This is a genomic window from Streptomyces sp. NPDC030995, from assembly GCF_055571215.1.
Genome location: NZ_JBVIFS010000001.1, coordinates 580,929 through 691,544, shown reverse-complemented (window position 1 = coordinate 691,544; position 110,616 = coordinate 580,929). Strand labels below are relative to the sequence as shown.

The 110,616-nt window shown below is 71.6% G+C and carries 105 protein-coding genes, 2 tRNA genes and 1 riboswitch (2 of these 108 running past the window's edge); of the genes, 49 read left to right on the top strand and 58 right to left on the bottom strand.

Features of this window, described 5'->3' with window-relative positions; all coding sequences use genetic code 11:
• Positions 1-842, top strand: the 3' portion of a protein-coding gene (locus tag ACZ45T_RS03435) for an RNA-guided endonuclease InsQ/TnpB family protein (RefSeq protein WP_468436949.1). The gene continues 343 nt to the left of window position 1, outside the view; only the last 842 of its 1,185 coding nucleotides appear in the window; its start codon lies beyond the left edge, outside the window; its stop codon occupies positions 840-842.
• Positions 843-925: 83 nt separating this feature from the next.
• Here the strand turns inward: ACZ45T_RS03435 and ACZ45T_RS03430 are convergent, their stop codons facing one another.
• From ACZ45T_RS03430 to ACZ45T_RS03420, 3 genes are all read right to left on the bottom strand, one after another.
• Entirely contained in the window at positions 926-1,678 is a 753-nt protein-coding gene (locus ACZ45T_RS03430) for a DUF4097 family beta strand repeat-containing protein (protein WP_468436947.1), read from the bottom strand.
• Between the two features lie 112 nt (positions 1,679-1,790).
• Positions 1,791-2,675, bottom strand: coding sequence for a sulfurtransferase (locus ACZ45T_RS03425; RefSeq protein WP_468436945.1), 885 nt, complete (start codon positions 2,673-2,675; stop codon positions 1,791-1,793).
• Between the two features lie 311 nt (positions 2,676-2,986).
• Positions 2,987-4,369, bottom strand: coding sequence for a glycosyltransferase family 39 protein (locus ACZ45T_RS03420; RefSeq protein ID WP_468436943.1), 1,383 nt, complete (start codon positions 4,367-4,369; stop codon positions 2,987-2,989).
• 36 nt (positions 4,370-4,405) lie between these two features.
• Here ACZ45T_RS03420 and ACZ45T_RS03415 point away from each other — a divergent pair, with 36 nt between their 5' ends.
• The 5 genes from ACZ45T_RS03415 (at position 4,406) to cutA (ending at position 11,588) form a co-directional block, all read left to right on the top strand.
• A complete protein-coding gene (locus tag ACZ45T_RS03415; protein ID WP_468436941.1) occupies positions 4,406-4,960 on the top strand; it encodes a hypothetical protein in 555 nt (184 codons plus the stop codon).
• Between the two features lie 199 nt (positions 4,961-5,159).
• Positions 5,160-5,900: a response regulator transcription factor gene (locus ACZ45T_RS03410; protein WP_468436939.1), complete on the top strand. Its 741-nt coding sequence runs from the start codon at positions 5,160-5,162 to the stop codon at positions 5,898-5,900.
• Positions 5,897-6,979, top strand: coding sequence for a HAMP domain-containing sensor histidine kinase (locus ACZ45T_RS03405; protein ID WP_468436937.1), 1,083 nt, complete (start codon positions 5,897-5,899; stop codon positions 6,977-6,979). The genes ACZ45T_RS03410 and ACZ45T_RS03405 overlap by 4 nt, the downstream gene beginning before the upstream one ends.
• Positions 6,980-7,250: 271 nt before the next feature.
• Positions 7,251-11,117, top strand: a complete 3,867-nt coding sequence (locus tag ACZ45T_RS03400) for a multifunctional oxoglutarate decarboxylase/oxoglutarate dehydrogenase thiamine pyrophosphate-binding subunit/dihydrolipoyllysine-residue succinyltransferase subunit (RefSeq protein WP_468436935.1) — start codon at positions 7,251-7,253, stop codon at positions 11,115-11,117.
• A 144-nt stretch (positions 11,118-11,261) separates the two neighbouring features.
• Entirely contained in the window at positions 11,262-11,588 is a 327-nt protein-coding gene (gene cutA / locus ACZ45T_RS03395) for a divalent-cation tolerance protein CutA (protein ID WP_468436933.1), read from the top strand.
• 58 nt (positions 11,589-11,646) lie between these two features.
• On the opposite strand, the gene ACZ45T_RS03390 is transcribed toward cutA, so the two are convergent.
• Positions 11,647-12,315: a YdcF family protein gene (locus tag ACZ45T_RS03390; RefSeq protein WP_468436931.1), complete on the bottom strand. Its 669-nt coding sequence runs from the start codon at positions 12,313-12,315 to the stop codon at positions 11,647-11,649.
• A 16-nt stretch (positions 12,316-12,331) separates the two neighbouring features.
• Entirely contained in the window at positions 12,332-13,429 is a 1,098-nt protein-coding gene (locus ACZ45T_RS03385) for a helix-turn-helix domain-containing protein (protein WP_468436928.1), read from the bottom strand.
• 195 nt (positions 13,430-13,624) lie between these two features.
• On the opposite strand from ACZ45T_RS03385, the gene ACZ45T_RS03380 reads away from it, so the two are divergent.
• Both ACZ45T_RS03380 and ACZ45T_RS03375 read left to right on the top strand, forming a co-directional pair.
• On the top strand, positions 13,625-13,762 hold the full coding sequence (locus ACZ45T_RS03380; protein ID WP_468436926.1) for a hypothetical protein: 138 nt from the start codon (positions 13,625-13,627) through the stop codon (positions 13,760-13,762).
• Positions 13,755-13,964, top strand: coding sequence for a hypothetical protein (locus ACZ45T_RS03375; protein ID WP_468436924.1), 210 nt, complete (start codon positions 13,755-13,757; stop codon positions 13,962-13,964). Before ACZ45T_RS03380 ends, ACZ45T_RS03375 begins: the two co-directional genes overlap by 8 nt.
• Before the next feature lie 809 nt (positions 13,965-14,773).
• On the opposite strand, the gene fxsT is transcribed toward ACZ45T_RS03375, so the two are convergent.
• The 7 genes from fxsT to ACZ45T_RS03340 form a co-directional block, all read right to left on the bottom strand.
• Complete coding sequence (gene fxsT, locus ACZ45T_RS03370; protein WP_468436922.1) at positions 14,774-17,794, bottom strand: FxSxx-COOH system tetratricopeptide repeat protein; 3,021 nt, start codon at positions 17,792-17,794, stop codon at positions 14,774-14,776.
• Positions 17,795-17,893: 99 nt separating this feature from the next.
• Positions 17,894-19,150: an HEXXH motif domain-containing protein gene (locus ACZ45T_RS03365; RefSeq protein ID WP_468436920.1), complete on the bottom strand. Its 1,257-nt coding sequence runs from the start codon at positions 19,148-19,150 to the stop codon at positions 17,894-17,896.
• Positions 19,147-20,409: an FxsB family cyclophane-forming radical SAM/SPASM peptide maturase gene (locus ACZ45T_RS03360; protein ID WP_468436918.1), complete on the bottom strand. Its 1,263-nt coding sequence runs from the start codon at positions 20,407-20,409 to the stop codon at positions 19,147-19,149. The genes ACZ45T_RS03365 and ACZ45T_RS03360 overlap by 4 nt, the downstream gene beginning before the upstream one ends.
• A gap of 307 nt (positions 20,410-20,716) precedes the next feature.
• Entirely contained in the window at positions 20,717-20,911 is a 195-nt protein-coding gene (gene fxsA / locus ACZ45T_RS03355) for an FxSxx-COOH cyclophane-containing RiPP peptide (RefSeq protein WP_468436916.1), read from the bottom strand.
• Between the two features lie 157 nt (positions 20,912-21,068).
• Entirely contained in the window at positions 21,069-24,296 is a 3,228-nt protein-coding gene (locus ACZ45T_RS03350) for an SAV_2336 N-terminal domain-related protein (protein WP_468436914.1), read from the bottom strand.
• 6 nt (positions 24,297-24,302) lie between these two features.
• Complete coding sequence (locus ACZ45T_RS03345) at positions 24,303-25,349, bottom strand: AAA family ATPase (RefSeq protein ID WP_468436912.1); 1,047 nt, start codon at positions 25,347-25,349, stop codon at positions 24,303-24,305.
• A gap of 99 nt (positions 25,350-25,448) precedes the next feature.
• On the bottom strand, positions 25,449-27,551 hold the full coding sequence (locus tag ACZ45T_RS03340) for a VMAP-C domain-containing protein (RefSeq protein ID WP_468436910.1): 2,103 nt from the start codon (positions 27,549-27,551) through the stop codon (positions 25,449-25,451).
• Positions 27,552-27,642: 91 nt separating this feature from the next.
• Here ACZ45T_RS03340 and ACZ45T_RS03335 point away from each other — a divergent pair, with 91 nt between their 5' ends.
• Positions 27,643-27,831, top strand: coding sequence for a DUF6104 family protein (locus tag ACZ45T_RS03335; protein ID WP_030709801.1), 189 nt, complete (start codon positions 27,643-27,645; stop codon positions 27,829-27,831).
• 224 nt (positions 27,832-28,055) lie between these two features.
• Positions 28,056-28,961: a peptidoglycan-binding domain-containing protein gene (locus ACZ45T_RS03330; RefSeq protein ID WP_468436907.1), complete on the top strand. Its 906-nt coding sequence runs from the start codon at positions 28,056-28,058 to the stop codon at positions 28,959-28,961.
• A 176-nt stretch (positions 28,962-29,137) separates the two neighbouring features.
• Here ACZ45T_RS03330 and sodN read toward each other — a convergent pair whose 3' ends face one another.
• The gene (sodN, locus tag ACZ45T_RS03325) at positions 29,138-29,533 is read right to left on the bottom strand and encodes a superoxide dismutase, Ni (RefSeq protein ID WP_030709803.1); all 396 of its coding nucleotides are present in this window, start codon (positions 29,531-29,533) and stop codon (positions 29,138-29,140) included.
• A 170-nt stretch (positions 29,534-29,703) separates the two neighbouring features.
• Between sodN and sodX the strand changes: the two genes are divergently transcribed.
• Positions 29,704-30,126, top strand: a complete 423-nt coding sequence (gene sodX, locus ACZ45T_RS03320) for a nickel-type superoxide dismutase maturation protease (protein WP_468436904.1) — start codon at positions 29,704-29,706, stop codon at positions 30,124-30,126.
• Here sodX and ACZ45T_RS03315 read toward each other — a convergent pair.
• Positions 30,030-30,659: a CGNR zinc finger domain-containing protein gene (locus tag ACZ45T_RS03315; protein WP_468436902.1), complete on the bottom strand. Its 630-nt coding sequence runs from the start codon at positions 30,657-30,659 to the stop codon at positions 30,030-30,032. The two genes, sodX and ACZ45T_RS03315, sit on opposite strands and share 97 nt — an antisense overlap.
• An 82-nt stretch (positions 30,660-30,741) precedes the next feature.
• Between ACZ45T_RS03315 and ACZ45T_RS03310 the strand changes: the two genes are divergently transcribed.
• Positions 30,742-31,515: a methyltransferase gene (locus ACZ45T_RS03310; protein WP_468436900.1), complete on the top strand. Its 774-nt coding sequence runs from the start codon at positions 30,742-30,744 to the stop codon at positions 31,513-31,515.
• An 81-nt stretch (positions 31,516-31,596) separates the two neighbouring features.
• Here the strand turns inward: ACZ45T_RS03310 and ACZ45T_RS03305 are convergent, their stop codons facing one another.
• Genes ACZ45T_RS03305 through ACZ45T_RS03295 form a run of 3 tightly spaced genes read right to left on the bottom strand, consistent with a single transcriptional unit; the run spans position 31,597 to position 34,283 of the window.
• Positions 31,597-32,349, bottom strand: coding sequence for an amino acid ABC transporter ATP-binding protein (locus tag ACZ45T_RS03305; RefSeq protein WP_326593562.1), 753 nt, complete (start codon positions 32,347-32,349; stop codon positions 31,597-31,599).
• Between the two features lie 11 nt (positions 32,350-32,360).
• The gene (locus ACZ45T_RS03300; RefSeq protein WP_468436898.1) at positions 32,361-33,308 is read right to left on the bottom strand and encodes an amino acid ABC transporter permease; all 948 of its coding nucleotides are present in this window, start codon (positions 33,306-33,308) and stop codon (positions 32,361-32,363) included.
• 30 nt (positions 33,309-33,338) lie between these two features.
• On the bottom strand, positions 33,339-34,283 hold the full coding sequence (locus ACZ45T_RS03295) for an ABC transporter substrate-binding protein (protein ID WP_468436896.1): 945 nt from the start codon (positions 34,281-34,283) through the stop codon (positions 33,339-33,341).
• Between the two features lie 523 nt (positions 34,284-34,806).
• Here ACZ45T_RS03295 and ACZ45T_RS03290 point away from each other — a divergent pair.
• From ACZ45T_RS03290 to ACZ45T_RS03275, 4 genes are all read left to right on the top strand, one after another.
• Positions 34,807-36,009, top strand: coding sequence for an NAD(P)-dependent malic enzyme (locus ACZ45T_RS03290; RefSeq protein WP_468436894.1), 1,203 nt, complete (start codon positions 34,807-34,809; stop codon positions 36,007-36,009).
• Between the two features lie 164 nt (positions 36,010-36,173).
• Positions 36,174-37,136, top strand: coding sequence for a zinc-binding dehydrogenase (locus tag ACZ45T_RS03285; protein WP_468436892.1), 963 nt, complete (start codon positions 36,174-36,176; stop codon positions 37,134-37,136).
• Between the two features lie 58 nt (positions 37,137-37,194).
• Complete coding sequence (locus ACZ45T_RS03280) at positions 37,195-37,404, top strand: helix-turn-helix domain-containing protein (RefSeq protein WP_468436890.1); 210 nt, start codon at positions 37,195-37,197, stop codon at positions 37,402-37,404.
• Positions 37,404-37,976: a Clp protease N-terminal domain-containing protein gene (locus ACZ45T_RS03275; RefSeq protein WP_468436888.1), complete on the top strand. Its 573-nt coding sequence runs from the start codon at positions 37,404-37,406 to the stop codon at positions 37,974-37,976. The genes ACZ45T_RS03280 and ACZ45T_RS03275 overlap by 1 nt, the downstream gene beginning before the upstream one ends.
• 152 nt (positions 37,977-38,128) lie before the next feature.
• On the opposite strand, the gene ACZ45T_RS03270 is transcribed toward ACZ45T_RS03275, so the two are convergent.
• Positions 38,129-39,034, bottom strand: a complete 906-nt coding sequence (locus tag ACZ45T_RS03270; RefSeq protein WP_468436886.1) for a helix-turn-helix transcriptional regulator — start codon at positions 39,032-39,034, stop codon at positions 38,129-38,131.
• 1 nt (position 39,035) lies between these two features.
• Positions 39,036-39,989 carry a DUF4097 family beta strand repeat-containing protein gene (locus ACZ45T_RS03265; protein ID WP_468436884.1) on the bottom strand — a complete coding sequence of 318 codons (954 nt, stop codon included), beginning with the start codon at positions 39,987-39,989 and terminating at the stop codon, positions 39,036-39,038.
• A 154-nt stretch (positions 39,990-40,143) separates the two neighbouring features.
• Here ACZ45T_RS03265 and ACZ45T_RS03260 point away from each other — a divergent pair, with 154 nt between their 5' ends.
• Positions 40,144-40,953 (top strand): hypothetical protein, encoded by an 810-nt coding sequence (locus tag ACZ45T_RS03260; protein WP_468437031.1) that lies wholly within the window; start codon positions 40,144-40,146, stop codon positions 40,951-40,953.
• Between the two features lie 148 nt (positions 40,954-41,101).
• Here ACZ45T_RS03260 and ACZ45T_RS03255 read toward each other — a convergent pair whose 3' ends face one another.
• Positions 41,102-42,037 carry a LysR family transcriptional regulator gene (locus ACZ45T_RS03255; RefSeq protein WP_468436882.1) on the bottom strand — a complete coding sequence of 312 codons (936 nt, stop codon included), beginning with the start codon at positions 42,035-42,037 and terminating at the stop codon, positions 41,102-41,104.
• Between the two features lie 210 nt (positions 42,038-42,247).
• On the opposite strand from ACZ45T_RS03255, the gene snpA reads away from it, so the two are divergent.
• Positions 42,248-42,904, top strand: coding sequence for a snapalysin (gene snpA, locus ACZ45T_RS03250; protein WP_468436880.1), 657 nt, complete (start codon positions 42,248-42,250; stop codon positions 42,902-42,904).
• Here snpA and ACZ45T_RS03245 read toward each other — a convergent pair.
• From ACZ45T_RS03245 to ACZ45T_RS03225, 5 genes are all read right to left on the bottom strand, one after another.
• On the bottom strand, positions 42,901-43,155 hold the full coding sequence (locus ACZ45T_RS03245) for a hypothetical protein (RefSeq protein WP_468436878.1): 255 nt from the start codon (positions 43,153-43,155) through the stop codon (positions 42,901-42,903). The genes snpA and ACZ45T_RS03245 overlap by 4 nt on opposite strands.
• A 56-nt stretch (positions 43,156-43,211) precedes the next feature.
• The gene (locus ACZ45T_RS03240) at positions 43,212-43,796 is read right to left on the bottom strand and encodes a dihydrofolate reductase family protein (RefSeq protein WP_468436876.1); all 585 of its coding nucleotides are present in this window, start codon (positions 43,794-43,796) and stop codon (positions 43,212-43,214) included.
• Between the two features lie 90 nt (positions 43,797-43,886).
• On the bottom strand, positions 43,887-44,480 hold the full coding sequence (locus ACZ45T_RS03235) for a GNAT family N-acetyltransferase (protein ID WP_468436874.1): 594 nt from the start codon (positions 44,478-44,480) through the stop codon (positions 43,887-43,889).
• Between the two features lie 124 nt (positions 44,481-44,604).
• Positions 44,605-45,663, bottom strand: a complete 1,059-nt coding sequence (locus ACZ45T_RS03230) for a family 2 encapsulin nanocompartment cargo protein polyprenyl transferase (RefSeq protein ID WP_468437029.1) — start codon at positions 45,661-45,663, stop codon at positions 44,605-44,607.
• Positions 45,654-47,060 (bottom strand): family 2B encapsulin nanocompartment shell protein, encoded by a 1,407-nt coding sequence (locus ACZ45T_RS03225; RefSeq protein WP_468436872.1) that lies wholly within the window; start codon positions 47,058-47,060, stop codon positions 45,654-45,656. The genes ACZ45T_RS03230 and ACZ45T_RS03225 overlap by 10 nt, the downstream gene beginning before the upstream one ends.
• Before the next feature lie 236 nt (positions 47,061-47,296).
• Between ACZ45T_RS03225 and ACZ45T_RS03220 the strand changes: the two genes are divergently transcribed.
• From ACZ45T_RS03220 to ACZ45T_RS03210, 3 genes are all read left to right on the top strand, one after another.
• On the top strand, positions 47,297-47,770 hold the full coding sequence (locus ACZ45T_RS03220; RefSeq protein WP_468436870.1) for an RrF2 family transcriptional regulator: 474 nt from the start codon (positions 47,297-47,299) through the stop codon (positions 47,768-47,770).
• A gap of 159 nt (positions 47,771-47,929) precedes the next feature.
• Positions 47,930-49,099 carry a globin domain-containing protein gene (locus ACZ45T_RS03215; RefSeq protein WP_468436868.1) on the top strand — a complete coding sequence of 390 codons (1,170 nt, stop codon included), beginning with the start codon at positions 47,930-47,932 and terminating at the stop codon, positions 49,097-49,099.
• Positions 49,100-49,209: 110 nt separating this feature from the next.
• Positions 49,210-49,800 (top strand): N-acetylmuramoyl-L-alanine amidase, encoded by a 591-nt coding sequence (locus tag ACZ45T_RS03210; protein ID WP_468436866.1) that lies wholly within the window; start codon positions 49,210-49,212, stop codon positions 49,798-49,800.
• 64 nt (positions 49,801-49,864) lie between these two features.
• On the opposite strand, the gene ACZ45T_RS03205 is transcribed toward ACZ45T_RS03210, so the two are convergent.
• Positions 49,865-50,950: a helix-turn-helix domain-containing protein gene (locus ACZ45T_RS03205; RefSeq protein WP_468436864.1), complete on the bottom strand. Its 1,086-nt coding sequence runs from the start codon at positions 50,948-50,950 to the stop codon at positions 49,865-49,867.
• Positions 50,951-51,169: 219 nt separating this feature from the next.
• Between ACZ45T_RS03205 and ACZ45T_RS03200 the strand changes: the two genes are divergently transcribed.
• Positions 51,170-51,433: a hypothetical protein gene (locus ACZ45T_RS03200; protein WP_468436862.1), complete on the top strand. Its 264-nt coding sequence runs from the start codon at positions 51,170-51,172 to the stop codon at positions 51,431-51,433.
• 77 nt (positions 51,434-51,510) lie between these two features.
• Positions 51,511-52,404, top strand: a complete 894-nt coding sequence (locus tag ACZ45T_RS03195; RefSeq protein WP_468436860.1) for a 1-aminocyclopropane-1-carboxylate deaminase/D-cysteine desulfhydrase — start codon at positions 51,511-51,513, stop codon at positions 52,402-52,404.
• Positions 52,405-52,730: 326 nt separating this feature from the next.
• Here the strand turns inward: ACZ45T_RS03195 and ACZ45T_RS03190 are convergent, their stop codons facing one another.
• Complete coding sequence (locus ACZ45T_RS03190) at positions 52,731-54,311, bottom strand: Na+/H+ antiporter (RefSeq protein WP_468436858.1); 1,581 nt, start codon at positions 54,309-54,311, stop codon at positions 52,731-52,733.
• A 55-nt stretch (positions 54,312-54,366) separates the two neighbouring features.
• Here ACZ45T_RS03190 and ACZ45T_RS03185 point away from each other — a divergent pair, with 55 nt between their 5' ends.
• From ACZ45T_RS03185 to ACZ45T_RS03175, 3 genes are all read left to right on the top strand, one after another.
• On the top strand, positions 54,367-54,627 hold the full coding sequence (locus tag ACZ45T_RS03185) for a UBP-type zinc finger domain-containing protein (protein ID WP_468436856.1): 261 nt from the start codon (positions 54,367-54,369) through the stop codon (positions 54,625-54,627).
• A 213-nt stretch (positions 54,628-54,840) separates the two neighbouring features.
• A complete protein-coding gene (locus tag ACZ45T_RS03180) occupies positions 54,841-55,254 on the top strand; it encodes an ATP-binding protein (protein ID WP_360888176.1) in 414 nt (137 codons plus the stop codon).
• Between the two features lie 11 nt (positions 55,255-55,265).
• A complete protein-coding gene (locus tag ACZ45T_RS03175) occupies positions 55,266-56,270 on the top strand; it encodes an RNA polymerase sigma factor SigF (protein WP_468437027.1) in 1,005 nt (334 codons plus the stop codon).
• 51 nt (positions 56,271-56,321) lie between these two features.
• On the opposite strand, the gene ACZ45T_RS03170 is transcribed toward ACZ45T_RS03175, so the two are convergent.
• Positions 56,322-56,792: a hypothetical protein gene (locus ACZ45T_RS03170; protein WP_468436854.1), complete on the bottom strand. Its 471-nt coding sequence runs from the start codon at positions 56,790-56,792 to the stop codon at positions 56,322-56,324.
• 85 nt (positions 56,793-56,877) lie between these two features.
• Between ACZ45T_RS03170 and ACZ45T_RS03165 the strand changes: the two genes are divergently transcribed.
• On the top strand, positions 56,878-57,843 hold the full coding sequence (locus ACZ45T_RS03165) for a diacylglycerol/lipid kinase family protein (RefSeq protein ID WP_468436852.1): 966 nt from the start codon (positions 56,878-56,880) through the stop codon (positions 57,841-57,843).
• A gap of 318 nt (positions 57,844-58,161) precedes the next feature.
• Positions 58,162-58,419, top strand: a complete 258-nt coding sequence (locus ACZ45T_RS03160) for a WhiB family transcriptional regulator (protein WP_004937597.1) — start codon at positions 58,162-58,164, stop codon at positions 58,417-58,419.
• Positions 58,420-58,573: 154 nt separating this feature from the next.
• On the opposite strand, the gene ACZ45T_RS03155 is transcribed toward ACZ45T_RS03160, so the two are convergent.
• Both ACZ45T_RS03155 and ACZ45T_RS03150 read right to left on the bottom strand, forming a co-directional pair.
• A complete protein-coding gene (locus ACZ45T_RS03155; RefSeq protein WP_468437025.1) occupies positions 58,574-60,043 on the bottom strand; it encodes a sensor histidine kinase in 1,470 nt (489 codons plus the stop codon).
• A gap of 412 nt (positions 60,044-60,455) precedes the next feature.
• Entirely contained in the window at positions 60,456-61,052 is a 597-nt protein-coding gene (locus ACZ45T_RS03150; protein ID WP_468436850.1) for a TetR/AcrR family transcriptional regulator, read from the bottom strand.
• A gap of 83 nt (positions 61,053-61,135) precedes the next feature.
• Here ACZ45T_RS03150 and ACZ45T_RS03145 point away from each other — a divergent pair, with 83 nt between their 5' ends.
• Positions 61,136-61,897 carry an SDR family oxidoreductase gene (locus ACZ45T_RS03145; RefSeq protein WP_468436848.1) on the top strand — a complete coding sequence of 254 codons (762 nt, stop codon included), beginning with the start codon at positions 61,136-61,138 and terminating at the stop codon, positions 61,895-61,897.
• Positions 61,898-61,908: 11 nt separating this feature from the next.
• On the opposite strand, the gene ACZ45T_RS03140 is transcribed toward ACZ45T_RS03145, so the two are convergent.
• Complete coding sequence (locus tag ACZ45T_RS03140; RefSeq protein ID WP_468436846.1) at positions 61,909-62,772, bottom strand: leishmanolysin-related zinc metalloendopeptidase; 864 nt, start codon at positions 62,770-62,772, stop codon at positions 61,909-61,911.
• A 183-nt stretch (positions 62,773-62,955) separates the two neighbouring features.
• Here ACZ45T_RS03140 and nagB point away from each other — a divergent pair, with 183 nt between their 5' ends.
• Entirely contained in the window at positions 62,956-63,741 is a 786-nt protein-coding gene (gene nagB, locus ACZ45T_RS03135) for a glucosamine-6-phosphate deaminase (protein ID WP_468436844.1), read from the top strand.
• Positions 63,742-63,937: 196 nt separating this feature from the next.
• Here the strand turns inward: nagB and ACZ45T_RS03130 are convergent, their stop codons facing one another.
• From ACZ45T_RS03130 to ACZ45T_RS03115, 4 genes are all read right to left on the bottom strand, one after another.
• A complete protein-coding gene (locus tag ACZ45T_RS03130) occupies positions 63,938-65,437 on the bottom strand; it encodes a glycoside hydrolase family 3 protein (protein ID WP_468436842.1) in 1,500 nt (499 codons plus the stop codon).
• Positions 65,438-65,444: 7 nt separating this feature from the next.
• Positions 65,445-66,326, bottom strand: coding sequence for a carbohydrate ABC transporter permease (locus ACZ45T_RS03125; RefSeq protein ID WP_468436840.1), 882 nt, complete (start codon positions 66,324-66,326; stop codon positions 65,445-65,447).
• Positions 66,323-67,327 carry a carbohydrate ABC transporter permease gene (locus tag ACZ45T_RS03120; protein ID WP_468436838.1) on the bottom strand — a complete coding sequence of 335 codons (1,005 nt, stop codon included), beginning with the start codon at positions 67,325-67,327 and terminating at the stop codon, positions 66,323-66,325. Before ACZ45T_RS03120 ends, ACZ45T_RS03125 begins: the two co-directional genes overlap by 4 nt.
• 91 nt (positions 67,328-67,418) lie before the next feature.
• Complete coding sequence (locus ACZ45T_RS03115; RefSeq protein ID WP_468436836.1) at positions 67,419-68,699, bottom strand: extracellular solute-binding protein; 1,281 nt, start codon at positions 68,697-68,699, stop codon at positions 67,419-67,421.
• A 290-nt stretch (positions 68,700-68,989) separates the two neighbouring features.
• On the opposite strand from ACZ45T_RS03115, the gene ACZ45T_RS03110 reads away from it, so the two are divergent.
• The 6 genes from ACZ45T_RS03110 to ACZ45T_RS03085 all read left to right on the top strand — a co-directional run bounded on the left by ACZ45T_RS03110 (position 68,990) and on the right by ACZ45T_RS03085 (position 76,683).
• On the top strand, positions 68,990-69,754 hold the full coding sequence (locus ACZ45T_RS03110; RefSeq protein ID WP_215015257.1) for a GntR family transcriptional regulator: 765 nt from the start codon (positions 68,990-68,992) through the stop codon (positions 69,752-69,754).
• 200 nt (positions 69,755-69,954) lie between these two features.
• Positions 69,955-72,174 carry a carbon starvation CstA family protein gene (locus ACZ45T_RS03105; RefSeq protein WP_468436834.1) on the top strand — a complete coding sequence of 740 codons (2,220 nt, stop codon included), beginning with the start codon at positions 69,955-69,957 and terminating at the stop codon, positions 72,172-72,174.
• Positions 72,171-72,368, top strand: coding sequence for a CstA-like transporter-associated (seleno)protein (locus tag ACZ45T_RS03100; RefSeq protein ID WP_468436832.1), 198 nt, complete (start codon positions 72,171-72,173; stop codon positions 72,366-72,368). The genes ACZ45T_RS03105 and ACZ45T_RS03100 overlap by 4 nt, the downstream gene beginning before the upstream one ends.
• An 83-nt stretch (positions 72,369-72,451) precedes the next feature.
• Positions 72,452-72,964, top strand: a complete 513-nt coding sequence (locus ACZ45T_RS03095; RefSeq protein WP_468436830.1) for a GNAT family N-acetyltransferase — start codon at positions 72,452-72,454, stop codon at positions 72,962-72,964.
• Between the two features lie 40 nt (positions 72,965-73,004).
• Positions 73,005-73,136, top strand: a riboswitch (cobalamin riboswitch).
• Positions 73,137-73,279: 143 nt separating this feature from the next.
• Positions 73,280-75,667, top strand: coding sequence for a ribonucleoside-diphosphate reductase subunit alpha (locus ACZ45T_RS03090; RefSeq protein ID WP_468436828.1), 2,388 nt, complete (start codon positions 73,280-73,282; stop codon positions 75,665-75,667).
• Positions 75,667-76,683 carry a ribonucleotide-diphosphate reductase subunit beta gene (locus ACZ45T_RS03085; protein ID WP_468436826.1) on the top strand — a complete coding sequence of 339 codons (1,017 nt, stop codon included), beginning with the start codon at positions 75,667-75,669 and terminating at the stop codon, positions 76,681-76,683. Before ACZ45T_RS03090 ends, ACZ45T_RS03085 begins: the two co-directional genes overlap by 1 nt.
• 74 nt (positions 76,684-76,757) lie before the next feature.
• Here the strand turns inward: ACZ45T_RS03085 and ACZ45T_RS03080 are convergent, their stop codons facing one another.
• Positions 76,758-76,985 (bottom strand): hypothetical protein, encoded by a 228-nt coding sequence (locus tag ACZ45T_RS03080; RefSeq protein ID WP_468436824.1) that lies wholly within the window; start codon positions 76,983-76,985, stop codon positions 76,758-76,760.
• Positions 76,986-77,066: 81 nt separating this feature from the next.
• Between ACZ45T_RS03080 and ACZ45T_RS03075 the strand changes: the two genes are divergently transcribed.
• Positions 77,067-78,032 carry a helix-turn-helix domain-containing protein gene (locus ACZ45T_RS03075; RefSeq protein WP_468436822.1) on the top strand — a complete coding sequence of 322 codons (966 nt, stop codon included), beginning with the start codon at positions 77,067-77,069 and terminating at the stop codon, positions 78,030-78,032.
• 47 nt (positions 78,033-78,079) lie between these two features.
• On the opposite strand, the gene def is transcribed toward ACZ45T_RS03075, so the two are convergent.
• The 8 genes from def to ACZ45T_RS03035 form a co-directional block, all read right to left on the bottom strand.
• Positions 78,080-78,715: a peptide deformylase gene (gene def / locus ACZ45T_RS03070; RefSeq protein ID WP_468436820.1), complete on the bottom strand. Its 636-nt coding sequence runs from the start codon at positions 78,713-78,715 to the stop codon at positions 78,080-78,082.
• An 83-nt stretch (positions 78,716-78,798) separates the two neighbouring features.
• Positions 78,799-79,800, bottom strand: a complete 1,002-nt coding sequence (locus tag ACZ45T_RS03065) for a tetratricopeptide repeat protein (RefSeq protein WP_468436818.1) — start codon at positions 79,798-79,800, stop codon at positions 78,799-78,801.
• Positions 79,801-79,902: 102 nt separating this feature from the next.
• Positions 79,903-81,156 (bottom strand): HD-GYP domain-containing protein, encoded by a 1,254-nt coding sequence (locus tag ACZ45T_RS03060; protein ID WP_468436816.1) that lies wholly within the window; start codon positions 81,154-81,156, stop codon positions 79,903-79,905.
• Positions 81,153-82,787 carry an HD-GYP domain-containing protein gene (locus ACZ45T_RS03055; RefSeq protein ID WP_468436814.1) on the bottom strand — a complete coding sequence of 545 codons (1,635 nt, stop codon included), beginning with the start codon at positions 82,785-82,787 and terminating at the stop codon, positions 81,153-81,155. The genes ACZ45T_RS03060 and ACZ45T_RS03055 overlap by 4 nt, the downstream gene beginning before the upstream one ends.
• 191 nt (positions 82,788-82,978) lie before the next feature.
• Positions 82,979-83,284 (bottom strand): mycothiol system anti-sigma-R factor, encoded by a 306-nt coding sequence (gene rsrA, locus ACZ45T_RS03050; protein ID WP_361946735.1) that lies wholly within the window; start codon positions 83,282-83,284, stop codon positions 82,979-82,981.
• A complete protein-coding gene (locus ACZ45T_RS03045) occupies positions 83,281-83,925 on the bottom strand; it encodes a sigma-70 family RNA polymerase sigma factor (protein ID WP_030709911.1) in 645 nt (214 codons plus the stop codon). The genes rsrA and ACZ45T_RS03045 overlap by 4 nt, the downstream gene beginning before the upstream one ends.
• A 275-nt stretch (positions 83,926-84,200) precedes the next feature.
• Positions 84,201-84,845 carry an alpha/beta hydrolase family protein gene (locus ACZ45T_RS03040; RefSeq protein WP_468436811.1) on the bottom strand — a complete coding sequence of 215 codons (645 nt, stop codon included), beginning with the start codon at positions 84,843-84,845 and terminating at the stop codon, positions 84,201-84,203.
• A 19-nt stretch (positions 84,846-84,864) separates the two neighbouring features.
• Positions 84,865-85,683: an SOS response-associated peptidase gene (locus tag ACZ45T_RS03035; protein ID WP_468436809.1), complete on the bottom strand. Its 819-nt coding sequence runs from the start codon at positions 85,681-85,683 to the stop codon at positions 84,865-84,867.
• A 53-nt stretch (positions 85,684-85,736) separates the two neighbouring features.
• On the opposite strand from ACZ45T_RS03035, the gene ACZ45T_RS03030 reads away from it, so the two are divergent.
• The 4 genes from ACZ45T_RS03030 (at position 85,737) to ACZ45T_RS03015 (ending at position 89,337) form a co-directional block, all read left to right on the top strand.
• Entirely contained in the window at positions 85,737-86,450 is a 714-nt protein-coding gene (locus ACZ45T_RS03030) for a M50 family metallopeptidase (protein ID WP_468436807.1), read from the top strand.
• Between the two features lie 65 nt (positions 86,451-86,515).
• Positions 86,516-87,856, top strand: a complete 1,341-nt coding sequence (aroA, locus tag ACZ45T_RS03025; RefSeq protein ID WP_468436805.1) for a 3-phosphoshikimate 1-carboxyvinyltransferase — start codon at positions 86,516-86,518, stop codon at positions 87,854-87,856.
• Between the two features lie 9 nt (positions 87,857-87,865).
• Positions 87,866-88,879, top strand: coding sequence for a ribosome small subunit-dependent GTPase A (rsgA, locus tag ACZ45T_RS03020; protein ID WP_468436803.1), 1,014 nt, complete (start codon positions 87,866-87,868; stop codon positions 88,877-88,879).
• A gap of 134 nt (positions 88,880-89,013) precedes the next feature.
• Positions 89,014-89,337, top strand: a complete 324-nt coding sequence (locus ACZ45T_RS03015) for a DMT family transporter (protein WP_328300718.1) — start codon at positions 89,014-89,016, stop codon at positions 89,335-89,337.
• On the opposite strand, the gene ACZ45T_RS03010 is transcribed toward ACZ45T_RS03015, so the two are convergent.
• Positions 89,303-89,845, bottom strand: a complete 543-nt coding sequence (locus ACZ45T_RS03010; RefSeq protein WP_468436800.1) for a TetR/AcrR family transcriptional regulator — start codon at positions 89,843-89,845, stop codon at positions 89,303-89,305. The two genes, ACZ45T_RS03015 and ACZ45T_RS03010, sit on opposite strands and share 35 nt — an antisense overlap.
• Before the next feature lie 123 nt (positions 89,846-89,968).
• Between ACZ45T_RS03010 and hisN the strand changes: the two genes are divergently transcribed.
• Together hisN and ACZ45T_RS03000 are read left to right on the top strand one after the other, a co-directional pair.
• Positions 89,969-90,772 (top strand): histidinol-phosphatase, encoded by an 804-nt coding sequence (hisN, locus tag ACZ45T_RS03005; RefSeq protein ID WP_468436798.1) that lies wholly within the window; start codon positions 89,969-89,971, stop codon positions 90,770-90,772.
• A 157-nt stretch (positions 90,773-90,929) separates the two neighbouring features.
• Entirely contained in the window at positions 90,930-91,322 is a 393-nt protein-coding gene (locus ACZ45T_RS03000) for a CBS domain-containing protein (RefSeq protein ID WP_468437022.1), read from the top strand.
• A gap of 89 nt (positions 91,323-91,411) precedes the next feature.
• On the opposite strand, the gene ACZ45T_RS02995 is transcribed toward ACZ45T_RS03000, so the two are convergent.
• Positions 91,412-92,881: a catalase gene (locus ACZ45T_RS02995; protein ID WP_468436796.1), complete on the bottom strand. Its 1,470-nt coding sequence runs from the start codon at positions 92,879-92,881 to the stop codon at positions 91,412-91,414.
• 129 nt (positions 92,882-93,010) lie between these two features.
• Here ACZ45T_RS02995 and ACZ45T_RS02990 point away from each other — a divergent pair, with 129 nt between their 5' ends.
• Positions 93,011-93,427 carry a Fur family transcriptional regulator gene (locus tag ACZ45T_RS02990; protein ID WP_468436794.1) on the top strand — a complete coding sequence of 139 codons (417 nt, stop codon included), beginning with the start codon at positions 93,011-93,013 and terminating at the stop codon, positions 93,425-93,427.
• A gap of 123 nt (positions 93,428-93,550) precedes the next feature.
• Here the strand turns inward: ACZ45T_RS02990 and ACZ45T_RS02985 are convergent.
• The 4 genes from ACZ45T_RS02985 to ACZ45T_RS02970 all read right to left on the bottom strand — a co-directional run bounded on the left by ACZ45T_RS02985 (position 93,551) and on the right by ACZ45T_RS02970 (position 98,986).
• Positions 93,551-93,624: transfer RNA gene (locus ACZ45T_RS02985), tRNA-Met, on the bottom strand.
• 292 nt (positions 93,625-93,916) lie between these two features.
• On the bottom strand, positions 93,917-95,788 hold the full coding sequence (locus ACZ45T_RS02980) for a tetratricopeptide repeat protein (RefSeq protein ID WP_468436792.1): 1,872 nt from the start codon (positions 95,786-95,788) through the stop codon (positions 93,917-93,919).
• Positions 95,789-95,980: 192 nt separating this feature from the next.
• A tRNA-Met gene (locus tag ACZ45T_RS02975) sits at positions 95,981-96,054 on the bottom strand.
• 52 nt (positions 96,055-96,106) lie between these two features.
• On the bottom strand, positions 96,107-98,986 hold the full coding sequence (locus ACZ45T_RS02970) for a UPF0182 family membrane protein (RefSeq protein ID WP_468437020.1): 2,880 nt from the start codon (positions 98,984-98,986) through the stop codon (positions 96,107-96,109).
• A 130-nt stretch (positions 98,987-99,116) separates the two neighbouring features.
• On the opposite strand from ACZ45T_RS02970, the gene ACZ45T_RS02965 reads away from it, so the two are divergent.
• Positions 99,117-99,686, top strand: a complete 570-nt coding sequence (locus ACZ45T_RS02965; RefSeq protein WP_468436790.1) for a PPA1309 family protein — start codon at positions 99,117-99,119, stop codon at positions 99,684-99,686.
• A 21-nt stretch (positions 99,687-99,707) separates the two neighbouring features.
• Here ACZ45T_RS02965 and ACZ45T_RS02960 read toward each other — a convergent pair whose 3' ends face one another.
• From ACZ45T_RS02960 to ACZ45T_RS02945, 4 genes are all read right to left on the bottom strand, one after another.
• Positions 99,708-100,799, bottom strand: a complete 1,092-nt coding sequence (locus tag ACZ45T_RS02960; RefSeq protein WP_468436788.1) for a YlbL family protein — start codon at positions 100,797-100,799, stop codon at positions 99,708-99,710.
• 111 nt (positions 100,800-100,910) lie between these two features.
• A complete protein-coding gene (locus ACZ45T_RS02955) occupies positions 100,911-101,108 on the bottom strand; it encodes a hypothetical protein (RefSeq protein ID WP_468436786.1) in 198 nt (65 codons plus the stop codon).
• Positions 101,109-101,253: 145 nt separating this feature from the next.
• On the bottom strand, positions 101,254-101,715 hold the full coding sequence (locus ACZ45T_RS02950; RefSeq protein ID WP_468436784.1) for a molybdenum cofactor biosynthesis protein MoaE: 462 nt from the start codon (positions 101,713-101,715) through the stop codon (positions 101,254-101,256).
• Between the two features lie 218 nt (positions 101,716-101,933).
• Complete coding sequence (locus ACZ45T_RS02945) at positions 101,934-103,043, bottom strand: SDR family oxidoreductase (RefSeq protein ID WP_468437018.1); 1,110 nt, start codon at positions 103,041-103,043, stop codon at positions 101,934-101,936.
• A 267-nt stretch (positions 103,044-103,310) separates the two neighbouring features.
• Between ACZ45T_RS02945 and ACZ45T_RS02940 the strand changes: the two genes are divergently transcribed.
• Positions 103,311-104,720 carry a zinc-dependent metalloprotease gene (locus ACZ45T_RS02940; protein WP_468436782.1) on the top strand — a complete coding sequence of 470 codons (1,410 nt, stop codon included), beginning with the start codon at positions 103,311-103,313 and terminating at the stop codon, positions 104,718-104,720.
• A complete protein-coding gene (locus tag ACZ45T_RS02935; RefSeq protein ID WP_468436780.1) occupies positions 104,717-105,247 on the top strand; it encodes an NUDIX hydrolase in 531 nt (176 codons plus the stop codon). Before ACZ45T_RS02940 ends, ACZ45T_RS02935 begins: the two co-directional genes overlap by 4 nt.
• Before the next feature lie 66 nt (positions 105,248-105,313).
• Here ACZ45T_RS02935 and ACZ45T_RS02930 read toward each other — a convergent pair whose 3' ends face one another.
• The 4 genes from ACZ45T_RS02930 to ACZ45T_RS02915 all read right to left on the bottom strand — a co-directional run bounded on the left by ACZ45T_RS02930 (position 105,314) and on the right by ACZ45T_RS02915 (position 109,089).
• A complete protein-coding gene (locus ACZ45T_RS02930; RefSeq protein WP_468436778.1) occupies positions 105,314-106,069 on the bottom strand; it encodes an AIM24 family protein in 756 nt (251 codons plus the stop codon).
• Positions 106,070-106,086: 17 nt separating this feature from the next.
• The gene (locus tag ACZ45T_RS02925; RefSeq protein ID WP_468437016.1) at positions 106,087-106,767 is read right to left on the bottom strand and encodes an AIM24 family protein; all 681 of its coding nucleotides are present in this window, start codon (positions 106,765-106,767) and stop codon (positions 106,087-106,089) included.
• A gap of 20 nt (positions 106,768-106,787) precedes the next feature.
• Positions 106,788-108,410: a TerD family protein gene (locus tag ACZ45T_RS02920; protein WP_468436776.1), complete on the bottom strand. Its 1,623-nt coding sequence runs from the start codon at positions 108,408-108,410 to the stop codon at positions 106,788-106,790.
• 139 nt (positions 108,411-108,549) lie between these two features.
• Positions 108,550-109,089 carry a M48 metallopeptidase family protein gene (locus tag ACZ45T_RS02915; RefSeq protein WP_468436774.1) on the bottom strand — a complete coding sequence of 180 codons (540 nt, stop codon included), beginning with the start codon at positions 109,087-109,089 and terminating at the stop codon, positions 108,550-108,552.
• Positions 109,090-109,313: 224 nt separating this feature from the next.
• Here ACZ45T_RS02915 and ACZ45T_RS02910 point away from each other — a divergent pair, with 224 nt between their 5' ends.
• Together ACZ45T_RS02910 and ACZ45T_RS02905 are read left to right on the top strand one after the other, a co-directional pair.
• Entirely contained in the window at positions 109,314-110,474 is a 1,161-nt protein-coding gene (locus ACZ45T_RS02910; protein ID WP_468436772.1) for a TOMM precursor leader peptide-binding protein, read from the top strand.
• Positions 110,475-110,562: 88 nt separating this feature from the next.
• Positions 110,563-110,616 carry the 5' portion of an ABC1 kinase family protein gene (locus ACZ45T_RS02905; protein ID WP_468436770.1) on the top strand. 1,275 nt of this gene lie beyond the right edge of the window, so 54 of the gene's 1,329 nt are visible here — the first part of the coding sequence; its start codon is at positions 110,563-110,565; its stop codon lies off the right edge, out of view.

Here is a 110,616-nt window from a genome sequence, read left to right as displayed (position 1 = left end):
CTGTCGCCGATCCGACACTCAACTACACCCGTCGTGCCTTTCGACTGAAGGATGGCCGTCTGCACCTGGCAGGCGGCATATCGCTGACGGTGGTGTGGTCGCGCGACCTGCCCGCCGATCCGTCGAGCGTGCGCGTCTACCGGGACAGCCTCGGCCACTGGTACGCATCCTTCGTCGTCCAGGCAGAGTCGCAGCCTCTTCCCGCGACCGGTGCGGTGATCGGCGTCGACTGGGGTGTGACGGAGACCTCGACCACCACGAGCGACGACCACGACCTCCCGCACCCCGAGTACGGCAAGCAGTCGGCGTGGAAGTTGGCGGGCTATCAGCGGATGATGGCCCGCCGGAAGCCGAAGCGCGGTCAGGCCGCGTCGAAGGGCTACCGGAAGGCGAAGCGGCAGGCCGCGAAGGTCCAGAAGAAGATCGCCCGGCAACGCCAGGACACGGCCCGCAAGTGGGCCAAGCGCGTGGTGACGGACTTCGACCACCTCGCGGTCGAGGACTTCCGCCCAAAGTTCCTCGCCAAGTCGACCATGGCCCGCAAAGCAGCGGACGCGGCCATCTCGGCCACCAAGCGCGAGCTGATCAACATGGCGCGCAAGCACGGCCGGATCATCTATCTCGTGGACCCGGCGCACACCACCATGGACTGCGGACGGTGCGGAGCGAGAACCAAGCACGCGCTGCCGCTGTCGGAACGTACGTACACGTGCACCACGTGCGGAGCCGTCTCCCGGAGAGACAAGAACTCCGCCCGCGTGATGCTCACCCGGGCTGGTCTCACCCCGGCTACCGCTGATCGTGGAAGACCCGACGGACCGCCGGTCCGCCAGGCAGCGTGAGGTAGGAATCCCCTCATTCATGAGGGGGAGGATTCAAGCCTGATGTTGTCCGCCGCGCGCGGCGGCCGTTCCTATGACTCGCGTCACCTGGCGGCGATGTGGACGTCGCCCGAGGTGGTCTTCGCCGAGAGGCGGGAGGCGGCCGAGGGGTCCGCCGGCAGGGTGATGTCACGGTCGCCGGAGGTGGTGGAGACGGCGAGCCGGTAGGGGGCCGGGGGGACCTTCAGGGAGACGTCGCCGGAGGTGGTCTCGGCGAGCACCGAGGACGGGGCCGCGGCGAAGTCCAGGCGGGCGTCGCCCGAGTCCGAGCGGACGTCCGCGCTCGGGCCGGACAGGCCGGTGGCGGTGATCGCGCCCGAGGAGGTACGGATCTTCAGCGGGCCGGCGATCCGGTCGGCGGTGACCCGCCCGGAGTCGGCCCTCACCTCGGCGGCCGCCACACCCGTCACCTCGATGCGGCCGCTGCTGCTCTCCAGCTTGACGGTGGCGTCGGCCGGGACCTCCAGCCGGTAGTCGATGTAGCAGCCGGCGGAGCAGCCGTCGGTGAAGGTCAGCACGCCGCCGGAGACCTTCTGGCCGGGCGTCGGAGCGGTGTCCTCGCGGTAGTGGACGGTGCGGCGGACGGTGACGCCCGGGCCGCTCCCGGCGGTGACCTCGATCGAGCCCGCCCGGGCCCCCGTCACCTCCACCGCCGTGACCGCCTCGGTGACCGTCGTGTCGGCGGTGGCCGTCTTCTTCGGGCCGTCCGAGAAGGAGCAGCCGGCCAGCAGGAGTCCGGCCGCGAGGGCGACGGCTGCGGTGCGGGCGAGAAGGGGTGACGTGGCGTGAGAGGTCATGGCCCGATCCTCGCGCGGCGGCCCCGCCCGGCCGATGGGGCCGGTACCCGGACCCCGGGTGGGGTTAACCCCACCGCCCGTCAACCCCCCGCCCCGTCACCTCCCCCGCCCTTCAGAGGTCGGTGGTCACGGGGAGCGCCGACGGCATGCCCCACTCGCTCCAGGAGCCGTCGTACACCGCCAGGTCCTGATATCCGGCGAGGTCGGCGCCGAGGGCGAGCACACAGGCGGTCACACCGGATCCGCAGCTGAAGTAGAGCCGCTGCCGCTCGCCGGCCACCGCCTCGAAAGCCTCCCGGAGTTCGGCGGCAGGCCGCATCAGGCCGTCGGGCTGCCGGAGCTCCCCGAACGGCAGGTTGACCGCGCCCGGCATGTGGCCGCCGCGCAGGCCCGGGCGGGGTTCGGGGGCGGTGCCGGCGAAGCGTTCGCGGGTGCGGGCGTCGAGGACCGCCGCGGCCGGGTCGGTCAGGGCCCCGGCGACGGTGGCGCTGTCGACCAGCAGCCCGGCGCGGGGGCGGGCGGCGAAGGAGCCGCGCGGGCCTTCGTACGCGGGTCCGGTGGCCTCGACGGGCAGCCCGGCGGCCGTCCAGGCGGGCAGCCCGCCGTCGAGGACGGCGGCCCGGTCGAAGCCCATGGCGCGCAGCATCCACCAGGCGCGGGCGCTGGAGTAGACGCCGGCGCCGTCGTAGACGACGACGGTGTCCGAGTCGTCGACGCCGAGGGACCGCAGCGCCTCGGTGAAGCCCGCGGCCCCGGGCATGGTGTGCGGGGCGGGGGCGTCGTGGTCGGACAGGGCGCCGTCGAGGTCGAACGGCCGCGCGCCGGGTATCCGCCGGCCGGCGCCGCGGTGGGCCCCGACGGAGGCGTCGAAGAGGACCAGTCCGGGCGCGCCCAGCCGGCCGGCCAGCCAGTCGGCCCCGACGAGCGGCCCGGGCAACGGCCCGGGCCGCTCGCCGGGCGCGGCCTGCTGGGACGCGGCGTTCTGGGGCGTGGTCATACGGCACCTCCGGGTGTGCGATGTGGACCACCCCATCCTCCCCGGGCCTCCGGCCGCCGGAGCAACGGCCCTGCTGCGCAGACCCGGCTGACGCCGCTCGCCTGGGCCGGGGCCGGGCAATTCAGCCTCGGCCGGGCCAATTCAGCCTCGCCGGCGTTTGAGGCGCGGGGTCTGGGGCGGCGCCCCAGGAACCCGGCTCCGCCGGGCACCGGGCTCCGCCCGGACCCTCGCCTCAAACGCCGGCGAGGCTGAAGTTGCCAGGCGAGCCTGGATTGGGCCAGGCGAGCCTGGATCCGCCCGGCGCCGGAGGGCTACCGGCAGTGGCCCGGGCGGGCGTAGACCGCGACGCGGGCGCCGCGTACCTCGGTGACCGAGCACACCTCGAAGCGGGCGGCGAGCGTCTCCCGCTTGACCGCCTCCCGCGGGTACGGGTCCAGGGGCTGCCCGGCCGGGTCGAGCAGGGCGATCACCCGGGGGGCGCCGAGCAGGGCCTCCCGGATCCGCTCCGGGGTGAGCTCGGTGCCCTGGAGGCTGTGCGATGCGGCCGGGGAGCGGTCCAGGGCCACGTCGCGCAGCCCCTGGTAGACCCCCGGCGAGGACAGCAGCCACTCGCGCCGCCGCGACGGCATGAACAGCACCGCGTCCCCCGGCCCGGCTCGTTCCCGGACCGCGGCGGCCACCGCGAGGACGTCGTCCTTGCGGCTCTCGGGCGTACGCAGCCACACCGACCAGAAGCCGACCGGCACCAGCAGGGCGCAGGCCAGCAGCCACGGCCACCACCCGCGGGCCGCCGCCAGCCGGGCCCCGGCCAGCAGGGCGAGCCCGGCCAGCGCGTAGAGCACGTACCGGTCGACGTACCAGGGGTGGACCAGGGAGATCACCATCAGCAGGCCGGGCGGCAGCAGGGCGAGCGGCAGCGCCACCCGTACGAGTTCTCCGGACGCGCCCCGGGCGAGCAGCACCACGGCGGCCGCGAGCACCCCGTACGCCGCCCAGTCCTGCCCGCTGGGCCGCCCGAGCCAGCCGAGCTGCTGCTCGGCCTGCCGCGCGCTCGCCACGGCCAGCGGCAGCAGCAGGGCGACGACGGCCGCGGCGCTCCATCGCCAGCCGCGTGAGCGCCAGGCGGTGAAGCCGTGGGCGAGCAGCGCCAGCACGGCGAACTCGTGCAGCCAGCAGCCGAGCAGCAGCACCACGGCGTACGCCGCCCACCGCTCGCGCAGCATCAGATGGGTCGCCCACACCACCGCGGCGGCGACCAGGGCGTACGAGCGCCCCTCCTGGGCGTACATCTGCACGGGCGGGAGCAGCGCGTACACCGAGCCGGCGAGCAGCGCCGCCCGCTCCCCCGCGAGCCGGTGGGCGACCGCGGCCACCCCGGCGGCCGCGAGGGCGGTGGCGGCCACGGAGGGCAGCCGCAGCGCCCACAGGCCGCCGTCCCAGGTCAGGAAGACGACGTGCATGAGCAGGTAGTACAGCCCGTGGACGGCGTCGACCTGGCCCAGCAGCTCCCAGATCCCGCCGAGCGGCCGGTGGGCCACCTGCCAGGTGACGGACTCGTCGCGCCACATGCTGCCGCCCCGCTCCAGGCCCCAGAGGCCGAGGACCACGGCGAGCAGCGGCGGGAGCAGTCGCCAGGGGGCGATCCGGCTGATGGCGGCCTCCGGGAGCTGTCGGAACGGGTGTGCGGACTCCATACTCGGGGTTGGACCCCAGTGCCTGCGGAGGTGGGTGTGCGCGCGTTCCGAGCGGTGGCTTCGGTGCTGCTGAGTGCGGTGTTCCTGGCGGGATGCGGGCCGTCCGGTTCCGGGGGCGGCGACGACACGCCCCCGAAGGCCTCCACCGGGCCGGGCGCGAGCGCGAGCCCCGGCCCCACCACGGGCACCAGCCCGAGCCCCACGACGAGCCCGACGGCCGACCGGCTCCCCGCGCCCTCCGAGACCCTGGTCCGCGTCACCCGCAGCGGCGGCTTCGCCGGCCAGACGCACACCCTCATCGTCAAGGGCGACGGCTCGTGGACCCGGCTGGACGCCAAGGCGGGGCCGGAGGGCACCGGAAAGCTGTCGGAGGCCGGGCTGGGGGCCCTGCGCACCGCCCTCGAGGAGGCGGATTTCGCCCGGCTGCCCAGGATCTCGACGGGCGGCCCGACGATCTACGACGGGTTCTTCTACGCGTTCGTCCACGGCGGCTTCGAGGTGGCCGGCGACGAGGGGTCCCTGCCGGGGACCCTGACGAAGGTACTGGACGCGCTGCCCTCCTTCACGGCGGGCCAGGGCGACTCATCCTGATCACGATTCCACCTTGTTTGGACCCTGCCGGGACCCGGATCGGGCCCCTGATTTGGCCCCGATTAGCCCCCGAACGCCCGGTATATCCCCCTCCATTTGCAGAGGTCCCGCACATTTGCCGTGCCCCAACCCCACGTAGCCGCCGGCCGGTGCCTCCTCTACGCTGCACCCCATTCACGCGGGATCTTCAGGGGCGGAAATGGAACAGACACACACCACCCACAACGGCGCCGCGGCGACACCCGGCGCCCAGCGGCGTGTGCTCGTCGTCGAGGACGACCACACCATCGCCGAGGCCATCGCGGCCCGCCTGCGCGCCGAGGGCTTCCAGGTGCAGACGGCGACGGACGGCCCGGCCGCCGTGGCTGCGGCCGAGAGCTGGCTGCCCGAGCTGCTGGTCCTGGACGTCATGCTGCCCGGCTTCGACGGACTGGAGGTCTGCCGCCGGGTCCAGGCGCAGCGGCCGGTCCCTGTGCTGATGCTCACAGCGCGGGACGACGAGACCGACCTGCTGGTCGGGCTCGGGGTCGGCGCGGACGACTACATGACGAAGCCGTTCTCGATGCGCGAGCTGGCCGCACGGGTCCACGTACTGCTGCGGCGGGTGGAGCGGGCGACGATCGCCGCACACGCCCCGCGCGGGGCCACCCTGCGCCTGGGCGACCTGGAGATCGACCACGCGCAGCGCCGGGTCCGGGTGCAGACCGAGGACGTGCACCTGACGCCGACCGAGTTCGACCTGCTGGTGTGCCTGGCCGGGACCCCGCGGGCGGTGCTCTCGCGGGAGCAGCTGCTGGCCGAGGTGTGGGACTGGGCCGACGCGTCCGGGACCCGTACGGTCGACAGCCACATCAAGGCACTGCGGCGCAAGATCGGCGCGGAGCGGATCCGTACGGTCCACGGCGTCGGGTACGCCCTGGAGACCCCGGCCCAGGCATGAGCGGCCGGCCGGCGCAGCGGCAGCGCCCCACCGGGGGGCTGCGGCCCTTCTCACCCTTCTCGATCAAGACCAAGCTGGGCACCCTCGTGGTGGTCTCGGTCTTCATCACGACGGGCCTGCTGCTGGTGGCCCTGCGCACCGACACCGAGCTGCGGTTCATCACGGTCTTCTCGGTGATCGCCTCGATGCTGATCACCCAGTTCGTGGCGCACAGCCTGACGGCGCCGCTGGACGACATGACGACGGTGGCCCGGGCGATATCCCACGGCGACTACACCCGGCGGGTCCGGGGGGCGGGGCGCCGTGACGAGCTGGGCGACCTGGCTTCCACCATCAATCTGATGGCGGACGACCTGGAGGCCGTGGACCGGCACCGCAAGGAGCTGGTCGCCAACGTCTCGCACGAGCTGCGCACGCCGATCGCGGCGCTGCGGGCGGTGCTGGAGAACGTGGTGGACGGGGTCTCGGCCGCCGATCCCGAGACCATGCGGACGATGCTGAAGCAGACCGAGCGCCTCGGGCGGCTCGTGGAGACCCTGCTGGACCTGTCCCGGGTCGACAACGGCGTGGTCCCGCTGCGGGCGCGCCGCTTCGAGGTGTGGCCGTACCTGTCGGGGGTGCTGAAGGAGTCGGCGCTGGCGGCCGTCGGCCGGCCGGGGCTGCTCTCCGGTTCGGGCGGGCACACCCGCAACGACGTGCACCTGCACCTGGACGTGTTCCCGCCCGAGCTGTGGGCGTACGCGGACGCCGAGCGGCTGCACCAGGTGGTGGCGAACCTGATCGACAACGCGGTCAAGCACAGCCCGCCGCACGGCCGGGTCACGGTCCGCGCCAGGGCCGGCGACGCGCCCGGCAGCCTGGCGCTGGAGGTGCTGGACGAAGGTCCCGGCATCCCGGAGGCGGAGCGCCACCGGGTCTTCGAGCGGTTCAACCGGGGCAGTGCGCGCGGGGGCGACGGGGGCACCGGACTGGGGCTGGCGATCGCCCGATGGGCCGTGGAGCTGCACGGCGGCCGGATCGGAGTGGCCGAATCGTCACGTGGCTGCCGCATCCTCGTCACGCTTCCGGGCAGCTCATAGGCGCCGTGTTGACGTAGGGTTCGAGTGGGAAGGACATGATCTCGGCCACACGTACCCGGGGTCCGTCAGGGGTGCGAAGCCAAGGGGGCCGCAACCTCGGTGCCCCCTACCCGAACCACACTTGTTTCCCGCCATTCCGGGTGGTGAAACCCGCCGTTCGATGTGACCTGCGTGACGGATGTACCGCCCGGTCTGCATCTCGCGGCCCAGGAGGCGTAGCCTTTATTCCCGCTGTCCATACCTTGTGAAGCGGAAGAGGGCGGTTGCCGCCGTGTCGCCACAGTCCCCCAGTAACCCGAGCACCACGACCGAAGCAGCAGAGGGCGGGAAGAACCCTGCCTCAGGCTTCGGCGCGAATGAGTGGCTCGTCGACGAGATCTATCAGCAGTACCTCCAGGACCCGAACTCGGTCGACCGGGCCTGGTGGGACTTCTTCGCCGACTACAAGCCGGGGGGCGCTGTCGCTCCGGTGAAGTCGGATGAGCCCGTGAAGTCCCCGACGACGGATGGCGCCTCCGCACAGGCCGCCACCCCCGTCGCCGCAGCTCCTCAGGTCGCCGACGCCGCCGCCACGGGGGCGGCGAGCGCCGCAGCACCCCCGACTCCTGCGCCCACGCCTGTGTCAGCTCCTGCCCCTGCTCCTGCCACCCCCTCTGGTGCCCCTGCTGTGACTGTCACCTCCCAGGCCCCGGCCGCCGCACCGGCCGCGCCCGCCACCTCCGTAGCCCCCCAGAAGGCCGCGCCCGCCACCGAGGCCCCCGCGGGCCCCGAGCTGGTGACGCTCCGCGGCCCGGCGGCTGCCGTCGCCAAGAACATGAACGCCTCCCTCGACGTCCCGACGGCCACGTCCGTCCGCGCCGTCCCGGTGAAGCTGCTGTTCGACAACCGCATCGTCATCAACAACCACCTCAAGCGCGCCCGGGGCGGGAAGATCTCCTTCACGCACCTCATCGGCTACGCGATGGTGCAGGCGATCAAGGCCATGCCGGCCATGAACTACTCCTTCGCGGAGAAGGACGGCAAGCCGACCCTGGTCAAGCCGGAGCACATCAACTTCGGTCTCGCGATCGACCTGGTGAAGCCCAACGGCGACCGCCAGCTCGTCGTCGCCGGCATCAAGAAGGCCGAGACCCTCAACTTCTTCGAGTTCTGGCAGGCCTACGAGGACATCGTCCGCCGTGCCCGTGTCGGCAAGCTGACGATGGACGACTTCACCGGCGTGACGGTCTCCCTCACCAACCCCGGCGGCCTGGGCACCGTGCACTCCGTGCCCCGCCTGATGCCCGGACAGTCGGTCATCATGGGCGTCGGCTCCATGGACTACCCCGCCGAGTTCCAGGGCACCTCGCAGGACACCCTGAACAAGCTGGGCATCTCCAAGGTCATGACCCTGACCTCGACCTACGACCACCGGGTCATCCAGGGCGCGGCCTCCGGCGAGTTCCTGCGGATCGTCGCGAACCTGCTGCTCGGCGAGGGCGACTTCTACGACGACGTCTTCGAGGCGCTGCGGATCCCGTACGAGCCGGTCCGCTGGAACCGTGACATCGACGCCTCGCACGACGACGACGTCACGAAGGCCGCCCGCGTCTTCGAGCTGATCCACTCCTACCGGGTCCGCGGCCACGTCATGGCCGACACCGACCCGCTGGAGTACAAGCAGCGCAAGCACCCCGACCTCGACATCACCGAGCACGGCCTCACCCTGTGGGACCTGGAGCGCGAGTTCGCCGTCGGCGGCTTCTCCGGCAAGTCGATGATGAAGCTGCGCGACATCCTCGGCGTGCTGCGCGACTCGTACTGCCGCACCACCGGTGTCGAGTTCATGCACATCCAGGACCCGAAGCAGCGCCGCTGGATCCAGGACCGCATCGAGCGCCCGCACTCCAAGCCGGAGCGCGAGGAGCAGCTGCGCATCCTGCGCCGCCTGAACGCGGCGGAGGCCTTCGAGACCTTCCTGCAGACGAAGTACGTCGGCCAGAAGCGCTTCTCCCTGGAGGGCGGCGAGTCCGTCATCCCGCTGCTCGACGCCGTCATCGACTCCGCCGCCGAGGCCCGCCTCGAAGAGGTCGCGATCGGCATGGCCCACCGCGGCCGCCTGAACGTGCTGGCGAACATCGTCGGCAAGTCGTACGCGCAGATCTTCCGCGAGTTCGAGGGCAACCTCGACCCGAAGTCCATGCACGGCTCCGGCGACGTCAAGTACCACCTGGGCGCCGAGGGCACCTTCACGGGCCTGGACGGCGAGCAGATCAAGGTCTCGCTCGTCGCCAACCCCTCGCACCTGGAGGCGGTGGACCCGGTCCTGGAGGGCGTCGTCCGCGCCAAGCAGGACATCATCAACAAGGGCGGCACGGACTTCACCGTCCTGCCCGTCGCCCTGCACGGCGACGCGGCCTTCGCGGGCCAGGGTGTGGTCGCCGAGACGCTGAACATGTCGCAGCTGCGCGGCTACCGCACCGGCGGCACCGTCCACGTCGTGATCAACAACCAGGTCGGCTTCACCGCCGCCCCGGAGTCCTCGCGTTCCTCGATGTACGCGACCGACGTGGCCCGCATGATCGAGGCGCCGATCTTCCACGTGAACGGCGACGACCCGGAGGCAGTGGTCCGCATCGCGCGCCTCGCCTTCGAGTTCCGCCAGGCGTTCAACAAGGACGTGGTCATCGACCTCATCTGCTACCGCCGCCGCGGCCACAACGAGTCCGACAACCCGGCCTTCACGCAGCCGCTGATGTACGACCTGATCGACAAGAAGCGCTCGGTGCGCAAGCTCTACACCGAGTCCCTCATCGGTCGCGGCGACATCACGCTGGAAGAGGCCGAGCAGGCGCTCCAGGACTTCCAGGGCCAGCTGGAGAAGGTCTTCGCGGAGGTCCGCGAGGCCTCGACGGCTCCGGCCGCCGGCGCCCCGGTGACGCCCGCGCAGACCGCGCAGGAGTTCCCGGTCGCCGTGAACACCGCGATCTCCCAGGACGTCGTCAAGCGGATCGCCGAGTCCCAGGTCACCATCCCCGAGGGCGTCACCGTCCACCCGCGTCTGCTGCCGCAGCTGCAGCGCCGCGCGGCGATGATCGACGAGGGCACCATCGACTGGGGCATGGGCGAGACCCTGGCCTTCGGTTCGCTGCTGATGGAGGGCACCCCGGTCCGGCTGTCCGGCCAGGACTCCCGCCGCGGCACCTTCGGCCAGCGCCACGCGGTCCTCATCGACCGGGAAACGGGCGAGGACTACACCCCGCTCCTCTACCTGTCGGACGACCAGGCCCGCTACAACGTCTACGACTCGCTGCTCTCCGAGTACGCGGCCATGGGCTTCGAGTACGGCTACTCGCTGGCCCGCCCGGACGCGCTGGTCCTCTGGGAGGCCCAGTTCGGTGACTTCGTCAACGGCGCGCAGACCGTCGTCGACGAGTTCATCTCCTCGGCGGAACAGAAGTGGGGCCAGACGAGCGGCGTCACTCTCCTCCTCCCGCACGGCTACGAGGGCCAGGGCCCGGACCACTCGTCCGCCCGCCCGGAGCGCTTCCTCCAGATGTGCGCGCAGGACAACATGACGGTGGCCATGCCCACCCTCCCGTCGAACTACTTCCACCTCCTGCGGTGGCAGGTCCACAACCCGCACCACAAGCCGCTGATCGTCTTCACCCCGAAGTCGATGCTGCGTCTGAAGGCGGCGGCGTCGAAGGCGGAGGAGTTCACGACCGGTTCGTTCCGTCCGGTCATCGGCGACTCCACGGTGGACGCGAACGCGGTCCGCAAGGTCGTCTTCTGCGCGGGCAAGGTCTACTACGACCTGGAGGCCGAGCGCGAGAAGCGCGGCATCACGGACACCGCGATCATCCGCATCGAGCGCCTCTACCCCCTCCCGGGTGCGGAGCTCCAGGCGGAGATCGCCAAGTTCCCGAACGCGGCCAAGTACATCTGGGCCCAGGAGGAGCCGGCGAACCAGGGCGCATGGCCCTTCATCGCCCTCAACCTGATCGACCACCTCGACCTGGCGGTCGGCGCGGAGGTCCCGTCGGGCGAGCGCCTGCGCCGGATCTCCCGCCCGCACGGCTCGTCCCCGGCGGTGGGCTCCGCGAAGCGCCACCAGGCGGAGCAGCAGCTCCTCCTGTCGGAGGTCTTCGAGGCGTAACCGCTGCGCTGGCTCAGCAACACGGAAGGCCCGGCCCCCTCGGGGGGCCGGGCCTTCCGGCTCCCGGTTCGCCTACGCCGACACCGCCCTGGACTGCCTCTGGGTAGTGTCCGTCGTGGCAACCGACACAGCAGGAGGACCGCCATGGCGACCGACGTCGTGATCGCGCAGACAACCATCGACAGCGAACACAGGGCGAGTGAGCTGGCGCGGGGCGCGGTGGAGGCCCGACTGGCGGCCTGTGCGCACATCGACGCGCCCTTCACGGCCGTCTACCGGTGGAAGGGAACCGTCGAGACGGCCGCCGAATGGCGCATCTCCTACAAGACGACACGAGAGCGCCTCCCTGCTCTCAGCGCATGGGTGGCACAGGAGCACAGCTACGACGTACCGGAGTGGATCGTGCTTCCGCTAGAAGGCGGCTCAGATGCCTACCTGTCGTGGGTCGCCGAGCAGACTGCCCCCGAGTAGTCACGAGGCGCAGACACCCGACTGGTGGATGGCACAACGCGCTCCCGGCGCTGGGGAATCAGGAGTCGATGACTCGGCTGGTGAAGCCGTCGCGGATGAGGGATTCGTACGCTTCATGCACGTCCTCCGGGACATCCTGGGCGATGGCGAACCCGAGCTTCGGATACTCGATGACCCGCTGGAGATCGCCGACGAGCATGTCCAGGACGAGCTTCTCGTCACCGATGCTCTTGAGGTAGTCGTCCAACTCAAGCGGCTCCGATGCACAGAGGATCTCGACCTCTGGCCACAGCTTGCGCGCGGTGGCGAAGGACCGCCTCTCCATATAGGGCTTGGAGACCAGCAGTACGGTCTTCGGCGTGATGCCGTTCGCGGCCAGGAGGTCACGGGTGAGGCTGATGTTCTGGCCGGTGTTGGCGGCGTTGGGTTCGACGAGGATCGCTTCGTCGGGGACACCGAGTTCGAGTGCGTGCTCACGGAAGTGGACGGCCTCCCCGCGGGGGAATCGAGCCCGGGTGGTGGGGCTGTTGCCGCCGGTGAACACAAGTACCGGGAACAACCCGGCCCGATAGAGATCAGCGGAGGCCGCGGCGACTCCGAGGTCGTGGCTGCCCAGTCCGATCGCGACATCCGCAGGGGCCAGGTCGTGGCCCATCTGGTGGTAGTCCCAGATCAGCTTGGCCCGCCGCCACTGGTCCTCGGTGATCGTCTGCTGGATGTCCGTCACGCGATCTTCTCCCTGCTCACCGTCGCCGGGGGCTGGACGCCCCCTCGTTCATGGCCCTGATGCCCTCGATGCTGGCCAGCTGGTGGCTGAGGCCGAACTGCCCGGCCAGTCTGGCCGCTTTATCGAGGAGGGTCAGCCCATCATCGCGGGTGGCGGGATCGGACAGCAGGATGTGGCCGTGGGCGGTTTCCAGGCGGACCCGCTGCATCGGCGCGTCAGTGGCGGCCGTGCTGCGGGCGATGCCGATGAAGTGCAGGGCATTGGCCAGGTCTCCGGTCCCACGGTGAGCAAGGGCGAGCTTCTGGTGGGCGACCGACCAGTCCTCGGGTTCCGCAAGATCCTCGAACTCCCGTGTCGCGGCGAGCATGACGCGCGAGGCATAGCTGTGATTCCCGTCCTTGCTCAGGGCGGTCCCCACCCACAGTCGGGCACGGGCCCGGTCACGGCGGGAAAGCCGGTCGTCCACGGCCAGGTACTCGTACTGCTGGGCGGCGATCTCCAACTTCCCCGACATCTCCGCGACTACCGCGAGGGACAGGTCTAGCTGGGCGACGCGGCGGGGGATGTCCAACTGACCGAACAGCGACTTCGCCGCGGCATAGGAATGCTGGGCCGACAACGGGCCGAGCACAGCCCCCTGATCGCGCTGGAGATCGCCCAGCAAGGCGGTCGAGCGAGCGAACAGATACAGGCCCCTGTCATCAAGAGCGGTCAGCTTGAACCGTCCGAGCCAACGCCGGATCAGGCTGTCGGCGAAGGTGAAATCCTGCCGGGAAAGGGCAACCACGGCCCGGTCCAGATCGTCGGTCCACGACTCGTACTCCCAGGCCAGCGGCCCACTGACCGTGACGCCGCCCGCCGCAGAGGTGGTCCGGCCGGCTTCGGACAGGAACGTCTCGAAGCGGAGATGGGCGGCCGCATCCGCGCGGGCCAGAGCGGTATCCAAGATCGCCTGGGTGTCCTGGCGGGGTTCTGTTGCGGCCCGAAGCTTCTCCCACTTGGAGATCGTCCGGATGCCGACGCCGAGGTGGCATGCGAACGATCGGACGCTCATTCGCAGCGCAAGACGCAGGGCACGGGCCTCCAGGCCGGTCCAGTGGTGCACGGTCGCCACGCGTCGCTCCCTTCCTACCGCCATCGAAGCACGGCCCCGGCAGGCGGGGGGACACAAGTGCAACGGAAGTACAACAGGCGGTCATTTCCGCAGCGTTGGAGGAGGTCCAGGCTGAGCGGAGACCAGCCGACGGACCTTCTGGAGGACACGGGCATGGATCCCATGAATCGAAGGGGCATCGAGAAGCTCCCATCGATGACTCTCGACGCCCACGAAGTCCCGGCCAGTCCCTGGCCAAGCCAGGCGCCCGGGCTCAGCCAGGAACTCCTCGACCGCGCACGCGCCGGCTGGGAGCGTTTCGTCTCCTCCATCCAGGAGCCAGCCGATGACTGAACGCTACGAGTACGTCCCTCATCGCCTGCTGCGCCGCCGCGTACGAGACATCGCGTCAGGCACCGAAGGAGTACTGATGGCCGTGGTCAACGAGGACGTGTCGGACTCCGTCCACCAACACTGGATGGAACTGGCCTACATCCGACCCGCGTCCGGCCGCGAGTTCACCACCGCAGTCGGCAACGTCGAGCCAGCCGAATAGCCAACCGCATCCGCGCCCTCGGGACACTCAGCCCCGGACAACGGCTATGCCGAGCTGTACTCCCGTCAGGACCGGTGGGCACGCGAAACAGCCGTCAATTCGCCCCAAATACGCCGGTCTGCGCATGGCTCTGTGGTGCGAAGGCCGCTCTGACCCGGGTACAGCTCGGCTGGGACGAGGAACGGGTCGGCGGCCCTCTCATCTGCCCTCATCAGCCCCGGACGGGGGTCGGTCGCCGTCGTCGGGAAGCGCGTAGCGATCTGTGGCGGCCTATGTCCAGCCCCAGACGACCGTCGGACGCCGTCATCGAGAAGCGCGTAGCGATCTGACGCGCCCCCGCCCCCGACCCCGGAACCGAAGGAGATGGGGCCGCCTCGGGGGCTGGGCCGCCGGCGCCAGACCCGACGGTCTCCGATCTCCCCGTCCCTGAAAAAGACTCCCGGCCCGTTCCTTTGGGGGTTTCCCGGCAGTCTTCGTATGTCCGTGGCGGGACGGTCGGTCAAGGGTGGCCGAAGGCCATCGCGAAGCGACGCGACCGTAGGGAGCGCCCTTGAGGGACCGGCCCGCCACGGAGAGACGAAGACTGCCGGGAAACCCCCAAACCTTCTCTGATGCTGGTCGAGGGCCCCCGCCCACCCCCGACACAGCCAACGGGCCGCGCAAATCCAGCCTCGCCGGCGTTTGAGGCGCGGGGTCTGGGGCGGAGCCCCAGGAAACCCGGCTCCGCCGGGCACCGGGCTCTGCCCGGACCCTCCCCCAGACTTCGTCCGGGGGGACCCCCACTCAAACGCCGGAGGGGCTGGGTTTGGCTACGGCTGCGGCTCGAAGTCCCAGTACGGGCGGGTTTGCTGCTTCGCCGAGATCGTGTGGACGTGTTGCGGGCCGAGGGTGCGGGTCAGGCCCTTGATGCCCGCGTCCTCGTGTTTGCCCGCCTCCGGGTCCTCGCGCACCGCGCGGAGGTCCGCCGCCAGAGCGATCTGCGCGCTCAGCGTCATCGGGTGGTCCGGGCCGAGGACCTGCTCGGCGGTGCGCAGCGTCTCCCGGCTCAGGGACAGCGCGTCCTCCAGCCGCCCGGTGATGTTGCGGTGCCCGGTGGCGTTCAGGGCGCAGCCCAGCGTCCAGGGGTGCCGGTCGCCGAGCGCGCCCCGCATGCCGACCAGCGCCTGCTCCGCCAGAGACAGCGCCTCCGCCCGCTCGCCCTGTGCGCGGAGCACCAGCCCCAGGTTGCCGACGGTGCCGATGCTGTACGGGTGCGCGAGGCCGAGCTGCGACTGGTAGCCGCGGACCACGTCCTCGGAGATCCGGCGGGCCTCGCCGATGTCCCCGTACTCACGCAGGTACGTCGCGTAGTCGGAGGCGACCATCAAGGTCCACGGGTAGTCGACCCCGAAGACCCGTGTCGCCCGCTCCCACACGGTCCGCAGCCGCAGGCCCGCGCCGGGGATGTCCCCGGAGCGGCGCAGGCACTGCCCGAGGTTGTGCTCGGCGCGCAGGGTCTGCGGGTGGCCCAGGCCCAGTACCTGGGTGTTGAGCTTGACCCCCTGCTCCTGCCGGGTCTGGGCCTCGCGGTAGCGGCCCATCAGCCGCAGCCCCATCGCGCAGGCGATGCCGGAGGCGAGGGTGGAGATGTGCAGGGACCGCAGGACCCGCTCGCGGCGGCGCAGGGTGTCCAGGTCGAGGTCGTAGGCGTCCTGGTAGCGGCCGAGCAGGCGGTAGGTGGCGGCCAGGTTGTTCTGCGCGTCCAGGGTGGTGGTGTCGTCCTCGCCGAGCAGTTCGCGGTACGTGGCCAGGCAGTGCTCGAAGATCTCCCGGGCGGGCTCGAACTTGGCGATGCACAGCAGCACTCCGCCGTACGCGCTGGTGGCGCGCAGGCTCTCCAGGTCCCGGTCGCCGCGCTCCTCGGTGAGCCGGTCGGCGACGGCCCTGGTGAGGGTCTCGGCGCGGCGGAACAGTCCGAGGTTGCGCAGGGCGTTGCCGTACTGGTAGCTGAGCTCGCGCACCTTGGGGTGGTCCGCGCCCAGTGTGGCCCTCCAGATCTGGTCGGTCTCCTCGGAGAGCCGCAGGCAGGTGCGGTACTCCCCGGCGAGGATCAGGTAGCGCAGGCAGTGCAGCAGGAAGTTCTGGATGCGCGGGTTGCTGCTGGTGAGCACCCCGGAGGTGGCCAGGTGCGGGACGAGTTCGGCGTACCGGGGCCACAGCCGCGAGTCGGAGGGCCGGCCGGGGTCCGCCGCGGCGAGGACCTGGCGGACGGCCCGGGACAGCGGCCCGGCCTCCTCCTCGGAGAGGTCCTCGCGGACGATGCCGTGGACCATGCGGTGCAGCTGTACGGTCTCCAGCCCGCCGCCGCCCTCCTCGACGGCCAGGTCGGAGTATTCCAGCCGCACCACGGAGAACTGGACGAGCTTGTTGAGGGCCGCGTTCCACCGGATCTGGTCGTTGATCAGCCCGGCGAGTTCCTCGGGCACGTCGTCGGCGGGGAACTCGCGCAGCAGCCGCAGCGGTACCGGGCCGGGGGCGAAGAACACGAACAGCCTCAGCAGGGCGAGGGCGTCGGGGAAGTTCTCCCGTACGTTGTTGAGCAGTATGGCGAGCGCGGTCGGGAAGGGCAGCGGGTAGTCGTCGGAGACGGTGACGGCCTCGCGGGAGTCCAGGCGGCGCTGGAGCAGCGAGAGGTAGTCGCCGACCGTCAGCGGGGAGTCGGCGAGCCAGCCGGCGGTCTGGTCGAGGGCGAGGGGGTAGTCCTCCAGTGCCTCGGCGAGCTGGTCGGCCTCGTCGGCGGTGAGGCGGCGGGCCCGGCGGCGGATGAAGGTGACCGACTCGGGGCGGGCGTAGAGCGGGACCTCGACCAGGCTGGTGTGCCGGGCGGCCCACTCGCGGTTGCGCGAGGTGATGATCACATCGCCGGCGCCGGAGGGCAGCAGGTCGATCAGGTCGTCGGGGTTGTCGCAGCCGTCGAAGACCAGCAGCCAGCGGCCGTACGGGGCTCCGCGCCGCAGCGCCTCCAGGACGGCCCGGATCTGCTCGCCGTAGCTGCCGGCGCCGCGCGGCAGCCCGAGGGCGGGGGCCAGGTCGGCGAGGCGTTCGCGCAGGGTGGGCCGGTCCTCGGCGGGCACCCACCACACCACGTCGTACTCGGAGGCGAAGCGGTAGGCGTACTCGGTGGCGACCTGGGTCTTGCCCACGCCGGAGAGCCCGAGCAGGGTGACGGTGGACGCGCCGGGCGGGGCCTCGGTCAGCGCCGCGCGCAGGGTGCCGATGACGTCGTTGCGGCCGGTGAAGCGCGGGTTGCGGCGCGGGACCCGGCCCCAGATCTCGGGCGGGTCGTTGGGGAAGCGGGGGCCGCGGCGGCCGGTGTCGGTGCCGATCCGGTCGGTGGGCAGCTCCAGGCGGCGCAGCACCCGGTACTCGGCCTCGTACGCGTCCATGCCCCAGAGGTCCGTCTTCTCCAGCACGGCGACGGCGCTGGGCAGCGGGGCGTCGGTGAGGCAGACGGCCGCGAACCGGTCGGGGTGGTGGTCGGTGACCGTGCGCAGGGCGGTGTTCCACTCCTCGTCGGTGTGCGTGCCCGCGGAGAAGTAGCGCTCGCTGAGCACGAGGAGGACCCGGCTGCCGGAACGGGCGAGGTCGTCGAGGGCCTGGGCGAGGCCGGGGCTGTTCTGCGGGTCCCAGCGCTGGAGGGCGACGCGGTGACCGTGTTCCTCCAGGCGGTGCGCGATCCACACGGCCCAGGGGCGGTTGAAGCCCGCGAAGCTGATGACGAAGCGCTGCGGGTGCGAGTGCGGGTGCGAGTGCGGGGCATTGCCCTGGTCCTGCCGACTACCGGTGGTCATGGCGCCGTCTCCCTGGGCTCCGGGCAGTGGACGGGACTGAAAACGTACCGCAGCGGACGGTCCGTCAACCGTGTGCGCGCCTCGCCGTTTTGCGGCACCTCAGCCTTTTACGAACGCGGCGAGTTCGGGGTGCGCCTCGCACCAGGCGCGGCGCTCGCGGTCGACGCTCCGGCGGGCCGCGGTGTGCTGGTCGCCGGGCGGCGGCAGTTCGTCCATGGCCCGCTCGGCGGCGCTCATGGCCTCGGTGAACTCCCGCCCCGCGGCGGTCAGTCGCTCGTGCGCCCGCAGGACGGGCAGGACGGCCGCCACCTGGGCGCGGATCCGGGCGTGCTGGGCCCAGGCGCCGCGGGCCCCGTAGAGGGCGGCGCGCTGCCAGTACCCGGCCAGGGCCAGGTGGGCGTAGGCGCCGTGGAGGAGTCCCTCCAGCGGGCGGGGGTCGCTGCGCCAGGGGGCCCAGTGGCGGGGCGTGCGGTCGGCGGTGTGCAGGGTCAGGACGTCGGTGAGGGCGGTCAGCTTGCCGTGCTGGACCTCGTGGACGAGGGTGGCGGCCAGTGCGGGCGGGGCCTGGGCGCGGGCCAGTACGGAGCCGGCGGCCGCGGGCAGGGTGGCGCCGTTGGAGCGGGAGCCGCCGGCCAGCGGTACGACGGAGCGCAGCAGTTGGACGGTCTCCTCCGCGCGGACGGTGTCGTACCGCTGGAGCAGGGTGAGCGCGCCGGACCACTGGGTGTCCCACCGCTTGTGTCCCTTGGGGGTGAGCCGGCGGGCCGGGCGGACGGTGGCGGGCTGTTCGGGGCCGGGCGCCCGGTACGGGTCGAGGTCGTCGAGGGCGGTCCGGCCCCCGGGCAGGGTGTGCAGGGGCAGGGTGGCGGGGTCATCGGGGTCCCAGGAGCGCTGGGTGAGGGCGAGCGGGCCGGGGCGGTCCGGGCGGAGCAGTCCGAGGGTGGGCAGGACGAGGCGGCCGTGCAGGGGCCGCAGCGTGTGGGTGAAGGCGATCCCGGCGCGCAGGGCGGCGGCGACGGCGAGGACCCCGAGGTGGCCGAGGTCGGGCGGGGGTCCGTACGGGGCGTGCAGCCGGCGCAGGGTCTCCTCGGCCCACACTCCGGTGGCCGGGTAGTGCAGTACGTCGCGCACGGCGCCCGGGTCGCGCCGCTCGGCCTCCTCCAGCAGGGCCCAGTGGTCGGCGGTCGCCCCGGACCGGCCGCCGGGGGCGGCGTCGAGGACCGCGCGCAGCAGGACCAGGCGCCTGGAGCGGCGCACGTCGCGGACCAGGCGGGTGCCTTCCATCGAGGGTTCGGTGGAGGCGAGGGCGCGCAGGGTGCGGGAGGAGACGGTGAAGGCGGTGAGGGCGGCGGTCATGAGGCGGCCCGTCGCGTCGCCCACCCGGTCGTCGCCGCGGCCAGGGCGGCGGCGACGTGCCGGATCAGGACCTGGAGGTCGGCGCAGTACACGGACGGCTGCCGGAACCCCTCGCCGGCGCGGTAGCGGTGCGGGTAGTGCCCGCCTCCGCACACCTCGACCAGTTCGCAGGCGCGGCAGCCGGCGGCGAGGGCGTCCCGCCCGAGCTGGCGGGCGGCGAGCCCGGGGTGGTCGAGCAGCTGGTCGAAGCTGTGGGTGTCCAGGCGCATGCCGGTGGCGGCGGCGCCCTCGTAAGCGGATTTCAGCGAATCGGCCTGTTCGATGGAGCCGTCGGTCTCGATCACGGCGGTGGCGGCGGGCTCCAGCCCGAGGGTCTCGGTGGCGGCGGGCAGGCCGAGCAGCAGGGCGATGATCTCCTCGAAGGGTCGGATCCGGGTGCGCCGCACCCCGTCGTGCCACCAGCGCTCGAAGACGGCGAGGAGCCAGTCTGCGTACGGGGTCCGGCCGGGGCGGTGGCCGGGGGGCGGGGCGCTCCAGTGCGCGAGCGGCAGCAGCAGCCCGATGCCGGGCGGGGCGAAGGCGAGCAGGGACTCGTACGTCTCCACCGGGTCCTGGGCGAGGTCGACGACGCAGAGCACCCCGGCGTAGCTGTCCGGATGCCGGGCCAGGAGCCGCAGGCCCCGGACGGCGGCGCCGAAGCCGGGCCGCCCCGCGTGGTCCACGCGCCGGGCGTTGTGCGCGGGCAGCCCTCCGTCGAGGCTGACGCCGACGCGTATCCCGGCGGCGGCGAGGGCGGCCAGGCGGCCCCGGGTGAGCAGGGTGCCGTTGGTCTGCACGGTGGCGGTGACCCGGGTGCGCGGGGCGGCCGCGGCGAGGGCGGCCCGTACGGCGTCGACGGGCGCGGCCAGCGCGGCGGGCGCGGTGAGCAGCGGTTCGCCGCCGTGCAGCACGAGGTCGACGCGGGGCAGGTCGTGGGCGGCGGCGTGCTCGGCGATCCGCTGGGCGGCGCGGGCGGCGGTGGCGGGGGTCATGGCGGCCGGCTGGCCGCGCCAGCCCTGGTCGGCCATCTCGTAGACGTAGCAGTAGGTGCAGGCGAGGTTGCAGCGGCTGCGGGTCTTGAGCACGAACTGGCGGATGGGGTGGGGGCGGTGGCCCGCGGCGCGCAGCGCGGGGACGTCGAGCCGGGTGTAGGGCCAGGGCGCGTGACGGGCGTGGTGTGCGGGCAGCACGGCGGAGTCGGTCGTGATCGCTCGGCCCATCGCTGCACCTCCCTCCCCCGGACTTCGTCGGGGGCCCCGGCGGACGGTCCATCCCTGCCCCTCGGACGGTCCCGGCTAACGGCGGAAAGTGGTCAACTCGCGTTCAGCTGGGGCGGATCAGGCACGACGTCCGGTCGGTCCGGCATCCGGTCGGCACGAGGTCCGGGCGGCGCGGCGTCGGTCGGCACGAGGTCCGGGCGGCGCGGCGTCGGTCGGCACGACGTCCGGTCGGTGCGGCATCCGGTCGGCACGAGGTCCGGTCGGTACGGCGTCGGTCGGCGCGGCGTCCGTTCGACACGGCGTCCGGTCAGACCACGCTGGAGTCGAAGGCGTTGAGGATCTCGGCCGGGTGGGTCACCCGCTCGACCATGCCCTCGATCACCTGGGCCAGCACGGGATGGTCGATCCCGCGCAGTGCGGCCAGATCCAGCCCGGAGAGGTCCGGCAGCCGTCCGGGACACTGCCGGGTCTCTGCCGCCACTTCCTGATGGTTCGTCACCATGTGCCGCTGCTCCCCCTGTCGTGTCGCGGACCGGACGGTCCACTGCCCTTTCCCTCCGACCGGTCCGCAGAAACAGCGGTTCCGGTCGGGGGCGCGGTCGCGGCGCCGGTGGCATCGCAGGTAGGGGCGCCGCCACCGGCGCCGCCGTCACGGCCCGTCACAGCCCGTCCTCCAGGGCCCGCACCCGCACGCGGAGCGCCTCGGAGCGCACCTCGCCGCCCGCCTCGACCCGCGCCCACAGCTCCAGCGCCGAGCGGTACGCGTCCAGGGCCGCCCGGGGCCGGGCCAGGCGCTCCAGCACCTCGCCGCGCGACTCCTGTACGCGGGCGGCCAGCTGGACGGCCGTGCCGCTGGCCCTGCGCTCCTCGTGGTCGGCCTCCAGCGCGGCCCGCCAGGCCCGCCGGTAGGAATCCGCGGCCCGGTCGAGGCGGTCCGCCGCGCGGGTGTGGCCGTGGATCTCCTGCTGCACGTCGCCGTGGTCCCGCCAGGCGCGCGCCTGCTCCAGCGGGTCGCGGCTCTGCCGGACGGCCAGCTCCAGCAGGTACTCCGCCTCCCGCAGGTCCACCGGATCGCCCTCGTAGGCGTGCCGCAGCCGCAGCCCGCCGGCCAGCCTCAGCAGCCGGTGCGCCGACCCGGGGTCGGACTGCGGGACCGCCGCCCGGCTGTCGCGCAGTACGCGCACGGCGGCCCCGGTGAACCGCCGCCCGTCGGCGGTCCGGGCCCGCTCCAGGAGTACGTCGCCCCACTCCGGCAGCAGTTCCCCGAAGGCCTCGGCGTCCCGGGGGATGAGCCGCCGGGCCCGGCCGTACGCCTCGGCCGCGTCCTCCAGTGCCACCGGATCGGCGTCCCGCGCGTACCGCTCGCGGTGCACCCGTGCCAGGCACACCAGGGCGGCCACCCGCAGCTCCGGGTCCCCGCCCGCCTCCGCCAGGGCCGCGTCCAGCTGTCCGGCCGCCTCCTCCAGCCGGCCGGGCAGATGGCGCAGCGCGCCGGCCAGCTCCACCCGGACCTGCGCGGCCCGTGCGGTCCGCGGCGGGTGGGCCAGGGCCGTCGACAGGCGGGCCGCGGCCTGTTCGGCCAGGGCCGTGCGCCCGGCCGGGTCGGGGGTGAGGGGCAGCAGGGCCAGCAGGACCCGGCCCAGGGCCAGGTGCAGCTCGGGGTACGGGCCGGAGTACGGGCCGGGGTCCGGCTCCGCATCGACGCCCGGGGTGGGGCCGGTGGTGGGGCCGGTGGCGGGGCCCGTCAGGGGTTCGAGCACCGTGCGGGCCTCGCGGAGCGCGCCCGCGTCGCCGAGCAGTCCGCTCAGCCGGATCAGGGTCTCGGCCCGCCGCACCGCGCAGTCCCGCCGCAGCTCCGGGTCCGCGGCCGCGCCCGCCGCCGCGAACTCCCGGTCCGCCGCGGCCAGCAGCTCCGTGTCGGGGGCGCCCGCCAGCGCCCGCTCGTACAGCACCCGGCCCCGCAGCGCCCGCCCCGCCGCCGTCCGCAGCCCGGTCACGGCCCGCTCCGCCTCGGCGAGCACCTCCGGGTCCCGCTGGGCCGCCCACAGCCGCAGCAGCGCCGCGGCCAGCTCGGTCTCCGCCTCCTCGGGCGGGTCGCCGGGCCCCACCGGGGCCGTCACCGCGCGCCGCAGCACCGCCACGGCCTCGTACAGGGCCCGCGCGCCCCCGTCTCCGTCCCCGGCCCCGTCGGCGTCCGCGAGCCGGTCCCGCGCGGCGCGCACGGCCGCGGCCCTGGGCGCGGGGGCCGCGGCGGGCCGGCGCGGCGCCGGGCCCTCCTGCGGCATCCCGGGCAGGTAGCGGCGTACGACCTTGGCCGAAACCTGTGCGAAGGCCTGCGGGAGCCGCCCCGCAGGCACCCGCTCGGCGTCCTCGGGGGCCGGCGCCGCCCCCGCCGGCGGCGCCCCGGTCAGCTGCGAGACCGCGAGCGCGGGGAAGTTCCGTACGCCGCGCCCGAAGTGCGCCAGCACGTACTCCGAGCAGTGCTTGAGCACCAGCGTGGCCTCGTCCCGCCCCAGCGGCCCCAGCAGCACGTCCTGCACCCCGGGGACGAACTCGTACCAGTGCCCCGGCCCCGGTCCGCTGCGCCGCAGCAGCCCGCTGAGCAGCACCTCCGCCAGGTCCGAGGGCTCCGAGTCCGGCAGCATCGTGCGCTGCACCAGCCGCATCACGGGCAGGGTCAGCGGCGCCGCCGACAGGTACACCGCCAGCTGTACGGCCCGGGGCGCGGCCGAGGACCGGAACCGCGTCACCAGCTCGCGCGGCGGCCGTACGGTACGCGGCGGCGGCACCGGCGCGGCCGGGTGGTCGGCCAGCACCCGGCCCACCTCGGCCGGTACCGGCCCGGTGCCGAGCCCGGCGACGAGCCGGGCCCAGGCCCCGAGGGCGGTCGCGCTCGGCGGCAGCACCGGGACGGTCAGCCCGCCCGTGGGCCGCCCGGGCCGCGTCGGCCGGTCCGACCGGAATTTCAGCTTCCCGGCCCCGCCCTCGACCCGGGCGAGCGTGCCCCGCTCGGTCGGCAGCCAGCTGCGGCCCCACAGCCGCTGTGGCAGCGGCTGGACCACCATGCACGGGGTGCACTCGGCCCACCGGTACAGCAGCCGTTGCGCCGCGCCCTCGCGCCACAGCGGCCCGGCGCAGTCGGAGACCACCATGGTCAGGGCCCTGCCGGTCGGGTCCCGCAGTTGGTCCCCGGAGCGCAGCCCGGAGCCGGGCACCGGGCCGCGCCCGAGCGCCGCGCCGCCGTCCGCGAGGCGGTGCAGGTAGTGCACCTGGACGTCCCGGAAGGCCCCCAACCGCTCGCACACGGAGCGCAGTTCCTCGAACATGTCCTGCCAGACGGCCATCGACGGCGACGCGTCCATCACCAGCCGTACGGTCGCCTCGCGCCGGCTCTCCGGCCGGAGCACGGGGATGACCAGCCCGAGGGCCCGGGCGCTGGCCTCGGCCGTGGCCGCTTCGTCGAGCACCAGCCGGGTGGGCGGGGCGGGCGGGCGGTGCCGCTGGAGGGCGCGCAGGGCCCGCTGGACTTCGAGGATGCGGGGCAGCGCGGCGGCACCCGGCACCCGTACGGGCACCCCGTACTCCTCGGGCGACTCCCCCGGCGTTCCCCCCTCGGCCCCGCCGGCGCGGCGCTCCCCGGGCGCGTAGAGCCTGATCGGATCCTCAGCCTCCACCTCTTCCCGTACGGGCTCCACGCGCTCCCTGACCGGATCCTCAGCCTCCTCCTCGGGGCCCGGCACCTGCGGACCCGGCGCGGCCTGCCCCGGCCCCCGGATGTGCCCGGCCAGCCACAGCGCGTCGGCGAGTTCCTCCGCGGACGGGTCGAGCCCGGCCGCGCGCAGCAGCGCGGCCAGGTCACGGATGCCGGACGGTCCGGCGGACGGCACGGCCCCTCACCTCGGGCGGTCGAGGCGCTGGATGAGCAGGTCCGCGAGGTCCTCGCGGGTGGGCGGGGCGGCGTAGTGGGTCAGGTACACGGCGTTGAGCAGCTGGTCGGCGGCGACCAGTTCGGACTGGGAGCGGCTGAGGAACTCCCGGATCAGGTCCGCCCCGAGCCGGGCGGCCTCCTCACCGAGGTGGGCGCGGACCAGGGTGGCGAGCCGCTTCTCGCCGGGCTGCCCGAGCCCCAGCTGGATGCACCGCCGCAGCAGGGCGGCCGGGAAGTCCCGCTCCCCGTTGCTGGTCAGGATGATGAAGGGGAACGCCCGGCAGCGGACCCGGCCGCCCCGCACGGTCACCTTCGTCCCGTCGTCGGTGAGCACCTGCACCTCGGGCTCGGTGTCGGCGACCCGTTCCAGCTCGGGGAGCGCGAACTCCCCCTCCTCCAGCACGTTCAGCAGGTCGTTGGGGAGGTCGATGTCGCTCTTGTCGAGTTCGTCGATGAGGAGCACGCGGGGCCGCGCGGTGGGCAGCAGCGCGGTGCCGAGCGGCCCGAGCCGGATGTACTTCCCGATGCCGGTGCCGGCGCCGGCCCCGGCCGCCGTTCCGGCGCCGGAAACCCTGTCCTGGCCACCCCCGCTCGCGGCGATCTGCACGTCCTGGAGCCGGGCGAGGGCGTCGTACCGGTACAGCCCGTCCTGGAGCACGGTGCGCGACACCACCGGCCAGCGCAGCACCCGTCCCAGTTTCAACTCGTGGGCGACGGCGTGCGCGAGGGTGGACTTCCCGGTTCCGGGAAAGCCCGTCACGAGCAGCGGCCGCCGCAGGTACAGCGCCGCGTTGATGGCCTCCAGCTCCTCCGGCTCCGGCCGGTGCAGCTCGGCCGCCTGCCGGTGCGCCCCCAGCCGCCGGGCCACATTGCCGTCGGCGACCCCGGCCGGGCCGCTCACCTCCGCCACGGGCCCGCCGTCGAAGTCCCGCCACGGCGGCGGGTCGGGCAGGGCGTCGATCCCGTCATGGGGCTCACCGACCCCGCGGTATATGAGCCACTCGTCGTTCATGGGCGCTCCCTCCCTCGGATCCGCCGCCGCGACTCCCCGGCGATGTCGTCGTTGTCGTCGATGTCGGCGCTCTCGGCGATGCCGGCGGTTGCGGCGGTGTCACAGGTCGCCTTCCAGCGGCTCGTCGTGGGGCAGGGGCCGCGCCGGGTCCTCCCACACCAGCCCCGTCCCGGCCGCCCAGTACGCGTCGGGGTCCGCCCCGTACGCCCGCCCCCGCAGCGTCTGCAACCGCAGCGGCAGCACCTCCGCCCGCCCTGCGTCGGCCAGTTCCTCCCGCAGCCCGCGGTGGAACGGCGCGCAGGACGCCCCCGGGTCGGGCGGGGGCCTGCGGGTCACGGCCACCCCGTACCCGGCGTCCCGTACCGCGTGCAGCGAGCCCAGCGTGGGCTCCTGATCCGCCGCCCGGCAGTGCACCGGCACGGTGGTGTCCGGCAGGCCCGACAGCCATTCGGCGGCGGGCGCGCGCGGGCGCCCCCGTACGCAGTCGGCACGTTCGTCCTGAAGCGGTCCGGCCTGCACCCGGGCCCACCGGGCGCCCCCTTCGGCTCCCTCGCGGTCCGCCGGGTGTTCCCTCGCCCCGCCGGGGTGGCGCAGCAGCACCGGCCGCTGTACCCCGAGCGGTACTCCGCCCACCACGACCCATTCGTCCACCGGCAGCCCGAACAGCTCGGGGGCCACGGCCACTTCGAGCGGGGCCGCCGCCTCGTGGGTGTCGCACCGCCGGAAGGCCTCGGCGAGCGGGGCCCGTAACGCCTCCGGCAGCGCGGCCAGGCCGGCCCGTACGCCCGAGTCCACCGGCGTCACCCGCCCGGGGCGCGCCGGGCCCGCCAGCACGGAGACCCGCCAGTCGTAGAGGTCCTCCCAGCCGTGCGCCCACACCTCCAGCAGCGCCGAGGCCCCGGCCGGCAGCCCGCCCGAGCGCCGGGCCGGGCCGTGCACCGGCCGCCCGGCCTGGGCCCGCCGGCGCCGCTCCCGCTCCGCCAGGCCCCGCTCGTGGCGCTCGCCGAGCTCCCGCCGCAGGGGCCGCCAGAGCCGCTCGGCCGTGGCCCGTACCCAGTCCCAGAGCTCCTCGTCCGCGCCCGGCGTCGGCGGCTCGCGGTAGTCGGCCACGCTCACGTCCGTGGCGTACCGGAGCATCGCCGCGGCCTCCCCCGCCCCGCCCGGCGGGTCGTACAGCAGCCCCAGCCCGTCGCGCCAGCTCAGCGGGGCCGGCGGCTGCGGGTCCGGCTCCTCCCCGCGCGCCGCCTCGACCAGGGCCCGTACGGCCTCGGAGGAGCCCGGCGGGGGCAGCTCGGCCAGCAGCCCGCACAGGGTGGTGCGCTCGCCGGGGGTGAGCCGGCCGCGGCCGGCGTACGGATCGCCCTCCTCGGCCGGGAGTTCGCCGTGCACGTCCGTCCAGGTGCGGCGGTTGTCGAGGTCGCTGAGGTGCTGGTCGTAGTGGTACAGGTCGTGGGCCTGCATGACGCGCCGGTAGAGCCCGACCTGGCCCCGTACGGCCATCGGCAGGGTCCTCAACTGCACGACGGAGACGGCGAGCCCGCCGCCTCCCGTGTGCCGCCGGGCCTTGACCACGCCGACGACCTCCCCGCGGGCGAGGTCCACCACGGGCCCGCCGGACATGCCGGGGTCGATCTCGTCGTCGTCGCCGAGCCGGATGGCCGCGCCGTTCCCGGCGGTGCCGCGCAGCCGGGTGGTGCGGCCGGTGATCTCGGGGGTGCCCAACTCCTCGGTGCTGCCGAAGTAGGCGACCTCGTCGAAGCGGGGTCGGGAGCGGTCGGTCAGCCAGACGCAGGAGTGCGACACGGGCGCCAGCACCCGCACGAGCGCCAGGTCGGGCAGGTCCCACAGGGCTCCACGCCGGGGCCGCCGCTCCTCCAGCCGCTCGGGCAGTACGCACTCCACGCGCCCGGCGACGGTGCCGGTGTGCCACCCGGAGGAGAAGGTGATGCCGACTTCGCGCCCCGTGATCCGCACGGTGGCACCTCCCCCCTCACCGACGACGTGCGCACACGTCAGGACCCAGCCGGGGGCGATGAAGAAACCGCTCCCCCAGGTGGGCCCGGTCCCAGCGGATCCATACCCGCCGGGCGGGGCGTGAACGCGTACGGTCGCCGCCAGGACGAGGGGCTCCAGAAGCTCGAAGGCGCGCGCGGACCCGCTCGTGCGCCCGTCCGTCATCCGCGCCCCCAGCTCGTGAGACATCCAGGCTAGCGCCGGGCGCACCACGGGCGGGAGGTCTCGCCGCAGGACGGATTATCCTGGCGTAAAACCCCCCTTGGACACGGAGCCCGACTTGTACTTCACCGATCGCGGCATCGAGGAGCTGGAGAAGCGGCGCGGCGAGGAGGAGGTCACCTTCGAGTGGCTCGCCGAGCAGCTCCGCACCTTCGTCGACCTGAACCCGGACTTCGAGGTCCCGGTGGAACGCCTGGCCACCTGGCTGGCCCGCCTGGACGACGAGGACGACGACGCGGACGAGTGACCGCCCCGGCCCCGCCCGCCCCTCGGCCGGCCGGCGGGCGGGTCACCGGCGCACGACCGGCGCCGAAGGAGCCTCGGCTCCGATCCCGGCGACCACATCCGATGATGCGCCTCCCGGATGCGATGCGCCATCGCAGGTCCCCGGGTTGCAGAGGGACGGCAGCGGAGGAGGCTGGAACTGACGGGAGGGGCCATCCGAAACCGCGTCAGCCAGAGGTGAGTGCTATGCCGCACGAGGATCAATTCACCGCGGTGGGGCCGTCGTTCACGGGTGCTGGGTTTCCCCGCGCCGGATTCTCCACGAAGTCGTCGGACACCGTCTACGGGGTCAACGTTTTCGGGAACTTCTGCGGTGTCTACGGCGAGAGCCTGGCTCCGGGGGAGGAGTCGGACAGGGAAGCCGAACGGGACCTGATCGGTGTGGTCGGCGAGGGCAGTACGTACGGGGTGCTCGGCAGGGGGCGCAACCTTGCCGGCGTGGTCGGCTTCGGCCGGCGCGGGGACACCGGAGGAGTCTTCGGCATCTCGATGAGCAGCGCGCCCGGGGTGGTGGGGCAGAGCCGCATCGACTTCCGGTTCGCACTGCCCAGGGGCGACAACGAGGAGCACGGCGGCTCGGCCATCGGGGTCCTGGGCGAGAGCGGGCGCGGCACCGGGGTCTCGGGCGAGAGCGCGCAGGGAGCCGGGGTCTCAGGCAACAGCACCAGCGGACGCGGCGGGGAGTTCTCGTCGGCCCAGGCCGCACAGATCCGCCTGGCTCCTTCCGGGCTGACCACGACTCCCCCGGACTCCGGCCGGGCAGGCGACCTCCTCGCCATCCAGCGGGGTGCGTTCGCCACGCTGTGGTTCTGCGTCCTGCCCCAGGTCGACGGCCGGCCGGCGGTCTGGGGGAAGGTGCACCTGGACCGCCCGTCCTTCCCGAGCCCGACGCTCGAGCAAGGCGCACAGGGCCAGGACGTCAAGAACGCCCAGGGACTCCTGGCCGCCCACAGCAGCGACCCCGGTCCGATCGACGGCATCTTCGGACCGCAGACGGCGGCCGCCACCAGGAGCTTCCAGGGGATGGCACGCATCGTGGTCGACGGGCAGATCGGCCCTCAGACGTGGAACGCGCTGCTGAACCACTTCTGACGGCCCCGGGCGACCCTCTCATTCCCCTGTACTCGGGCGTTCCCCTGTACTCGGGTGTGTGGATCCTGCTCGCCCCGAGATGCGAGAACGGCCCGGCCGCCACGAAGGCGATCGGGCCGTTCTCGCATCCGCGACCGCCCGTGAGGGAGGCGCGAGCAGGGGTACGGGGCGCCGGATCAGGCGGCCTTGGTCTCCCAGAAGATGCGGTCGATCTCGGCGATGAGCTCAAGAGCCTTCGCGCCGGTCGCCGGGTCGTTCGACGCCTTGGCGGCCGAGAGGGCCTTCAGGGTGTCGTTGACCAGGGTGTGCAGCTGCGGGTACTTCTCGAAGTGCGGCGGCTTGAAGTAGTCGCTCCACAGCACCGAAACGTGGTGCTTGGCGAGCTCGGCGCGCTGCTCCTTGATGGTGATGGCGCGCGCGCGGAAGTCGGCGTCGTCGTTGGCCTGGTACTTCTCCTGCACGGCCTTGACGGACTCGGCCTCGATGCGGGCCTGGGCAGGGTCGTACACGCCGCACGGAAGATCGCAGTGGGCGGAGACCTTCGCCTTGGGGGCGAAGAGGCGGGAAAGCATGGAGTTTGTCCTCCTCGTGATCGTCTTCTCAAGGGGGAGATTACTCGCTGGGGAAGCGGATTTCGCGGGCGCCCCCATGGGCTTAGGACAAAAGTCCATGGTCTCGGCCGGACCGGTGAGCGAATGTACGGGACCGTGCGGCAGCATGCGGGGTGACGAGGAGGACACGCATGGTGGAGTACGGACGCCCGCGCAAGCGGTTCGAGGTGGTGGAGGTGGCGGGGGCGTCGATGGTGCCCACGTTGCTCAATGGCGACCGGCTGGTGGTCCGGTACGGGGCGGCCGTCCGGCCGGGTGACGTGGTGGTGCTGCGCCACCCCTTCCAGCAGGACCTGCTGGTGGTCAAGCGGGCGGTGGAGCGGCGGCCGGGCGGCTGCTGGTGGGTGCTCGGCGACAATCCGTACAACGAGACCGGCGACAGCACCGTCTACGGGCCGGTGCCCGACGAGCTGGTGCTGGCGACGGCGGTCCTGCGTTTCCGGCCCCGCGAGGAGGATCAGCGCTCGCTGAGGGCCCGGCTGTCCTGGGCCGCCTCGGCGCTGCGCCCGCTCCGGGCGGACGCCTCGGCCTCCAGCCGCTTGCGGGCGCGGTAGGCGGCCACGTTGGCCCGGGTGGCGCAGCGGTCGGAGCAGTAGCGCCGGGAGCGGTTGGTGGAGGTGTCGAGGTAGGCGTTGCGGCAGGGCGCGGCCTGGCACAGACCGAGCCGGTCGGGGCCGTGCTCGGTGAGCGCGAAGGCCAGGCCCATGGCGGCCATGGCGGCGTAGCCGGCGGAGGCGTTCGAGGGGTGCTCGGCGAGGTGGATGTGCCAGTCGGGGGCGCCGTCGGGGCCGATGGTCTGGTGGCCGGAGACCTGGGGGCTGACGGGGAACTCCATGAGCAGCGAGTTCAGCAGGTCGACCGCGAGGACGTGGTCGCCGCCGTCGGCGGCCTCGAAGACGGCGCGCAGCCGGGCCCGCACGTTGCGGAAGCGGGTGACGTCGGTGTCGGTCACGCGGCGGGCCATCTGCACGCTGGCGCCGAACAGGGCGCGGACGGCGTCCACCGAGGTGAGCGCGTCCTTGTTGCGGGCCGGCTCCTCGGTGTTGACCAGGCGCACGGCGAAGTCCGAGTAATGGGCCAGTTCCACTTGTAGTCCTTACGGCTGCGGATTAGTGTCTCCGGTAACGGCTGAGACGTCTTCGAGGGTATTACGTATGGAGGGGTTCGTGATGGCGGATACGACGGAAACGGCTACCGGCACGGCGTACTGGCAGTCCTGGCAGGACAGCTGGGACCGGCAGCAGGAGTGGTACATGCCCGACCGCGAGGAGCGGTTCCGGGTGATGCTGGACATGGTCGAGGCACTGGTCGGGCCCACCCCCCGGGTACTGGATCTCGCGTGCGGTACGGGAAGTATCACGGACCGCGTCCTCAAGAGGTTCCCGGGAGCCACCAGTACGGGCGTCGATCTCGACCCCGCGCTGTTGACCATCGCCGAGGGCCACTTCGCCGGGGACGAGCGCGTCACCTTCGTCACCGCCGACCTCAAGGACCCCGACTGGCGCTCCGCCCTCCCCCACGACTCCTACGACGCGGTCCTGACCGCCACCGCCCTGCACTGGCTGCACAGCAAGGACCTCGCCGTCCTGTACGGGCAGCTCGCACCGCTGGTGGCCCCGGGCGGGGTGTTCATGAACGCCGACCACATGCCCGACCCGGCGACCCCCCGCATCGACGCCGCCGAGCACGCCCACCGGCACGCCGGCATGGACCGGGCCAAGGCGGCCGGGGTCGCGGACTGGCGCGAGTGGTGGGCCCTGGCGGCCGCGGACCCGGTGCTGGCCGAGCCGGTGAAGGCGCGCTTCGCGATCTACGGGGAGCACGCGGACGGCGACACCCCCTCCGAGGCGTGGCACGCCCGCACCCTGCTCGACGCCGGGTTCGCGGAGGCCCGTACGGTCTGGCGCTCCCCCTCGGACGCGCTGGTCCTAGGCCTGAAGTAGGGACCTGGAAAGGCCGCGAACGCCTGAGGGGCGGTACGGGATTCCGTACCGCCCCTCAGCCGTGTACGCGTGCGACGACGGCTACAGCACCTTGGACAGGAACGCCTTCGTCCGGTCGTGCTGCGGGTTGCCCAGCACATCGCGCGGGTTGCCCGACTCGACGACCACGCCGCCGTCCATGAAGACGAGGTTGTCGCCGACCTCGCGGGCGAAGCCCATCTCGTGCGTGACCACGATCATGGTCATGCCCGACTCGGCGAGGTCCCGCATGACGTCCAGGACGTCACCCACCAGCTCCGGGTCGAGCGCCGAGGTGGGCTCGTCGAAGAGCATCAGCTTCGGCTCCATGGCGAGCGCGCGGGCGATCGCCACGCGCTGCTGCTGGCCGCCGGAGAGCTGGGTGGGGTAGTTCCCGCCCTTGTCGCCGAGGCCCACGCGGTCCAGGAGGCGTACGGCGCGCTCGCGCGCCACCGCCTTGGACTCGCCCTTGACCATGACCGGGGCTTCCATGACGTTCTCTATGGCCGTCATGTGCGGGAAGAGGTTGAAGCGCTGGAAGACCATGCCGATGTCCCGGCGCTGGGCCGCGACCTCGCTGTCCTTCAGCTCGTAGAGCTTGTCGCCCTTCTGCTTGTACCCCACCAGCTGGCCGTCGACCGAGAGCCGGCCGGCGTTGATGCGCTCCAGGTGGTTGATGCACCGCAGGAAGGTCGACTTGCCGGAGCCGGACGGGCCGACCAGGCAGAAGACCTCTCGCGGGGCGACCTCCAGGTCGATGCCCCGGAGGATGTGGGCGGCGCCGTAGGACTTGTGGACGCCTTCGGCCTTGACCATCGGCTGGGCGGTCACTTCGCCACCTCCGTACGGCGGAACATGTTCAGGTTTGCCTTCAGCCGCTGGAACGGGGTGAGAGGAAGGCTGCGCAGCGAGCCGCGGGCGTAGCGGCGCTCCAGGTAGTACTGGCCGACACTGAACACGCTGGTCAGAGCCAGGTACCAGATGGAGGCGACGAAGTACATCTCGATCACCGCGCCGGCCGTGGAGCCGATGTTGGAGCTGGCTCGCAGCAGTTCGGTGTACTGCACCGCCGAGACCAGGGACGAGGTCTTCAGCATGTTGATGAACTCGTTGCCGGTCGGCGGGATGATCACGCGCATCGCCTGCGGGAGCACCACGCGGCGCATGGTCTGCGTCCGGGTCATGCCGAGCGCGTGCGAGGCCTCGCTCTGGCCCTCGTCGACGGACTGGATGCCGGCCCGGACGATCTCCGCCATGTAGGCGCCCTCGTTCAGGCCGAGGCCCAGCAGGGCGACCATGAACGGCGTCATGACGTCGACGGTCTCGTTCTTGTAGATCGGACCCAGGTTGATGTACTGGAAGATCAGCGGGAGGCTGAACCAGACCAGCAGCTGCACGTAGACCGGGGTGCCGCGGAAGAACCAGATGTAGAGCCAGGACACGAAGCTCGTGACCGGGTTGTTCGAGAGCCGCATCACCGCGAAGAGGATGCCGAGCACAAGGCCGAGCAGCATCGACAGCACGCTGATGACGATGGTGTTCCAGAGGCCGTCGATGACCGAGGCGTCGAACAGCTTGTCGCCGACGGTGCCCCAGATGACCTTGCCCTGGGAGAAGGCGTAGATGAGCCAGCCCAGCACCACGGCCACGACGACGGCGCTGACCCAGCGTCCGTAGTGCCGTACCGGGATGGCCTTGATGGCCTCGTAGGGAGAACCCGAGGGGCCGGGTCCGGCCGGTGCGGAGGCCGGACCCTTGTCGATCTTGTCAGTCACTATGACTGCCCTTCAGTGGAGCGCGCGGGACTACTTGCCGGCGTTGATGGTGGCCGACGGGACAGCGCTGCCCTTGACGTCCCACTTCTCGAGGACCTTGGCGTAGGAGCCGTCCTTGATGATGGCGTCGAGCGCTTCCTTCAGGGCGTCGCGCAGCTCGGTGTTCTCCTTGGCGACGGCGATGCCGAAGAGGCCGACGTCGCTCTGCTGGCCGCCGACCTCGAAGTCGTTGCCGCCACCGGAGGTCTTCGCGATGTACGCGGCGACCGGGTAGTCGTTCATGTCGGCCACGGCGCCGCCGGCCTTGACGCGGGTCTGGGCCTCGGCGTCGGTGTCGAAGGCCTCGATGGTGAGCTTCTTGTCACCGCACTTCTCGGCCTGCGCCTTGAAGGTGTCCTCGTAGATCGTGCCGCGCTGGACGGCGACCGTCTTGCCGCACAGGTCGTCGAGGGACTTGATGTTGTCCGGGTTGCCCTTCTTGACGATGAGCGAGACGCCGGAGGAGAAGTAGTCGACGAAGTCGACACCCTTGCCGATCTTGGCGCCCTTCTCGTCCAGGCCCTCCTGGCGGCGCTTGTTGTCGCTGATGGACGACATGGCGACGTCCTGGCGGCCGGTCTCCAGGGAGGTGATCAGGCCGTCGAAGGTGCCGGAGGTGAACTGGAACTTCACGCCGAGCTGCTTGCCGAGGGCCTCGGCGATGTCGGGGTCGACACCGACGATCTTGCCACCCTCGGTGAACTCCATGGGGGCGTACGCGGCGTCCGTGCCGACCTTGACGACCCCGGCGTCCTGGATCTTCTTGGGCAGCTTGGAGAACAGCGGGGCGTCGCTGGTCTTGTCCTTGGCCTTGGTGCCGCTGTCGGTCTGGTCACCACAGCCGGTGAGGATCAGGGCGCCGGCGACCGCGATCGCGCCGACCGCGGCGATCCGGGACCGGGCGGCGGTCGTACGACGGGTGGTGCTTGCGGTCATGGCTTCGTTCCTCCGGCTGGTGGAAAAGCATCGAAAAGGGTCGGACACGCACCATCGAGTGTCGCGACCTTGTGTGATTACGGCATCTTGCCATTCGGACTGAGACATTCAGGGTGCCCGTCAGGTCAAAATCGCATAACGGGCGACCGGGGTAGCCCAACAGGACTGCGGGGATGGGGGTTCGAGACCGCAGATACTGCCGTGACCTGGCCCTTTCACCGCAGTTTCTACTGACTGTCTCGCCCACCGGACATCAAGGTTTGGACTTTTCGCCAAAAGCAGGGCAACCGACCTACAGTTGAGCGGGAATCGACTCGTCTGGGCGTGTGTTCTTCGGGTAGAACAGATCCTTACACCCCTCATCCGGGGCTCAGGGCGCGCGTGCGGCGCGCCCGCGCGTACGAACCTCCCCTTCGCGGAGACGGGCCAACCGTCGATGCGGAGTACAGACGCGGTGCCCGCCCACCCCTTAACCAGGAGTGGCCACCCTCAACGATTCAAAGGACTTAAGGGGTCACACACAGTGGCAGCGGAGATCATCAACCCTCACAGTGACAGCGTCACGGACAACAACCCGGACGCGGTGTTCGCGCTGCACCGGGGCGGCAAGATGGCCATCCAGGCCACCGTGCCGGTCAACAACAAGGATGACCTGTCCCTCGCGTACACGCCCGGCGTGGCGAAGGTGTGCAGCGCCATCGCCGAGCAGCCGGAGCTCGTGAACGAGTACACCTGGAAGTCCAACGTGGTCGCCGTCGTCACCGACGGCACGGCCGTGCTCGGTCTCGGTGACATCGGTCCCGAGGCGTCCCTCCCCGTGATGGAGGGCAAGGCCATTCTCTTCAAGCAGTTCGGCGGCGTGGACGCGGTCCCGATCGCTCTCGCCACCAAGGACACCGAGGAGATCATCGAGACGGTCATCCGTCTCGCCCCCTCCTTCGGCGGGGTCAACCTCGAGGACATCTCGGCCCCCCGCTGCTTCGAGATCGAGCGCCGCCTCCAGGAGGCGCTGGACATCCCGATCTTCCACGACGACCAGCACGGCACGGCCATCGTGACGCTGGCCGCGATGCGCAACGCCGCCAAGCTCACCGGTCGCACCCTCGGCGACCTGCGCGCCGTGATCTCGGGTGCGGGCGCGGCGGGCATCGCCATCGCCAAGATCCTCGTGGACGCGGGCATCGGCGACGTCTGCGTCACCGACCGCAAGGGCGTCGTTTCGGCGGACCGCACCGACCTGACGGACGTCAAGGCGGAGATCGCGGGCCTGACCAACAAGACGGGCCAGACCGGCTCGCTGGAGAAGGCCCTCGCGGGCGCGGACGTCTTCATCGGCGTCTCCGGCGGTACGGTCCCGGAGGCGGCGGTGGCCTCGATGGCCAAGGACGCCTTCGTCTTCGCCATGGCCAACCCGAACCCGGAGGTCCACCCGGACGTCGCGCACAAGTACGCGGCGGTCGTGGCCACGGGCCGCTCGGACTTCCCGAACCAGATCAACAACGTGCTGGCGTTCCCGGGCATCTTCCAGGGCGCCCTCAAGGTCCGTGCCACCCGGATCACCGAGGGCATGAAGATCGCCGCCGCCGACGCCATCGCCGGTGTCGTGGGTGACGAGCTCGCCGCCGACTACGTGATCCCGTCGCCGTTCGACGAGCGCGTGGCCGTGGCCGTCGCCTCGGCCGTCGCGGCCGCGGCGAAGGCCGACGGCGTGGCCCGCCTGGCCTGACCGCCGCGCTGAGCCGTACGGGTGAAGGCCCGGCCGAATCCACCCAGGATCCGGCCGGGCCTTCACCTTTTTGACGCGCTTCCCGGCCCGGTGCGACGAAGGCCTCACCGCCACGGTCACGGGAAGGGCTGGAACCCCGCCCTACCGAGCGGTAGCGTCGCGGCATGTTCGCTGCCTACGCCGCCCGAATCGACCGTGACCAGCCGCTGAACGGCCTTGAGCTGGGCGAACGCCCGGCACCGGAGGCCCGGCCCGGCTGGGTGACCGTGAACGTCAAGGCCGCCTCCCTCAACCACCACGACCTGTGGTCGCTGCGCGGGGTCGGCCTCGGCGAGGAAAGACTCCCGATGATCCTCGGCTGCGACGCCGCCGGGATCGACCAGGACGGCAACGAGGTCGTCCTGCACTCCGTGATCGGCCAGAGCGGCCACGGGGTCGGCCCGGACGAGCCCCGCTCGATCCTGACCGAGCGCTACCAGGGCACCTTCGCCGAGCAGGTGACCGTCCCCGCCTGGAACGTCCTGCGCAAGCCGGCCGAGCTGTCCTTCGAGGAGGCCGCCTGCCTCCCCACGGCGTGGCTGACCGCGTACCGGATGCTCTTCACCAACGCGGGCGTCCGCCCCGGGGACTCCGTACTGGTCCAGGGCGCCGGCGGCGGGGTCGCGACCGCCGCGATCGCCCTCGGCAAGGCGGCGGGCCTGCGGGTCTTCGCCACCAGCCGGGACGAGGCCAAGCGCAAGCGCGCGGTGGAACTGGGCGCGGTGGAGGCGTACGAGCCGGGCGCGCGGCTGCCGCAGCGGGTGGACGCGGTGATCGAGACGGTGGGCGCGGCCACCTGGTCGCACTCGGTGAAGTCCCTGCGCCCGGGCGGCACCCTGGTCATCTCCGGCGCCACCAGCGGCGACCGTCCGGCGCACGCCGAGCTGACCCGGATCTTCTTCCTGGAGCTGAAGGTGGTCGGCTCGACGATGGGCTCCAAGGACGAGCTGGAGGACCTGCTGTCGTTCTGCGCGACGACGGGCCTGCGGCCGGTCATCGACCAGGTCCTGCCGCTGGAACGGGCGCGCGAGGGCTTCGAGAAGCTCGCGTCGGGCGACCTCTTCGGCAAGGTCGTCCTCAAGCCGTAGACGGACCGTCGTCAACCAGGGTTGACATCACCTCCCGCGTCAACCTACATTGACACCCATGACGAAAGCCACCGATCTCGCCGAGCGGGCCGGCGACCGTGACCCGCGCGTGGGCCTGCGTGCCGTGGCCGCCCTCCGCAGGCTGCTGGAGCAGCTGGAGGCCGTACAGGTACGCAGCGCCCGCGCGCAGGGGTGGTCCTGGCAGGAGATCGCGGCCGAGCTCGGCGTCAGCCGGCAGGCCGTGCACAAGAAGTACGGGAGGCTCTGATGTTCGAACGCTTCACCCAAGACGCCCGGTCGACCGTGACGGGGGCGGTGACCGAGGCCCGGCAGACCGGAGCCGCCACGGTCGCCGAGGAGCACCTGCTGCTCTCCCTGCTGACCCGAGGAGTCCTGGACCCGCTGGGTGTGGACCGTACGGCGGTGGCCGCCGACCTCGCGGCGGCCCGCCGCCGGGGCGGCATGTCCAGGACGGACGAGGAGGCGCTGGCGGAACTGGGCATCGACCTCACCGAGATCGTCTCCCGCATCGAGGAGACCCACGGCGAAGGCGCCCTCTCGGCCCCGGCGCCGCGCAGGCGCACCCTGGGCGCCTCGCTCCGCTCGGCCCTGGGCCGTGCCGAGCCGGACGACCGCACCGGCAGCTACCACGTCCCCTTCACGGAGGGCTCGAAGAAGGTCCTGGAACAGTCCCTCCGCATCGCCCTGGGCCGCAAGGACAACCACATCGGCACCCTGCACCTGCTCCTGGCCCTGCTCTCCCGCCCCGGCACGGTCTCCGAAGTCCTGACGGATCACGGCATCACCTACACCACGGCCGAAGCAACCCTGACACCCTGACAGCCGACCGCTCCCCCGTGTGAGGCGCACTCCCAACCCCAGACGCTCTTTCAGCCCCAGACGCTCTTTCAGCCCCGCCGCCACTTCAGCCCCGCCGGCGTTTGAGGCGCGGGGTCCGGGGCGGCGCCCCGGCAGCGGCGCGTCAGCCGGATCTAGGAACCGGCCCGCAGCGTCGCGCTCAGCCGGGCGGCGGCGGCCGCGAGATGGTGACGGGCCTCGGCCAGCTGAGCCGGGGTCACCCCGTGGTCACGAGCCGCATCGCGGACCTCGTCGCGGAAGCGGTCCAGCAACCGATCCAGATCACGACCCGGGTCACCGGTGGGCGCCAGATCCTCGGCCCAGTCCGAACCGGCGTCCGCATCCGCATCCGCATCCGCATCCGCCACCGGAGCAGTCGCCGTCGCCGACGTACCGCCACCCAGCCACGCCCCCGCCAGACTCCCCAGGACGCCGCCCGACTTGGCGAACTGTTCCTGGAGCTGTCCCGCGATCCGCTGGACCTCCTCGCGTGCCCGGTCCTGGGCCTCCTTGGCCTGGCGGCGGGCCTGCTGCGCCTCCTCACGGGCCCGGCGGCTCTCGTCCTTCGCGCGCCGCGCCTGCTCCTTCCACTCCTGCTTCGCCTTGCGCAGCTCCTCCTTCGCCGCCTTCCAGGACTCGTCCTCGACCCGGGTCGCCGACGCGGAGGCCGCCGCCCGCATCTCGCGCCGCAGGTCACCGGCCGCGCCCCGGACGTCGCTCCGGATCTCGGCGGCCAGTTCGGTGACCGAGTCGCGGATCTCCAGCTCCAGGTCGGCGAGTTCGCCGCCGCGGTCGGCCAGTTCGGCGCGGCCCGCCTCGGTGATGGAGTACACCTTGCGCCCGCCCTCGGTGGCGTACGTGACCAGGCCCTCGGCCTCCAGCTTGGCCAGCCGCGGGTACACGGTGCCCGCGGAGGGCGCGTACAGGCCCTGGAAGCGCTCCTCCAGCAGGCGGATCACCTCGTACCCGTGGCGCGGGGCCTCGTCCAGCAGCTTGAGGAGGTAGAGGCGGAGGCGGCCGTGGGCGAAGACGGGCGGCATCTCAGAGCACCTTCTTGTCGAGCGCGAGGGGAGCGGAGGCGGGGGCGGAGCCCGAGGCATCGGCGTCGGCCGGGCGGCGCAGCAGTGCGATGGAGCCGGAGACGGTGGTGGCCCGCAGGGTGCCGGTGCCGGAGCCGAGCGTGCCGGTGATCCGCTTGGAGCCCAGCTGGCCGGAGACCCGGAGGTCCTCGAAGGCGTTGGAGACGCCGCCGGTGGCCGTGTTGGCCTCCACGCGGGCGTCGGCGGGGTGCGGGAGGCGGATCGCGACCTGGCCGGAGACGGAGTTCAGCGCGATGTCCACGGGGCGCGGGGCCGCCGCGTCGAGGTCCAGGTCGATGAGCATGTCGCCGCTGACCGAGTCGGCCCGTACGCTCACGCCCGCGCCGTCGACCACCGTCAGACCGCCGGAGACCGAGTGGAAGCCGAGGTCGCCGGTGACGGACTGGGCCTCGACGCTGCCGGAGACGGTGTGCGCCTTGACCCTGCCGGAGAGCCCGACCAGCGTGGCGTCGCCGGAGACCCCGTTGACGTCGGTGCCGCCGCAGATGCCGGAGACGAAGGCGGTGGCGTCGACCGTGGTCACCTGGACCCGGGTGGCGGCGGGGACGGTGAGGGTGATCGCGGCGCTGCGCTCCCAAGCCTTGCGGCCGGTGGACGAACCGGACCAGGCCTTCCAGGGCTTGCCCTCCCACCACTGCTTGAGGCCCTGGGAACCGTTCCAGGGCAGGTCCTCGTAGGAGATGGTGAGGACGCCGCCGTCCTGCACGACGTACAGGGGCGGTCCGTCGACTTCGGTCACCTCCAGGCGGGCCGGGCCGTCCTCGGCTGCGACCACGTTCACCGTGCCGCTCACGACGCGGACGCGGAGCTCGGCCGGCGCCTCCTCGAAGGTGAGCTTCTGCGGTTCGGCGACGTGCCACGTCGACTGGGACGACTGGGACGACTGCTCTGCCATGGTGCTGATCCTCCTCGTGCGTTCACGGACCCGGCTCGACGCACGCAACATATCGCGTCTTCTGGTTAACACGATATATCGCGGTCAAAGGAAGTCAAGCACGCTCCCGGAATCCGCCATTTGGGGCGATTTGCCTTAGCGTGTGAGCATGTCGATCTCCAGGACCGCGACCGGCGGAATGCTGCTCTGCCGCGCCGAACCCCTTGCCGCCCGTCCCCCGGCGCACCTGCTGCGCGTACGCCTCCTGCTGGCCCCGGCGGGCGAATGGACCGCGCTGGTCCCCGAGGACAAGCCGTGGCTGGACGGGGAGGAGACCGTGGCCGAGGTCCTCTCCGGCTGGGGTTCGGCGATCGCGATCGGCACCAACTGGCCGGTGCTGAGCCTGTGGTGGGAGGGCGGCCGGGCCGGATTCGCCCTGCTGAGCGGCTTCCGGCGGACCACCGCCTACGAGTGGGACGCGGCCGGGCGCCCGGCCGGCGAGCCCGATGCGATGCGGACCCTGGCGGCGCGGCTCGGCCTGGACCCCGTACTCGACCTGGAAGATCTGGAACACCTCACCCACCCCGACGCCGACCCCGCCGTGGACGGCGAGACCCGGCTGCTCGGGCTGATCGCCCTGCTGACGCGCGCCGGACTGGCCCTGCCGGCCGGGCTGAGCCCGGGCGAGCCGGCCGACCGGCTGCGCGGCTCGGCCCGGGTCGCGCCCGGCGCCGAGACGGTGGAGTGGTCCGGCTGGCGCGACGCGGTGCGGGCCGAGCTCGACGCGGTGGAGGGCGGCCCGCTCGGCCCGTGGGTCCGCGGCCCGAAGGCGCGGCTGCTGGGCGCGGCCCAAGTCGCGGCGGGCGCCCCGCTCTTGGCCTGGGCGGCCCGCCGGCGCAGCCCGGGCTGGGCGGCGGCCGGGGCCGCGCTGGTGGCCCAGGGCGGCCTGTCCCTCGCGTACGACCGCGCCCGTACGCGGCGCTAGCCGGGGCGGGTGCCCTTCCCGCCGTTCCCCGGGCTCTACCCCGACCCGCGCCTCAATCGCCGGCGGGGCTGAAATGTAGCCCCGCCGACGTTTGAGGCGCGGGGTCTGGGGCGGAGCCCCAGCAGCGGTGGCAAGCCACCCGGCCTGGTTACACCGTCTCCAGCAGCGGGCTCGCGTGGTGGTGGAGCCACGCCCGGTACGGGGGTGTCCGCAGGGCCGCCTCGCGGTAGGCGGAGCGGAGGTCCTCGTAGACCTCGGCATGCGCGCCCGGCCTGGTCGCCAGCAGCAGCCGCACCGCGAGCGGGTCCCCCGACAGCGGCCGGATCGCCATGTCCTCGCGCGGCCCGGAGGTCGGCTGGCAGGGGGCGACCGCCTCGCCGGAGATGATCAGCGAGGTCGCCGTGTGGTAGTCGGCCTGGAGCACCGGCGGGTCGAGCCCGGCCTCGGTGAAGACCCGGCGCAGGCCGTCCCACTCGCCGTCCACCGACGGGTCCACCATCCAGCGGTCGGTGGCCAGGTCCCGTAAGGAGACCACCGCCTGCCGGGCGGCGGGATGGTCCCGGGACATCGACACGAACTGCGGCTCCCGCTCCATCAGCACGTGCGTCTGGAGCCCCGCCGGCACCCGCAGCGGGCTGCCCTCCACCTCGTGCACGAACGCCACGTCCAACTGCCCCGAGTCCACCATCCTGAGCAGCGCGTTCGCCGAGACGTCCACCACCAGCGAGGTCTCGGTGTCCGGCAGCCGCCGGTGCAGCCTGCGCAGCCAGCCCGGCAGCGCCCGGCTGGCCGTGGAGCCGATGCGCAGCCGCGGGCCGTGGGCCAGTGCCCGGGCCTCCGCCACCAGCGCGGCCATGTCGGCGAGCAGCGGGCGGGCCCGGCCCAGGACGGTGCGGCCGAAGGGGGTGGGCCGGCAGCCGGTGCGCTCGCGCAGGAACAGCTCGCCGTCCAGGGCCCGTTCGATGCGGCGCAGCTGGGTCGTCAGGGAGGGCTGGCTCACGCCGAGTTGCCGGGCGGCCTTGTGCAGACTGCCGGCGTCGGCGATGGCGCACAGCGCGCGCAGGTGCCTGACCTCAAGCTCCATGACCAGAGGGTAGGGCGCGGCCGGTGGACCGCACCAGCCACCTATAGCCCCCCGAATCCCGCCATTCTCACACTAGTTGATCTGTCGAAATCTTCCCGATAGGCCCGCGCTATCGGGGAGTGACATCATCCGCCGGGCACTTCCGCTCCCGCAGACTCCGGTACCGAACGACCACCCCCCACCGCACCGGACGAGTAGGAGCTCCCCCACATGCGCCACTCCCGAAAGGCCATGCTGGCCACCACCATCGGCCTCGGCCTCGCAGCCGCCCTCGGCGTCGTCCCCACCGCCAGCGCCGCGCCCGCACCCGTCGGCAACACCGCCAGCTACGCCGCGTACGAGCGCTCCCAGGAGAACGAGGCCGCCAACCGCGCCTTCTTCGAGGCCGTTCAGCGCTCGGTGGCCGAGCAGCGTGCCGCGAACCCCGGCATCCTGGCCGTGACCGTCACCTACAACACCCGCAACGCGCCCAGTTTCCGCACCCAGATAGCCCGTTCCACGCAGATCTGGAACAGCTCGGTGACCAACGTCAAGCTGCAGGAGGTGTCCTCCGGCGGGAACTTCTCCTACCGCGAGGGCAATGACTCGCGCGGCTCGTACGCGAGCACGGACGGGCACGGCCGGGGTTACATCTTCCTCGACTACCGGCAGAACCAGCAGTACAACTCCACCCGGGTGACCTCGCACGAGACCGGCCACGTGCTGGGCCTGCCGGACCACTACTCGGGCCCGTGCAGCGAGCTGATGTCGGGCGGCGGCCCGGGCACCTCGTGCACGAACGCCACGCCGAACTCCACCGAGCGGGCGCGCGTCAACCAGCTGTGGGCCAACGGGTTCGCCGCTTCCGGTCTGGGGACGAAGAGCTAGAGCTCCTGGCTCCCCGCAGGAACGTACTTCGGGCAGTCCGGGTTCCGGCAGGGACCCGGACCCCATTCCGGTACGAAGATCCCGAGGGACTTGCGCCGCTTGACGATCGTCTCGACGGGGCTCCCACAGGCCGGGCACGTCTGCTGTGCGTGCCCGGCCTGCGGGGCGACCGTCTCGTGCGCGTGCGGCTCGTGCGTGCGCCCCCCGTGTGCGTGCGCCCCGTGTGCGTGCTGCTGCTGTTCACCGGCCATACCTCCACGGTAGGCCGGTTCCGCGCGTTTCGGCGGCGCCGACGGGGCCGACGGGGTCAGCGCGTGACGGCGTACGTGGTGACGACCTGGCCGCCGCCGAGGGTCTTGACCCCCGTGAGCTCCAGGGGGCGCGCCCCGAAACCGGCCCGGGACATCGGCATGCCGGTGCCCGCGAAGACCGGGTAGGTCTTGACGATGAACTCGTCGATCTCGTCGATCAGCTGGGTGGCGAGGTCCGCGCCGCCGCACAGCCAGATGCCGAGTCCGTCCCGGGCCTTGAGCTCGCGGACCTTGGCCGCCACGTCCCCGCTGATCAGCTGCACCTGCGGGTCCGGCGAGACGGTGAAGGAGCGGGAGACGACGTACTGCTCGGGCAGGTGGCCGTAGGGGCTGGTGGCACCCAGCTTGAGGCCCGGCTCGTAGGTGCCCCGCCCCATGAGCACCGCGTCGAAGTGCTTGGGCTCGGCGTCCTCGATGCCGAGCTGGGCGCGCCCCTGCGAGGCGATGGTCTCCGGGTACTCGGCCTTGAGGAAGTCGATGAACTCGCGGTCGAGGTGGGCGTAGAAGAAATCGCCGTCGCCGTCCGGGGCTCCGATGAAGCCGTCGACCGACGTGGCGATGAAGTACGTGAGCTTGCGCAAGCGATTCTCTTCCGTTGGACGGTGCCGCCGCGTCGACGGCACGCCACGTAAAGTACTTCGGATGAAGTGGTTACGCAAGCCCTCGCGGCCCTACGCCCGCGGCTTGCGCCACATCGGCCACATCAGCGGCCCCTCGGGCAGCCGCACCGCCTCGCCCGTGAACTCCCAGCCGAGCCGCTCGTACAGCTCCTTGCTGCGCTCGCTGCTCGCCTCCAGGTACGCCGCCACGCCCTCCCGGTCGCAGCGCTCCAGCACCGGCCTCATCAGCTCGGTGCCCAGCCCCTCCCCCTGCCGGCCCGGGTCGACCGCGATCATCAGCAGGTACTCGTGCTCCTCGGCCGTCGGGTGCACCGCACCCGTGAGCCGGCCGACCAGTTCGCACCGCTCGTTGCCGGGGTCGGCCGCCTCCCGCATCCTGGCCGGGACCTCGTCCTCACCCTCCGGCTCCCCGGCCGGGATCCGCAGCCACAGGGCCGCCGCCGAGCCGTCCGCCGCGTAGTCGATGCGGCCCTCGGCGAGCGCCACGTCCACGAACACGCCGAGGAACTTGCCGTGCACGGCGGCGCGGTGGTCCGGGTCCGGGAAGACCCAGCAGCTCACCGGGTCGGCGCGGAAAGCCTCGTCGAGCAGCCGGGCCACCGCGTCCCGGTCCGACTGATCCGCCTGACGTATCTCCAGCGCCACCGGTCACACCCTTCACTCGCGTGTCAACAACCGCAAGCGATCCTAGAGTTGCCCCGGAAACGGCGTAAGGCCCGTTCCGGCACCATGTGGCGCCGGAACGGGCCTGCCCCGTGCTGTTACGCGTTCACCTCGTGCGGCGCGTCACGAACTCCGCCAGCGCCAGCAGCCCGCCCGCCGCCCCGAGGTCCGGTACGGCCCGGGACAGCTGCTGCACCGCCCGGCCCATCCGGTCCGCGGCATGGGCCTGCGCCCAGTCGCGCCCGCCGGCCCGGTCCACCGCGTCGGCCGCCTTGCGTACGTCGTCCCCGGTCATGGGACCCGCGTACAGGGCGGCCAGCTCCTCCCCCGCCGCGGTGCCCGAGGTGAGGGCGGCCACGACCGGAAGGGACTTCTTGCGGGCGATCAGATCGGCCCCGGCGGGCTTGCCGGTGTGCCCCGGATCCCCCCAGATGCCGATCAGGTCGTCGATCAGCTGGAAGGCCAGGCCGGCCTCCCGCCCGAAGGCGTCCATGGCGTCGACCTCGTCCGGACCGGCCCCCGCGTACAGCGCGCCCAGCGCGCACGCGCAGCCCAGGAGCGCCCCGGTCTTGGCCGTGGCCATGGCCAGGCACTCGTCGAGCGAGACGGTCGCACGCTGCTCGAAGGCACAGTCCGCCTGCTGGCCCGCGCACAGCTCGATGACGCAGGCCGCGAGCCGGGAGGAGGCCGCCGCCGCGGCCGGATGCGGATCCTCCGCGAGCAGCCGCAGTGCGAGCGCCATCATGGCGTCGCCGGCGATGATCGCGTCCGGTATCCCGAAGACGGTCCAGGCGGTGGCCCGGCCGCGCCTGCGGACGTCCTTGTCGATGACGTCGTCGTGCAGCAGCGTGAAGTTGTGCGCCAGCTCCACGGCCGCCGCCGCCCGTACCGCTTCGTCCGCCTGCCCGCCCCCCGGCCCTTGCAGGGCCTGGGCCGCGGCCAGGACCAGGGCCGGCCGGACGGCCTTCCCGGCGTTGCCCGCGGCCGGGGTGCCGTCCGCGCACTCCCAGCCGAAGTGGTACATCGCGACGCGCCGCATCGAACCGGGCAGGCTCTCGACCGTCCTGCGCAGTTCCGGGTTGACCGTTTCTCTCGTCCGTTCCAGCAGGGCCGCGGCCTCCTGGCCCTCGCCGGTCGCGATGGCGTTCACCGCACTCAGCGCCAGCGGCCGATCTCGACGTTCTCCAGCACGCCGAGCGCGTCCGGTACCAGCACCGCGGCGGAGAAGTACGCGGTGACCAGGTACGAGATGATCGCCTGCTCGCTGATCCCCATGAAGCGGACCGACAGGCTCGGCTCGATCTCGTCCGGGATGCCCGGCTGGTGCAGGCCGATCACGCCCTGCTCGTCCTCGCCGGTGCGCATGCACAGGATGGAGGTGGTGCGGGCGTCGCTGACCGGGATCTTGTTGCTGGGGAAGATCGGCACCCCGCGCCAGGACGGCACGCGGTGGCCGCCGATCTCCACCGACTCCGGGTAGAGCCCGCGCTTGTTGCACTCGCGGCCGAAGGCGGCGATGGCCTTGGGGTGGGCGAGGAACAGCTTGGAGCCGCGCCGCATGCTGAGCAGCTGGTCCATGTCGTCGGGGGTGGGCGCGCCGTCGTGCGGCTGGATGCGCTGGTCGTACTCGGCGTTGTGGAGCAGGCCGAAGTCGCGGTTGTTGAGCATCTCGTGCTCCTGGCGCTCGCGCAGCGCCTCGACCGTGAGCCGCAACTGCTGCTCGGTCTGGTTCATCGGCTGGTTGTAGAGGTCGGCGACGCGGGTGTGCACCCGCAGGACCGTTTGCGCAATGGAGAGTTCGTACTCGCGCGGGCGGGCCTCGTAGTCCACGAAGGTGCCGGGGAGGACGGCCTCGCCCTGGTGGCCGGCGGAGAGGTCGATGGCGGCCTCGCCGTACTTGTTGGTCCGCTGGGCGGGCAGCGTCCGTACGTGTTCCAGGTGCTCGCGCAGCGAGTCGACCCGGTCGGCGAGCAGCTGGAAGTCCTGGCGGGTCAGGACGAGGGCGGTTCCGGAGGTGGCGGCGCGGGCGGTGTACTCCCAAATCGATTCTTCATCGACGAGGGAGTCCTCGCCGAAGAAGGCGCCGTCGGCGACGGTCCGCAGGACGGCGTCGTCCCCGTAGGGGCCGGGGCCGACCTGGTCGATGCGGCCGTGGGCGAGGAGGAACACCTGGTCCGAGGGGCTGCCGAAGGAGGTGAGCGCCTGGCCGGCCTCGAAGTCTATCTGGCGGCACCGCTGGGCGAGTTGGGTGAGGACTTCCTCGTCCTCGTAGCCGCGCAGGTACGGGAGCTCGCCGAGCTCGGCGGGGATGACCTGGACCTGGGTCCCGGTTTTGATGAACTCGACGACGCCGTTGCCGACCGAGTAGCTGAGCCGGCGGTTGACGCGGTACGTGCCGCCCTGCACGGACACCCACGGCAGCATCTTCAGGAGCCACCGCGAGGTGATTTCCTGCATCTGCGGCGCGGACTTGGTCGTGGTTGCCAAGTTCCGCGCGGCCGATGTCCCAAGACTGCGCTGCGGTGTCTGGGCCTCGGATTCGGAACCTGCCTGGACCGACATGTATTTCCCTTTCGATCACTCCATGGGTCTGCGAGTTCAGCGTCCGGCACGGAACGTGGTGGGACCATTACACAAAAGGGTGGGACTACTCCGTCCGAGGGCGGGGCACTCTTTTGGGTTCAACTTCCGCCCCACGCGCCCCTTGAGTCCCACGCACCCCAGCATTTTTCGGCCAAGCCGCCGTTTTGCGGGGGTTAAATTTGCATGAGGGATGCAAATTTCTCTACGGTGGACCCATGCGGCTGACCCGATTCACCGACCTGGCGCTGCGCGTCCTGATGCGCCTGGCCGTCGCGGAGACGGACCTCCCGACCACGCGCGACGTGGCGGCGACCATGGAGGTCCCGTACACCCACACGGCCAAAGTGGTCGCCAAGCTGCAGCATCTCGGCCTGGTCGAGGCCCGGCGCGGTCGCGGCGGCGGGCTCACCCTGACGCCCGCCGGGCGGGCCGCCTCGGTGGGCGGGGTGGTGCGCGAACTGGAGGGCGCGGGCGACGTCGTGGACTGCGACGGCACCACCCCCTGCCCGCTGCGCGGCGCCTGCCTGCTGCGCAGCGCCCTGCGCCGGGCCCAGGAGGCCTTCTTCGCCTCACTGGACCCGCTGACGGTGAACGACCTGGTGGCGGCCCCGACCGGGCCGCTCTTGCTGGGCATTTCGAGCGGTCCGGGCGGTCCGGGCCCGGCGCGGGCGAGGGCCGAAGGCCCCTGACCGCAGGGGCCGGATGGCCGATTCCCGTCGGTTGCCCGCACTCCTGGGCTCGATCCGACCGAGGGGTCGAACGGAAGTCCGCATTGCCGCGGACCTTCTCTTCGCCCAAAAATATGCATCCTAGATACCAATTTCCAGAGATCACGCGAGGAGCCCCTGATGCTTTCCGAGAAGTCGACGGCGACCGTACGAGCCACCCTGCCCGCCGTGGGCGCCGCGATCGGCGACATCGCCGAGCTCTTCTACGCGAAGCTGTTCGCCGCCCACCCGGAGCTGATCCGCGACCTCTTCAACCGGGGCAACCAGAACGCCGGCCTCCAGAAGCAGGCCCTCGCCGGCTCCATCGCCGCCTTCGCGACCCACCTCGTCGAGCACCCGGACACCCGCCCCGACGTGATGCTGAACCGCATCGCCCACAAGCACGCCAGCCTCGGCGTCACCCGCGAGCAGTACCCGGTCGTCCACGAGCACCTCTTCGCGGCGATCGCCGAGATCCTCGGCGAGGCCGTCACCCCCGAGGTCGCCCGCGCCTGGGACGAGGTCTACTGGCTGATGGCGAACGCCCTCATCGCCATCGAGGAGCGCCTCTACGCCGAGCAGCAGGTCACCGCCGGGGACGTGTGGCGGGAGTGGACGGTCACCGCCCGCGTCGAGGAGACGCCGGACTGCACCACCTTCCGGATGACCCCCGCGGACGGCGCCCCGGCTCCCGCCGCCAAGCCCGGCCAGTACGTCTCGGTCCAGGTCGAACTCCCGGACGGGGCCCGCCAGATCCGCCAGTACAGCCTCTCCACCTCCCCCGGCTCCCCGGTCCGCGCGATCACCGTCAAGCGCGACGGCGAGGTCTCCGCCCACCTGCACACCCACGTCCGCGCCGGCGACACCGTGCGGGTCTCGGCCCCGTACGGCGACCTGGTCCTGGCGGGCTCCGGCGCCCCGGTCCTGCTCGCCTCGGCCGGCATCGGCTGCACTCCGATGCTGTCGATGCTGGAGCACCTGGCCGACACCGGGCACGCCGCCCCCGTGACGGTGCTGCACGCCGACCGCTCCCCCGCCGACCACGCGCTGCGCGGCGACCACCGGGCCCTGACCCTCAAACTGGCCGACGCCTCGGCCCGGTTCTGGTACGAGGAGGCGGCGGAGCCCGGCGACACCTCGGGCCTCATGGACCTCGCGGCCGTCCCCGTGGCCCCCGGCACCCGGGCCTACCTCTGCGGCCCGCTCCCCTTCATGCGGGCCGTGCGCGAGCAGCTGCTCGGCAAGGGCGTGCCGGCCGCCGACATCCACTACGAGGTGTTCGGCCCGGACCTTTGGCTGGTTTCCGCCTGATGAGTGGCCGGATTACGCCCTAGCGACGGAAGGGCCGCCTCCACTAAACCGTAGCGTGACGAGACGGACACACAGGGTGTCCATCGCGCACCGCAACGAAGGAGGCGGTCATGGCCGCACCCATGCCCGCGGACCGGTTCATCGACGCATTGCAGGACGAGGGTCTGACCGTCGTCGAGGTCGGCGCCTGGCGCACCCACAACCGCAACCACAAGGGCCCCTGGGGCCCCGTGCACGGGGTGATGATCCACCACACCGTCACGCACGGCTCCGCATCCACCGTCCGGCTCTGCCGCGAGGGTCACGACAACCTCCCCGGCCCGCTGTGCCACGGCGTGATCACCAAGGACGGCCGCGTGCACCTGGTCGGCTACGGCCGCGCCAACCACGCGGGCGCCGGCGACTCCGACGTCCTGGCCGCGGTCATCGCGGAGAAGCGCCTCCCACCGGACGACCTGGCGGACACCGACGGCAACCGCCACTTCTACGGCTTCGAATGCGAGAACCTCGGCGACGGCAAGGACCCCTGGCCGGCGGTCCAGCTCGAAGCGATCACCCGCGCGGCGGCGGCCGTCTGCCGCGCCCACGGCTGGACGGCCCGCTCGGTCATCGGCCACCTCGAATGGCAGCCGGGCAAGGTCGACCCCAAGGGCTTCACGATGCACTCCCTGCGCGAACGCATCGAGGAGCGCCTGAACTAGCCCGGCCCGCGCTCCGCCGCCGCCCCCGCCCCGCCCCCGCCCCCGCCCCCGCCCCAGCCGCCCCTCAGTCACCCGCCTCGGGATTCACCCACGTGGCGTGTACGTCAGGCGGCATCCGCAGGACGTACTCACCCGATCGCGGATCGAGCACCCACAGGTCCGCCACGTCGACGCCGTCCGGGAGGGGAGGGGGAGGAGTCGGAAATCGCACGTGCGCATCCGACATCAATGGTTCGTCGTCCGGCTGTTCCTGGACGGGAACGAGGTTGCCCCTGTAGTACGGCCGGACGAGGGACAAACCTTCGGAAGGATGGGGCGACTTTTCTGTCACTCCCCATGTATTCCTCCCGCTCTCCAGACGCTTGATCTTCTCGTTCAGCTCCGCGATTTTTTCCAAGTAGTGCGAATCATCGGCGGATCCCGCCCCGGCCGCCTGGTCGCTTTTGGCACTTGCGTCATTCGCCTCGCGACTTTCGGCCATTTCCAGCTGATATGCGAGCTGCTCGCATTTCGCATCGGCGAGAATCGTCGATTGGTGCGCCCGCTCCAGTTCTTGACGCAATGCCTCGACCTGTCGGAGCAGTCGCTGTTTCTCAGCCCGCAGCTCCTCGACCTCTTCGGCCCGTTCGGCCATGGAGGCCTCGTGTTCCTCACGGTCCAGACCACGAGCGGCCTCCACGGACCGCAGCTGGATCTCTATGGCCGCCACTTGCTGTTGTCGTTCCTGCAACAGCTTGACGGCCACCGCCTCACGGGCACGGAAGCCGTCGACCTCCTGTTCCGCTTCCTCCAACAGGTGTTGCAGCTCCTGCACCCTGTGCGTGGCCTGCCCGGACGGCACCGCACGCCGATGCACCCGGCGCAGATGAGTCACCACCTCCTGGGCTGTCGGATCGCCCAGGCGGCGAGCCGCGATGTTCAGCAGCTTCGCGACGAACTCCCACGGTGGAACGCTCCTGCCGCTCAGATAGCGCGAGACCGCGCTCGGCTCGTAACCGCACTGACCGGCGCACCGGCGAAGCGAAACACCCAGCCCCGCGTACACGGTGCGCAGTTCCTCCGCCAGCAGTCTGGCTTCGGGTGGGACGTCATCACCGATCGGCTTCAGACGGCCTAAAGCCCCCTCGTTCACATGCTCCAGCTCAGCCATTTCCCCTCCACAGCTGTTGTTGCAAGAAGTCAACATGTTCGGCTTGCTGCAACGCCCCGCACCTGAGCGAGCCTTGCACAACCACCCCTCGACGGGATTCCACTAAGAGAGAAGCAGAGCCCGGACATGTGCCACAACGATGATGATCTCACCGACGCACCCGGCCCACGGCAAGAACAAGGAAACGAAGGAACAGCCCCCGGGCCGCAAGATCTTTCCATGTTTTCCCGGCTGTGGGATGGAGTGATCTTCGCCTGCATCCTGGCATTCGTGCTCGCCCTCGTACTGCACGGCACGGGTGCGGCAACCCTCGCCGCCGTCGGAGTTCTTGTGGGAGCCTGCGGACGGGTATGGCAATCCATGAACCGCCGCGCCGCCGACCCGCAGAGGCTCCGGCACTCCAAAGTCCACCTGAAGGTCGACAGGAACCGTGCGGCCGGCGAGTACCGGCGCGAAGACCGCACAGGCGGAACCTCGACCTGAGCGTCTGCCCCCGCAACCGCGGCGTGCGGGCGCGGACCCGGGGACGCGCGAGGGGCAGTGCGGCTCACAATGGGCAGGTGAGCCACCCCGAACTGTGCCCCCGCCCGCCGTCGCCGCTGCAAGAGGTCCGCGACGAGCGGTTCGCGGCGCGTGGTGTGCGGCTGGTGCTCAAGCGGGACGACCTCGTGCATCCCGAGCTGCCCGGGAACAAGTGGCGCAAGCTCGCGCCGAATCTGCGGGCGGCCGTGGCCGAGGGGCGGGGCTGCCTGGTCACCTTCGGCGGGGCGTACTCGAACCACCTGCGGGCCACCGCCGCCGCCGGGCGGCTGCTCGGGCTGCGGACCGTCGGCGTCGTGCGCGGGGACGAGCTGGCCGGGCGGCCGCTCAACGATTCGCTCGCCCGGTGCGCGGCCGACGGGATGCGGCTGCACTTCGTGTCCCGGTCGGAGTACCGCCGCAAGGCCGAGCCGGAGGTGCTGGCCCGGCTGCTGAGCGGGGCCGGGGCGGAGGGCGCGTACGTGGTCCCCGAGGGCGGCAGCAACGCCCTCGCCCTGCACGGCTGCGCCGAGCTCGGCCGCGAGCTGCGGGGCGCGGCCGATGTGGTGGCGGTGGCCTGCGGGACCGGCGGGACCCTGGCGGGCCTGGCGGCCGGGCTGGGCCCCGGGCAGCGGGCGCTCGGCGTACCGGTCCTGGCGGGCGGTTTCCTGGCCGCGGAGATACGTTCCCTCCAGCTCGCCGCCTTCGGGGGCCCGGCCGGGGACTGGGCCCTGGCCGAGGACTTCCACCACGGCGGCTATGCCCGCGTCCCGGCCGCCCTCGACGCCTTCGCCACCGACTTCGAGGACCGTCACGGCCTCCCGGTCGAGCGGATCTACGTCGCCAAGCTGCTGTGGGCGCTGACCGACCTCACCGCGTCCGGGGCCTTCCCGCGCGGCGCCACCCTGGCCGCGGTCGTCACGGGCCGGCCGTGAGCCGCCGCGAAGCCGATGCCGACGCCACCGCGGGTCCGGTCCCCCGCAGCCGTGCCGCGCCCAGGCCGCCGCTGCGCGGAGCTGGTCCCCGCCCCGCCCTTTCTCCGTATCTCCCCCAGCTACCGCTGGGAGGTGCCCCCAGGGGCTCCGCCCCGGACCCCGGTCCTCAAACGCCGGACGGGCTGGATTTTCAGCCTCGCCGGCGTTTGAGGCGCGGGATCTGGGGCGGAGCCCCAGTTCGGGAAGGGACGGGGTGGGGGAAAGCCCCCCGCGCAGCGGTGCCCCGCGCCGCCCGGCCACCCGCCGAACCCCCGGCAGGGACCGGCTCAGGACTCCTCGCGGTAGGCCGCCGCCTCCTCCAGGTCCAGCCGCCGCAGCAAGGCCCGCAGCATCTCGTCGTCGATCCGCCGCTGGTCCCGCAGCGCGACGAAGACCTCCCGCTCGGCCTCGATCATCTCCCGCGCGAGACGCCGGTAGACGTCGTCCGCCGACTCCCCCGTCACCGGGTTGACCTCGCCCAGCCGTTCCCACACCGCGTTGCGCCGCCGCTCCAGCACCGTCCGCAGCCGGTCCGCCAGCGGCGGTGGCAGGGTGCTGTTCTCCGGTTCGTCCAGCAGTTCCGCCAGCCGTTCCTCCGCCGCCCGCGAGGCCTCGCTCTGCGCCTGTGCCTCCGCCAGCGTCTCGGCCTGCACGTCCTTCGGCGGCAGCTTCAGCGCCCTGATCAGCGGCGGCAGCGTCAACCCCTGCACCACCAGGGTCCCGATGACCGTGGTGAAGGTCAGGAAGAGGATCAGGTTCCGGTGCGGCACGTCCATCGGCACGGAGAAGGCGATGGCCAGCGAGACCACGCCCCGCATCCCGGCCCACCCGACGATCACCGGGGCCTTCCAGTCGGTGTCCGGCTCCCGCGTCCGGATCCGCTCCGACGCCCAGCGCGGCAGGAAGGTCGCCGGGAACACCCACAGGAACCGGGCCACCACCACCGCGAGGAACACGGCGACCGCGTACCAGGCCGCGTGCAGGCCCTCGTACTCCCCCAGCCCCTTCAGGACCACCGGCAGCTGGAGTCCGATCAGCGCGAAGACCACCGACTCCAGCACGAAGGAGACCATCTTCCACACCGCCTCCTCCTGGAGGCGGGTAGCGAAGTCGACCTGCCAGTTCCGGTGCCCGAGGTACAGCGCGACGACGACCACCGCCAGCACTCCGGAGGCGTGCACCCGCTCGGCCGCCGCGTACGCCACGAAGGGGATCAGCAGCGAGAGGGTGTTCTGGAGGAGGGGTTCCCTCATCCGCTTGCGGAGCTGGTGGATCGGCACCATGAGCAGCAGGCCCACGCCGATCCCGCCCACCGAGGCCAGCAGGAACTCCGCGATCCCGCCCGCCCAGCCGGCGCTCACCCCGATCGCCGCCGCCAGCGCCACCTTGTACGCGGTGATCGCGGTGGCGTCGTTCACCAGGGACTCGCCCTGGAGGATGGTCGTCATCCGGTTCGGCAGCCCGAGCTTGCGGGCGATGGCGGTCGCGGCGACCGCGTCGGGCGGGGCGATCACCGCGCCCAGGACCAGCGCCACCGGCACCGTCAGCCCCGGCACCACCAGGTACGCCGCGTATCCGACGGCGAGCGTCGCGAAGAGCACGTAGCCCACCGACAGCATCGCGATCGGCCGGATGTTCGCGCGCAGGTCCAGGTACGAGCTGTCCACGGCGGCCGTGTGCAGCAGCGGCGGAAGCAGCAGCGGCAGCACGATGTGCGGGTCGAGGGTGTACGCGGGCACGCCCGGGACGTACGCGGCCATCAGCCCGGCGGCGACCAGCAGCAGCGGCGCGGGCACCGGCGTCCGGCGCGCCAGCCCGGCGACGACCGCGCTGCCCGCGACCAGCGCCACCAGCGGCAATACCTCCATCGAAGATCCATCCTCAGTCGTCACGCGCCCGCACCCTGGTCGTACGCTGGCCATCATGAGCGAGTGCACCCACGTTGCCGAACTGCCGCGCCCCGAGCCCGTCCCGTCTGCGCTGACCTGCCCCGAATGTCTGGCGCTCGGCAGCCACCCCGTGCAACTGCGGATGTGCCTGGGGTGCGGGCACGTGGCCTGCTGCGATTCCTCGCCCCACCGGCACGCCACCGCGCACCATCAGGAGACCGGGCATCCGGTGATGCGGAGCTTCGAACCGGGCGAGACCTGGCGCTGGTGTTTTGTCGACGGTTCGATCGTCTGAGGCGGGGTAGGTCAACCCTCCGCCGGTTCCCCCGATTTGGGCCCCGCAGACCCCTAGCCACTGTGCGTACCCATGGGCTTACCATCAGTCACCGGGTAGAGGCATGACTGGCCGGGCGCTCCAAGCGGGTGCCACGAGGGGTGCCGCGACACGATCGCCCGGATCGCGATAGCGTCACCGGCGAACAGAGCTCGTACCACCTTGGAGGTGAGGGTGTCCCAGATCGCAGGCGAGCCCGGGACTCAGGACTTCGTGGAAGTCCGGCTGCCCGCTGCGGGTGCCTACCTGTCGGTGCTGCGGACGGCTACGGCCGGCCTCGCAGCACGCTTGGACTTCACCCTCGACGAGATCGAGGACCTCCGCATCGCGGTGGACGAGGCCTGCGCGATCCTGCTCCAGCAGGCCGTGCCGGGCTCCGTCCTCAGCTGCGTCTTCCGGCTGATCGAGGATTCGCTGGAGGTGACCGTCTCGGCACCGACCACGGACGGGCGCGCGCCGGAGCGTGACACGTTCGCGTGGACGGTCCTGTCGGCGCTGGCCGGCAAGGTCGAGGCCACGGTCGAGGAGAACAAGACAGTGAGCATCAGCCTCTACAAACAGCGCGGCGCGGGACCAGGCCCGGCGTGAGCGGCGGGGAGATCCCGGTGCGGGGCGGGGATCGGCCCCGGGTACGGCACGAGGTCGACGGCGGCATCCCGGAGCAGCAGCACGCCCGGCCGCACCCGGCGGACGCGGATGCGGAAGACGGCTTTTTGGACTCGGCGGAGCGACGGGCGGGCCCTATGAGCGAGAACCAGCACGACCAACCACAGCCACCGGAGGCCGCGGCGCCGGCCCCGGCGGTGCCTGCGGTGCCGGTGTTCCCTGTGACACCGGCGCTGCCGGATCCGCGCGACCGCAGTGGTGCGCGGGCCCTGTTCATCGAGCTGCGGGCGCTGCCCGACGGGTCGGTGGAGAAGGCGGAGCTGCGCAACCGGCTCGTACGGATGCACCTGCCGCTGGTCGAACACCTGGCGCGGCGCTTCCGCAATCGGGGTGAGCCGCTGGACGACCTGACCCAGGTCGCGACCATCGGCCTCATCAAATCGGTGGACCGCTTCGACCCCGACCGCGGGGTCGAGTTCTCCACCTACGCCACGCCCACGGTGGTCGGCGAGATCAAGCGCCACTTCCGTGACAAGGGCTGGGCGGTCCGGGTGCCCCGGCGCCTGCAGGAGCTGCGGCTCTCGCTGACGACGGCCACGGCGGAGCTGTCCCAGCAGCACGGCCGCTCCCCCACGGTGCACGAACTGGCCGAACGGCTGGGGATCTCCGAGGAGGAGGTGCTGGAGGGGCTGGAATCGGCCAATGCCTACAGCACGCTGTCGCTGGACGTCCCGGACACCGACGACGAGTCGCCGGCGGTCGCGGACACCCTGGGCGCGGAGGACGAGGCCCTGGAGGGCGTCGAGTACCGCGAGTCCCTCAAGCCGCTATTGGAGGGACTGCCGCCGCGGGAGAAGCGGATCCTGCTGCTTCGCTTCTTCGGCAACATGACCCAGTCGCAGATCGCGCAGGAGGTCGGCATCTCCCAGATGCACGTCTCCCGCCTGCTGGCCCGCACGCTGGCCCAGCTCCGCGAGAAGCTCCTGGTGGAGGAGTAGGAGCGGTGAAGGGCCTGTCTTTCTGATCCGGCCTGATCCGAAAGACAGGCTCTAGTGGGCCTGCTCGCCGGGCCCGATACCGAGAGCCTCGGTCGCCGTCGGGTTCACCAGGAGCGCTACGACGGCCACCGCGGCCAGGGCCAGGGCCACGGCGGCGGCGATCATCGCGCCGCCCGTGCTGTAGAGGGTCCAGGCCACCGGCAGCGCCATCAGCTGGGTGATCAGCGCCGGGCCGCGGCTCCAGCGGCGGCCCAGGCGCAGCCCGCGGGCCGCGATCAGCGGCAGCGCGGCGAGCGCGAGCAGGGTGATCCCGCCGGTCTCGGCCTGCTGCGGGGAGTCGGGGTCGCCCGCGATGCCCACGAGGAGCATGTAGATCCCGAGGCTGGCCAGTGCCAGCCCTTCGAGGGCGGTGAGCGCGGCGGCGCCGGTCAGCCGGCCGGGCAGCGCGGCGCGCTCGGCGGCGGGCGGGGCGGCGGCGGATGCGGCGGGGGTGGAGGCCTTCGCGGGCTGCTTCTTACTCACTCCAGCAGGGTAGCGGCGCAGCCCCGGACCCCGGAGGGGACGGGCAGTAGGGTCGACATTTGAAGGGGTGGGTAGTCTGGCGCTCATGCGTGCACTTCTCGTGGCCAACCCAGCAGCGACGACCACCAGTGCGCGCACGCGCGACGTCCTGACCCATGCCCTGGCCAGCGAGATGAAGCTGGAGGCGGTGACCACCGAGTACCGCGGGCACGCACGGGACCTGGGGCGCAGGGCCGCGCACGAGGGGCTGGATCTCGTCGTCGCCCTGGGCGGCGACGGCACGGTCAACGAAGTGGTCAACGGGCTCCTGCACGACGGGCCCGATCCGGAGCGGCTGCCCCGGCTGGCGGTGGTCCCCGGCGGCTCCACCAATGTGTTCGCGCGGGCGCTCGGTCTGCCCAACGACGCGGTCGAGGCGACCGGCGCCCTGCTGGACGCGCTGCGCGAGCAGCGCGAGCGGACGGTGGGCCTGGGTCTGGCGGCCGGCACCCCGGGCACGGAGGACGAGTCGGTCCCGGCGCGCTGGTTCACCTTCTGCGCGGGCTTCGGCTTCGACGCGGGCGTGGTGGGCCGGGTCGAACAGCAGCGCGAACGCGGCAAGCGTTCGACGCACGCCCTGTATGTACGACAGCTCATGCGCCAGTTCTGGGAGGAACCGAACCGCCGGCACGGCACGGTCACGCTGGAGCGTCCGGGCGCGGATCCGGTGACGGATCTGGTGCTGTCGATAGTGTGCAACACCTCACCGTGGACGTATCTGGGCAATCGTCCGCTTTATGCCTCGCCGGAGGCGTCGTTCGATACCGCGCTTGACGTATTGGCGCTGGACCGTTTGTCAACTCCGGCCGTCGCCCGGTACGCGACACAGCTCCTGACCTCCACTCCTGAGCGGGGTCCGCACGGCAAGCACGCGGTGTCTCTACACGATCTGACCGACTTCACCTTGCATTCCAAGGTTCCGCTTCCGTTCCAGATGGACGGTGACCACCTCGGACTGCGGACCAGCGTTCGGTTCACAGGCGTACGCCGGGCACTGCGTGTGATTGTGTGAGTGGAAGGGCCAAAAGGCCTTTCACTCGAACGTTTACACGCCGGTCCACCCTCACGATGTAGGGCTGTGACCTAGTAGACACCGACGAATCAAAAAAAACTTTCCGGAAGGGGTTGTATCCCCGTCCGAGGTTTGCGAATCTCTTCATGGCGATCGGGACAGCCCGCAGAACCGGCACCCACACAGACCGCCAGAACCCCTCCACGAATCCTCGGACCGCACCAGGCGACTGGGCGTCGGCCCTTCCCTCGCGGGGGGATTCGTGAAAGCGTTCACATTCACAAGCAACGTGCATGTCACACAAGAGAGGTAGCAGCCATGGACTGGCGTCACAACGCCGTTTGTCGTGAGGAAGACCCCGAGCTGTTCTTCCCCATCGGCAACACCGGTCCTGCGCTGCTGCAGATCGAGGAAGCCAAGGCCGTCTGCCGCCGCTGCCCCGTCATGGAGCAGTGCCTGCAGTGGGCGCTCGAGTCCGGTCAGGACTCCGGCGTCTGGGGCGGTCTCAGCGAGGACGAGCGCCGCGCGATGAAGCGCCGCGCCGCTCGCAACCGGGCGCGCAACGCCACCGCCTGACAACGTCTTTCGAGCCTCGACGCGCAGCGCGTAGAACCCGTATAAGCGCTCAGCAACGTGCTCTTGAGCCCCGGACCGATCACCATTCGGTCCGGGGCTCAGTGCTGTCCGGGGCGACTCTTCGTCACACTGGGTGACGGGGTCGCCGCTCCTTCTACTTCTGCGGGCTGGACGGGATGTCGAGGACGACCTTGGTCCCGCGCGGCTCCGCCCGGACCATGTCGAACGTGCCGCCGAGCTCCCCCTCCACGAGGGTCCGTACGATCTGCAGCCCGAGATTGCCGGCCCGCTGAGGATCGAACCCCTCGGGCAGACCGCTGCCGTCGTCGAGCACGGTGATCAGCAGGCGGCCGTCGGTGCGGCCGGTTCCGGTGCGGGTCGCGGCCACCTCCACGGTGCCCCGCTCACCCTGGGTGAAGGCGTGTTCCAGGGCGTTCTGCAGGATCTCGGTCAGCACCATCGACAGCGGAGTGGCGACCTCCGCGTCCAGGATCCCGAAACGGCCGGTGCGCCGGCAGTCGACCTTGCCCGGCGAGATCTCCGAGACCATCGCGATCACCCGGTCGGCGATCTCGTCGAACTCGACCCGCTCGTCCAGGTTCTGAGACAGCGTCTCATGCACGATGGCGATCGAACCGACCCGGCGCACGGCCTCGTTGAGCGCCTCGCGGCCCTGTGGCGAATCCATTCGGCGGGACTGCAGCCGCAACAGCGCGGCCACGGTCTGGAGGTTGTTCTTCACCCGGTGGTGGATCTCCCGGATGGTCGCGTCCTTGGTGATCAATTCACGTTCGCGACGGCGCAGTTCCGTGACGTCGCGGCAGAGCACCAGGGAGCCGATCCGCGTCCCCTTGGGCTTCAGCGGGATGGCGCGCAGCTGGATCACCCCGCCGTTGCCATCGACCTCCGTCTCCCGGGGGGCCCAGCCGCTGGCGAGCTTGACCAGCGCCTCGTCCACCGGGCCGCGGGACGGGGCGAGTTCGGCGGTGGTGTTGCCCAGGTGCTGCCCGACCAGGTCGGAGGCGAGGCCGAGCCGGTGGTACGCGGAGAGCGCGTTCGGAGAGGCGTACGTGACCACGCCGTCGGCGTCGAGCCGGATCAGGCCGTCCCCGACGCGCGGGGAGGCGTCCATGTCGACCTGCTGGCCGGGGAACGGGAAGGAGCCCGCCGCGATCATCTGGGCCAGGTCGGAGGCGGACTGGAGGTAGGTCAGCTCCAGCCGGCTCGGTGTACGCACAGTGAGCAGGTTGGTGTTGCGGGCGATCACGCCCAGTACCCGCCCCTCGCGGCGGACGGGGATCGACTCGACGCGGACCGGCACTTCCTCGCGCCATTCCGGGTCGCCCTCGCGCACGATCCGGCCCTCGTCGAGCGCGGCGTCCAGCAGCGGACGGCGGCCGCGCGGCACCAGGTGGCCGACCATGTCGTCCTGGTACGAGGTCGGACCGGTGTTCGGACGCATCTGCGCGACGGAGACGTACCGGGTCCCGTCGAGGGTGGGGACCCACAGCACGAGGTCGGCGAAGGACAGGTCGGAGAGCAGCTGCCACTCCGAGACCAGCAGGTGGAGCCACTCCAGGTCGGTTTCACCGAGAGCGGTGTGCTGGCGTACGAGGTCGTTCATGGAGGGCACGTGGCGAGCGTACCCCGGGTACACCTCATGACTTTCCCCACGACTGTACTCAGGAGTATCCAGGAGGGGCGCGTTCCGCGTACTGTTGGAGGAAGTGACGGGTTTCCAGGCCCTGTCATTGGATGGACAGAACAGAATGGTCTAGTCCACAATTGCGTTACAGCTTCCGCCCTCCCCGCACAGGAGGACGGATCGAGGTAAGCCGCGCGCTCTGCCCTGACCGCGCAGGCACCTCCCACCGGCCGTCGGGAACCGCACACCTGTCGGCCGTAAGTACTCCGGGCTACGGTGCCGGACGGGTTGAGGGTCCCGTCCTGCACCGTGGCCCAGAGGAAATATCGGGGCGGAAACATCGGGGCGGATCAGCCGGGCGCGATGCCCGGGCCGCGGCCCGCCGGTCGCACTACTCCGCCGGCCAGGCCCGCAGGGCCAGTGCCGCCACCGCCTCCAGCTCTTCCCGGCTCGCCCCGTCGCGCGACTGCTGGGACATCCCCTGAAGCACGGCTCCGGCATACCGGGCCAGCGCCCGCGCGTCCGTGTCCGCGGGCAGCACGCCGGTGGCCACGTCGGCCCGGATCCGGCTCTCGAACAGCTCCAGGTTCGCGTTGCGCCGTTCGCGCAGTGCCTGCGCCACCTCGTCGGCGGTGGTGTTGATGGCCGCGCTTATCACCAGGCAGCCCGGCGGGTGGGCCGGGTCGGTGTAGATCTCGGCCGCCTCGCGCAGGATGCGGTCCAAGGCTGCCCGGGCGGTGGGCTCCTCGGCGAAGGCCACGCTCGCGAAGTCCCCGTACCGGCCGCCGTACACCGCCACGACCTCGCCGAAGAGCTTGCGCTTGTCCCCGAAGGCCGCGTAGAGGCTGGGCGCGCTGATCCCGATCGAGGCGGTCAGGTCGGAGATGGACGTCGCCTCGTAACCGCGCTCCCAGAAGGCGGTCATCGCCTTGTCGAGGGCGGCGTCACGGTCGAAGGAGCGGGGTCTGCCGCGCTGTCCGGTCACCATGCGCAGATTCTATAGCGGCCGCTAGGGAATCTGATACGGTCCTTTCTGTAGCGACCACTAGTGATTGCGAAGGGGGGCGCGTCATGGGCGTGCTCAAGGGGAAGACGGCACTGGTCACGGGCGGCAGCCGGGGCATCGGACGAGCCGTGGCGGAGCGGCTGGCGCGGGACGGTGCGCTGGTCGCGGTGCACTACGGACGCAACGAGGCGGCGGCGAAGGAGACCGTGGCCGCGATCGAGGCGGCCGGCGGGCGGGCCTTCGCCATCGGGGCCGAGCTCGGGGTCCCCGGCGACGCACAGGCGCTCTGGGCGGCGTACGAGGCCCATCCCGCGCACACCGAGGGCGTGGACATCCTGGTCAACAACGCGGGGGCGGCGGTCTTCGCCGGCATCGCGGAGACCGACGAGGAGACGTACGACCGGGCGCACGCCCTCAACGCCAAGGCGCCGTTCTTCGTGATCAAGCACGGCCTGGCGCGGCTACGGGACGGGGGCAGGATCGTGAACGTGACCGGCACCCCGGAGATCGCCCTGCCCGCGATCCTGGCGACGGTCATGGCCAAGGGCGCGGCGAACGCGCTGACCCGCTCGCTGGCCGCGGAACTGGCTCCGCGCGGGATCACCGTGAACTCGGTGGGCCCGGGCATCACCGAGACGGACCTGAACGCGGCCCTGCTCGGGGACCCCGGGACCCGGGCCCACCTGGCCGCCCGGTCCGTCTTCCACCGGGTGGGCACGGCGGAGGAGGTCGCGGACGTGGTGGCCTTCCTGGCCTCGGCGGACTCCCGCTGGGTCACGGGCCAGCACCTGGACGCGACGGGCGGCCTCCAGCTGGCGCTGATCTAGGGCGACGCCGCCTAGGGCCGGTCGGCGGGAATGCCACTGGGGACGGTCGGGAGCATGACGCCCCTCGAGACGATCTCTTCGTCGCCGGCCATCGCGATGGCGATGGGGTCGGGGAGTTCATAGGGCTCCGCGGCTTCGAGGTCGACCTCGTAGCCGAGGTCACCCAGGCTCGCCACCGTCAGCCGGCTCAGCGGGTTGCCGACGCCCCCGATGTTCGGCGACATCAGCTCGTTGCCGAAGACCCGCTCCCGCCAGTGACCGCCCGCACTTCCCGGGCCGCCGACATTCGCGACCGGTACGGGGACGGGCTGCCCGGCCCCGATGAGTGCGCCGAACTCCTTCATGGCACCGGCGCCGACGAAGGTGGGGTTGGGGCCGGGGAAGTCCTTCAGCAGACCGAAGATGCTCCAGATGGTCCCAATGCCCAGCACATGGCCCATCTCGTGCGTGATGACGTCGAGCAGGGTGCCCTCGTCCTCCATCTGACCCAGGTCGGCCGTGTCGAACCGCATGATGCCCTTGGCGGGGAGGCGCGCTCCGGTGGCCGCCGTCTCACGCCGGAAGCGGGTCGGACCCGCTTCCCCGAGGACGTTGAAGACGCCGTCCATCGGCACGCCCTCGGCATCGATCAAGAGGTCGTCGATGACGACTTCGCCACTGAAGTCGCGCAGGATCGCGGTTTCCAGGTCGCCCACGATGACCCGCGCCCAGCGTTCGGCGGCCTCGGCGAAGACGTCCCTCTGGTTGGGCGTCAGCCCTCCGATGAACCGCACCTCGATCGAGAACGGGGAAGTGGTCGCTGCCAGCAGCTCAGCGCGACCGGAATCCGCGACGGCCCTGTAGGTCTCGAAGGCGTAGGGGGTGTGCCTGCCCATGACTACCACTCCAATCGCACATACCATGATTTACCTACACAAACCACCGTAAAGGACAATAGAGTTGTAGACAGGGCAACCAAAAGGTTGAAGGTTCTCCCGACCGCGAGACCCCTGCCGGGGGCGGCAGGCTCTGCTAGATTGGTCTATACCACACCACCACTCCAGATCGGCAGGCCCCGCGTGGAAGTTGTCATCGTCCCGGACGCCAAGGCAGGCGGCGAGCTCATCGCGGAGGCCATGGCCGCCCTGGTGCGCCGCAAGCCCGACGCCCTGCTCGGTGTGGCGACCGGCTCTACCCCGCTGCCCATCTACGAGGCCCTCGCCGCCAAGGTCACGGCCGGCCGGGTCGACGTATCCAAGGCCCGCATCTGCCAGCTCGACGAGTACGTCGGCCTGCCGGCCGGGCACCCCGAGTCCTACCGCGCCGTCGTGCTCCGCGAGGTCGTCGAGCCCCTCGGCCTGTCGGAGGCCTCCTTCATGGGCCCCGACGGCTCGGCCGAGGACATCGTCGGCGCGTGCGAGGCCTACGACCGGGCCCTGGCGGAGGCCGGCGGCGTCGACCTCCAGCTGCTGGGGATCGGCACGGACGGTCACATCGGCTTCAACGAGCCCTGCTCCTCGCTGGCCTCCCGCACCCGCATCAAGACGCTGACGGAGCAGACCCGCGTGGACAACGCGCGCTTCTTCGACAACGACATAGACCAGGTGCCGCACCACGTCATCACCCAGGGCATCGGCACCATCCTCGACGCCCGCCACCTGGTGCTCCTGGCCACCGGCGAGGGCAAGGCCGAGGCCGTCGCACAGACGGTCGAGGGCCCGCTGTCGGCGCTGGTCCCGGCGTCGGCGCTGCAGCTGCACCGGCATGCGACGGTCGTCGTGGACGAGGCCGCCGCCTCCAAGCTGAAGCTGGCGGACTACTTCCGGCACACCTACGCCAACAAGCCGTCCTGGCAGGGGCTGTAGCCGTACCGCGTGAAGGCCGGGCTCCCGTCAGGGGGCCCGGCCTTCGTGTGTGCGGGGTGCGGGGTGCGGGGTGCGAAGCCGCTGCGCGGGCTCCCCGGGCGCTGCCCGGACCCGCGCCTCAAACGCCGGCGGGGCTATCTTTCAGCCTCGCCGGCGTTTGAGGCGCGGGGTCTGGGGCGGAGCCCCAGCAGTGGCGCTACGCCCCCGCGATGACCTCCGCCGCGGCGCGGCCGCATACGCGGGACGCGCCGTGCGTCGCGATGTACAGGGCTCCGCGCGGCTCCGCCCGGGGCAGGCCCATCTCGACCACCACCGTGTCGGGCCGGGCCGAGGTCAGGGCGTCCACGAGCTCGGTCATCCACGGATGCCGGTGCTCGTCGCGGACCACCGCGACCACCGTACGGTCCCCCGCCGCCGCCAGGATGTCCGCGGCCGTGGCGCCCTCCGGGTAGACGCCCGCCTCCGTGCCCGGGACCAGCGCGGCCAGTTCACCCGCCAGGCCCCACGGAGTCTCGTCCCCCACCGCGATGTTCGCGACCGGCGTCAGCGTGGCCACGTACGGCGCGGAGAGCGGGCTCGCCGCGCCGGTGACGCATACCGCCCGGCGGGCGGCCGTCAGCCCGATGCCGGACGCGCGGCTCCCCTCCGGCTGCGCGTCCGGCCGGGCCCGGTGGGTCCACGCGGCCAGCGCGCGCACCCGGTCGGCGGCGTCGGCGAGGCGCTCCTCGGGGAGCGTGCCCTCGCGTACGGCCGCGACCAGCGCGTCGCGCAGTCGCAGGACGGTGGCCTCGTCGGCGAGTCCGCCGCCGACGCAGATGGCGTCGGCGCCCGCCGCGATGGCCAGGACGGAGCCGCGCTCGATGCCGTACGTCCCGGCGATGGCGTTCATCTCCATGCCGTCGGTGACGATGAGGCCCTCGTAGCCGAGCTCCTTGCGCAGCAGGCCGGTCAGGATCTGCGTGCTGAGCGTGGCCGGGCGGGTCGGGTCGAGGGCGGGCACCAGGATGTGCGCGCTCATCACGGCCTTGGTGCCGGCCTCGATGGCGGCCTTGAACGGTACGAGTTCACGCGCGGCGAGGGTGTCCAGGTCCACGTCGATGCGCGGCAGTGCGTGGTGCGAGTCGACGTTGGTGTCGCCGTGGCCCGGGAAGTGCTTGGTGCAGGCGGCGACGCCGGCGGCCTGGAGGCCCTCGACGTAGGCGGCGGTGTGCCGGGCGGCGAGGCCGGTGTCGGCGCCGAAGGACCGTACGCCGATCACCGGGTTGTCCGGGTTGGAGTTGACGTCCGCGGAGGGGGCCCAGTTGAGGTTGACCCCGCATTCGGCGAGGCGTCGGCCCAGCTCGCGGGCCACGTCCCGGGTGAGGTCGGTGTCGTCGACGGCGCCGAGGGCGAGGTTGCCGGGGAAGGACGAGCCGCCCCGTACCTCCAGGCGGGTGACGTCGCCGCCCTCCTCGTCGATGGCGACCAGGACGTCGTCCCGCTCGGTACGCAGCTGCGCGGTCAGCGCGGCGAGCTGCTCGGGCGAGGCGATGTTGCGGCCGAACAGGCCGACGGCGGTGAGCCCTTCGGCGACCTGGCGCAGCAGCCAGGCGGGGGCGGTGGTGCCCTCGAAGCCGGGCTGGAGGACCGCGAGGGCGTCTCGGGTGACGGCGTCGTTCGAATCGGACGCACTGACCCGGTGCGCGAGGACAGTCATGACGGCGTCATCCCTTCACGGCGCCGGCGGTGAGGCCCGCGGCCATCTTGCGCTGGACGATCAGGAAGAGGACCACGATGGGCAGCGCCATCATGGTGGAGCCCGCCATCATCGGGGCGAACTCGGTGCCGTTCTTGGTGGTGAAGTTGCCGAGCCACACGGTGGCCGTCTGGTTCTGCTGGCTCATGAGCATCAGCGCGTAGAGGTACTCGTTCCACGCCTGGATGAAGCCGTAGACGGAGGTGGCGACCATGCCGGGGGCGAGCAGCGGGAAGACCACCCGCATGAAGGCGCCGGTCGGCGTGCAGCCGTCGACCATGGCCGCCTCCTCCAGCTCCTTCGGGATGTTGACGATGAAGCCGCGCAGCGTCCACACCGTGAAGGGGAGGATGAAGGTCAGGTACGTGATGATCAGGCCGGTGAGCTTGTCGTACTGGCCGAGGTCGTTCAGCAGCAGGAAGACCGGGATGATCATCGCGACCAGCGGGATCATCTGGACGGCGAGGATGCCGACGATCACGATCTTGCGGCCGCGGAAGGCGAACCGGGAGATGGCCAGGGCGGCCAGCATGCCGACGACGATGCCGATGGTGACCACGACGAGCGAGACGATCAGGCTGCGGCCGACGGGACCCCAGAAGTCGGAGATCTCCAGCGCGCGCTTGAAGTTGTCCAGCGTGAAGGTGGTCGGGAAGAAGTGCGGGTTCGGGTCGATCGCGTCCTTGGCCGGCTTGAAGGCCGTGTTGAGCATCCAGTAGACCGGGAAGCCCGCGATGACGAAGACCAGCAGTCCGACGAGGTTCCAGCCGAGCTTGGACTTCTTCCGCTGCTTCAGGCGTGCGGGGCGCGGGGCCGCGGTGGATGTGGTCGACGTGGTGGTGACGGTCATTCCACCTCTCCGATCTTGAGCATCTGACGCATGTAGACGGCGACCACTCCGAGCAGCAGCAGGACGGTCACCAGGGCGATGGCGGAGCCGCCCGAGTAGTCGTTGACCACGAAGGCCTGCTGGTACGAGTAGGTGGTGAGCAGCTGGAACTCGGCCTCGGGGTTGCCGTTGCGCATCACGAAGACCTGGGGGAAGACACCCATGTCCCAGATCACCGAGAGGGTCGTCAGCATGACGATGATCGGCTTGAGGATGGGGAGGGTCACGTGGCGGAACACGCCCCACGCGCCGGCGCCGTCGAGGCGGGCGGCCTCCTCCAGCTCCTTGGGCACCTGTGTCAGGCCCGCGCTGAGGGTGATGACGACGAAGGGGACCGCGCCCCAGACCACCAGGAGCATGATCACCGCGAGGCCCTGGGGGCCGCTGGCGAACCAGTTGTGGCCGATCATGTCGACGCCGGGGAGCTTGCTCATCAGGTAGTTGAGGACGCCGTAGTCGGCGTCGAAGAGCCACTTGAAGACGGCGGTGGCGACGATGATGGGCATGCCCCAGCTCGCGACGAGGGCGATGCTGATGAGCGCCTTGACCCAGCCGGAGACCTTCTGCAGCAGCAGCGCGACGAGCATGCCGATGACCATGGTCAGGATGACCGCGCCGACCGCGAAGATCACGGTGCGCAGGACGACGGACCAGAACACGCCGTCGCCGAGGATCTTTGTGAAGTTGTCGACGCCGACGAACTCGGCGTCCTTGAATCCCCAGAGTTCGGACTTGCCGAACTTCTGGAAGGAGAGGGACACCAGTCTGAAGAGCGGGTACCCCATGACGAGGATGATGACGAGCAGGCACGGGGCCAGCAGCAGCCAGGGAGTGGCGCCCGGGCCCTTGCGGACGGGCTGACCCGGCGAGCCTGTCTTCCCCGTCTTCCCCGTCTTCGCTCCGGGAGAAGTCTTCTGCTTCGCCGGCGGCAGGTCGGCGGTGGTTGTCTGTGCGGCACTCATCGCGCGCTCCTCGGGTGTCCCTCTCTTGACGGGCAGCAGGGCCCCGCCCAGGCCCTGTCCGGGCGGGGGGCGGGGCCCTGCTGACTACAGGTCACTTGGTGTTGATGACCTTGTCGATCTCGGCGTCGGCGGCCTTGGCCGCGTCCTCGACCGACTTGTTGCCGGTGCCGATGTCGCGGAGCATCGTCTGGAGGACCTTGGCCTTCTCGATCTGGCCCCAGCCGGACGCGGTCGGGACGAACCAGGAGGACTCGGCCGCGGTGGCGGCGACCTGGGTCTTCGGGTCGGCCTTCAGCGGGCCGAGGTCCGTCTTGTTGTTGGGCAGGTTGCCCTTGGCGATCAGGCCCTTCTGGCCCTGGGCGCCGGTGAAGACGTTGATCCACTCGGCCGCGACGTCCTTGGCCTTGGACTTGGCCGGGATGGCCAGGTCCGAACCGCCGAGGAAGACCGGCAGGTTCTTGCCGTTCGGGCCGGGCTGGACGAAGTTCTCGAGCTTGTCCTTGAGCCCGCCGACCTTGTCGCTCTCCGGGGCGGCCGCGGTGGCGCCCTCCCAGCCGGCGGCGAAGATCGCGGCGGAGTTGCCCTGGCCGAAGACGACAGGGCGGTCGGCCTCGTCCTTGGTCTTGTCCGCGTGCATGTACTTGTCGAGGAGCTCCTTGTACTGCTTCAGCCCCTTCAGCGACTCGGGGGAGGACAGGCTGCCCTTCCACTTGTCGCCGTCCTTCTTGGCTATGGCGCCGCCGGCGTCGTAGACGTAGGACATCGCGGCGTACCAGTCCGGGGAGGGCTGGTAGAGCGCGCTGAACTTGTCGCCCTTGGCGGCCTGGATCTTGTCCAGGGCGGCGGTGTAATCGGCCCACGTCTTCGGGGCGGCGGTGACGCCCACCTCGGCGGCGATGTCCTTGCGCCAGGTGCCCACACGGCCACCGGCGTAGTAGGGGACGCCGTAGGTCTTGCCGTCGTAGGTGACGGACTGCTTGAGGGCGTCCAGCCAGGCGCCGGAGTTCTCGAACTTCGACGGATCGACGTCGGAGAAGGCGCCGGTCGACATGTAGCCGATCATCTCGGAGTTGCCCATCTCGACAACGTCCGGGGCCTTGTCCGTGGCCAGCACGGCGTCCAGCTTGGCGTTCTTGTCCGGCCAGCCGTAGTACTCGTGCTTGATCGTGAGGCCCGGGTGCTTCGCGACGATCGCGTCGTCGGCCGCCTTCACCAGCTCCGGCCAGTTGTTCTGGGCGTCGACCGTCAGCCAGACGGTGAGCTCCTTGGCGCCGGAGGCCTTGTCGCCCCCCTTGCTGTCGGAATCACCGCATGCCGCGAGGCCGATAACCATGCCCGCGACTCCAACCGCCGCGATGAGCTTGCGCTTCACGCCACCCTCCTCAGGGATGCCTGCCTGCACTTCCCTTGGCCGCCGCGGTGACATACGCGAAGTCCTGCACGTGGGGCCGGGATCTGATCCATATTGGTGTAGACCAGTAGCTGGAGCTTGGCCTAGACCTTTAGGGGTGTCAAGGGTCTAATGAGCGGGTGCTCGGTCCGTTATCGGACCGACACCTGGGGAGAGAGAAGGCCTGTCCCCCCACACGTGTCACGATGTGACCGCACATATCGGAGGAGCCGGTGACGGCAGCGAAACTGGAGTCGGGAAGGCGGGCGGCGATGGCCACCGAAGGGGCGATCACGGAGCCGGAAGGCGGGGCGGCCACCCGCACGGCGCGTGTACCCAAGTACTACCGACTCAAGCGGCACTTGCTCGACATGACCGAGACACTGCCGCCCGGCACCCCGGTGCCGCCGGAGCGCACGCTCGCGGCCGAATTCGACACCTCGCGGACCACCGTCCGCCAGGCCCTCCAGGAACTGGTCGTAGAGGGACGACTGGAGCGAATCCAGGGCAAAGGCACCTTCGTCGCCAAGCCCAAGGTCTCCCAGGCGCTCCAACTCACCTCGTACACGGAGGACATGCGGGCCCAGGGGCTGGAACCGACCTCCCAGCTCCTCGACATCGGCTACGTGACGGCCGACGACACCCTCGCCGGACTGCTCAAGATCACCACCGGTGGCCGGGTGCTGCGCATCGAGCGGCTGCGGCTGGCCAGCGGCGAGCCGATGGCCATCGAGACCACCCACCTCTCGGCCAAGCGCTTCCCGGCGCTGCGCCGTTCGCTCGCCAAGTACACCTCCCTCTACACGGCCCTCGCCGAGGTGTACGACGTCCACCTGGCCGAGGCCGAGGAGACGATCGAGACCTCACTGGCCACCCCGCGCGAGGCCGGCCTGCTCGGCACCGACGTCGGACTGCCGATGCTGATGCTCTCCCGGCACTCCCTGGACGCCGACGGGGAACCGGTGGAGTGGGTGCGGTCGGTGTACCGCGGCGACCGGTACAAGTTCGTCGCCAGGCTCAAGCGCCCCGCCGTCTGACGCCGGGCCGTCCGACACCGGGCCCGCCCGACACCCGGCCGCCCGACACCCGGCCGCCCGACACCCGGCCACGACGCACGCACGGCCCCGCCCCACCGGAATCTTCACAGACCGGAATACGGACGGGGCCTTACGTTCACCGGGCAATTCCCCGTAGATTCCCTGCGCTTACGCAGATGATCGACGAGGGGACGAGGGTCATGCCTGAACCGGAAGCAACAGGGACAGAACGGGACGCGGCGAGTCCGGGCACCACGACGGGCTCGCCTTCCCCGAAGTCCGTCGCCGCGTGGGTGCTCGTCGGACTCATCGGCGCCTTGGGCTGGGGCGTACTGGCGCTCTCGCGCGGCGAGGAGGTCTCCGCCGCCTGGCTGCTCGCCGCCGCCCTGGGCTCGTACGCGATCGCCTACCGCTTCTACGCGCGCTTCATCGCGCACCGCGTACTGAAGGTGGACAAGACGCGGGCCACTCCCGCCGAACGCCTCGACAACGGTGTCGACTTCCACCCGACCGACCGGCGGGTGCTCTTCGGCCACCACTTCGCCGCCGTCGCCGGCGCCGGCCCGCTCGTCGGCCCCGTGCTCGCCTCGCAGATGGGCTACCTGCCGGGCACCATCTGGATCGTCGCGGGCGTGATCTTCGCGGGCGCCGTGCAGGACATGGTCACGCTGTTCTTCTCCACCCGGCGCAACGGCCGCTCGCTCGGCCAGATGGCCCGCGACGAGATCGGCCCCGTCGGCGGAGCCGCCGCCCTGGTCGCCGTGTTCGCCATCATGATCATTCTGCTGGCGGTGCTGGCACTGGTCATCGTCAACGCCCTGGCGCACTCCCCCTGGGGTGTCTTCTCCATCGGCATGACCATCCCGATCGCCCTCTTCATGGGCTTCTACCTGCGCGTGCTGCGGCCGGGCCGGGTCACCGAGGTCTCCTCCATCGGCGTCGTGCTGCTGCTGATCGCCATCATCGCGGGCGGCTGGGTCGCGGAGTCCTCCTTCGCCGACACCTTCACCCTGGAGAAGGAGACGCTGGTCATCTGGATGGTCGCGTACGGCTTCGTCGCGTCGGTGCTGCCGGTGTGGATGCTGCTCGCGCCCCGCGACTACCTCTCCACCTTCATGAAGATCGGCACCATCGCGCTGCTCGCCCTGGGCGTGGTCATCGCGATGCCGACGCTGAAGATGCCCGCGGTCACGGACTTCGCCTCGCGGGGCGACGGCCCGGTCTTCGCCGGCTCGATGTTCCCCTTCGTCTTCATCACCATCGCCTGCGGAGCCCTGTCCGGCTTCCACTCGCTGGTCGCCTCCGGCACCACCCCGAAGATGATCCAGAAGGAGACCCAGGTCCGGGTCATCGGCTACGGCGCGATGCTGACCGAGTCCTTCGTCGCCGTCATGGCGATCATCGCGGCCTGCATCATCGAGCCGGGCCTGTTCTTCGCGGTCAACTCCCCCGGCGGCGTCGTCGGCGCCACCGTCGAGTCGGCCTCGCAGGCGGTGACGAACTTCGGCTTCGCCATCTCCCCCGAGGCGCTGACGCAGGCCGCGAAGGACGTGGAGGAGGCCAGCCTGCTGTCCCGTACGGGCGGTGCGCCGACCTTCGCACTCGGAATGTCGGAGATCTTCTCGTCGGTGATCGGCGGGGCCGGCATGAAGGCCTTCTGGTACCACTTCGCCATCATGTTCGAGGCACTGTTCATCCTCACCACGCTCGACGCGGGCACCCGGGTCGGCCGGTTCATGCTCCAGGACACCCTCGGCAACCTGCACAAGCCGTTCAAGGACGTCAGCTGGAAGCCGGGCGTCTGGCTGGCGAGCGCGCTCGTCGTGGGCGCCTGGGGCTACTTCCTGTGGGTCGGCATCAAGGACCCGCTGGGTGGCATCAACCAGCTGTTCCCGCTCTTCGGCATCGCGAACCAGCTGCTCGCAGCCGTCGCCCTGGCCGTCTGCACCACCCTGCTGGTGAAGTCCGGCCGGCTCAAGTGGGCGTGGGTGACGGCCGTTCCGCTGGCGTGGGACGTGGCCGTGACGCTCACCGCCAGCTACCAGAAGATCTTCTCCGACAACCCGAAGATCGGCTTCTTCGCCCAGCGCAGCACCTACCAGGACGGAATCGACGCCGGAAAGGTGCTCAAGCCCGCGAAGAACATGGACGAGATGCACACCGTGGTCACCAACGCCACGGTGGACGGGGTCCTGTCCGTGGTCTTCGCCCTGCTGATCATCATCGTGCTGCTGGACGCCGCCCGCACCTGCCTGAAGGCCGTCCGCAAGCCCGAGTCGGTCACCCTCGCCGAGGTCCCGTGGACGGAGTCGAAGATCATCGCCCCGGCCGGGCTGATCGCGACCGCCGAGGAGAAGGCGGAGCTCGCCGCGGCGGGCCTCGACTCGGGCGGCGGACGGCTCAAGGAGCCCGTGGCGTGAGCACCGTACGGGACGTGCTGGCCAGGGCCCGGTTCTACGTACGGGAGTTCTCCGGGGAGGCGGCGTACGACCGCTACGCGGCCCACGCCCGCTCCCACGACCCGGACGCGCCGGTCATGACCCGGCGCGCGTTCGAACGCGCCCGCACGGACGCGCGCGAGGCCGACCCCCGCGAGGGCTTCGGCTGCTGCTGAGCCACACCGCTGCCGCAAGGGCCGCCGCGTCTCCCCCGGGAAATGCGGCGGCCCTTCGCGTCAGCTGTTGCAGACTCGACGGCATGGACATCGTGATCAGGACAGCCACCCCGGACGACTACGAGGAACTGGGCGACATCACCGCGCAGGCGTACCTCGACGACGGACTCCTGGACGACAACACGGACGACTCCTACGAGCGGGCGCTGCGCGATGTCGCCGGCCGGGCGGCCGACGCCGAGGTACTGGTGGCCACGCTGGGCGGCGCCCTGCTCGGCGGGGTGACCTTCGCGCCGCCCGGCAGCCGCATGGCCGACATCGCCGGGCCGGACGAGGCCGAATTCCGGATGCTGACCGTTGCCCGCGCCGGGCGTGGCCGGGGCGCGGGCGAAGCCCTCGTGCGGGCCTGCATCGAGCGGGCCCGGGCCATCGAAGGAGTGAGTCGTCTGGTGCTCTCCACCCAGGCGCAGAGTCCCGCCGCGCACCGGATCTACGAGCGGCTGGGCTTCGTCCGGATCCCCGAGCGGGACTGGTCCCCCGTCCCCTCAGTGCCGCTGCTGGCCTACGCGTTGGAGCTGCGCGTACCACAGCAGTAGCAGTCCGACACAACATGTGGGGGGTCGCGCAACGGCAGCCCCCCACATGTATGCTCATGGCTGCTGTCGCCGCAGGGGAATCCGGTGTGAATCCGGAACTGTCCCGCAACGGTATGAAGTGTCCGCCTACCGGACACCAAGTCCGAGGACCTGCCGACAGCGCGCCCGGGTCGACCGAACCGGGTGCCGACACGTCCGGGCCTCGCGGTTGGGCCGGTGGACGCCATGCGGCACGTCGCGTTCCCGCGCGCCCGCATGCGCCCGCTCGCGCCCCGCTCCGCCGATGACCGGGCCGAGCGAGGGAGAGCTCCCGCCGTGACCATCGCGCCTTCCGCACCGCGCGCCGAGTCCACTTCTGGCGACAACACCGAGGGCCCGGGGGCCACGCTGCTGCGTACCCTCACCGAACTGACGGCGGACCTCCCCGACACCGACCCCGGCCGGGTCGCCGCCGCCGCACTGCGCGGCCGCAGCGCCGCCGCGGACGACGCCGAACTGCGCGGCCTGGCCACCGAGGCCGCCGCCGGCCTGATCTCCGAGGACCCGGCGTACTCCAAGCTCGCCGCCCGGCTGCTGACGCTGGCCGTCCGCGACGAGGCCGCCGGCCAGGGCTCCACCTCCTTCTCCGCCTCCGTCGCGGTCGGCCACCGCGAGGGGCTCATCGCCGACCGCACCGCGCAGTTCGTGACGACCCACGCGGCCCGCCTGGACGCGCTGGTCGAGCACACCCTCGCCGAGGGCGCCGACGACCGTTTCGGCTTCTTCGGTCTGCGCACCCTGCACAGCCGCTACCTGCTGCGCCACCCGATCACCCGCCAGGTCATCGAGACCCCGCAGTTCTTCATGCTGCGCGTGGCCTGTGGCCTCGCCGCGGACGAGTCGGTCCCTGCCGTCGAGGAAGTGGCCTCGCTGTACCGGCTGATGAGCCGCCTCGACTACCTGCCGTCCTCCCCCACGCTCTTCAACTCCGGCACCCGGCACCCGCAGATGTCCTCCTGCTACCTGCTGGACTCCCCGCTGGACGAGCTGGACTCGATCTACGACCGCTACCACCAGGTCGCGCGCCTGTCGAAGCACGCCGGCGGCATCGGCCTCTCGTACTCCCGCATCCGCGCCCGCGGTTCGCTGATCCGCGGCACCAACGGCCACTCCAACGGCATCGTGCCGTTCCTGAAGACCCTCGACGCCTCCGTCGCCGCCGTGAACCAGGGCGGCCGCCGCAAGGGCGCCGCCGCCGTCTACCTGGAGACCTGGCACGCGGACATCGAGGAGTTCCTGGAGCTCCGCGACAACACCGGTGAGGACCAGCGCCGTACGCACAACCTGAACCTCGCCCACTGGGTCCCGGACGAGTTCATGCGCCGCGTGAACGCCGACGCCGACTGGTCGCTGTTCTCCCCGGCCGACGTGCCCGAGCTGGTCGACCTGTGGGGCGACGCGTTCGACGCCGCCTACCGCAAGGCCGAGGCGGACGGCCTGGCCCGCAAGACCATGCCCGCCCGTGACCTGTACGGCCGGATGATGCGCACCCTCGCGCAGACCGGCCAGGGCTGGATGACCTTCAAGGACGCCTCCAACCGCACGGCGAACCAGACCGCCGAGCCGGGCACGGTCGTGCACTCCTCGAACCTGTGCACCGAGATCATCGAGGTCACCAACGACGGCGAGACGGCCGTCTGCAACCTCGGCTCGGTCAACCTGGGCGCGTTCGTCGTGGACGGCGAGATCGACTGGGAGCGGATCGACGAGACCGTCCGCACCGCCGTCACCTTCCTCGACCGCGTGGTGGACATCAACTTCTACCCGACCGAGCAGGCGGGCCGCTCCAACGCCCGCTGGCGCCCGGTCGGCCTGGGCGCCATGGGCCTCCAGGACGTCTTCTTCAAGCTGAAGCTGCCCTTCGACTCCCCCGAGGCGAAGGCCCTGTCCACCAAGCTCTCCGAGCGCATCATGCTGGCCGCGTACGAGGCCTCCTGCGACCTCGCCGAGCGCAGCGGCCCGCTGCCGGCCTGGGAGCAGACCCGCACCGCGCGCGGCGTCCTGCACCCGGACCACTACGACGTGGAGCTGAACTGGCCGGAGCGCTGGGACGCGCTGCGCGCCCGCGTCGCCGAGAGCGGCATGCGCAACTCCCTGCTCCTCGCCATCGCCCCGACGGCCACGATCGCCTCGATCGCCGGTGTGTACGAGTGCATCGAGCCGCAGGTCTCCAACCTCTTCAAGCGCGAGACGCTCAGCGGCGAGTTCCTCCAGGTCAACGGCTACCTGGTGGAGGAGCTGAAGCGGCTCGGCGTGTGGGACGCCCAGACCCGTGAGGCGCTGCGAGACTCCAGCGGCTCGGTCCAGGGCTTCGGCTGGATCCCGGCCGAGGTGCGCGAGCTGTACCGCACGGCGTGGGAGATCCCGCAGCGCGGTCTGATCGACATGGCGGCGGCCCGTACGCCGTTCCTCGACCAGTCGCAGTCGCTGAACCTGTTCCTGGAGACGCCCACCATCGGCAAGCTCAGCTCGATGTACGCGTACGCCTGGAAGCAGGGCCTGAAGACCACGTACTACCTGCGCTCGCGCCCCGCGACGAAGATCGCCCGCGCCGCGTCCGGCTCGGCCGTCCCGGCGGCCGCCACGCCGCTCCCGCAGGCCGTCGACGCCGACGCGCTGGCCTGCTCCCTTGAGAACCCCGAGTCTTGCGAGGCCTGCCAGTAATGAGCTCCAACGAGAAGAAGAACCTCCTGGACCCGGGCTTCGAGCTCACGCTCCGCCCCATGCGCTACCCGGACTTCTACGAGCGCTACCGGGACGCGATCAAGAACACGTGGACGGTGGAAGAGGTCGACCTCCACTCGGACGTCGCCGACCTCGCGAAGCTGACGCCGGCCGAGCAGCACATGATCGGCCGTCTGGTCGCGTTCTTCGCGACGGGCGACTCGATCGTCTCGAACAACCTGGTGCTGACGCTCTACAAGCACATCAACTCCCCGGAGGCGCGCCTGTACCTGTCGCGCCAGCTGTTCGAGGAGGCCGTGCACGTCCAGTTCTATCTGACGCTGCTCGACACCTACCTGCCCGACCCGGACGACCGCGCGGCCGCTTTCGACGCGGTCGAGGAGATCCCCTCCATCCGCGAGAAGGCGCAGTTCTGCTTCCGCTGGATGGACTCCGTCGAGAAGATCGACCGGCTGGAGACGCAGGCCGACCGCCGCCGCTTCCTGCTGAACCTGATCTGCTTCGCGGCGTGCATCGAGGGCCTGTTCTTCTACGGCGCCTTCGCGTACGTGTACTGGTTCCGCTCGCGCGGCCTGCTGCACGGCCTGGCGACGGGCACCAACTGGGTGTTCCGCGACGAGACCATGCACATGAACTTCGCCTTCGAGGTCGTGGACACGGTCCGCAAGGAGGAGCCGGAGCTCTTCGACGACGCCCTCCAGCAGCAGGTCACCGACATGCTGAAGGAGGCCGTGGAGGCCGAGCTGCAGTTCGGCCGCGACCTGTGCGGTGACGGCCTGCCGGGCATGAACACCGAGTCGATGCGCGAGTACCTGGAGTGCGTCGCGGACCAGCGCCTGGTCCGTCTCGGCTTCCCGCCGGTGTACGGCTCGCAGAACCCGTTCTCCTTCATGGAGCTGCAGGGCGTCCAGGAGCTGACGAACTTCTTCGAGCGCCGTCCGTCGGCCTACCAGGTCGCGGTCGAGGGCACGGTCGACCTGGACGAGGACTTCTAGTCCGGGCCACGGCGCGGAGCGTCTGCTGATCGCGGGCCCGGCGGGTGAGAGATCACCTGCCGGGCCTTCGTCTTTCACTTGCCGGACGCGTGGCGCAGGGCGATGCGGGCCGGACCCGGGCGGAGCTGCCGACGCGGATGCGGATGCGGATGCGGATGGCCGTACCGGATGAGCTGCTCGCGCTGCTGGGCGGCGCGCAGCTGCCGGTCGATCCGGCGGTCGCGGACGATGCCGTAGAGCGCCGGGCCGAGCAGGAGTGCGGCGACGGCGAGGACGGTGAGGTAGTTCAGGAAGCTGTTCATGAGTCCACTCTCGCCGGGGCGACCAACATCAAACAGTGGCAGGACTGTCATGAAGCAGCGAATTACTGCCACACTGGAGGCATGCTGACCAATGTGGCGGTGGCGCTCGTCGACGGAGTGGCGCCCTTCGAGTTCGGAATCTTCTGCGAGGTCTTCGGGATCGACCGCAGCGAGCAGGGCCTGCCGGTGTACGACTTCGCCGTGTGCGCGGCCGAGGAAGGGCCCCTGACCATGGCCGACGTCGGTTTCGCCGTCGCTCCCGCGCACGGCCTGGAGCGGCTGGAGGAGGCGGACCTGATCTGCCTGCCCGCCGACCGGCAGGCGCCCGTACGGGTGTACCCGGAGCCCTTCCTCGACGCCCTGCGGCGGGCCGTGGACCGGGGGGCGCGCGTGCTCAGTGTCTGCAGCGGCGCCTTCGTGCTCGGCGCGGCGGGGCTGCTGGACGGCCGGCACTGCACCACGCACTGGATGCACGCCCCGGCCCTGGCCCGGCGCTTCCCGCGGGCGCTGGTCGACCCGGACGTGCTCTACGTCGACGAGGGCCCGGTGATCACCTCGGCCGGCACCGCCTCGGGCATCGACGCCTGCCTGCACGTGGTGCGCCAGGAGCACGGCGCCGAGGTGGCCAACACCATCGCGCGGCGGATGGTCGTACCGCCCCACCGGGACGGCGGGCAGGCCCAGTACATCCAGCGGCCGCTGCCGCGCACGGCCTGCGACACGGTGGGCGAGGTGATCGCCTGGATGGCCCGCCACCTGGAGGACGAGATCACCGTCGAGCACCTGGCGGAGCGCGCGCACATGTCCCCGCGGACCTTCGCCCGCCGCTTCCTCCAGGAGACCGGCACCACCCCGTACCAGTGGGTGCTGCGCCAGCGGGTGCTGCTCGCCCAGGAGCTGCTGGAGTCCACCGACGACACGGTGGACGCGATCGCCGGCCGCTGCGGCTTCGGCAACGCGGCCGCCCTGCGCCACCACTTCCTGCGGACCCTGGGCACCACGCCGAATTCCTTCAGGCGCGCCTTCCGGGGCCCGCAGGCGGCGTAGGACCACGCGTTTCCGGGTTACGCGTCACTGCGCATTACTCCGCGCAACTACGCGTTGGGGACGGTCTCGTAGCGCGGGGTGCCCTCTTCCATCTGGCGCAGGGCGTCCTTGCGGTCCCGCTTCGAGAGCCGGTCGATGTACAGGTAGCCGTACAGGTGGTCGGTCTCGTGCTGGAGGCAGCGGGCGAAGTAGCCGGTGCCTCGCACCTTGATCGGGTTGCCCTGCGCGTCCTGGCCCTCGACCTCGGCGTAGTCCGGGCGGGCCAGCGAGGCGTAGGCCGTCGGGACCGACAGGCAGCCCTCGTTGGAGTCGTCCAGCACGCGCGCACCCGCCGGCAGCTCGACGAGCTTGGGGTTGACCACGACACCCGTGTGGCGCTTGCCGTCGTCGTCCGGGCAGTCGTAGACGAAGACCTTGGCGTCCACGCCGATCTGGTTCGCGGCCAGGCCCACGCCCTCCGCGGCCTTCTGGCTGGCGAACATGTCGTCGATCAGCTGCGCCAGTTCGTCGCCGAACTCGGTGACGTCCTTGCACTCCCGGTGCAGGACCGGGTTGCCGACGACGGTGATCGGGCGGGCGGTGCCGCGCTCACGGTGGGCGAGCTCGCGCTCGGCGCAGTCCTCCGTGTCCACGACGTACCCGTCGTTCACGATCTCGACAACCTCGTTCTCCTGCTGCGACATGTCCGCCGTACGCCTTCCGTAAGTACCGGTCACCGATGGTCGCCGATGGCCACCGATGTGCCCGTACAGCCTACGGCCAAGGCTCAGCAGACTTCTTCGAGATCCCGCCACTCGCGGGTGTCCGGGCTGTCCGCGACCCAGCCGTCGAGCAGTCCCCGCACCAGTCCGGCGGGGGCCGCGATACCGCATTCGCGCTCGGGCACCCACAGGGATCCGGAGCCGGCCGTGCGGTGCCCCAGCGGTCCGGGATGCCCCGGCTCGCTGTGGTCGTGCGGATCCAGGTGCTCGCCGTCGCCCTCGTCGCTCGGCATCTCGCTCTCCGAGCAGGTCCGGCACAGCAGCCGCACCGACGAGGACCAGTCCTCGGCGGCGAAGCCGGCGTCCGAGGCCAGCTGCTCCAGCGCGTCGCGGTCCGCCTCGGTGGCCGCCTCCAGCAGCACCACCCAGGTCGGCACCGGCGACGGCGCCCACAGCTCGATCTCGTCGAACACGGGGTACGAGGGGCCGGCCGCGGTCACCCGCTCGCCGTGCGGAACCCCGTCGTGGAGCACGACCTCGCCCCAGCGCCGCCCCGAGGAGGGCAGCGGGATCGACAGGACCTCCAGCCGGGCCGGGTCCAGCCGCCGGCCCCACACCACCTCGGCCTCGCCCTCGGGCGAGAGCCGCACGGCCGCGCTGCCGAGCTCCATGCCGACCGGTTCGCCACTGCCCTTGCCTCCCGCGCCGTGCGGGTCGCCCGGCACCTTCAGCCCGTACGCCTGCCACGCCCGCCGGGCCAGCGGCCAGTCCTGGAGCGCGGTGGCGGCGATGCCGACGTTCCACCAGTCCGGGGCGCCGGTCTCGCGGTCCAGCAGGGCCACGGCGCGCAGCCCGGCGGCCCGCGCCTGCTCCCAGTCGTGCCGGAACTTGTGCAGCAGCGCCAGATTGAACCAGGACTCGGACAGCCAGGGCTCCAGGTCCGCGGCTCTGGTCAGGAGCGCGCCCGCGTCCTCGTACCGCCCGTCGCCGATCAGCGTGAACGCGCGGTCGGTGGCCTGCCGCCACGAGGCGGAGGGCCGATGCCGTACCTTCCCGAAGATCCTCACGATTCCCGCCTGCCGGTCCTGTGCAGCCTTGCGGACACTCTCACGGTCCCCCTTACTGGCATCCAACCATGCCCACTCGGACGGCCGCTCATTACTCATGGGTTACCCAGGTGGGACGGGAACAACTCTGTCACGTCCACCCCTGGCCAGAACCCTTGCCAGGCACTCCACGACCTCCGGCTGGTAATCGTGCCCGGTGCCCAGGCGGAGCTGTTCCAGGGCGGCCAGTGAGCCACCCGGGTGACGGCTCCCGCCGGCCAGGTCGTCGTACGCATTCACCGTACGCACGATGCGGGCCAGGGCGGGCTGCTCCCGGTACGGATCCGCCTGCCGCTCCACCACCACGGCGACCTCGGCGGGCACCCCGGTCTGCCGGGCCACCTCCCCGCCCAGCCCGGCGATCCGGCGCGCCTCGGCCGCGGGCAGCTCGGCGGTGGCCCCGTCCGGGACCGGGTCGATGAGGGAGAGCTGCCCGATGTCGTGCATCAGGGCGGCGTACTCCAGCACCGTGAGCTCCCGCTCCGACAGGCCCAGCTCCCGGCCGACGGCGCAGCTCAGCACGGCGACCCGGCGGGCGTGGCCCGGCCGGGTGTAACCGGCGATCTCGGTGGCGCGGGCCAGGGAGGTGATGGTCTGGCGGTAGGTGGTGCGGATCGCGGTGATCCGGTGGAAGGACATCTGGGTCAGCAGCAGGGGCACGCTGAAGACGGGCAGGGCCCACAGGCCCGCGACGGCCACGCCGAGGGCCATCACGACTCCGGTGGCGCAGATCGCCGAGCCGATGCCGAGCTGGGCGCGCAGCTCGTCGCGCAGCAGGGGCCCGTACGGCCAGCCCGTGCGGGCGCCGGCCAGGGCAGCGGCGAGCACGGCGTCGCACAGGGCGGTGAGGCCGAGGAGGCAGAGCAGGAAGAGGACGAGGTACGGGCCCTGGCCCACCCACTCCTCCAGGCGGCCGGAGTTGTAGAGCGGCTGGAAACAGGCGGCGGCGAAGGCGACGGTGAGGACCCGCCGGGACAGGTGGTCCACGGCCGGGCCGCGCCCGCGGGCCACGTGCGGGACGATCCCGAGGAGGGCGGCCGCGACGACGACCGCGACGATCTGGAGCACCCCGTGGTGGGTGGACTGCGCGGCGTTCTGGCCGAGCAGGGCGTAGGCGAGGGCGCCCGCGGAGCCGAGCGGCGCGGGCTGGCGGTCGGCGCCGTCTGCCCTGCGGGCGAGCTCACCGATGGCGATCAGGGTCCCGAAGGCGAGGGCCACGCCGGGCTCGACGATGCCGTTCCACAGGGTGTGGCCGAGGCCGGCCAGGGTGAGCACGGCCGCGGCCCCCCGCACGCCCCACACGGCCGTCCCCCTCATGTCCCGTCACCCGCCCGGCGGCGGCCCGGCGCGTCCGCGCCCCCGACGTCGCCCGGGGCGGTGGCGACGGGCCGAGCCTGTCCGGGCGGAGCCCGGTGCCCGGGCGAGCCGGGTTTCCCGGGGCTCCGCCCCACACCCCACGCCTCAAACGCCGGCGAGGCTGGATCGGGGCCGTCGGCCCGGCCGGGAACCGGCTGTGTCCCGTCGGTCGGCGGAGCCGGAGCGGCATGCCGCGGGCCTTGGCCCGGCAGCGCGGACAGCGCCGGCCCTCCGACGCCGCCACCCCCAGCGGGAGCGGACGGGCTGATCACCTGGAGGTCCTCGTCGGAGGTGACCACGGGGTGCCAGCCGTGCCGCCCGATGGCGCCCGCCAGGGCCCGTACCATCGCCGGGTCGAACTGGGCCCCCGCACACCGCTCCAGCTCGGCGAGAGCCGTCGGCACCGGCCGGGCCCGGCTGTAGGAGCGGGTCGAGGTCATCGCGTCGAAGGCGTCGGCCACCGCCACCACCCGGGCCAGCACCGGAATCTGCTCGCCGGTCAGCCCGTACGGGTAGCCGGAGCCGTCGACCCGCTCGTGGTGGTGCAGGATCGCGGCCCGGGCCTCCCCCAGGAAGCCGATGCCGCGGACCATCTCGTGCCCGTACTCGGGGTGCAGCTCGATGATCCGGCGCTCCTCCGGGGTGAGCGGCCCGTCCTTGCGCAGCAGCCGGGTGGGGACGCCGAGTTTGCCGACGTCGTGCAGGATCCCGGCGATGCGCACGACCTCCATCCGGTCCTCGGCCATGCCCAGCTCGCGGGCGATCATCGCGGAGGCCTGGCCGACCCGTTCGCTGTGGCCGCGCGTGTAGCGGTCCTTGATGTCGACGGCCTGGACGAGGGCGCGGATGGTGGCCTGGTGGGCGGCGCGCTCGCGGTGGTACTGGGCGAAGACCCAGCAGGAGATGTACATCGGCAGCAGCACGAGCAGGGCGGCCGGGAGCCCGTAGGAGCTGCGCCACATGACGGCCATCATCAGGCCGGCGAGGCCGTGGACGCAGTGCGGGACGAGGGAGCGGGTGACCAGTCCGCGCCAGGCGGTGGCGGCCGGCCGGCGTTCGGCGGTGGCCAGGATGCCCGAGTCGAGGGCGGTGAGCACGAGGCAGAAGGCGATGGCCGCGGCCGCCGCGGGCAGCATCACGTAGGGGAAGTCGGCCACCCGAACCGGCGGCCCGGACCCTCCCGGGGGCCCGCCGCCGAGGGCTGCCGGGCCGCGCAGCAGCCCGTACGTCTGCCCCGCGGCCCAGGCGGCTATGGACTGCTGCGCGCAGTGCCACACCCGGCGCACCCAGGCGGGCCGCTGGACCACGGTGCCCGCGAGGCCCCCGGGCAGCGCCACGAGCGCGGCGGCGGCGGGCGGCAGCAGGAAGACGGCGGCCAGCACGACGGGGAAGAAGGAGCCGATCCCCTCGGGCACCCGGCCGGCCGGCAGCGGGCAGATCCTCACGAGTTCGCAGCCGAGGTAGAGCACGGCGAGCAGGCTCACGGCCGCCCAGGGCGTGCCGGCATCGGTGAGGGCCGGGGCGACGCACGCCATTGCCGCAAGGACGGCGCACAGGATGTATCCGCGCGCCCCCGGCGGAAGTACCCGCATGGCGCTCTCCTCCCCTGTGCCGTGCACGCCAGGTACCGAATCAAACCAGCACCGAATGGGGAGAATAAGTGGGGCCCCGGGCGAGGTGGGCCACATTTTCGTATTGCGGCATGCGGACGCCCCCGGATTAGCACATTCGGGTGAACGAAGTGCCCTTCCGGGGGCGGTTGTTCAATGCGTTGCCGACCCGGTCAGCCGGGAGCCGGGTTGTCGGCGGCGACGTCGTGATCGGGGACCGCCTGTCCCGACCGGATCAGCTCGATCCGGCCCATCACCTTCGACCGCAGGTCGGTCGGCACGTCGTCCGACCCGCAGCAGCGCTTCACCAGCTTCTTGACGGCCTGCTCCAGGCCGTACTTCTCCAGACAGGGATTGCACTCGCCGAAGTGGGTCTCGAACTTCGTGCAGTCGCTGTCGGGCATCTCATGGTCGAGGAACTCGTACAGGTGATCCAGGACCTCAGAGCACTCCGTCTCGTGCGGCTCTCCGCAACTCATGAGCCCGAGCCTTTCCGGTCGTTCGACTCTCCCGCGCCTGCGGGAACCAGCCCGCGCTCACGGGCATAGTCCTCCAGCATTCCGCGGAGTTGACGGCGGCCACGGTGCAGTCGCGACATGACCGTACCGATGGGTGTACCCATGATGTCCGCGATCTCCTTGTACGCAAAGCCCTCTACGTCGGCAAGATAGACCGCGATGCGGAACTCCTCGGGAATGGCTTGAAGGGCTTCCTTCACATCCGAATCCGGCAGGTGGTCGAGCGCCTGCGACTCGGCGGAACGCAAACCGGTCGACATGTGCGACTCGGCGCGCGCCAGCTGCCAGTCCTCGATCTCCTCCGCGGCGCTGCGCTGGGGCTCACGCTGCTTCTTGCGGTAGGAGTTGATGAACGTGTTGGTCAGGATGCGGTAGAGCCACGCCTTCAGGTTGGTGCCCTCGCGGAACTGGTGGAAGGACGCGTATGCCTTCGCGTACGTCTCCTGGACCAGGTCCTCGGCGTCGGCCGGGTTGCGCGTCATGCGCAGCGCGGCCGAGTACATCTGGTCGAGGTAGCCGAGGGCGTCCCGTTCGAAGCGCGCGTTGCGCTCCGGGGTCGTCTCCTCCGCGTGGCCTTCGTCGGTCCCAGCGACAGGACCCACCTCCTCCGACTGCGTGGCGGCTCCGAAAGCGGTTCCGCTCGAATCGGAGAATAGTCGACCATCATGTCCTTCCGCCGCCCGAAGCGTGCTGCGCTTGGGGGCAGGAAGAACCGTCCAGTCCAGGTCAGCGGCCTGCCGACGGTTCTGACTGATGACCTGGGTCATGCGCTCCCTCTCCTCCGACAAGTTCCCGTACATACCGACATCCGAGACAACAGAAGGGCAGGACCGCGCATTCCCGCGTACGGGAGGGGGTTTCGGCCTTCAGGTCGCGGCTACTTCCCGGCCGGGAGCGCCAGCAGCCATTCCGCGACCGAATCGGTGATCATCCCGAGGGCCTCGTCCTGGGTGAGGTCCGCTTTCTTCGGCACGGCGAATCCGTGATCGCCGTACGGGATCTCCACCAGCGCGTGCCCTCCCGCGGGGAACTCCTCCGGGCGCCCGAAGGAATCCCGGCCGCCCTGGACCACCAGGGTGGGCCGCCCGGCCCCCGTGAGCTCCTCGGCCCGGGACTTCTCCGGCCGGCCCGGCGGGTGCAGCGGGAACGCCAGCGCCAGCACCCCGGCCGCGCCGAGCTCGGCGGCGGTCCGGCAGGCCACCCGGGCCCCGGCGCTGCGGCCGCCCGCGACCACCGGCAGCCCGGGCTTCGCGAGCGCCGGCCACAGCCCGCGCCATCCCTCGTCCAGCACCTTGGGCGCGGCGGCGACCTTCTTCCCGGCGACCCGCCAGGGCTGTTCGACCAGCGCGACGGTGATCCCGCGGGCGGGCAGGGCGGCGGCCAGCGCCTGGAGGTCCCGGGCCTCGATGCCGCCGCCGGCGCCATGGCTCACGGCGAGCACGAGCTTCGCGCCGCGGGCGGTGTGCCAGGTGATGCGGGCCTCGCCCGCCGGGGTGTCGACGCTCTCGGTACGCGTGGTCATGCACCCCATACTCACAGCACTAGAACAGGGTGCCCTCCTCCGGCGCGGCCAGTTCCTCCAGCAGCTCCGGCCCGTTGTTGCGGACGTTGCTCACGGCGGTGGACACCGGGTAGGCCCGCATCAGTCCGCCCGGCGGCGGTGCCAGCAGTTCCCGCAGCGGGCCCTCGGTGTCGGTGTTCGCGGGATCCAGCCAGGCGTCCCAGCGGTCCGGGGTCAGCATCAGCGGCATCCGCGGGTGGATGTCGGACAGCGAGCGCGGTCCCTCGGCCGGGGCGACGCCCAGGGGCCCGGTCTCGGCCTCGGTGGTGATCACCGAGCAGGTGGCCCACCAGGCGAGCGGGTGCCCGTCGGGCAGGGTCCGGTCGCGCCAGAACTCGTATATCCCGGCCATGGCGAAGACGGAGCCGTCGGAGGGGAGCACGAAGTAGGGCTGCTTGCGGGCCCGCTTCTTCTTCCCCTCCACCTCCAGCTGCCGCTCGTCGTGGGCGGTGACCCACTCGTAGTAGCCGTCGGCGGGGATGATGCAGCGGCGCTGCGCGAAGGGGCGGCGGAAGGACGGCTTCTCGGCGAGCGTCTCGGAACGGGCGTTGATCATCCGGGCGGCGCCGTCGGGGTTGGCCGCCCAGGAGGGGACCAGTCCCCATTTCAGGACGCGCAGCTGGCGAACCGGACGCGGATGCGGGGCGTCTTTCAGGGGACGGTCGAGGACGACGTGGACCTCTTTCGTCGGCGCCACGTTCCAGTCGGGGGCCAGCGCCTCCTCGGGCTCCCACCTCTCGATCCCGAAGGCCTCCACGAGGTCCTCGGGCTTACGGCTCGACGCATACCTTCCGCACATGGCTGACACACTGCCATGGCACCAGCCCGCCACCGCAAGGAGTCCGCCACCTTATGGACAGCAGCACGACGGCCGGCCTGTGGGACCGGCTCACGGGTATACAGACCACGCCCGACCGGTGGCTGGTGATCGTGACCGGCCTGGTCGCGCTCGCCGTCGTGGGTCCCCGCCCGCTGTGGCTGCTGTCGCGCAACGCCATCACCATCGCTCACGAGGGCGGGCACGGGCTGCTGGCGAAGCTGACCAGGCGGGAGCTCAAGGGCATCCGGCTGCACTCCGACACCAGCGGGGTCACCCTCAGCCGGGGCAAGCCGACCGGACTCGGGATGATCCTGACCGCCGCGGGCGGGTACACGGCGCCTCCGCTGCTCGGGCTCGGCGGGGCGGCGCTGCTGTCCGCGCACCGGATCACGCTGCTGCTGTGGGCGGCCACCGCCCTGCTCGTGGCGATGCTGGTGATGATCCGCAACGCCTACGGCGTGCTGACCGTGGTGCTGTCCGGCGGGTCCTTCCTGCTGGTGTCATGGCTGGCCCCGGCGGAGGTGCAGGCCGTCTTCGCGTACGGCGTGGTGTGGTTCCTGCTGCTGGGCGGGGTCCGGCCGGTGTTCGAGCTGGGGTCCAAGCGCCGGCACGGTGGAGCGCCGGACTCCGACGCCGACCAGCTGGGCCGGCTCACCCACCTGCACCCGGTGGTGTGGCTGCTCTTCTTCCACGTCGTCGCGCTGTGCTCGCTGATCGGCGGCGGCCGTTGGCTGCTCCACCTGTGACCGCCCTCTGAGACCGGGGGTGCGATCAAGATCTGGCGCCGGGGGAAGCCACTAAAGTGGGGGCCATGACCGAGACCCCCGCGCTCCCTGCCCTCTGGCCCGCTCCGCTCGCCGATGGGACCGTCCACGCCACCGTCACGGTGCCGGGGTCCAAATCGGTCACCAACCGCGCGCTCGTGCTCGCCTCGCTCGCCGCCGAGCCCGGCTGGGTGCGCCGCCCGCTGCGCTCGCGCGACTCCCAGCTGATGTCCGACGCGCTGCGCGCGATGGGCGTGGGCATCGAGGAGACCGTCTCGTCCAGCTCGGCCGGTGACGGCGAGAGCGGCGAGGCCTGGCGGATCATCCCGGCTGCCCTGCACGGCCCGACCACCGTGGACGTCGGCAACGCCGGCACGGTCATGCGCTTCCTGCCGCCCGTCGCCACCCTCGCCGACGGGGACATCCGCTTCGACGGCGACCCGCGCTCCTACGAGCGCCCGCTCGGCCAGGTCATCACCGCCCTGCGCGCCCTCGGCGCCCGGATCGACGACGACGGCCGGGGCGCGCTGCCCATGACCGTCCAGGGCGGCGGGGCCCTGGAGGGCGGCACGGTCGAGATCGACGCCAGCAACTCCTCGCAGTTCGTCTCCGCGCTGCTGCTCTCCGCCCCGCGCTTCAACCAGGGCGTCGAGGTCCGGCACGTGGGCGGCAACCTGCCCTCGATGCCGCACATCCGGATGACCGTGGAGATGCTGCGCGCGGCGGGCGCCCAGGTCGACACCCCCGAGGCGGGCGGCGAGAAGGACGTGTGGCGGGTGACCCCCGGCGCGCTCCTGGGCCGCGACATGGTCGTGGAGCCGGACCTCTCCAACGCCCAGCCCTTCATGGCCGCGGCCCTGATCACCGGCGGCACGGTCACCATCCCGGACTGGCCCCGCCGCACCACGCAGCCCGGTGACGCGCTGCGCCGGATCTTCACCGAGATGGGCGGCTCCTGCGAGCTGACCGACGCGGGCCTGGTCTTCACCGGCACCGGCAAGATCCACGGCATCGACGTGGACCTGAGCGAGGTCGGCGAGCTCACCCCGGGCATCGCGGCGGTGGCGGCCCTGGCCGACTCCGAGTCGGTGCTGCGCGGGGTCGCGCACCTGCGGCTGCACGAGACGGACCGGCTGGCCGCCCTCACCAAGGAGATCAACGCGCTCGGCGGCGACGTCACCGAGACCGCGGACGGTCTGCACATCCGGCCGCGCCGGATGCACGGGGGCGTCTTCCACACGTACGACGACCACCGGATGGCCACCGCGGGCGCGGTGATCGGCCTGGCGGTGGAGGGCGTACAGATCGAGAACGTGGCGACGACCGCGAAGACCCTGCCGGACTTCCCGAAGATGTGGACAGACATGCTCGCGGGAGCGGGAGCGTAGGGGCCCGTCATGCGCAGGTACGGCAAGCACACCGACGAGGACGACATCCGCCAGCGCCCCAACCCCAAGGGCAACCGGCCGCGGACGAACATCCGGCCCAAGCACGAGGACGCCTCCGAGGGCTTCGTCCTCACCGTCGACCGCGGGCGCCTGACGTGCCTGGTCGGGGACCGCACCACGGTGCACGCCATGAAGTCCAGGGAACTGGGCCGCAAGGCGGCGGTGGTCGGCGACCGGGTCTGGATCGTCGGCGACCTGTCCGGCAAGAAGGACACCCTCGCCCGGATCGTGCGGATCGAGGAGCGCAAGTCCGTCCTGCGGCGCACCGCGGACGACGACGACCCGTACGAGCGGGTGGTCGTCGCCAACGCCGACCAGTTGGCCATCGTCACGGCCCTGGCCGACCCGGAGCCGCGGCCCCGGATGATCGACCGCTGTCTGGTGGCGGCGTACGACGCCGGGCTGGAGCCGCTGCTCGTGCTCACCAAGTCCGACCTGACCTCCGCCGACAAGATCCTGGAGATCTACTCGACGCTCGGCGTGAACTACGTGGTCACCAACCGCGAGGAGCTCGCCGCGGGCGACGCGGCCGCCAAGGTGCGCGAGCGCCTGGAGGGCCGGATCACCGCGTTCGTGGGGCACTCGGGCGTCGGCAAGACCACCCTCGTCAACTCCCTGGTGGCGCCGGACCGCAAGCGGGCGACCGGGGTGGTCAACGCGGTCACCGGGCGCGGCCGGCACACCACCACCTCGGCGCTGGCGCTGCCGCTGCCCGGGATGGAGGGCTGGGTCATCGACACGCCGGGCGTGCGCTCCTTCGGCCTGCACCACGTGGACCCGTCCCGGGTGATCCTGGCCTTCCCGGACCTGGTGCCGGGTACGGAGGAGTGCCCGCGCGCGTGCAGCCACGACGAGCCGGACTGCGCGCTCGACAAGTGGGTGGAGGACGGCCACGCGGACCCGGCGCGGCTGTATTCGCTGCGGCGGCTGCTGGAGACGCGCGAGCGCCGCGAGGGCGACTGACCGGCAACTGACCGGGAACTGATCGGAACTGATCAGCGGCTGCTCGTCCGGCGGGGTTTGCAGGCAACCGTGTCTGGTAAATGCATAATCGCACCAAGTGACGCGATGTCACGTGACGCGGGGAGGCATACGACATGGCGTGGCTGCTGGTCGTCGTCGCGGGAATCCTGGAGACCGGTTTCGCGGTCTGCCTCAAGCTCTCCCACGGGTTCACCCGGCTGTGGCCGACCGTCGCCTTCGCGTGCTTCGCGCTCGGCAGCTTCGGCCTGCTGACGCTGGCGCTCAAGAAGCTGGACGTGGGCCCGGCCTACGCGGTGTGGACGGGCATCGGCGCGGCCGGCACGGCGATCTACGGCATGATCTTCCTCGGCGACCTGGTCTCCACCCTCAAGCTCGTCTCGATCTCGCTGGTCATCCTGGGTGTCATCGGACTCCAACTGTCCGGGTCGGCGCACTGAGCAGCCGGAGCAGCTCGCCCGGCCCCGGCTCCTCCCCCGGGGCGATCACGTAGGACAGGGCCAGGCGCACGGCGAGCTCGCACCGCTGGACGCCCTCCCCCGGCACGAGCGCGGCGGCCGCCCGGTCGCGCACGGCCCGGGCCAGCTCGCCGGGCCCGGGCGTCCTGCCGCCCGCGGTCGGCAGGCCCGCGTCCCAGCTGCCGGTGAGCAGGGCCCGTACGAGGGGATACGCGCGGGCCGCCCGTACGGTCCACTCCGCGACCGCGGCGAGCCGCTCGGCCTCCCGGGCGGGGGCGTTCAGGGCCCGGTCCACCCCGTCGAGGTACCGGTCGGCCTCGCGGCGGACCAGGGCGCGGCCCAGGCCCGCCTTTCCGCCGAACTCGTTGTAGAGGGTCTGCCGGGAGACCCCGGCGGCGGCGGCCACGTCGACCATCCGCACGGAGGGCCAGGGGCGCGCCGAGAGCGCTGCTCCCGCCGCCTCCAGCAAGGACTCCCGGGCTGCCGGCATCTTCGCCTCCCCGCTCGGCTCTCCGGCCAGAGTTGACGGAGCGACAGATCCTGTCAAGGGCGCGTTCGCGCCGCACTGTGGACCTCGCTGGTCGGGGTCCGGGAGTCTCGATACTGTTCGGACATGCCCGAGTATGACGATGACCTGCGCCTTGCCCTTGAGCTCGCCGACGCGGCGGACGCCGCCACGATGGAGCGCTTCCGTGCCCTCGACCTGTTGGTCGAGACGAAGCCGGACATGACCCCGGTGAGCGAGGCCGACAAGGCCGCCGAGGAGATCATCCGGGCGGGCATCGCCGCCGCGCGGCCCGACGACGCGATCCTGGGCGAGGAGTACGGCCTGAAGGGCAGCGGTCCGCGCCGCTGGGTCGTCGACCCGATCGACGGTACGAAGAACTACGTGCGCGGGGTCCCCGTCTGGGCGACCCTGATCTCCCTGATGGCCGAGGGCGCGGACGGCGAATTCCGCCCGGTGGTCGGCGTGGTGTCCGCGCCGGCGCTGGGCCGCCGCTGGTGGGCTTCGCAGGGCGGGGGCGCGTACGCGGGCGGCGCGCTCGGCGAGACCGCCACGATCGGCGTCTCGAAGGTGGCCGGGCTGGGCGACGCCTCGTTCGCGTACTCCTCGCTGGGCGGCTGGGAGGAGCAGGGTCGGCTCCCCGGGTTCCTGAACCTGGCCCGCGCGTGCTGGCGTACGCGTGGCTACGGCGACTTCTGGCCGTACATGATGGTCGCGGAGGGCTCGCTGGACCTGTGCGCCGAGCCGGAGCTGAACCTGTGGGACATGGCGGCCATCGCGGTCGTGGTCCAGGAGGCGGGCGGCCGTTTCACCAGCCTGGACGGGGTGGACGGGGTGCACGGCGGGAACGCGGCGGCCTCCAACGGGCTGCTCCACGAGGAGATGCTGGAGCTGCTGCGCCCGGACGCCTGAACCACGCCTGAAGATGCTCCCCTGCGCGCCCCCTTGTTGGCCCCGCGTAGGAGTGGGAGTCTGAGAATCCTCCGCTTGTGCGCTTGTGAATCCTTTCTCTAGGATTCCGGGCGCACCCCACCCGAGCGGAGGGACTCACCAGGAGGTGGCTCTCTTCATGCTCGTCCGCGACGCCATGAGCACCCTGATCCTGACCCTCGGACCCGCCCACACCCTCCGGCAGGCGGCCTGCCTGATGTCCGGCCGACGCGTCGGCGCAGCCGTAGTCCTCGACCCCGACCACAGCGGAATCGGCATCCTGACCGAGCGCGACATCCTCAACTCGATCGGCGCGGGCCACGATCCCGACCGGGAGTCCGTGGGCGCGCACACCACCAACAACGTCGTCTTCTGCACCCCGGACGCCACCGTGCAGGACGCCGCCGAGGCGATGGCCCACGGCGGCTTCCGGCATCTGATCGTGCTGGAGGACGGCGGCCCGGTGGGCATCGTGTCCGTGCGCGACGTCATCCGCTGCTGGGTGCCCGCGCGGCGCACGGTCCCGGCGTAAGCGGCACGGGCGCCGGCGCGCAACGACGCCGGGCCGGAACCCTCCGAGGAGGGTTCCGGCCCGGCGTCTCGCTACGACAAGCGAGCCATTCAGCCGCGAAGGGCCTGGACCGCGGCTTCGAGCCGCTTGCCGAAGTCACCGTCCGCCTGGCGGAAGTTGTCGATCGCACGCTCGACGATGTCGTCGCGGGAGACCTTGGCGATGAAGCCGGACAGGTTCTCGATCAGACGGGACTTCTCGTCCTCCGAGTACAGGCGGTAGAGGTTGCCCGCCTGGACGAAGTCGTTGTCCTCGCTGTGGACGGCGGCGGCGTGGTTGCCCGTGCCACCGGTCACGTCGATGGGCTGCCACAGCGGGCGGTCCGTCTGGTGCGGGCCGCCGAAGCTGTTCGGCTCGTAGTTCTTCGCGCCCTTGTGGCGGCCGTCGTACAGGTAGCCGTCGCGGGAGTTGGTGCGCGCCTCGGTGGCGTGCGGACGGTTCACCGGCAGGTGGTCGGCGTTGATGCCGACGCGGTAGCGGTGGGCGTCGCCGTAGCCGAAGAGACGGCCCTGGAGCATCTTGTCCGGGGACGGACCGATACCGGGGACGAAGTGCGCCGGGGAGAAGATCGACTGCTCGACCTCGGCGAAGACGTTCTCCGGGTTGCGGTTGAGCTCCAGCTTGCCGATCTCGATCGGCGGGTAGTCCTCGTGCGGCCACACCTTGGTGAGGTCGAACGGGTTGAAGCGGTAGTGCGCCGCCTCGGCCGCCGGCATGATCTGGACCTGCACGGTCCAGGTCGGGAAGTCGCCGCGCTCGATGGACTCGCGCAGGTCGCGCTGGTGCGAGTCGGGGTCTTCACCGGCGAGCCGGTTGGCCTCGGCCTGGGTGAAGTTCTTGATGCCCTGGTCGGTCTTGAAGTGGTACTTGACCCAGAAGACCTCGCCGGCCTCGTTGTTCCACTGGAACGTGTGCGAGCCGTAGCCGTTCATGTGGCGGTAGGTCGCCGGGATGCCGCGGTCACCGAACAGCCAGGTCACCTGGTGGGTGGACTCGGGCGACAGACCCCAGAAGTCCCAGACGTTGTCCGCCTCCTGCGAGCCCGTGTACGGGTCGCGCTTCTGGGTGTGGATGAAGTCGGGGAACTTGATGGCGTCCTTGATGAAGAACACCGGGGTGTTGTTGCCGACGAGGTCGTAGTTGCCCTCTTCGGTGTAGAACTTCAGCGCCCAGCCGCGGGGGTCGCGCACCGCGTCGGCGCTGCCGAGGTTGCCCGCGACGGTGGAGAAGCGCAGGAAGGTCTCGGTCTGCTTGCCGACCTCGGACAGGAACTTGGCGCGCGTCCACTGCGAGACGTCGCGGGTCAGCGTGAAGGTGCCGTACGCGCCGGCGCCGCGGGCGTGGACCACGCGCTCCGGGATGCGCTCGCGGTTGAAGTGCGCGAGCTTCTCCAGCAGGAGCTGGTCCTGGACCAGCACGGGACCGCCGACGCCGGCCGTCTCGCTGTTCTGGTTGTCGGCGACCGGAGCCCCGGCCTCCGTGGTGAGCGGTCCCTGCGTCACGTGCGCCTCCTGCGTCATTCCTGCATGTCCTGTCCTTGGCGTTCGCCGTCTCCGATCCTACGATGGACTTTGTCTAAGTCAAGTAAGCATCCAAGTCCGCACTGGTTCGGGAGTTACACCGGACCCCTCACTGTTAGGCTGACGTCCATGAGTGACCTGCTGGAACGACTTCGCGGACGCGGCTGGCGCATGACCGCACAGCGGCGCGTCGTGGCCGAGGTGCTCGACGGTGACCACGTGCACCTGACGGCCGACGAGGTGCACGCGCGAGCCGTGGCGAAGCTGCCCGAGATCTCCCGCGCCACCGTCTACAACACGCTGGGCGAGCTCGTCACCCTCGGCGAAGTCCTGGAAGTCTCCACGGACCGCCGGGCCAAGCGGTACGACCCGAACGCCCACCAGCCCCACCAGCACCTGGTCTGCGCCCAGTGCGGCGCGATCCGCGACGTCCACCCGGCCGGCAACCCGCTCTCCGACCTGCCGGACACCGAGCGCTTCGGCTTCGTCGTGTCGGCGGTCGAGGTGACGTACCGCGGGATCTGCCCGAACTGCGCCGGCGCCTGAACCTGAAGACGAGTAGGGCCCGGACCCCACGGGGGTCCGGGCCCTACTGCTTCACTGCGACCACTTCGTGCACGGAAACGACTCAGGGCCCGGATCCATTGGATCCGGGCCCTGAGTCTTCAGTAGCGGGGACAGGATTTGAACCTGCGACCTCTGGGTTATGAGCCCAGCGAGCTACCGAGCTGCTCCACCCCGCGTCGGTAAACCCAACGTTACGTGAAGGCCCCCGACAGATGCAAATCGGTTAACCGGGCAGCTCCCGGCCGCGTTCACGCATGTACACGAGGTGCTCGCGCAGCGGCGCGGTGTCCCCGACGAGCACACTCCAGCCCCGCCGGCCCACTCCAGCCTCGCCGGCGTTTGAGGCGCGGGGGCCGGGGCGGAGCCCCGATCTTCCAGCCCCGCCGGCGTTTGAGGCGCGGGGGTCCGGGGGCAGAGCCCCCGGCAGCGGCGCCGCACCCGCGGGGACGGCCGAGCCCCCGGCCAGGGTCAGGCCGAGAGCTCCTCCGCCAGCGCCTCCCGGAGCCGCGCCGCCCGCTCCGAAACCTCCGCCGGCCCCAGCTCCATGGCCCGCACGCACCACTTCTGGCCCTCCGCCAAGTCACCGTGACGAGCGGCCAGCAGACCCAGCCGCAGCGCCGCGCGCCCATGGCCCGCCACCGCCGCACGGGTCCACCACAGGGCGGCTTCCGGCTCGCTCCCCTCGCGGGCCAGCAGCAGCCCCAGGTTGAACGCCCCGTTGCGGGACCCGGCCTCGGCCGCCTCCCGGTACCAGCGCGCGGCGACCGCCAGGTCACCGCGCGCGGCGGCCAGCATGCCGACCCGCACCTGGGCCCGGCGGTGCCCCAGCTCGGCGGCCCGCTCGTACCACTCCTCGCTCTCGGTGCGCGGCGCGCCGCCCACCGGCTCGCCCAGGGCCACCGGCTCCGGCGGCGGAGCCAGCGACTCCAGCAGCGCGGCCAGGCGGAACGCCGCCTCCGCGCTGCCGCCGCCCGCCGCGCACCGCAGGTGGCGCTCGGCGGCCCGCTCCTCCCCGTCCCGTACCAGTGCGATCCCGACTTGGAGCGCCGCGTCGGTGTGGCCGGCCGACGCGGCCCGCTCGTACCACTTCAGCGCCGTCCGGTCCTCGTCCCGGCTGGCGAAGAGGATCCCGAGGTTGAACGCGGCGTCGACGCTGCCCGCCTCCGCCGCCTTCGAGAACCACGGCTCCGCGCCCGCCGCGTCCCCGACCTGGAGCAACATGATGGCCAGGGCGTTGGCCGCCTCGCGGTGCCCCGCGTAGGCGGCCCGCCGGTACCACTGCTCGGCCTGCGCGGTCCGCTCCTGAGCGACGCACAGCAGGGCGAGGTTGTACGCCCCGTTCTGGTCGCCGGCGTCCATGGCGGTCCGGTACCAGCGCTCCGCGGTCTGGGTCTCGCCGCGTGCGGCGTGCAGCGCGCCCAGCGCGTTCGCGGCGTTGCCGTCGCCGTCCTGCGCCGCGCGGTGCCACCACGTGGCCGCGCTGTCCTCGTCGCCCGCGTCGCGCAGCAGGAAGCCGAGCGCGCACGCGGCCCGGGCCTCGCCCTGCTTGGCGGAGGTCAGGTACCAGCGCCCGGCCTCCTTGAGCTCGCCGCGCGCCTCCAGCAGCGCGCCCAGGTGCAGCGCGGCACGCCGGTGCCCGCGCGCGGCGGCCTGCCGGTACCACTGCTCGGCCTCGGCGGGGTCGCCCTTGCGCAGGTGCCGCGCCAGCCGGTACGCGGCTTCGCGGTGCCCCTGTTCCGCGGCGGCGCGGAACCACCGCTCCACACCCTTGTCCCCGCGGTGCTCCAGCAGGTCGGCCAGCCCGTACGCGCCCAGGGCGTGGCCGGATTCCGCCGCCTGCCGCATCCAGTACTCGGCCGCGGGCTCGTCCCCGCGCTCGCGGAAGTGGCGGCCCAGGGCGTGCGCGGCCGGCGCGGATCCGGCCACGGCGGCGACCCGCCACCAGTCGGCGGCCTCTTCGGGGTAGCCCCGCTGGTGCAGCAGCACGCCGAGGTTGTTCGCGGCGGCGCGGTCCCCTTCGGCGGTGGCCCCCCGCAGGTACGGCTCGGCCCCGGCGAGGTCGCCGCGGCGCAGCAGCAGCGCGCCGAGCACGCTCATGGCACCGGGGTCGCCCTTGTCGGCGGCCACCCGGTGCCGGGCTTCCAGCTCGGCGTCGCTCGCCGCATCGGTCTCGGCGAACACTTCCTCCGCGCTGTGCTTGTCCAAGAATTCCGCATCGGTCAGAGCGGTCTGCGTGTTGACAACGGGAGCCGAGTCACCGGCTCCCGTACCCGGCTCGGTCTCCGCCCTCACAAACCGCCCTGTCTCCAGCAGAGTTGACCTGTCCCCCATAAATCCCATCGTCGCATCACCTGCTACCCGCGTACACCTGGTATGTCGCAGCCAGTGAGGTCACTACAGCGTTTTGTCGACATGCCCACAGTGGGTCAAGTCAAACACGCTCCACCGACAACTCACCCGCCCCAGCTAACGCGTGGCCGCCCCGGGCATGACGAAGGCCCGGATCCCATGGATCCGGGCCTTCATCTTCAGTAGCGGGGACAGGATTTGAACCTGCGACCTCTGGGTTATGAGCCCAGCGAGCTACCGAGCTGCTCCACCCCGCGTCGGTGAAACCACAGTATCACGACGCGGGACGGAGCCCTTACCCATTGATCATCAGCCGGCCGGCTTGGGCGCCGTCAGCTTCGCCTCCGCGTCGATCGCCCGCTTCAGCGCCGCCTTGATCTCGTCCTGCGCCTTGCCGAAGGCCGCCCAGTCACCGGCCTGCCTGGCCTTCTCGGCGTCCTCGACGGCCTTCTGCGCGTCGGCGAGGGCCGCCTTGACCGTCGGGTCCTGGCTGACCGGGGGCGGCGTGGTGCCGTCGCCCGGCGGCTGGGTCGGGGGCACCGGCGTCGTCGCGGCCTCGGCCCCGAAGACCACGTTCAGCGCCTTCTCCAGCGTGTCCTCGAAGGCGGTCTGGCCTCCGTAGGTGACGAGCACCTTGCGCAGCAGCGGGTACTTCAGGCCGGAGCTGCGGACGTACACCGGCTCCACGTACAGCATTCCGCCGTCCAGCGGCACCGCGAGCAGGTTGCCGTACTCGATCTCCGAGTCACCACCGCGCAGCAGGCGGATCGACTCGGCGATCTTCGGTTCGGACTGGAACTTGCTCTGTACCTGACCGGGGCCGTCCGGCGGCTTGCTGGTCGGCATCTTCAGGATTCTGATCTTGCCGTAGTCCGGAGTGCCCGGATCGGCGTTGACCGACATGAAGGCACTCAGGTTGGGCCGCTCGTTCGGCGTGAACGTCGTGGTGAGCGAGAAGACCTGGTCCTTCTCCTTCTGGCCCGGCATCTTCATCGACAGGTAGTACGGCGGAACCGCCGTGCCGGCCTTGGTCGTCGGGTCGTCCGGGACCGCCCAGGCCTCACTGCCGCTGAGGAAGGTCTGCGGGTCCGTGACGTGGTACCGGGTCAGCAGCTCGCGCTGGACCTTGAAGAGGTCCTGCGGGTAGCGCAGGTGGTCCATGAGCGGCTTGGCGATCTCGCTCTTGGGCTTCACCGTGCCCGGGAAGGCCTTCATCCAGGTCTTGAGGACCGGGTCCTCGGTGTCCCACTGGTACAGGTTGACCGAGCCGTCGTACGCGTCGACGGTGGCCTTCACCGAGTTGCGGATGTAGTTGACCTGGTTCTCCTGCGCCACCACCGCGCGCTGGCTGTTGGTCAGCGAGTCGGCGGTGCTCTGGCCCAGCGTGGTGCGCGAGGCGTACGGGTAGCCGTTGGTCGTCGTGTAGGCGTCGACGATCCAGACGACCCGCTTGCCGATGACGGCCGGGTACGGCGCGCCGTCGATGGTCAGCCACGGGGCGACGGCCTCGACGCGCTGCTTGGGCGTGCGGTTGTAGAGGATCCGCGAGCCGTCGCCGATGGCGCCCGAGTACAGGATCTGCGGCTCGCTGAAGGTGAGCGCGTACGCGGCCCGGTTGATCGGGTTGTCGAGATTGACGCCGGAGTCGCCCTTGTAGGAGGTCTCCTTCTCACCCTTGTCGTCCGAGTAGTCGAGCTCCTTCTGCGGCCCGCCGACGATCGAGTACTGCTTCGTCTGCTCGCCGTAGTAGATGCGCTGCTCGAAGTCCGTGCCGAACATCCCCTTGGAGGGGAGGTCGGACTGGGTGAAGTCCGGGGCGCCCTGGTCGCCGACGGTGGTTCCCTTGGCCGCGACCACGCCGTAGCCGTGCGTGTACTTGAAGTGGTCGTTGATCCAGTTGTTCTTCGGGATGCCGCCGATGTTCAGCTCGCGCAGCCCGATGACCGTGTCCTGCCCGCTGTACCGGTCCACGGCGAGCGTGGACGGGAACGCGTAGTAGCCCTTGACCTGCTGGAGCTGCTGGAAGGCGGGCGAGACGATGTTCGGGTCGAGGAGGCGGATGCTGGCCGTGGTGTCGGCCTGCGGCCGCAGCTTGGTCCGGTCCTGTGTCTGCGGGGCCCCTGGGTAGTCCGTGACGTCGGAGCCGGCGATCCCGTAGGCGTCGCGCGTCGCCTTGATGTTCTTCTGGACGTACGGGGATTCCTTGGCCTGCTCGTTCGGCTGGACCTGGAACTTCTGCACGATCGCCGGGTAGAGACCGCCGATCAGGATCGCCGAGAGCACCATCAGGCCGAAGCCGATGACGGGCAGCTGCCAGGTGCGGCGCCACAGCGTCGCGAAGAACAGCACGGCGCAGATCGCGGCGATGGCGACGAGGATCGTCTTCGCCGGCAGGTACGCGTTCGCGTCGACGTAGCGCAGGCCGGTCCAGTTGTCCGCGGCCTTGAAGTCGCTGGACTTCACGGCGAGGCCGTACCGGTCGAGCCAGTACGCGACCGCCTTGAGCGAGACGAACAGGCCGAGCAGCACCGACAGGTGCCCGGTCGCCGCGGCGGTGGCCCGGGCGCCCGGGCTGGTCACGCGCAGTCCGCCGTACAGGTAGTGCACGACGGCCGCGGCGATCACCGACAGCACGACCGCGGCGAAGCCGAAGCCGAGCAGGAAGCGGTACCAGGGCAGGTCGAAGGTGTAGAAGGACACGTCCATGTGGAACTGGGGGTCCTTCGTGCCGAAGGTCACCCCGTTCACGTACATGAGCCAGGTCTTCCACTGGCCGGCCGCCGAGGCGCCCGCGATCAGGCCGACGAGCACGGCGATGCCGAGGAGCAGCCACTTCTTGTACGGGGCGATGCTCATCCGGTAGCGGTCGAGGCTCTGCTGTTCCATCGACATCGCGCTGAGCGGCGGCCGCAGCCGGTGCGCCAGCCAGATGTTGAAGCCCACGGCCCCCGTCATCAGCAGACCGAAGACGGCGAACAGGCCGATCTTGGTCCACAGGGTGGTGGTGAAGACGGTGGAGTACTTCACGGAGCGGAACCAGAGCCAGTCCGTCCAGAAGCCCGCGAACATGATGAAGAGCATGGCGAGCACGGCCAGCACGCCCAGGGTCATGAGGAGAGTGCGGGCTCGCCGGGACGGGCGGCCGACTCTCATCCGTGGCCCGGAAGGGCCTCCGCCGCGGTCCGGCATCTGGAAAGCCAAGGTGCGCACCTCGAAAGTCGCTGAGTCTGGTGTTGAACGGGCCCCCGATCGTAGAGCCCACTCATGCAACTTACTGAGGCTTTAGTCAGTTCCCGGTATCCGGCGGAAAGGAGGCAGGATGTTGCCCATGTCCAACCTTTCGCCTTCCCCCGGCACTCCCATGGCGGCCAGCCCGCTGACCCGTGCCTGCCTTGAGATCGACGAGTACGCGGCCGGCCTCGGCTGGGACAAGCCCGCGCGGCTGTTCGCCCTCGTCGACACCGCCCGGCTCAAGAAGCAGGAGCCGCGCCTCGCGGGCCAGCTCGGTCTCGACCAGGACGACGCCGGCAAGTCCTCCCTCACCCCGATCGAGCAGGACGAGGTCCCGGCCGGCACCGCGCTCGACAAGTTCCTCGGCACCATCGCCTGGCCCGACGCGGTCGTCGGCTGCGCGCTGACGGTGGAGCGGCTGATGCTGCCGCCGTCCGCGGAGGCCTCCGTACCGGAGGGGCTGAACGACAAGCAGCTGGCGAAGTGGGTCGCCGGGCACCCGGAGCGGCAGGAGGTCCGCATCACCGTGGCCGTACTGCGCGACGGTTCGCGCGAGTCGGCCGTACGGCTGCGCGAGAAGGACTCCTCGACCGAGGTCCTCACCGGCGGGGGCCTGGTGCCCGGGCTGGCGGAGGCGCTGGCCGCGACCTTCTCGTAGGCCCCGGCGCTCGTAGGGGGGTCAGGGCTTGGCGCTGCACTGGGGCAGCCCGGCCGTGTCCCCCTTGCTGATCTTCTCCAGCGCCTTCGTGGCGTCGTCGATGGTGGCGACCTTCACCAGGGTCAGCCCGTCCGGCACGTGGGACGCCGCGGAGGCGCAGTTCTCGGCGGGCGTCAGGAAGAACTCGGCGCCGGCCTGGCGGGCGCCGATGGTCTTCATCTGGATGCCGCCGATCGGGCCGACCTTGCCCGCGTCGTCGATGGTGCCGGTGCCCGCGATGAACTTGCCGCCGGTCAGGTCCTCCGGGGTGAGCTTGTCGACGATGCCGAGGGCGAACATCAGACCGGCGCTCGGGCCGCCGACGTCGGCGAGCTTGATGTCGATCGTGAACGGGAAGGTGTGGTCGGTCCCGGCCCGGATGCCGACGACGGCGTGGCCGTCGCCCTCCGCCTTGCCCGCGGTGATGCTGACCTTGGCCACACCGGAGGGCTCGCGGTTCACCTTCGCCGCCTCGGCCGCCTCGGCGGCGGGCACGATGGTGAACTCGACCGGCTCGCCGGGCTTGTGCTTGGTGACGAGCTTGGCGACGTCCTCGGGGGCGGTGACGGGGGCGCCGTCGACCGCCTTGATCACGTCACCGGCGTGCAGCCGGCCTTCGGAGGGGCTGCCCTTGACGACGGAGGCGACGATCACGCGGGCGGTGACCGGGATGCCGAGCTGCTTCAGGGCCGCCACCTTGGCGCTCTGCTGCGACTGGCTGAACTCCTCGGCGTTCTCCTGGGTGGACTCCGCGTCGGTCTTGCCGTTCGGGTAGAGGTTCTCGTGCGGCACGACGATGTTGTCGCCGGCCAGCCACCCGTACACCGCTTCGACCAGGTTCATGTCGTAGTCCGCGCCCGTGACGCGGACCGTCGTCATGTTGAGGTGACCGCTGGTCGGGTACGTCTTGCGCCCCGCGATGTTCAGTACGGGCTCGCCGTGCGAATCCCCGAGCGTGTTCACGGTCGGACCCGGGCTCATCTCGGAGTACGGGACCTTGATGAACACCCCGGCGATGAGCAGCGCGAACAGCACGAGGGTGGAGGCGAGCATCGTCGCGGTGCGGCGTGGCATGGATCCGACAGTACGGGACGGCCCTGGCGGGCGGCCCTCGGGGCCGGTCCGTACGGGGCCCGCACGCGAAACTCTCAGGGGAATCTCAGGAGGATCCCAGACGGAGGGATCTCAGACGGCGTCGGAGCCGGAGTGGGCCTGTGCCTTCACCCTGGCCTGATCGGCGTTGCCCATGGCCTCGCGGAACCGCGCGTAGCCCGCGAGCTCGGATATGTCGCCTTGTGTACGGTCGCGTGCCGCCCAGCTGCCCCATATGCCCGCGCCGATCGCGGCGAACAGCGGAATCAGCAACCACGCCAGAGACGCCATGGGCGTGCCTCCCTACCCCGAAGTACATGTCGTTGGTGGCTTCAACGCTCGTGCCCGGAGGGGGGTTACGCAAATCGAGGGCGTGTTGCGCGGCCGAACGGGTGCGAGGCTACCCCCTTCCGGGGGCTGCTCCGCGACCGGGGGTTCAGCAGGCGCCGACCCACTCCTCGGTGCCGTCGGCGAAGGTCTGGTGCTTCCAGATCGGGACCTCGTGCTTGAGGTCGTCGATCAGCATCCGGCAGGCCTCGAAGGCCTCGCCGCGGTGCGGGCAGGAGACGGCGACGACGACGGCCAGGTCGCCGACGGCCAGGTCGCCCACGCGGTGCACGGCGGCCAGGGCGCGGACCGGGTACTTTGCCACGACCCGCTCGGCGACCCGCCGCATCTCGGCCTGCGCCGTCGGGTGGCAGGAGTAGCCGAGGGAGTCGACGTCCGCGCCGCTGTCGTGATTGCGCACCGTGCCGACGAAGAGCGTCGTCCCGCCCGTCGCGTCGTCGCCGACGGCCTGGAAGACCTCGTCGATCGAGAGCGGGGTCTCACGGATGTCGAGCAGCCGGATCGGGTCCTGCGCGGCCTGCTCGCCGGGGTGATCGAAGTGCGGTGCCATACCGTCCATCGTGCCCTAGCCGCTGACGCGGCGAAATAGCAGTTTCGCCCGGGCCGCGCCCACCGCCTTGGGAGTCTCCTACAGAAGCCCGCAGGTGGCGCCCCCAAATCCACCCCCGCCGGCACTCCATCAGCCCCGCCGGCGTTTGAGGCGCGGGGGCCCGGGGCAGCGCCCCCGGAAACGGCGCCGCACCCACCCCCGCACCCCACCCGGCAGGGTCAGATCCCCCGGCGCCGACGAGCCGCACGGACCACCGCGGCGGCACCCAGCAGCGCGACCGTCGCACCCGCGGCACCGGCGGCGGTGGCGTCCTTGCGCCCCAGCCGCCGCCCCGCCACCGTGTGCCGTCCCGCGACCTCCTGGAGGAGCTCGGCCAGCACCTCCTCGTTGGTCCAGCGCGGCCGCCAGCCCGCCGCGTGCAGGCCGCTGACGCTGACCACCCACGGGTGCATCGTGTACGCCAGGTCCCCCGCCGGGGACGGCGTCAGGCCGATCCGGTGCAGCCGGGCCGCCGCGCCCAGCGCGACCGCCGAGGGGAGCTCCATGCGGCGGATGCCGCTCAGCTCCTCGACCTCCTCCTGCTCCAGCCACCCCTCGCAGCCCACGGCCAGCTCGCCCTCGACCTTTTCCAGGGCCGCGTACTCCAGGGCGCTGACCAGGTCGTCCACGTGGCAGAACTGCCAGGTGGGGCGGGAGCCGGCCACCACGAGCAGGCGCGGGGACTCGAAGTACCGGGTCAGGGCCGTGTCCGTGCCGCCGACCAGGACGGCCGGGCGGATCACGGTGACGTTCAGGCCGGGGTGCGCGCGGGGGGCCCGCCGCCCGAGGCGCTCGATCTCCAGCAGGTCGCCGACGCCCGTCGCCTCGGCGGTGGCCCGCAGCTCGGAGTCCTCCGACAGCGGGATGTCGTTGTCCGGCAGGGCGCCGTAGACCATCGCCGAGGTGCAGAGCACGACCCGGTGCACGCCGGCCGCGGCGGCCGCCGTGAGGACGGTCTGGGTCCCGCGCACGTTGTACGCCGTACGGGCGGCGGGGTCCGTCTCCAGGTCGAGGTCCAGGGCGAGGTGGACCACCACGTCCGCGCCGCGCAGCTTCTCGGCGATCGCGGGGTCCCGTACGTCCAGGATGTGCCACTGCGCGGCCGCGCAGTCACCGCGCCGCTCGTCGATGGCGACGACCTGCTTGACCTCGTCGGAGGCGGCCAGCCGGCTCACCAGGGCAGCGCCGACACCGGACGCGGCGCCGGTCACCGCGATCACGGGGCCCCGTAGGGCCGGGTTACGCGGCTGGCGAACACCGGTGGCGCTGTCGCCCTGCTCTGGGCGGATTTCGGCGTCGTTCGGCGCGTGCCTGTGCTTGTCCGAGCTGTGCTTGTCCAAAGCGTGCGGATCCGGGGAACTCACCAGGCGTCTCCAGCGGTTGTCTTCAGTAGGTGCGCGCCGTGACGCGTACCTACCAGGTGACGTCCATCCTGCCGCAGCCCAGGAGCCGGCGGAGCACCGAGCCCGGATGCGGCTCTGGTGTCTACGCTGGGTGGTGTTGTCGGACCATTGCCCGTCGGCTCCCGCCGGCGGCCCTACGAGCCGAGGAAACCCGTGAGCGAGACCCCATTCGGATTCGGCCTTCCGCCGGAGGAGCCGGACAACGGCGACGAGGGCAAGAAGAAGGGCAACCAGGGCGGTCAGGGCGGCCCTGCGAATCCCTTCGGGTTCCCGGGCATGGGCCTGCCGGGCGGCGCGGGCGGTCCCGGCGGCGCGGACAATCCGTTCGCCGCGATGTTCGGCTCGATGAACCCGAACGACCTCGGCGCGGCCTTCCAGCAGCTCGGCCAGATGCTCAGCTACGAGGGCGGTCCCGTGAACTGGGACATGGCCAAGGACATCGCCCGCCAGACCGTCGCCCAGGGCACGGCGGACGGCGTGAAGGACACGAGCGTCGGCATCGCCGAGAAGTCCGCCGTCGAGGAGGCCGTGCGCCTCGCCGACCACTGGCTGGACGGCGTGACCTCGCTGCCCTCGGGCGCGACCACGGCCGTCGCGTGGAGCCGCGCCGAGTGGGTCGAGGCGACCCTCCCGGTGTGGCAGGAGCTCGTGGACCCGGTCGCCGAGCGGGTCGGCGCGGCCATGGGCAGCGTCCTGCCCGAGGAGATGCAGGCCATGGCCGGCCCGCTGCTCGGGATGATGCGCTCCATGGGCGGGGCCATGTTCGGTCAGCAGATCGGCCAGGCCGTGGGTGTGCTCGCGGGCGAGGTCGTCGGCTCCACCGACATCGGGCTGCCGCTGGGCCCGGCCGGCAAGGCCGCGCTGCTGCCGCTGAACATCGACAGCTTCGGCAAGGACCTGGGCGTCCCCTCGGACGAGGTGCGGCTGTACCTGGCCCTGCGCGAGGCGGCCCACGCCCGGCTCTTCGCACACGTGCCGTGGCTGCGCTCGCACCTGTTCGGCGCGGTCGAGGGCTACGCCCGCGGCATCAAGGTCGACACCTCGAAGCTGGAGGACGTGGTCGGCCAGCTCGACCCGTCCAACCCGGAGCAGCTGCAGGAAGCGCTGCAGGGCGGCATGTTCCAGCCGCAGGACACCCCCGAGCAGAAGGCCGCCCTGGCCCGCCTGGAGACGGCGCTCGCGCTGGTCGAGGGCTGGGTCGACGCGGTGGTGCACGAGGCCGCCAAGCCCCGGCTGACCTCGGCGGACGCCATGCGCGAGACGATGCGGCGGCGGCGCGCCTCGGGCGGCCCGGCGGAGCAGACCTTCGCGACGCTGATCGGCCTGGAGCTGCGCCCGCGGCGGCTGCGCGACGCCTCGCGGCTGTGGGCCTCGCTCACCGACGCGCGGGGTGTGGACGGCCGCGACGGTCTGTGGGAGCACCCGGACATGCTGCCGACGGCCTCGGACCTGGACGACCCGGACGGCTTCGTGCACCGCGAGCAGCTGGACTTCTCCGAGATCGACAAGATGCTCGGCGAGGCCGCCGAGAAGCGCGAAGAGGACGGCGACGACAAGAAGTGAGCCTGCACGACGACGCGGTCCTCGTACTGAAGACCTACGAGGACCAGCCGGAGCTGCGCGATCTGTACCTCGAGCACTTGGCGGCCCATCCGGACGGGGTCTACAAGCCCTGTCGGGCCGGGCACGTCACGGGCAGCGCGCTGGTGATCGACCCCGCGCGGGGGCGCGTACTGCTGACCCTGCACAAGAAGCTCGGGATGTGGCTGCAGATGGGCGGCCACTGCGAGTCCGGTGACGCGACCCTGGCGGACGTGGCGCTGCGCGAGGCCCGCGAGGAGTCGGGCATCGCCTCCGGGCTGACGCTGCTCGCGGGCGGCCCGGTGCGCCTGGACCGGCATCCGATCCCGGCGCCCTGTAACTGGCACCTGGACGTGCAGTACGCGGCGCTGGCGCCGGCCGGTGCGGAGGCGGAGATCAGCGAGGAGTCCCTGGACCTGCGCTGGTTCCCGTACGAGGAGGTGGCGGCGGTGGCCGACACCTCGGTCGTGCGGCTGATGGAGGCGACCCTGGCGCGGCTGGGGAGCTGACCCCGCGGATGTGGCGAAGGGGCGGTCCCTCGCGGGGCCGCCCCTTCGCCGTACCGCCTGGAACGGCTAGTTCCAGGCGTTGTTCTGGTTCTGCGCGTGGGAGCCGTGCTGTCCCATGCCGAACTGCGCCGCGACTCCCTGTCCGAGCTGGGCGTTCTGCGGCGGCAGCGCCTCGCTGGGCTGCACCAGCGCGAAGCCGGTGCCCAGGAAGCTGAGCTCCCAGCCCTCGCCGGTGTTGCCGCGGCGCCGCCAGACGCCGCTGGAGTGCGTCTGTGCCTGCATCTGCACCCGCAGCGAGGTCGACCAGGCGACGATCGCGTCCGCGTCGGCGTTGACGTACTTGTCGGGCGTGACCTGCATCATCAGCGGCTGACCGGAGGTCATCAGCGCGACCTTGCCGCGGCCGGTGATGTTGAGCTGGTACTTGCCGGATCCGGAGATTCCGTACTGGCTGTCCACCGCGATGACCTCGGTGTGCAGGGTGGAGTCCAGGGCCAGCACATAGCTGCTGTCGACCGTGAGGCCTTCCTGGTCCACGTCCACGACGTGGACGTACTGGGCCAGGTTGGCCAGGTAGACCGTGCCCTGCCCGGAGCAGCGCATGAGGTCCAGGCCCTCACCGGTGCGCCGGCGGGCATTGCGCTGACTGGTGCTCTGGTACTCGCCGTCGAAGTCGATGAGCCCCTGGTAGGCCACCATCGCGCCCTTGCGGGCGAGTACGTCGTCGGAGCCGGTCAGCGAGACCCGCAGCAACTGCGGGTTCTGGACGGTGTAGCGGTCCTGGGACTGCGCCTCGGCGTGGGCGAAAAGTGTGCTCTGCATGATGTGTCCGCTCCCCCTCAGCCCCGGGCCCGGAGCCGGTCGGTGCTGTCCTCGCTGGGCTGCACGACGACGATGCCCTGGCCGGAGAAGGCCATCTGGTAGGCCTCCCCGCTGCCCCGGCCGATCATCGACGAGGCCTTGAAGCTGCGCTTGCCCTTGACCTTCAGATTCGGCGACCAGGCGACCAGCGCGTCCGGGTCGACGTACGTCTCGTCCTCGCCGCGGCCGCAGTCGACCACCATCGGGGTGCCGCGGGAGGTGAGGGCGACCCAGCCGGTGCCCGCGACCTGCACGTTGAACAGGCCCTGGCCGGCGAACTTGGCGAGCCCCTTGACCCGCTCGACGCCCCACTGGAGGTGCGCGTCGAAGGCGAGCAGGTTGGTGCCGTTGACCGAGAGCGAGTCGTTGTTGAGGTTGATGACGACGACGTCGGCGCCGTAGTCGGCGAGGTAGAGCAGGCCGTCGCCGGTGCACTTCATCAGGGGTGCGCCTTCGCCGGTGACCCACTGCGAGGCCATCTGGCGGACGGCCGGCGGGTTGGGCTCGTACTGCACGAAGCCCTCGTAGGCGACCATCGAGCCGGTGCGGGCGAAGAGGTCCTGGCCGCTCTGCATGGCGACCTTGAGCATGGATCGGCCGTGGTTCTCCATGCGGGCCGTGACGGGGGTCGGGGCGTAGCCCGCGAGCTGTTGGTTCATTGCGTTCATGTCGGGCTCCCTCAGACCTCGTACGGCTGGACGACGATGAAGTTGCCGGGAGCACCGCGGAACTGGAGGTTCACGGTCTCCCCGCTGTGACCGGGGTAGGCGTTGCGCCGCAGCCGGACCTGGCTGGACAGGATCACCTGGGAGGCGGAGGACCACGCCACGATGGCGTTGCTGTCCGCGAAGGTGGTCGGGGTGACGGGCAGGACCACCGGGACGCCGTGCGTCTTGACGATCACCGTGCCGGTGCCCTGGAACTGCATCGTGAACAGGGCGCCGCCGGGGATGCCGTGGCCCTCGATGCGGCGGACCTCGTGCTGGAGCGACTCGTCGAAGGCGAGCACGTTCTCGGCGGAGACGCAGATTCCGTCGCCCTGGAGCTCGATGGCGTGCAGGTGGGCGCCGTTCTCCGCGAGGAAGACCTGGCCGCGGCCGGTGCAGCGCATCAGCTGCATCTCCTGGCCGGTGGCGTTGCCGACGATGCGGCCGGCGAAGCCCGCGCCCTTGTAGCTGAAGTCGACCTTGCCCTGGTACAGGACCATGCTGCCCTGGCGGGCGAGGACGGCCTGGCCGCCCATCGCGAGGTCGACGCGCATGAGCTGCTGGTTCTGCGCGGTCCAGCGGGAGCCGGTGGGGGCTTCCTTGTACGGCTGGAGCGCGGCGGCGAGTCCGGCTCCGGCGGGGGCGGCGGCCTGGGGGGCGTAGCCCGGGACCTGGCCGGGGACCTGGCCCGGGACCTGGCCGTAGCCCGGCTGCGGCTGCTGCCCGTAGGGGGCGGGGGCCGGGGCGGGCACCTGGCCCGGGACCTGGCCGTACGAGGGCTGCTGCTGGGGCGGCTGGCCGTACGGGGCGGGGGCGGGCGGGGCGAGCGGCGCGGCCATGGTGGGCGCGGCGTGCACCGGGGCGGGCGGTGCGGGCTGCTGGTATGCCTGCGGCTGCGGGACCGCGGCGGGCGCGGGAGCGGGTGCGCCGAAGGACGGCGCGGGGGCCGGTGCCGGGGCCGGGGCCGGGGCGCCGAAGGACGGAGCCGGGGCCGGTGCGGCCGCCTGCGGCGGCGGCGCGAACCCGGGCGTGGCGGCAGCCGGGGCCTGCTGCGCGGGCTGCGCCTCCTCGGCGACCTCGCCGCCGAAGTTCCGCAGCAGCGCGTCGAGGCCGCCGTCGAAGCCCTGGCCGACGGCGGCGAAGCGCCACACGTCCTTCAGGTAGAAGTCGCCGAGCATCACGGCACGCTCGGTGGTGAACTCCGCACCGGTGAACGCGTACCGGACGACCTCTTCGCCGCCCGCGACGATCCGGATGTAGCCCGGGCCGACCTGCGACATCTGTCCGGCGCCGTCGATGGTGGCGGTGAAGGACAGCTTGTGGATGGACGCCGGAATGCGGTCCAGTGTCACCCGGAAGGATTCGGTGTCACCGGCCTGCGCACCGAGCTGCTGAATGGACTCTTCCGGCGACTTCGGCTGATTGAAGAAGACGAAGTACCGGTCGTCCGACAGCTGCTCGTTGGCGTCGAGGCCGAAACAGCTGATGTCGAAGGCGAGTCCGGGCCCGGCGATCTGAACGCCTACATACAGATCGGTGCCCGCCGTCAGGTCACTGATCTTGGCCTTGTGGCCGCGTTGGAATTCCCTGGCCATACGTAACGACCGTCCCCCATCCCGACTGTGAATACGTGCCGCTCAGGCTAACGGCAACTGCCGACATCAGGCCAAGTCGGTACCGACCCGGTACATATCACGCTGTGTGACATCACGGGCGTCGGTCGGCTCTTCGGACTCATTCCTCGCGGGCGGCCGGGACCTGGGGAAGACGCTCGGCCGCCACCACGCCCTCCAGGTACCCGCGGGCCCGCTCGGTCCGCGGGTACGCCTCCAGAAGTTCCCAGAAGCGGGGTCCGTGGCCGGGCACGAGGAGGTGGGCCAGCTCGTGCAGGAGCACGTAGTCGACGACGTACTCCGGCATCCCCTGGAGGCGGTGGGAGAGGCGGATGCTGCCTTCGGCCGGGGTGCAGGAGCCCCAGCGGGTGTTCTGGTTGGTGACCCAGCGGACCGAGCGGGGGCGGGCGCGGCCGCTGAAGAACTGCTCGGACAAACGCTCGGCACGCTCGGTGAGTTCCGCGTCCCCGAAGGTGCGTTTGCTCTCCTGGGCGGCCAGCTTGTCGAGCATGACGCCCACCCAGCGCTGTTCCTCCGCCTCGGACATCCGGGCAGGGATGAGGACGACCGTACGGTCACCCTCGCGATAGGCGGATACGGTCCTGCGGCGGCGCGCGCTCCGGCGGACTTCGACGGCGCGCGGCGGTGGGTCGGCGGACACGCCACGACGTTACCCGGTGGCGGTGGCCGAAGTCCCGCGCGTCCAGGGTTCGAACATGATCGATTCGCGGCGGGTTTCGGGAACGGCATTTCCCTTCATCTCATATACCTAATACCCCCCACCTGTGGACAAATTCCGGCACGGATTCCGGCGGGCGGGCAGTGTTGCGGAAGAAGCGGAAAACGGCGGCGTGAGTCCGCACCGGAAATCGAGGGGGACGGGACATGTATCCGAAGGTGAAGCCGGCGCTGGCGCGGGCCTGGCGGGACATGCAGACGGTGCAGTTCGGGGTGACCCCCGCTCATGCGGTGGTGCTCGGCCCCGTGGACACGGCGACGGGTGCGCTCATCGACCGGATCGACGGGACGCGCGGGATGGACCTGCTGCGGGCCGAGGCCTCGGGGATGGGGCTGCCGGAGGGTCAGGCCGACGAGCTGGTCCGGCGGCTGGCGGGGGCCGGTCTGCTCGACGACGCCACCGCGGGCGGCCCGCGGGCACAGGCCGTGCGGGGGCATCCGGAGGCATTGGAGCGGCTGGGGCCCGATCTGGGTTCGCTGTCCCTGGTCCACCGCCAGCCGGGCGGGGACTTACGGGGGATCGCCGCGCGCCGGACCATACGGGTCCGGGTGCGCGGGAGCGGCCGGGTGGGCGCCCTGATCGCGGCGGTCCTGGCCGGAGCCGGCGTGGGCCGGGTCGAGGTGATGGACGGCGGCCGGGTGGAGGCTGCCGACGTGGCGCCCGGCGGCCTGGATCCGGGGAGCGTGGGCCGGCTGCGGGCCGAGGCCGCGGGGAAGCTGGTGCGCGAGTCCGCCCCGGGGCGGCAGCCGCCATCGCCGAACAGGGCGCGGGCCGGTCAGGGCGAGGGCCCGGAGCCGGGGCTGGCCCTGGTGGTCGTCGCGCCCCGGGACGGGCTGCACGCCTGGGCCCCCGATCCGGACACCGCGGCCGACTGGGTCGCCACGGGCATCCCGCACCTGTATGCGGGGGTGTTGGAGGGGACGGGGCTGGTGGGGCCGCTGGTCCTGCCGGGCGCGACGGCGTGCGCGGGGTGCATGGAGCGCGACCGCGTGGACCAGGACGCGGCCTGGCCGCGGATGCTGGTGCAGTGGCGCTCGGCGCACCGCCGCCGCACGAGCGCCGCCTGCGACCTGGGCCTGTCCACGGCGGTGGCCGGCCTGGCCGCGGCGCACGCGCTCTCCTTCCTCGACGGGGAGCTGCCCGCTTCCACCGCCTCCCGCTGGGAGGCGGCCCTCCCCGCCCTCCACTGGGAGCGCGCCCCGGTCCGCCCCCACCCCGACTGCCCCTGCGGCGCGAGCGGCGGCGGTCCGGCTCCGCTCGCGCACGTCTCGGGAGGATCGGGAGCAGACCGGCCGGGAGGGCCATGACAGGATGCGTTGGGTTGGGTCTGTCGGGCCGAAAGGCCTTCCTGAAACCGCCGCTTGCGGCGCAGCTGTCTGGGAAATGGAGGGGCGTATGTCTGATCTTCCCCGGAAGGCGGTCACCCGTACCGTCAAGCTGGCCGCGCTG

Excerpts from the sequence above, each read along its gene's own strand:
- ACZ45T_RS03430 (WP_468436947.1), bottom strand. The coding sequence starts at position 1,678 with ATGACCTCTCACGCCACGTCACCCCTTCTCGCCCGCACCGCAGCCGTC.
- ACZ45T_RS03425 (WP_468436945.1), bottom strand. The coding sequence starts at position 2,675 with ATGACCACGCCCCAGAACGCCGCGTCCCAGCAGGCCGCGCCCGGCGAG.
- ACZ45T_RS03420 (WP_468436943.1), bottom strand. The coding sequence starts at position 4,369 with ATGGAGTCCGCACACCCGTTCCGACAGCTCCCGGAGGCCGCCATCAGC.
- ACZ45T_RS03410 (WP_468436939.1), top strand. The coding sequence starts at position 5,160 with ATGGAACAGACACACACCACCCACAACGGCGCCGCGGCGACACCCGGC.
- ACZ45T_RS03405 (WP_468436937.1), top strand. The coding sequence starts at position 5,897 with ATGAGCGGCCGGCCGGCGCAGCGGCAGCGCCCCACCGGGGGGCTGCGG.
- cutA (WP_468436933.1), top strand. The coding sequence starts at position 11,262 with ATGGCGACCGACGTCGTGATCGCGCAGACAACCATCGACAGCGAACAC.
- ACZ45T_RS03380 (WP_468436926.1), top strand. The coding sequence starts at position 13,625 with ATGACTCTCGACGCCCACGAAGTCCCGGCCAGTCCCTGGCCAAGCCAG.
- ACZ45T_RS03375 (WP_468436924.1), top strand. The coding sequence starts at position 13,755 with ATGACTGAACGCTACGAGTACGTCCCTCATCGCCTGCTGCGCCGCCGC.
- fxsT (WP_468436922.1), bottom strand. The coding sequence starts at position 17,794 with ATGACCACCGGTAGTCGGCAGGACCAGGGCAATGCCCCGCACTCGCAC.
- ACZ45T_RS03365 (WP_468436920.1), bottom strand. The coding sequence starts at position 19,150 with ATGACCGCCGCCCTCACCGCCTTCACCGTCTCCTCCCGCACCCTGCGC.
- ACZ45T_RS03360 (WP_468436918.1), bottom strand. The coding sequence starts at position 20,409 with ATGGGCCGAGCGATCACGACCGACTCCGCCGTGCTGCCCGCACACCAC.
- fxsA (WP_468436916.1), bottom strand. The coding sequence starts at position 20,911 with ATGGTGACGAACCATCAGGAAGTGGCGGCAGAGACCCGGCAGTGTCCC.
- ACZ45T_RS03345 (WP_468436912.1), bottom strand. The coding sequence starts at position 25,349 with ATGAACGACGAGTGGCTCATATACCGCGGGGTCGGTGAGCCCCATGAC.
- ACZ45T_RS03340 (WP_468436910.1), bottom strand. The coding sequence starts at position 27,551 with ATGTCTCACGAGCTGGGGGCGCGGATGACGGACGGGCGCACGAGCGGG.
- ACZ45T_RS03330 (WP_468436907.1), top strand. The coding sequence starts at position 28,056 with ATGCCGCACGAGGATCAATTCACCGCGGTGGGGCCGTCGTTCACGGGT.
- sodN (WP_030709803.1), bottom strand. The coding sequence starts at position 29,533 with ATGCTTTCCCGCCTCTTCGCCCCCAAGGCGAAGGTCTCCGCCCACTGC.
- sodX (WP_468436904.1), top strand. The coding sequence starts at position 29,704 with ATGGTGGAGTACGGACGCCCGCGCAAGCGGTTCGAGGTGGTGGAGGTG.
- ACZ45T_RS03310 (WP_468436900.1), top strand. The coding sequence starts at position 30,742 with ATGGCGGATACGACGGAAACGGCTACCGGCACGGCGTACTGGCAGTCC.
- ACZ45T_RS03305 (WP_326593562.1), bottom strand. The coding sequence starts at position 32,349 with ATGGTCAAGGCCGAAGGCGTCCACAAGTCCTACGGCGCCGCCCACATC.
- ACZ45T_RS03295 (WP_468436896.1), bottom strand. The coding sequence starts at position 34,283 with ATGACCGCAAGCACCACCCGTCGTACGACCGCCGCCCGGTCCCGGATC.
- ACZ45T_RS03285 (WP_468436892.1), top strand. The coding sequence starts at position 36,174 with ATGTTCGCTGCCTACGCCGCCCGAATCGACCGTGACCAGCCGCTGAAC.
- ACZ45T_RS03280 (WP_468436890.1), top strand. The coding sequence starts at position 37,195 with ATGACGAAAGCCACCGATCTCGCCGAGCGGGCCGGCGACCGTGACCCG.
- ACZ45T_RS03275 (WP_468436888.1), top strand. The coding sequence starts at position 37,404 with ATGTTCGAACGCTTCACCCAAGACGCCCGGTCGACCGTGACGGGGGCG.
- ACZ45T_RS03270 (WP_468436886.1), bottom strand. The coding sequence starts at position 39,034 with ATGCCGCCCGTCTTCGCCCACGGCCGCCTCCGCCTCTACCTCCTCAAG.
- ACZ45T_RS03265 (WP_468436884.1), bottom strand. The coding sequence starts at position 39,989 with ATGGCAGAGCAGTCGTCCCAGTCGTCCCAGTCGACGTGGCACGTCGCC.
- ACZ45T_RS03255 (WP_468436882.1), bottom strand. The coding sequence starts at position 42,037 with ATGGAGCTTGAGGTCAGGCACCTGCGCGCGCTGTGCGCCATCGCCGAC.
- snpA (WP_468436880.1), top strand. The coding sequence starts at position 42,248 with ATGCGCCACTCCCGAAAGGCCATGCTGGCCACCACCATCGGCCTCGGC.
- ACZ45T_RS03245 (WP_468436878.1), bottom strand. The coding sequence starts at position 43,155 with ATGGCCGGTGAACAGCAGCAGCACGCACACGGGGCGCACGCACACGGG.
- ACZ45T_RS03225 (WP_468436872.1), bottom strand. The coding sequence starts at position 47,060 with ATGTCGGTCCAGGCAGGTTCCGAATCCGAGGCCCAGACACCGCAGCGC.
- ACZ45T_RS03220 (WP_468436870.1), top strand. The coding sequence starts at position 47,297 with ATGCGGCTGACCCGATTCACCGACCTGGCGCTGCGCGTCCTGATGCGC.
- ACZ45T_RS03215 (WP_468436868.1), top strand. The coding sequence starts at position 47,930 with ATGCTTTCCGAGAAGTCGACGGCGACCGTACGAGCCACCCTGCCCGCC.
- ACZ45T_RS03210 (WP_468436866.1), top strand. The coding sequence starts at position 49,210 with ATGGCCGCACCCATGCCCGCGGACCGGTTCATCGACGCATTGCAGGAC.
- ACZ45T_RS03205 (WP_468436864.1), bottom strand. The coding sequence starts at position 50,950 with ATGGCTGAGCTGGAGCATGTGAACGAGGGGGCTTTAGGCCGTCTGAAG.
- ACZ45T_RS03200 (WP_468436862.1), top strand. The coding sequence starts at position 51,170 with ATGTTTTCCCGGCTGTGGGATGGAGTGATCTTCGCCTGCATCCTGGCA.
- ACZ45T_RS03190 (WP_468436858.1), bottom strand. The coding sequence starts at position 54,311 with ATGGAGGTATTGCCGCTGGTGGCGCTGGTCGCGGGCAGCGCGGTCGTC.
- ACZ45T_RS03185 (WP_468436856.1), top strand. The coding sequence starts at position 54,367 with ATGAGCGAGTGCACCCACGTTGCCGAACTGCCGCGCCCCGAGCCCGTC.
- ACZ45T_RS03165 (WP_468436852.1), top strand. The coding sequence starts at position 56,878 with ATGCGTGCACTTCTCGTGGCCAACCCAGCAGCGACGACCACCAGTGCG.
- ACZ45T_RS03160 (WP_004937597.1), top strand. The coding sequence starts at position 58,162 with ATGGACTGGCGTCACAACGCCGTTTGTCGTGAGGAAGACCCCGAGCTG.
- ACZ45T_RS03155 (WP_468437025.1), bottom strand. The coding sequence starts at position 60,043 with ATGAACGACCTCGTACGCCAGCACACCGCTCTCGGTGAAACCGACCTG.
- ACZ45T_RS03150 (WP_468436850.1), bottom strand. The coding sequence starts at position 61,052 with ATGGTGACCGGACAGCGCGGCAGACCCCGCTCCTTCGACCGTGACGCC.
- ACZ45T_RS03145 (WP_468436848.1), top strand. The coding sequence starts at position 61,136 with ATGGGCGTGCTCAAGGGGAAGACGGCACTGGTCACGGGCGGCAGCCGG.
- ACZ45T_RS03140 (WP_468436846.1), bottom strand. The coding sequence starts at position 62,772 with ATGGGCAGGCACACCCCCTACGCCTTCGAGACCTACAGGGCCGTCGCG.
- ACZ45T_RS03130 (WP_468436842.1), bottom strand. The coding sequence starts at position 65,437 with ATGACTGTCCTCGCGCACCGGGTCAGTGCGTCCGATTCGAACGACGCC.
- ACZ45T_RS03125 (WP_468436840.1), bottom strand. The coding sequence starts at position 66,326 with ATGACCGTCACCACCACGTCGACCACATCCACCGCGGCCCCGCGCCCC.
- ACZ45T_RS03120 (WP_468436838.1), bottom strand. The coding sequence starts at position 67,327 with ATGAGTGCCGCACAGACAACCACCGCCGACCTGCCGCCGGCGAAGCAG.
- ACZ45T_RS03110 (WP_215015257.1), top strand. The coding sequence starts at position 68,990 with ATGGCCACCGAAGGGGCGATCACGGAGCCGGAAGGCGGGGCGGCCACC.
- ACZ45T_RS03105 (WP_468436834.1), top strand. The coding sequence starts at position 69,955 with ATGCCTGAACCGGAAGCAACAGGGACAGAACGGGACGCGGCGAGTCCG.
- ACZ45T_RS03095 (WP_468436830.1), top strand. The coding sequence starts at position 72,452 with ATGGACATCGTGATCAGGACAGCCACCCCGGACGACTACGAGGAACTG.
- ACZ45T_RS03085 (WP_468436826.1), top strand. The coding sequence starts at position 75,667 with ATGAGCTCCAACGAGAAGAAGAACCTCCTGGACCCGGGCTTCGAGCTC.
- ACZ45T_RS03080 (WP_468436824.1), bottom strand. The coding sequence starts at position 76,985 with ATGAACAGCTTCCTGAACTACCTCACCGTCCTCGCCGTCGCCGCACTC.
- ACZ45T_RS03075 (WP_468436822.1), top strand. The coding sequence starts at position 77,067 with ATGCTGACCAATGTGGCGGTGGCGCTCGTCGACGGAGTGGCGCCCTTC.
- def (WP_468436820.1), bottom strand. The coding sequence starts at position 78,715 with ATGTCGCAGCAGGAGAACGAGGTTGTCGAGATCGTGAACGACGGGTAC.
- ACZ45T_RS03060 (WP_468436816.1), bottom strand. The coding sequence starts at position 81,156 with ATGAGGGGGACGGCCGTGTGGGGCGTGCGGGGGGCCGCGGCCGTGCTC.
- ACZ45T_RS03055 (WP_468436814.1), bottom strand. The coding sequence starts at position 82,787 with ATGCGGGTACTTCCGCCGGGGGCGCGCGGATACATCCTGTGCGCCGTC.
- rsrA (WP_361946735.1), bottom strand. The coding sequence starts at position 83,284 with ATGAGTTGCGGAGAGCCGCACGAGACGGAGTGCTCTGAGGTCCTGGAT.
- ACZ45T_RS03040 (WP_468436811.1), bottom strand. The coding sequence starts at position 84,845 with ATGACCACGCGTACCGAGAGCGTCGACACCCCGGCGGGCGAGGCCCGC.
- ACZ45T_RS03035 (WP_468436809.1), bottom strand. The coding sequence starts at position 85,683 with ATGTGCGGAAGGTATGCGTCGAGCCGTAAGCCCGAGGACCTCGTGGAG.
- ACZ45T_RS03030 (WP_468436807.1), top strand. The coding sequence starts at position 85,737 with ATGGACAGCAGCACGACGGCCGGCCTGTGGGACCGGCTCACGGGTATA.
- aroA (WP_468436805.1), top strand. The coding sequence starts at position 86,516 with ATGACCGAGACCCCCGCGCTCCCTGCCCTCTGGCCCGCTCCGCTCGCC.
- rsgA (WP_468436803.1), top strand. The coding sequence starts at position 87,866 with ATGCGCAGGTACGGCAAGCACACCGACGAGGACGACATCCGCCAGCGC.
- ACZ45T_RS03015 (WP_328300718.1), top strand. The coding sequence starts at position 89,014 with ATGGCGTGGCTGCTGGTCGTCGTCGCGGGAATCCTGGAGACCGGTTTC.
- ACZ45T_RS03010 (WP_468436800.1), bottom strand. The coding sequence starts at position 89,845 with ATGCCGGCAGCCCGGGAGTCCTTGCTGGAGGCGGCGGGAGCAGCGCTC.
- hisN (WP_468436798.1), top strand. The coding sequence starts at position 89,969 with ATGCCCGAGTATGACGATGACCTGCGCCTTGCCCTTGAGCTCGCCGAC.
- ACZ45T_RS03000 (WP_468437022.1), top strand. The coding sequence starts at position 90,930 with ATGCTCGTCCGCGACGCCATGAGCACCCTGATCCTGACCCTCGGACCC.
- ACZ45T_RS02995 (WP_468436796.1), bottom strand. The coding sequence starts at position 92,881 with ATGACGCAGGAGGCGCACGTGACGCAGGGACCGCTCACCACGGAGGCC.
- ACZ45T_RS02990 (WP_468436794.1), top strand. The coding sequence starts at position 93,011 with ATGAGTGACCTGCTGGAACGACTTCGCGGACGCGGCTGGCGCATGACC.
- ACZ45T_RS02980 (WP_468436792.1), bottom strand. The coding sequence starts at position 95,788 with ATGGGATTTATGGGGGACAGGTCAACTCTGCTGGAGACAGGGCGGTTT.
- ACZ45T_RS02970 (WP_468437020.1), bottom strand. The coding sequence starts at position 98,986 with ATGCCGGACCGCGGCGGAGGCCCTTCCGGGCCACGGATGAGAGTCGGC.
- ACZ45T_RS02965 (WP_468436790.1), top strand. The coding sequence starts at position 99,117 with ATGTTGCCCATGTCCAACCTTTCGCCTTCCCCCGGCACTCCCATGGCG.
- ACZ45T_RS02960 (WP_468436788.1), bottom strand. The coding sequence starts at position 100,799 with ATGCCACGCCGCACCGCGACGATGCTCGCCTCCACCCTCGTGCTGTTC.
- ACZ45T_RS02955 (WP_468436786.1), bottom strand. The coding sequence starts at position 101,108 with ATGGCGTCTCTGGCGTGGTTGCTGATTCCGCTGTTCGCCGCGATCGGC.
- ACZ45T_RS02950 (WP_468436784.1), bottom strand. The coding sequence starts at position 101,715 with ATGGCACCGCACTTCGATCACCCCGGCGAGCAGGCCGCGCAGGACCCG.
- ACZ45T_RS02930 (WP_468436778.1), bottom strand. The coding sequence starts at position 106,069 with ATGCAGAGCACACTTTTCGCCCACGCCGAGGCGCAGTCCCAGGACCGC.
- ACZ45T_RS02925 (WP_468437016.1), bottom strand. The coding sequence starts at position 106,767 with ATGAACCAACAGCTCGCGGGCTACGCCCCGACCCCCGTCACGGCCCGC.
- ACZ45T_RS02920 (WP_468436776.1), bottom strand. The coding sequence starts at position 108,410 with ATGGCCAGGGAATTCCAACGCGGCCACAAGGCCAAGATCAGTGACCTG.
- ACZ45T_RS02910 (WP_468436772.1), top strand. The coding sequence starts at position 109,314 with ATGTATCCGAAGGTGAAGCCGGCGCTGGCGCGGGCCTGGCGGGACATG.